This window comes from Flavobacteriales bacterium, assembly GCA_025210805.1.
Classification (GTDB): Bacteria; Bacteroidota; Bacteroidia; order Flavobacteriales; family CAJXXR01; genus JAOAQX01.
This window is the reverse complement of record JAOAQX010000005.1, coordinates 115,344-230,686: the sequence shown is the minus strand read 5'-3', so window position 1 is coordinate 230,686 and position 115,343 is coordinate 115,344. Positions and strand designations below refer to the sequence as shown.

At 34.0% G+C, this 115,343-nt stretch carries 78 protein-coding genes, 1 tRNA gene and 1 riboswitch (2 of these 80 cut by a window edge); of the genes, 34 read left to right on the top strand and 45 right to left on the bottom strand.

Annotated features, from left to right (window positions below; all coding sequences use genetic code 11):
* From N4A45_02745 to gldA, 7 genes are all read right to left on the bottom strand, one after another.
* On the bottom strand, positions 1 to 162 hold the 5' end (the start) of the coding sequence (locus N4A45_02745; GenBank protein ID MCT4664137.1) for a TonB family protein. The gene continues 555 nt to the left of window position 1, outside the view; the window shows 162 of its 717 coding nt (coding positions 1–162); it begins with the start codon at positions 160 to 162; its stop codon lies beyond the left edge, outside the window.
* A 66-nt stretch (positions 163 to 228) separates the two neighbouring features.
* Entirely contained in the window at positions 229 to 612 is a 384-nt protein-coding gene (locus N4A45_02740) for a VanZ family protein (GenBank protein ID MCT4664136.1), read from the bottom strand.
* On the bottom strand, positions 605 to 982 hold the full coding sequence (gene gcvH, locus N4A45_02735; protein ID MCT4664135.1) for a glycine cleavage system protein GcvH: 378 nt from the start codon (positions 980 to 982) through the stop codon (positions 605 to 607). Before gcvH ends, N4A45_02740 begins: the two co-directional genes overlap by 8 nt.
* A gap of 76 nt (positions 983 to 1,058) precedes the next feature.
* Positions 1,059 to 8,294, bottom strand: a complete 7,236-nt coding sequence (sprA, locus tag N4A45_02730; GenBank protein ID MCT4664134.1) for a cell surface protein SprA — start codon at positions 8,292 to 8,294, stop codon at positions 1,059 to 1,061.
* Between the two features lie 31 nt (positions 8,295 to 8,325).
* The gene (gene ruvA, locus N4A45_02725) at positions 8,326 to 8,931 is read right to left on the bottom strand and encodes a Holliday junction branch migration protein RuvA (GenBank protein ID MCT4664133.1); all 606 of its coding nucleotides are present in this window, start codon (positions 8,929 to 8,931) and stop codon (positions 8,326 to 8,328) included.
* Positions 8,932 to 8,934: 3 nt separating this feature from the next.
* Positions 8,935 to 11,205 (bottom strand): NADP-dependent malic enzyme, encoded by a 2,271-nt coding sequence (locus N4A45_02720; protein ID MCT4664132.1) that lies wholly within the window; start codon positions 11,203 to 11,205, stop codon positions 8,935 to 8,937.
* 15 nt (positions 11,206 to 11,220) lie between these two features.
* Entirely contained in the window at positions 11,221 to 12,120 is a 900-nt protein-coding gene (gldA, locus tag N4A45_02715) for a gliding motility-associated ABC transporter ATP-binding subunit GldA (protein ID MCT4664131.1), read from the bottom strand.
* A 407-nt stretch (positions 12,121 to 12,527) separates the two neighbouring features.
* Between gldA and N4A45_02710 the strand changes: the two genes are divergently transcribed.
* A complete protein-coding gene (locus N4A45_02710; protein ID MCT4664130.1) occupies positions 12,528 to 13,244 on the top strand; it encodes a hypothetical protein in 717 nt (238 codons plus the stop codon).
* 8 nt (positions 13,245 to 13,252) lie between these two features.
* On the top strand, positions 13,253 to 14,905 hold the full coding sequence (locus N4A45_02705) for a hypothetical protein (protein ID MCT4664129.1): 1,653 nt from the start codon (positions 13,253 to 13,255) through the stop codon (positions 14,903 to 14,905).
* A gap of 156 nt (positions 14,906 to 15,061) precedes the next feature.
* Here the strand turns inward: N4A45_02705 and N4A45_02700 are convergent, their stop codons facing one another.
* The 6 genes from N4A45_02700 to tsaD form a co-directional block, all read right to left on the bottom strand.
* Complete coding sequence (locus tag N4A45_02700) at positions 15,062 to 15,775, bottom strand: alpha/beta hydrolase (protein ID MCT4664128.1); 714 nt, start codon at positions 15,773 to 15,775, stop codon at positions 15,062 to 15,064.
* Positions 15,775 to 18,213 carry a TonB-dependent receptor gene (locus tag N4A45_02695; GenBank protein ID MCT4664127.1) on the bottom strand — a complete coding sequence of 813 codons (2,439 nt, stop codon included), beginning with the start codon at positions 18,211 to 18,213 and terminating at the stop codon, positions 15,775 to 15,777. Before N4A45_02695 ends, N4A45_02700 begins: the two co-directional genes overlap by 1 nt.
* Before the next feature lie 8 nt (positions 18,214 to 18,221).
* Positions 18,222 to 18,926: a recombination protein O N-terminal domain-containing protein gene (locus N4A45_02690; protein ID MCT4664126.1), complete on the bottom strand. Its 705-nt coding sequence runs from the start codon at positions 18,924 to 18,926 to the stop codon at positions 18,222 to 18,224.
* A 28-nt stretch (positions 18,927 to 18,954) separates the two neighbouring features.
* On the bottom strand, positions 18,955 to 24,840 hold the full coding sequence (locus N4A45_02685; protein MCT4664125.1) for an MG2 domain-containing protein: 5,886 nt from the start codon (positions 24,838 to 24,840) through the stop codon (positions 18,955 to 18,957).
* A gap of 364 nt (positions 24,841 to 25,204) precedes the next feature.
* Positions 25,205 to 25,909 (bottom strand): SAM-dependent methyltransferase, encoded by a 705-nt coding sequence (locus tag N4A45_02680; GenBank protein MCT4664124.1) that lies wholly within the window; start codon positions 25,907 to 25,909, stop codon positions 25,205 to 25,207.
* Between the two features lie 4 nt (positions 25,910 to 25,913).
* Positions 25,914 to 26,942, bottom strand: a complete 1,029-nt coding sequence (gene tsaD / locus N4A45_02675; GenBank protein MCT4664123.1) for a tRNA (adenosine(37)-N6)-threonylcarbamoyltransferase complex transferase subunit TsaD — start codon at positions 26,940 to 26,942, stop codon at positions 25,914 to 25,916.
* A gap of 23 nt (positions 26,943 to 26,965) precedes the next feature.
* Between tsaD and N4A45_02670 the strand changes: the two genes are divergently transcribed.
* Together N4A45_02670 and N4A45_02665 are read left to right on the top strand one after the other, a co-directional pair.
* Complete coding sequence (locus tag N4A45_02670; protein MCT4664122.1) at positions 26,966 to 31,318, top strand: translocation/assembly module TamB domain-containing protein; 4,353 nt, start codon at positions 26,966 to 26,968, stop codon at positions 31,316 to 31,318.
* Between the two features lie 6 nt (positions 31,319 to 31,324).
* Entirely contained in the window at positions 31,325 to 32,602 is a 1,278-nt protein-coding gene (locus N4A45_02665) for a replication-associated recombination protein A (protein MCT4664121.1), read from the top strand.
* A 14-nt stretch (positions 32,603 to 32,616) separates the two neighbouring features.
* Here N4A45_02665 and N4A45_02660 read toward each other — a convergent pair whose 3' ends face one another.
* Positions 32,617 to 34,929 (bottom strand): gliding motility-associated C-terminal domain-containing protein, encoded by a 2,313-nt coding sequence (locus N4A45_02660; protein ID MCT4664120.1) that lies wholly within the window; start codon positions 34,927 to 34,929, stop codon positions 32,617 to 32,619.
* A gap of 128 nt (positions 34,930 to 35,057) precedes the next feature.
* Positions 35,058 to 35,255: riboswitch (cobalamin riboswitch) on the top strand.
* Between the two features lie 104 nt (positions 35,256 to 35,359).
* On the opposite strand from N4A45_02660, the gene N4A45_02655 reads away from it, so the two are divergent.
* From N4A45_02655 to N4A45_02595, 13 genes are all read left to right on the top strand, one after another.
* A complete protein-coding gene (locus N4A45_02655; protein ID MCT4664119.1) occupies positions 35,360 to 36,694 on the top strand; it encodes a DUF4465 domain-containing protein in 1,335 nt (444 codons plus the stop codon).
* A 3-nt stretch (positions 36,695 to 36,697) separates the two neighbouring features.
* Positions 36,698 to 37,621, top strand: a complete 924-nt coding sequence (locus N4A45_02650; GenBank protein ID MCT4664118.1) for a T9SS C-terminal target domain-containing protein — start codon at positions 36,698 to 36,700, stop codon at positions 37,619 to 37,621.
* Entirely contained in the window at positions 37,618 to 39,435 is a 1,818-nt protein-coding gene (locus tag N4A45_02645; GenBank protein ID MCT4664117.1) for a TonB-dependent receptor, read from the top strand. Before N4A45_02650 ends, N4A45_02645 begins: the two co-directional genes overlap by 4 nt.
* A 302-nt stretch (positions 39,436 to 39,737) precedes the next feature.
* A complete protein-coding gene (locus N4A45_02640) occupies positions 39,738 to 41,048 on the top strand; it encodes an OmpA family protein (protein MCT4664116.1) in 1,311 nt (436 codons plus the stop codon).
* Positions 41,049 to 41,223: 175 nt separating this feature from the next.
* The gene (locus N4A45_02635) at positions 41,224 to 41,610 is read left to right on the top strand and encodes a DUF805 domain-containing protein (GenBank protein MCT4664115.1); all 387 of its coding nucleotides are present in this window, start codon (positions 41,224 to 41,226) and stop codon (positions 41,608 to 41,610) included.
* Between the two features lie 96 nt (positions 41,611 to 41,706).
* On the top strand, positions 41,707 to 42,093 hold the full coding sequence (locus N4A45_02630) for a DUF5684 domain-containing protein (protein ID MCT4664114.1): 387 nt from the start codon (positions 41,707 to 41,709) through the stop codon (positions 42,091 to 42,093).
* A 227-nt stretch (positions 42,094 to 42,320) separates the two neighbouring features.
* Positions 42,321 to 42,869 (top strand): 16S rRNA (guanine(966)-N(2))-methyltransferase RsmD, encoded by a 549-nt coding sequence (rsmD, locus tag N4A45_02625; protein MCT4664113.1) that lies wholly within the window; start codon positions 42,321 to 42,323, stop codon positions 42,867 to 42,869.
* A gap of 5 nt (positions 42,870 to 42,874) precedes the next feature.
* Positions 42,875 to 43,339 (top strand): GNAT family N-acetyltransferase, encoded by a 465-nt coding sequence (locus tag N4A45_02620; protein MCT4664112.1) that lies wholly within the window; start codon positions 42,875 to 42,877, stop codon positions 43,337 to 43,339.
* Positions 43,329 to 44,240, top strand: a complete 912-nt coding sequence (gene menA, locus N4A45_02615; GenBank protein MCT4664111.1) for a 1,4-dihydroxy-2-naphthoate octaprenyltransferase — start codon at positions 43,329 to 43,331, stop codon at positions 44,238 to 44,240. Before N4A45_02620 ends, menA begins: the two co-directional genes overlap by 11 nt.
* Positions 44,241 to 44,254: 14 nt before the next feature.
* Positions 44,255 to 45,181, top strand: coding sequence for a DnaJ domain-containing protein (locus N4A45_02610; GenBank protein ID MCT4664110.1), 927 nt, complete (start codon positions 44,255 to 44,257; stop codon positions 45,179 to 45,181).
* Positions 45,182 to 45,257: 76 nt separating this feature from the next.
* Positions 45,258 to 47,387 carry a hypothetical protein gene (locus tag N4A45_02605; protein ID MCT4664109.1) on the top strand — a complete coding sequence of 710 codons (2,130 nt, stop codon included), beginning with the start codon at positions 45,258 to 45,260 and terminating at the stop codon, positions 47,385 to 47,387.
* 167 nt (positions 47,388 to 47,554) lie between these two features.
* Positions 47,555 to 48,403, top strand: a complete 849-nt coding sequence (locus N4A45_02600; protein ID MCT4664108.1) for an FkbM family methyltransferase — start codon at positions 47,555 to 47,557, stop codon at positions 48,401 to 48,403.
* 63 nt (positions 48,404 to 48,466) lie between these two features.
* Positions 48,467 to 48,874 carry a hotdog fold thioesterase gene (locus tag N4A45_02595; protein MCT4664107.1) on the top strand — a complete coding sequence of 136 codons (408 nt, stop codon included), beginning with the start codon at positions 48,467 to 48,469 and terminating at the stop codon, positions 48,872 to 48,874.
* Positions 48,875 to 49,103: 229 nt separating this feature from the next.
* Here the strand turns inward: N4A45_02595 and N4A45_02590 are convergent, their stop codons facing one another.
* A complete protein-coding gene (locus N4A45_02590; GenBank protein ID MCT4664106.1) occupies positions 49,104 to 49,691 on the bottom strand; it encodes a PorT family protein in 588 nt (195 codons plus the stop codon).
* Positions 49,692 to 49,983: 292 nt separating this feature from the next.
* Here N4A45_02590 and purL point away from each other — a divergent pair, with 292 nt between their 5' ends.
* Complete coding sequence (gene purL, locus N4A45_02585; protein MCT4664105.1) at positions 49,984 to 53,637, top strand: phosphoribosylformylglycinamidine synthase; 3,654 nt, start codon at positions 49,984 to 49,986, stop codon at positions 53,635 to 53,637.
* A 752-nt stretch (positions 53,638 to 54,389) separates the two neighbouring features.
* Here purL and N4A45_02580 read toward each other — a convergent pair.
* The 11 genes from N4A45_02580 to N4A45_02530 all read right to left on the bottom strand — a co-directional run bounded on the left by N4A45_02580 (position 54,390) and on the right by N4A45_02530 (position 65,535).
* The gene (locus N4A45_02580; protein MCT4664104.1) at positions 54,390 to 55,364 is read right to left on the bottom strand and encodes a hypothetical protein; all 975 of its coding nucleotides are present in this window, start codon (positions 55,362 to 55,364) and stop codon (positions 54,390 to 54,392) included.
* Between the two features lie 165 nt (positions 55,365 to 55,529).
* A complete protein-coding gene (locus tag N4A45_02575; protein MCT4664103.1) occupies positions 55,530 to 56,627 on the bottom strand; it encodes a methyltransferase in 1,098 nt (365 codons plus the stop codon).
* A 475-nt stretch (positions 56,628 to 57,102) separates the two neighbouring features.
* The gene (locus tag N4A45_02570) at positions 57,103 to 57,576 is read right to left on the bottom strand and encodes a biopolymer transporter ExbD (protein ID MCT4664102.1); all 474 of its coding nucleotides are present in this window, start codon (positions 57,574 to 57,576) and stop codon (positions 57,103 to 57,105) included.
* Between the two features lie 5 nt (positions 57,577 to 57,581).
* Positions 57,582 to 58,109: a biopolymer transporter ExbD gene (locus tag N4A45_02565; GenBank protein MCT4664101.1), complete on the bottom strand. Its 528-nt coding sequence runs from the start codon at positions 58,107 to 58,109 to the stop codon at positions 57,582 to 57,584.
* A 7-nt stretch (positions 58,110 to 58,116) separates the two neighbouring features.
* Positions 58,117 to 58,566 carry a hypothetical protein gene (locus N4A45_02560; GenBank protein ID MCT4664100.1) on the bottom strand — a complete coding sequence of 150 codons (450 nt, stop codon included), beginning with the start codon at positions 58,564 to 58,566 and terminating at the stop codon, positions 58,117 to 58,119.
* Positions 58,567 to 58,581: 15 nt separating this feature from the next.
* Positions 58,582 to 59,277: a MotA/TolQ/ExbB proton channel family protein gene (locus N4A45_02555; GenBank protein MCT4664099.1), complete on the bottom strand. Its 696-nt coding sequence runs from the start codon at positions 59,275 to 59,277 to the stop codon at positions 58,582 to 58,584.
* Between the two features lie 183 nt (positions 59,278 to 59,460).
* A complete protein-coding gene (locus tag N4A45_02550) occupies positions 59,461 to 60,486 on the bottom strand; it encodes an asparaginase (GenBank protein ID MCT4664098.1) in 1,026 nt (341 codons plus the stop codon).
* A 99-nt stretch (positions 60,487 to 60,585) separates the two neighbouring features.
* A complete protein-coding gene (locus N4A45_02545) occupies positions 60,586 to 61,362 on the bottom strand; it encodes a TatD family hydrolase (protein MCT4664097.1) in 777 nt (258 codons plus the stop codon).
* 12 nt (positions 61,363 to 61,374) lie between these two features.
* On the bottom strand, positions 61,375 to 62,562 hold the full coding sequence (locus N4A45_02540; GenBank protein ID MCT4664096.1) for a hypothetical protein: 1,188 nt from the start codon (positions 62,560 to 62,562) through the stop codon (positions 61,375 to 61,377).
* Positions 62,555 to 64,477 (bottom strand): ATP-binding cassette domain-containing protein, encoded by a 1,923-nt coding sequence (locus N4A45_02535; GenBank protein MCT4664095.1) that lies wholly within the window; start codon positions 64,475 to 64,477, stop codon positions 62,555 to 62,557. The genes N4A45_02540 and N4A45_02535 overlap by 8 nt, the downstream gene beginning before the upstream one ends.
* Complete coding sequence (locus N4A45_02530; GenBank protein MCT4664094.1) at positions 64,471 to 65,535, bottom strand: FAD-binding oxidoreductase; 1,065 nt, start codon at positions 65,533 to 65,535, stop codon at positions 64,471 to 64,473. Before N4A45_02530 ends, N4A45_02535 begins: the two co-directional genes overlap by 7 nt.
* Before the next feature lie 555 nt (positions 65,536 to 66,090).
* Here N4A45_02530 and N4A45_02525 point away from each other — a divergent pair.
* Entirely contained in the window at positions 66,091 to 68,880 is a 2,790-nt protein-coding gene (locus N4A45_02525; GenBank protein MCT4664093.1) for a hypothetical protein, read from the top strand.
* A 364-nt stretch (positions 68,881 to 69,244) separates the two neighbouring features.
* Here N4A45_02525 and N4A45_02520 read toward each other — a convergent pair whose 3' ends face one another.
* A complete protein-coding gene (locus N4A45_02520) occupies positions 69,245 to 70,138 on the bottom strand; it encodes an Rpn family recombination-promoting nuclease/putative transposase (GenBank protein ID MCT4664092.1) in 894 nt (297 codons plus the stop codon).
* Positions 70,139 to 70,429: 291 nt separating this feature from the next.
* Positions 70,430 to 72,430 (bottom strand): hypothetical protein, encoded by a 2,001-nt coding sequence (locus N4A45_02515; protein ID MCT4664091.1) that lies wholly within the window; start codon positions 72,428 to 72,430, stop codon positions 70,430 to 70,432.
* Between the two features lie 536 nt (positions 72,431 to 72,966).
* Here N4A45_02515 and N4A45_02510 point away from each other — a divergent pair.
* Positions 72,967 to 75,789, top strand: a complete 2,823-nt coding sequence (locus N4A45_02510) for a response regulator (protein ID MCT4664090.1) — start codon at positions 72,967 to 72,969, stop codon at positions 75,787 to 75,789.
* A 293-nt stretch (positions 75,790 to 76,082) separates the two neighbouring features.
* Here the strand turns inward: N4A45_02510 and gldN are convergent, their stop codons facing one another.
* The 6 genes from gldN to secDF all read right to left on the bottom strand — a co-directional run bounded on the left by gldN (position 76,083) and on the right by secDF (position 84,802).
* Positions 76,083 to 76,946, bottom strand: a complete 864-nt coding sequence (gldN, locus tag N4A45_02505; protein MCT4664089.1) for a gliding motility protein GldN — start codon at positions 76,944 to 76,946, stop codon at positions 76,083 to 76,085.
* A 7-nt stretch (positions 76,947 to 76,953) separates the two neighbouring features.
* Entirely contained in the window at positions 76,954 to 78,537 is a 1,584-nt protein-coding gene (gene gldM, locus N4A45_02500; protein ID MCT4664088.1) for a gliding motility protein GldM, read from the bottom strand.
* Positions 78,538 to 78,547: 10 nt separating this feature from the next.
* The gene (gene gldL / locus N4A45_02495; protein MCT4664087.1) at positions 78,548 to 79,201 is read right to left on the bottom strand and encodes a gliding motility protein GldL; all 654 of its coding nucleotides are present in this window, start codon (positions 79,199 to 79,201) and stop codon (positions 78,548 to 78,550) included.
* 33 nt (positions 79,202 to 79,234) lie between these two features.
* Positions 79,235 to 80,566, bottom strand: a complete 1,332-nt coding sequence (locus N4A45_02490) for an SUMF1/EgtB/PvdO family nonheme iron enzyme (protein MCT4664086.1) — start codon at positions 80,564 to 80,566, stop codon at positions 79,235 to 79,237.
* A 42-nt stretch (positions 80,567 to 80,608) separates the two neighbouring features.
* On the bottom strand, positions 80,609 to 81,556 hold the full coding sequence (locus N4A45_02485) for a type IX secretion system membrane protein PorP/SprF (GenBank protein MCT4664085.1): 948 nt from the start codon (positions 81,554 to 81,556) through the stop codon (positions 80,609 to 80,611).
* A 237-nt stretch (positions 81,557 to 81,793) separates the two neighbouring features.
* Positions 81,794 to 84,802, bottom strand: coding sequence for a protein translocase subunit SecDF (gene secDF, locus N4A45_02480; GenBank protein ID MCT4664084.1), 3,009 nt, complete (start codon positions 84,800 to 84,802; stop codon positions 81,794 to 81,796).
* A gap of 372 nt (positions 84,803 to 85,174) precedes the next feature.
* Here secDF and N4A45_02475 point away from each other — a divergent pair, with 372 nt between their 5' ends.
* Both N4A45_02475 and N4A45_02470 read left to right on the top strand, forming a co-directional pair.
* A complete protein-coding gene (locus N4A45_02475) occupies positions 85,175 to 87,574 on the top strand; it encodes a TonB-dependent receptor (protein MCT4664083.1) in 2,400 nt (799 codons plus the stop codon).
* A gap of 24 nt (positions 87,575 to 87,598) precedes the next feature.
* Positions 87,599 to 88,522 (top strand): DUF4249 domain-containing protein, encoded by a 924-nt coding sequence (locus tag N4A45_02470; GenBank protein ID MCT4664082.1) that lies wholly within the window; start codon positions 87,599 to 87,601, stop codon positions 88,520 to 88,522.
* 98 nt (positions 88,523 to 88,620) lie between these two features.
* Here the strand turns inward: N4A45_02470 and N4A45_02465 are convergent, their stop codons facing one another.
* A complete protein-coding gene (locus N4A45_02465; protein MCT4664081.1) occupies positions 88,621 to 89,679 on the bottom strand; it encodes a branched-chain amino acid aminotransferase in 1,059 nt (352 codons plus the stop codon).
* A 1,148-nt stretch (positions 89,680 to 90,827) separates the two neighbouring features.
* On the opposite strand from N4A45_02465, the gene N4A45_02460 reads away from it, so the two are divergent.
* A complete protein-coding gene (locus N4A45_02460; GenBank protein ID MCT4664080.1) occupies positions 90,828 to 92,456 on the top strand; it encodes a T9SS type A sorting domain-containing protein in 1,629 nt (542 codons plus the stop codon).
* A gap of 37 nt (positions 92,457 to 92,493) precedes the next feature.
* On the opposite strand, the gene N4A45_02455 is transcribed toward N4A45_02460, so the two are convergent.
* The 3 genes from N4A45_02455 to N4A45_02445 form a co-directional block, all read right to left on the bottom strand.
* Positions 92,494 to 93,285: a hypothetical protein gene (locus N4A45_02455; protein ID MCT4664079.1), complete on the bottom strand. Its 792-nt coding sequence runs from the start codon at positions 93,283 to 93,285 to the stop codon at positions 92,494 to 92,496.
* A 117-nt stretch (positions 93,286 to 93,402) separates the two neighbouring features.
* Positions 93,403 to 93,969 carry a hypothetical protein gene (locus N4A45_02450; GenBank protein ID MCT4664078.1) on the bottom strand — a complete coding sequence of 189 codons (567 nt, stop codon included), beginning with the start codon at positions 93,967 to 93,969 and terminating at the stop codon, positions 93,403 to 93,405.
* A gap of 42 nt (positions 93,970 to 94,011) precedes the next feature.
* Positions 94,012 to 96,093 carry a hypothetical protein gene (locus N4A45_02445; GenBank protein ID MCT4664077.1) on the bottom strand — a complete coding sequence of 694 codons (2,082 nt, stop codon included), beginning with the start codon at positions 96,091 to 96,093 and terminating at the stop codon, positions 94,012 to 94,014.
* 268 nt (positions 96,094 to 96,361) lie between these two features.
* Here N4A45_02445 and N4A45_02440 point away from each other — a divergent pair, with 268 nt between their 5' ends.
* The 4 genes from N4A45_02440 (at position 96,362) to N4A45_02425 (ending at position 99,603) form a co-directional block, all read left to right on the top strand.
* Entirely contained in the window at positions 96,362 to 97,216 is an 855-nt protein-coding gene (locus N4A45_02440) for a thioredoxin family protein (protein MCT4664076.1), read from the top strand.
* A gap of 108 nt (positions 97,217 to 97,324) precedes the next feature.
* Entirely contained in the window at positions 97,325 to 98,287 is a 963-nt protein-coding gene (locus tag N4A45_02435; GenBank protein ID MCT4664075.1) for an alpha/beta hydrolase, read from the top strand.
* An 11-nt stretch (positions 98,288 to 98,298) separates the two neighbouring features.
* On the top strand, positions 98,299 to 98,973 hold the full coding sequence (locus tag N4A45_02430) for a hypothetical protein (protein ID MCT4664074.1): 675 nt from the start codon (positions 98,299 to 98,301) through the stop codon (positions 98,971 to 98,973).
* 168 nt (positions 98,974 to 99,141) lie between these two features.
* Positions 99,142 to 99,603 carry a hypothetical protein gene (locus N4A45_02425; GenBank protein MCT4664073.1) on the top strand — a complete coding sequence of 154 codons (462 nt, stop codon included), beginning with the start codon at positions 99,142 to 99,144 and terminating at the stop codon, positions 99,601 to 99,603.
* 92 nt (positions 99,604 to 99,695) lie between these two features.
* Here the strand turns inward: N4A45_02425 and N4A45_02420 are convergent, their stop codons facing one another.
* The gene (locus N4A45_02420; protein MCT4664072.1) at positions 99,696 to 100,076 is read right to left on the bottom strand and encodes a Rid family detoxifying hydrolase; all 381 of its coding nucleotides are present in this window, start codon (positions 100,074 to 100,076) and stop codon (positions 99,696 to 99,698) included.
* Between the two features lie 80 nt (positions 100,077 to 100,156).
* Here N4A45_02420 and N4A45_02415 point away from each other — a divergent pair, with 80 nt between their 5' ends.
* The 5 genes from N4A45_02415 to N4A45_02395 all read left to right on the top strand — a co-directional run bounded on the left by N4A45_02415 (position 100,157) and on the right by N4A45_02395 (position 102,469).
* Complete coding sequence (locus N4A45_02415; protein MCT4664071.1) at positions 100,157 to 100,726, top strand: aminodeoxychorismate/anthranilate synthase component II; 570 nt, start codon at positions 100,157 to 100,159, stop codon at positions 100,724 to 100,726.
* 84 nt (positions 100,727 to 100,810) lie between these two features.
* On the top strand, positions 100,811 to 101,320 hold the full coding sequence (locus tag N4A45_02410; GenBank protein MCT4664070.1) for an RNA polymerase sigma factor: 510 nt from the start codon (positions 100,811 to 100,813) through the stop codon (positions 101,318 to 101,320).
* Positions 101,310 to 101,759: a hypothetical protein gene (locus N4A45_02405; GenBank protein MCT4664069.1), complete on the top strand. Its 450-nt coding sequence runs from the start codon at positions 101,310 to 101,312 to the stop codon at positions 101,757 to 101,759. The genes N4A45_02410 and N4A45_02405 overlap by 11 nt, the downstream gene beginning before the upstream one ends.
* A 4-nt stretch (positions 101,760 to 101,763) precedes the next feature.
* Positions 101,764 to 102,285 (top strand): DUF4252 domain-containing protein, encoded by a 522-nt coding sequence (locus N4A45_02400; GenBank protein MCT4664068.1) that lies wholly within the window; start codon positions 101,764 to 101,766, stop codon positions 102,283 to 102,285.
* A gap of 110 nt (positions 102,286 to 102,395) precedes the next feature.
* A tRNA-Arg gene (locus tag N4A45_02395) sits at positions 102,396 to 102,469 on the top strand.
* A gap of 454 nt (positions 102,470 to 102,923) precedes the next feature.
* Here N4A45_02395 and N4A45_02390 read toward each other — a convergent pair.
* The 3 genes from N4A45_02390 to lpdA form a co-directional block, all read right to left on the bottom strand.
* A complete protein-coding gene (locus N4A45_02390) occupies positions 102,924 to 103,667 on the bottom strand; it encodes a Fic family protein (GenBank protein MCT4664067.1) in 744 nt (247 codons plus the stop codon).
* 260 nt (positions 103,668 to 103,927) lie between these two features.
* The gene (locus N4A45_02385; GenBank protein MCT4664066.1) at positions 103,928 to 104,725 is read right to left on the bottom strand and encodes a cobalamin-binding protein; all 798 of its coding nucleotides are present in this window, start codon (positions 104,723 to 104,725) and stop codon (positions 103,928 to 103,930) included.
* A gap of 317 nt (positions 104,726 to 105,042) precedes the next feature.
* The gene (lpdA, locus tag N4A45_02380) at positions 105,043 to 106,431 is read right to left on the bottom strand and encodes a dihydrolipoyl dehydrogenase (GenBank protein MCT4664065.1); all 1,389 of its coding nucleotides are present in this window, start codon (positions 106,429 to 106,431) and stop codon (positions 105,043 to 105,045) included.
* 563 nt (positions 106,432 to 106,994) lie between these two features.
* On the opposite strand from lpdA, the gene N4A45_02375 reads away from it, so the two are divergent.
* Positions 106,995 to 107,756: a GH25 family lysozyme gene (locus tag N4A45_02375; GenBank protein ID MCT4664064.1), complete on the top strand. Its 762-nt coding sequence runs from the start codon at positions 106,995 to 106,997 to the stop codon at positions 107,754 to 107,756.
* A gap of 268 nt (positions 107,757 to 108,024) precedes the next feature.
* Entirely contained in the window at positions 108,025 to 109,518 is a 1,494-nt protein-coding gene (locus N4A45_02370) for a hypothetical protein (GenBank protein ID MCT4664063.1), read from the top strand.
* A 343-nt stretch (positions 109,519 to 109,861) separates the two neighbouring features.
* Here N4A45_02370 and N4A45_02365 read toward each other — a convergent pair whose 3' ends face one another.
* From N4A45_02365 to leuS, 3 genes are all read right to left on the bottom strand, one after another.
* Entirely contained in the window at positions 109,862 to 110,839 is a 978-nt protein-coding gene (locus N4A45_02365) for an NAD(P)-dependent alcohol dehydrogenase (GenBank protein ID MCT4664062.1), read from the bottom strand.
* A gap of 99 nt (positions 110,840 to 110,938) precedes the next feature.
* The gene (locus N4A45_02360) at positions 110,939 to 112,729 is read right to left on the bottom strand and encodes a helix-turn-helix domain-containing protein (GenBank protein ID MCT4664061.1); all 1,791 of its coding nucleotides are present in this window, start codon (positions 112,727 to 112,729) and stop codon (positions 110,939 to 110,941) included.
* A 154-nt stretch (positions 112,730 to 112,883) separates the two neighbouring features.
* Positions 112,884 to 115,343 carry the 3' portion of a leucine--tRNA ligase gene (gene leuS / locus N4A45_02355; protein ID MCT4664060.1) on the bottom strand. The gene runs 318 nt beyond the window's last position, so only the last 2,460 of its 2,778 coding nucleotides appear in the window; its start codon lies off the right edge, out of view; its stop codon occupies positions 112,884 to 112,886.

The window sequence follows — 115,343 nt, the reverse complement described above, 5'->3', positions numbered from 1 at the left end:
TTGCTCAACTACTAATTCACCCAAACCTGCTGATTCAGATTTTTCATAGACTTTATAGTTAATTGCCGAATAGGAAACTAATAAGGCAATTACAAGACCGATCAGGACAAAAGTCAATCTTTTGTTCTCAAGATCTTTCTTAGGATTTTTCTTTTCTATCATACGTTTTCCTGTATTGTTTGAGAATTCGTCACTAAATTATGCAAAAAATGTTAATGGAATATCGACCTACTTCATTTTTTTAGCAATCCACTGATAAATTAAAATTAAAGTAACACTGAGACTGCTTCCAATAGTATTTGCTACGAAATCCAATATATCTCCATAACGACCTGGTACGACATAATATTGCATGAGTTCCATAAATCCACCGTAAAAAATTGAAAAAACATACGCTAAGAGAACACGTTGAGTCTCGAGAATGTTTTTATGGTATGCAATAAGACCGCTCCAAGCTGCCGTACAAAAAATGGCATACATAAAAAAATGTAGCCATTTGTCGTTTAAAGTTGAGATTTCTGGTGGAATATTATCAGATGGGGCTAAACTCCCAAAAGTTATTACCCCAAAAACTGTCCACCAAAAAATTTTATTTAAGATCGTTTTATCCAATTAGGTCTAAATACGCTTCTCTACTCATTAGAGTATCCAATTCCTCTGGTTTTGAAATAGCTATTTTAATCATCCATCCTTTTCCAAATGGCTCTTGATTTACGAGTTCTGGTGTAGTCTCTAGCTCTTCGTTAAATTCAACGATTTCACCAGAAATAGGCATAAACAAATCTGAAACTGTTTTTACCGCTTCAACTGTTCCAAAAACTTCACCTTCTTCTAGGTCTTCTCCCTCAGATTCGATATCTACATATACGATATCGCCAAGTTCTCCTTGAGCAAATTTTGTAATTCCTACGTAGGCTACATCACCTTCTACACGAACCCATTCGTGGTCCTTTGTGTACTTTAGTTTATCGATTCCTTCCATCTTGTTTTACGTCAAAATTTTTTCCAAAAATACGTTTTCAATCTCAAATAATACGTATTAAAATCCAAAAACATTTTTACTTTTGATTTAAAGTATAACGGATTTTGAACCCAAATACACTTTGAGTAGTTCCAAAACTTGCTTGAACAAAGTTTAAACTATTGTTTCTATCAAAATAAACAGATCCGTTTAAAAATTCATTTATGGTATAAGCAATACTAGAAGAAAGTGTGAATTGTCTTCTACCCGCACTCACTTGAGAAGCTGAATCATAAATATTTCTTATCAAGGATCTATCTTGGTTAATTCCAAGGTTGAATTTAAACTCCATTCTTCTTGGGATTTTAGATTTACCCAATCCTCCTTTAAATAATTTCACATCGTTTATAGAATATCCTGCACCTATTACATAGGAGTAGGTATTTCTTTCTAGCATCTGGCTATTGTCTATATTTAAACTTATATCTCTACTTGTTTTGTATTCTGTATTAAAACTAAATCCGCTTCTGAGTTTCAAGTCAATTTTTAGCGGAGTCAGTTTTTCTGAGATCACCACTTGGTTTATTTGATATTCTGGAATAAAGTTTCCACTTAAATCTTTGTTATCATTTGCTCCATATACAAATTTATTGTTGGTTTGGTCAAACAATAAATTTCTTTGGAATGAACTGATGGTGTATTTTGAGGTATAAGAAGAAGAAAGCGACAAACGACTTATGCTCTTTTTTAACCACTTGATGTCTTTTAGACCATCATATCTGATATTCCAATTTGGCAGTGGAATAGCAGGGAATTTACCTAAATCTGAACTGTTAACATTTCTTCCAGAATACGTCGCCAAAAAAGTAGGAATCAATACTTCTTGAGATCTTCCATTGAATCCTACTGGAAATTCATCAGAATATTGAATTGACTGATTTGGGGTATATTGTTGCTGATAGTCTTTTGCTACTCGATCTGCAATTATTTTTCTGTTTTCCAAGAAGGTATTAAATAACTCATCGGCATCCGTAAAGGCCGTATTTAATGTAAAACTCGTCATAGAAAACTGCCCCGTTTCATTGGTATTTAACACTCTAAATTCTGGTGTTACTAAAGGATCATCATGGATATTTTTAAATAAGAAAGAGGTTCTTTTTGAATAATCTCTATTGGCAGTTAAATTTATTGTGAATCGTTTTAATGGTTCCACACGAGCTGTTAAATTCAGCTTTTCCTTGATGATTTCGTTATACTGTGAATTCAGATTAAAATCTGTAACAATCCATTTGTTTCTTCCCGCATAATCTATCAAATTTTCATTATGAGTACCAAAACGATCTTGCTGCCCGAACATAAAACCAAGAGTAGGTTGTGTAAAACTCCCTGAAGATCCAAACCTTTCTGCATCGTGCTTGAATCCTGGCAAATCCATCCCTCTAGACTGTGTATAAGTTCCATCTATCTTTTTTACAGAGGTTATTAATTTCACCAAAGTTTCTACTGGATTAAATTTATCCTTGTTCTTTCTTCTTTTACGGGCTCTTTCTGCTTGTTTTTTCTCTTTTTCTCTTTGTTTTTTGAGTTTTTTATTCAGTTTATCAATACTCTTTTGGAGTTTTGCTTTTTCTTTTTCATTCTCCTCTGGAGAGAGGTTTACTCCATTTTTATCCTTTAGGGTATCTTGTTTGTTTAATGTTTTGAGCTCTGTAAGTTTTTTCGAAGTTTTTAAAGATTTTTTCTTTTTCTTTTTTGGCTTTACATTATAGTATCTTTTTACCCCAGGGATTTTTTTATAGAGCTTTTTCAGGTCCAATTTAGCATTCAATTGAATATCTCTTTGGTTTTGAATGGTGTTTCCAAATCTATTGGTGATTGAGTTTGCTCCTATATAGTCATAAGCTGCTTTATAAGACGCTCTACCCGAAATAAAATCTAAAACTGGAAAATAGCGTAATGGCAAAGTGTAATTTGCATTAAAATCTTGGTGATATGTTCTTATCGAATCTCCTCTCAGTGCAGCGTTTACCCATTCACGTTGTGGAGTTGGCTCATCAAGCTTATCTCCTTCCCAAACCATATTTGTGGTAGCATTGAGGTTTAACTTTAAAGATTTTGTTAAATCATGTTTTATCCCAATATTTTGATCCATTGTTAAAGACTGGCTAAAAATCGGATCGAATTCAAAAGGTTCTGAATCATCGCCCAAAGTACGCACCGAGCGAATTTTGTTTTCTCTAAAAGTTCTATTTACCACATAGCTATAAGAAAATGAACTTGGAATTAAACCGATATTTAATTCCTTAATGGGTCTCAAAAGTTTTGATTTTTTAATAAAGCCTATTTTACTAAAAGGTCTTATTGGTTTCACTTTTGGAGAATATGCATAAGCTACTTTAGCTTTGGTTCTTTCTTCTAGGTTTCTTTCAATTGTTGGTGAGCGTTCTTCTAGTTTTGTGTGCGAAAAAGAAAGGTTTACATTCCCAGGATTGTATATCGGGTTTCCTTTCATTTTTGGCTTTACACTAAAGTTTGCTACATTAAAATTGGTGTATTTAGAAACTGTTTCAGCACTATTTTGAATTTGTGCTCGCAGTTCTTCTGTGGGAGCATTATCTAGTGCTTCTTGGTATTCAACATCTTGATCGAGTGGATTAAACTTTGGAGTCGTTTTCAAATCAGTGATTCCATAATATACGGGTAAATTAATTCCCCAATTTTTTGGAAACAATTTTCCTGCTTGTAATGTGGTGTTCACAGAAAAATCTCTTACTGTTTCAAATTTTCTTTCTCTAAGACTTTGATCCAATGCTCCAAAACCTGCCTCAGTATAAGATCCACTTAAATTTAAATCGGCAAAATCGGCAAAATTTGTTTTAAACTGCCCTCTAAAAGCGATACTGCTTTCTTGTTCTATCCCCGACATTCTAAGTTCATTTACCCAAATTTCGGCACATTTATCTCCGTCATTACTGGTGTTTCTCACCCCTATCATTACGTTTTGAACCTCCGACAAGGTAGGGTTACCTTTTATATATACATTATTTCCATTGAGTATGGTTTTGTATCTTTTTGAAAAAGAAACTTCATCAGGCTGTCCTGCTGTAGAAACAATTTTTTTATTACGTTCTAGTTTGAGTTCAATTAATTTTTGGAGCTCAATATTCAATCTATTTTTCGAAGGCCATATTGCCTCTGGGTCTGAGGTAGCTCCTTTGGTGATTTCTAAAGGAATCTCATATTCATAATAGTTTTCTTGATAATCCGAACCTAATCTTACATACACGGAAACATCCCCATCATTCAACGGGAGTCCATTGAGTTCTTCGGCATGTACAAACATTTGGAGATTTTTATAGTTATTAAGGTTTACACCAAAATTTCTATACGTTGCCTTACTTTTTCCCTCAGGTAAATCACAAACTCTAAGAGAAAGTGATTGCTCATTTTGGATTAATCTACTATTTGCTCCTGCTATTAATTCACGAGTAATTCCTGGAGGCAACACATAAGGAATTGGCTCTTTATTAGCGTGTTCTTCAATATTTACAGAAGAAATCTGAAAGCTTGCACTCGGTGCTTCCTTATCTGTCTCATCTACAATATTATCGAGCTGTCTCCAGTTTCCTCTAACGGTACTTAGTGTTGCAAATCTTAATTTTACTTCCTCCTCAAATCCATGAAGAAAGAATCTTAGAAAACGAATCGATTTAAAATCTGATACATTTCCGAATTTTTGATGATAATTTCTAATCGGAATTCTAAAAAGATACCAATCTGTATTGTTTAAGGGTCCTTTATTTTCTTTTTTCTGAACAATATAAGGATGATCAAGCGTCATACTATCTGGATCTAGGCTCACCTTGTATTGATAATATCCTTGTGTTTCGTTTAGTGTGTTGTTTCTATCTATATCTTCAAGATCTGGAACAGTAGATCCGTTTCCTATATAATCATTGAAGGTATTGTTTTCCATTCCATTATACTGAGAGTATCTTGTGATAATATCTGCATTTTTATCATCCCATTGTGAACCCAAAAAGTGGATATAATTATCGTTTGCAGGGTCATTATATCTTTTTTGAAAATAGACTCCGTTATCATCTATCTTTTGAGAAAGTCTTTTAAGATAGGGTAACTTAATATCTCCAGCCACTGGTGCAAAATTGGCTTCTTGTTCATCATTCATTCCATCGTATCCAACATCCTGTATGGCTCCGTCTGTATTATCAAAATTTCTGGTAAAAATCTGAGAATTTGAAACCAATCCCCATGCCGTTGTATCTATCGTAGAAGTACTATTGGGTGTTGGAAGTCCGTTTTCAAAAGATTTTCTGGAATCTTGTAAAATATCTTCGCTTATATTTCCGATATTGATATAGAAATTTCCTCCCTTATGATCTGGCTGATTGATATATGGATCCATCATCCAAAACTCAATATACTCTACATTGCTTGCTTCCCAATCTGAATTATTAATGAACTGCATCATTCCTCCCCAACGGGTTTTAGGATCTGCTAGTTTTCCCTCATCAGTAAGTCCTTTAGAAACATCGGTAGCATCTACATCAAAATTATAAGGACCTGGCTCAGTAGGATCAAAAACAAGGTTTAGCGGTCTGATTCTATCAATTTCATTTGCAGCTAAATCTTTGTTCTCAAAAATTTCTGTTTTACGAATATCTCTTTGGTAAGGATCCGTCAAAATCACATCATTATCTTTGATGTTTGCAGGTGCTGTTCTTTGGTAAAATAAATCACTAATTTGAAACCATTGTAAATGAGCTCGGTTAAAACCAGATTTTATATCGTTGTATTTTTCTGCTTCAGGAAATAAACCTCCACTATTATCTGTTCCCAATGGAATTGAAGATAATCTCCAGTTATAAGGATATAAAATAGAAAGTTTTACTTCTCCGTTTTCAAAATCATCTAAATAAGAAGTTCCTCCTGCATCTACATCAATTATAGAAGGGTGACCGGGTAAAAACTGTGCAAATTCGGCATCCACAAATATGTTTGATTTTGCCGTAGTTTCATAAAATGGTAATTTATCTACCAACCTCGTTAAAGCGGGTACTTCTGTTTGATACGTTCCATCTATTCCCCAAATACTGTTATTGAGTGGTTCTTGACCAAAGTTTACTTTATTAGTCAATGGTGTTTCTCTTAGACTTACAAATGATCCACCTAGAACCAATTTGTCATTTACTTGATGATCCACTCTTAAACCGATGAATCTTTTGGTGTTTAATGCAATTGATTCAGACTCTACACTTATTGTAATAGGAGTTCCTGAGTTGAGCTTACTTTCGTTAATAATAGAAACTCGTCCTACATTATAATCTACAATAAAATCTTTCCCCTCAACCAGTTTTTCGGATCCTTGTTTTACAACTACAGAACCTTTTTTAAGGTTAAATGCCCCTTGAATCGTAATTTCTGATCCAAACTGAGATTTATAAGCTCCTTGGATGATGAATCTATTTTTTTCTGGTTTCTGCTGGGCATCATTCTGTGTTCCAGAGTAAAGTTCATCAAAAGCATAAGCATCAGCTTGTTCACTGGTTAAAGTTGTGAGTTCTAATATTTTATTTTTGATATAACTTCCAAAGGGTTCTACCATCGGGAAAATAATTCTTCCTTTACTAGGATCTACTGTTAGTGGTGGATTATCAATAAAATCGAAAAAACCATCTCTTCCTTGATCACCATTGGCATTCAAATTATCAAGATTAAGCACTTCTATTAGCTGCTTTTTCTTCATTCCGTCTTCTGGAAGGTATCTCAGTTTTGTTCCCGATGAAGGCTGCTTATATAAAACATTTAACTCAAAATCTTCTCTATCAACTTGATATGCATCTAACCTATAAATATTCTTCATCATCAGTTTCCAAGTAGGATGACTTATATCTAGAATAGTAGGCTTTACGAGTTTCAACATTAAGGTATTTGGAGAAAGTAGTTGATCAGAAAATTCTCCTACTTGTTTCACTTCTCCATTGTAGGTATATTGAAAAGCTACGGCCAAAACCTCTCCATCGTTCAGTTTTCTGTTTAAAGAAACATATCCTAATTGTGGATGAAAAGTATATTCGTTCGGTTGTAATTTTCGAGCTTTTTCAATCTTTTCGTAGTCTTTTAATATTTTAAGACCTTGAGAACTTGCGGCTGAATTTAGGTTACTAAAAACTCTAAAATCTCCATTGGCAGCTACTAAATCTTGAGGATTTAGGTTATTGTTCTTATTATCTGGCAATATACTTCCATCTCCTCCTACGTCTGTAAGTGCAAATACATCTCTAAGGTCATCCACATTTGCTCGGGTATTGGTAATCCAAACTTCCATTTTGGTAATTTGCACCAATGAGTTCACAAATGGCATCTGCTCTAATGACTTGTCGTAGTTATTATAGAAATATGGATCTACAAAAAAGTGACGGTTATCGTCATAATTATCCGCATAGAACTCAAAACGGGTTTTTTGTCCTCCATTTTCTACTTGGATCGATTTACTTTCTGTTCTTTGTTCAGAAATTACTGCGGTTACTTTTGTAGGACCAAATTGAAGTTGTGTTTTAACTCCAAAAAGATCTTGAGAACCCGTAATTAACGTTCCGGGAAGAGGCATATTGACATTTCCTAACTGAACCAGTTTAATAATTTCGTCCTCTTCTCCTTCATAGGTAAGGTTTACTTCATTTCTTCTTCCAAAAAGGGATTTGGTAAGGAAATCAGTATTCAAATTCAGTTTATCACCGATGCTTCCTGTGGCGTTTACTTGGATATCATTATCCATCTTAAACGTGGTGTTCCCACGGATTTCTTCGGGAATCGATTTATCATCTCGGTAGGTATGTCTAAACTGGAAGTCCAGTTCTACGCTACCTTGAAGTTTCATATCGAACTTTGCATCATCCCCAAAAATTTTCCCAATATTTTCTTTGATGAGTTTATACTCTGGAATCAGATTATCAAATTGTTCTTTGGCTAGTTTTTTAAGTTTGGAGTTTTTGTTTTTTCCTAAACCATAATCGGTATCACGACTATTGGCAAGATCTCTCCAGTTTTTATTTAAAATGGCCTCTTGATTATACTTTTTGTACTCATCTAAATCCATTACCGATGGTGGATCTAAATAAACTCCTCCAATTCCTCCTTGAACATTATAGGTTCCAGATGCTCCATCATACCCCACAGAGTCCGAATAATTACTCGGTTTCTCTGGCGGAAACAACAAAGAATCAACATCTTGAGCTAGGACTTGAAAATCTCCTACCAAAATGAAAACCCATAATAAGAACGAATAAAAACTATACCTTCTAAAACTCATATCTACCCAAAACGCAAAAAGTCGTTTCTTATTATAATTTTGCTAATGCTTTTTTAATTAAATCTTCTACGCTCGATATTTCTTCCTTTTTCAAGATAGCATCTAGTACTTTGGTACATTGAGCAGATGAAAATCCTAACACCGTTAGTGCTGTTAAAGCCTCGTTTTTTAGATGGAATTGTTGTTTTCCAGAAGTCATTTCTGAGCTTTCTTCCACAATCATACTTTCCACCTGAAGTTTTGATGCTTTATCTTTGAGGTCCAAGATAATTCTTTTTGCGGTCTTTGCTCCAATTCCTTTTACTTTTTTAAAGCTGTTGTCATCATCATACATAATTGCAGAGATGACATCATTGGAACTTAAAGTAGATAGAATAACTCTAGCGGTGTTTACCCCTATTCCTGATACAGTAATGAGCATATTAAAAGTATCTCTTTCTAGTTTATCGGCAAAACCAAAAAGTAGATGAGCGTCTTCTTTTACAATCATTTGTGTGAGCAGACGAATATTACTTCCTTCTTGTAATTGTTCTGCGGTACGCACCGATACTTGAATATGATACCCCACCCCATGTGTACTTACAACCACATAAGTGGGGGTTAATTCTTCTATTTTTCCTTCTATAAAATATATCATCTTTTATCTTACTTTTGAATGCGCATCTGCTGCTGCTATTGCTACCATATTCACAATTTCATCTACACCAGAACCCATTGGCAGTACATGAATAGACTTATTGAGTCCTAAAACAATTGGTCCTATTCCTGTGGTTCCACCTATATTTTGTAACAATTTATATGCAATATTTCCAGACTCTAGATTTGGAAAGATCAATGTGTTTACTTTTTTACCTACCAAAGGAGAAAATGGGAAATTTTCTTTTAAGGCTTCTTTATTTAAAGCAAAGTTTGCTTGAATTTCTCCATCTACCACAATATCTGGTCGGTTTTTATGTAATAAGGATACGGCTTTTTTAATTTTAAGTGACGATTCTGCATCCGATGATCCAAAATTTGAAAAAGACAACATCGCAATGTGAGATTTTAAGCCCAAGCGTACCACAGAATCAGAAACTAGTGCAGTTATATTCGCTAGTTCTTCTGCCGTAGGATTGGTATTAATCGTGGTGTCGGCTAAGAAAATAGGTCCTTTTTTAGTATTCATGATATATAAACCACAAATTTTATCTACTCCTTCTTCTGTCCCCACTATTTTCAATGCTGGACGGATGGTATTTGGATAACTTCTGGTGATTCCAGAAATCATTGCATCAGCTTCTCCTGCTTCTACCATAGCAGCACCAAAATAGTTCCGTTCTCGCATTACTTTTTCTGCCGCATACAAAGTGTATCCACTTCTTTGGCGTTTTTCCCAAAACATTTTTGCAAAACGATTCTTTCGAGTGCGTTCCTCATCACTTTTTGGGTCGATGATAATTGGATTCATAAAATCAAACCCGTTATCTTCTATAAGTTTTTCAATGCGTTTTTTTCTACCCAATAAAATAGGTGTAGCGATTCCTTCTTCTTCGGCAATAAAAGCCGCTTTGAGTACCGAATAATTATCAGCTTCAGCAAAAACCACTCTCTGAGGATGATTTTTTGCGACCATCATAATATTATCCATCAACTTATTAGAACGTCCCATTCTTTTATTCAGCTGATAAATATATTCGTCCCAATCTTCTATCGGTGCTTGCGCTACTCCAGACTCCATGGCAGCTCTCGCTACTGCTGGTGCTACTACTGAAATAAGCCTTGGGTCATTTGGTTTTGGTATAATATAATCTTTTCCAAAAGACATTCTAGAAGCACTATATGTTAATAGAACTTCCTCGGGCACAATTTCTTTTGCCAAACGAGCGATTGCCTTTGTAGCGGCAAGTTTCATCGCTTCATTTATTTTGGCGGCTCTCACATCCATCGCTCCTCTAAAAATATAAGGAAACCCTAATACATTATTTACTTGGTTTGGATGATCTGATCTTCCCGTTGCCATAATGAGGTCCTTTCTGGTTTTTATGGCTAAAGAATAACTGATTTCTGGATCTGGGTTTGCCATAGCAAAAACGATGGGCTTATCGTTCATGGAAAGTAACATTTCTTCTGTTACGATATTCCCTTTTGAAAGTCCAATAAAAACATCGGCACCTTTCATAGCTTCTGCTAGTGTCTCTATTTTTGTATCCTGTGCAAAAAACTGCTTTTGAGGATTTAAATCGGTTCTTGAGGTTCTAATAACACCTTTTGAGTCACACATCAAAACATGTTCTTTCTTAACTCCTAAACTGATATAAAGCTTCGTACAAGAAACGGCTGCAGCTCCAGCTCCGTTCACCACTACTTTTAGGTCTTCTAGTTTCTTTCCTTGAATTTCTGAGGCGTTCAACAAGGCTGCGGCAGATATTATGGCGGTTCCGTGTTGATCATCATGCATCACAGGAATATCCAATTCCTCCACCAGTCTTCTTTCGATCTCAAAACACTCTGGGGCTTTTATATCCTCAAGATTGATTCCTCCAAATGTGGGTGAAATAGCCTTTACAGTTTTAATAAAATCATCTATATTGGTTTGATCCACCTCTATATCAAAAACATCTATATCTGCATATATCTTAAAGAGTAGTCCTTTTCCTTCCATAACAGGCTTTGAAGCCAAAGCTCCTATGTCTCCAAGTCCTAAAACAGCGGTTCCGTTACTAATTACGGCTACCAAATTACTTTTGGCAGTATATTTATATACATCATCGGAGTTCTCATGAATCTCTAAACAAGGCTCTGCTACTCCTGGAGAGTAAGCCAATGAAAGGTCTCTTTGAGTTGAATGACTTTTTGTGGGTACTACTTCTATTTTTCCTGGTCTTCCTTTTGCGTGAAAGTCCAATGCTTCTCTTTTCTTAAATTTCTTCATCTTTTCTTTCGAAAATTATTGGGTTAGCTGGTGAAATACATCCTCAAGGTTGTTTTCATTAATTTCCAAATGATGGAAATAATCACCATTTTGCGCGATTAGGTTGAATAAGTCTTTTCTGATTTCCTGATTAGCATCATAATGTAATCGGAATTCATTTTGGTTGAGTTGGTCTATTTTATGAATACCATGGAGTTTCTCAAAATAAGATCTTGAAACCTCACGGTTAAGCTCCAAAGTAAGTGTATGCTGAGCACTGTTGAGATTTTTCAACTCTTGGGTATTAGCATCCGCTACAATTTTCCCTTGATTGATAATAATTACTCGTTCACAGATGGCTTCTACTTCTTGCATAATGTGCGTAGAAAGTAAAACAGTTTTTTCTTTTCCTACTTCTTTAATCAGCTCTCTAATTTCTACAAGTTGATTAGGATCTAATCCTGTAGTAGGCTCATCTAAAATAACAACATCTGGATTGTGAATGAGTGCTTGGGCGAGCCCCACACGCTGACGATATCCTTTACTCAAAGATTGAATCTTTTTTCGATATTCTTTCGTCAACCCTGTTTTTTCTATCATTTCATCTACCCTACTTTTTGGAATATGATACATATTGGCAATAAAAGAAAGGTATTCTTTTACATACATTTCCAAATAAAGAGGATTATGCTCTGGCAGATATCCAATGTGTTTTTTAAGCTCAATAGGGTTTTTAATATTGTCTTTTCCACAAATAGCAACCTTCCCTTGGTCTTGTGAAATATAAGAGGTAAGGATTTTCATGGTAGTCGATTTACCTGCTCCATTTGGACCTAAAAAACCCACAATCTCCCCTGATTTTACAGTAAAACTGATATCATCTAGCACTTGTTGAGTGCCATATTTTTTACTTACTGACTGAACTTCAATAGACATATTTTCTTCTTATACCATTTATGGTGTTATTTACTCACTGGTATCATACCGATACATTGCTAAAACTCGGTTATGAACATAGTGAAATAAGTGAGTAATTTTAGAAAGTAACCGGTATTAAACTTGTAAATATACGAAAGCAATAAGAAGTATCATGTTTTTACTCCCGTTTATATTTATAAAAGAACCTTATCATACGTACTTTCTTACCCTATCTAAACGAACAAAATATTCAAAATTTCAATATTAGAAAACATTCACCTCATTCTTTGCGATAGCAGAGCGGCTTTAAAAAAACAAAAACTCATTGATTATCAACAATAACACTTACAACAAAGAAAACACTATTGAGGTAGTAAATTATAAATATTCTTTTTTATATTTACACAAAATTTATAACTCAACTCATGAAACGCAAAATCTTAGCAACTTCACTCATTGCTATTTCAGCCATTGGGCTTTCTAAGGCTCAAGTAGAAAATGACAACCAGTTGAACGCCACCGATTCCACTGAACAAACTGTTGTTTTGGAAAACAAAAATGCAATTCTACTTACTGCTGGAACAACAGGTATTGGAGTTCAATATGCCCGAAAAATCAATAAGAATATTCATCTGGTTCTAACTGGATCTATGATCACCATTCCTGAGCAAATTTTAGGAAGTGATGTACTAGACACCGATGAAGTGGAAGGACGTCTAGAAGCCAATTCTCAAAATATTGGATTAATTGCTGAGTATTACCCTTTCAAAGGTGGTTTTCATCTTGCGGCTGGGGTTACTTACTATCTTAAAAACGAAATATCTGCGGGTTTAAACATTAAAAAAGCCATCGAATTTGGAGATGTAGAACTCAATCCAAACGATTTTGGAAAAGCAGATATAACTATAGACTGGAGCGGTATAGCACCGTATTTAGGTTTAGGATTTGGTCATTCTGTTGTTGATAATATGATAAATGTAAGCTTTGAAGGTGGGTGTTATTTTCTAAATGCTCCTCAAGTAGATTTAGTAGCTACAGAAAGATTTCGTCCTATGACAGAAGAAGGGAAAGACATAGAAAAAGCCCTCGAAACTTGGAAATATTATCCAAATCTACAACTCAGAATTTCTTATAATTTCTAAAAAGACTCATGATGAAAAAATCGAATATAAAACTTTACTCTTGGCTATTAGGAGGAAGTATTCTTCTTGGAACTGCCATTTTTCAATCTTGTGAAAAACCTAATTTTGATGATGTAAACATCAATATAGACGCTCAACTCTTCAAAAAGAATGTAATGATTCAGGCGGTAGATGTCTCTGGCTTAAATGATTTTGAGACAGAAGGAAGCCTTGAAGTCGAAATCTTAGGAAAAGATAAAGACAAAGTAATTACAGACGAAGGATTATTTAGCAGCAAGGCAAAAATTGCAAATGGTATCGTTACGTTAGCAGTACACCCTAGCCACGCCAATCATACAGAACCGATAAAATTTATTGCCAAAATTTCTGGTGAAGGATTTCTTACACAAACCATTCCTGTAACTATTTTCCCTGAGCAAGAAGAAGTTTTTGTGCCTGTTTCCTTAGTAAACCTTGAAGGTAATACTGATGATATCAAAATCAAAAAAAGCAGCCAAAGCCTAGGAAACAACGGACAACTAGAAGAAGGGTTCGAAATAAAAACAGCTCCTACAACAACTGGATTAAGTGTTACCAAAGTAAATCTAGACAAAGGAACTGAATTTATGGACGAAGATGGTAACAAGATCACAGGCGGTGAAATAGAAGCGCAAGTTGCCTATTTCGATCCATTATCTCAAGCTGCTGCATCAGCTTTCCCAGGTGGTTTTAACCCCGAAACACTCATTGGAGAAAACGGAGAAGAATTATCTGACAATATGTTTATTACTGCAGGATTTACTTCTATTGATATGTTTGTGGGAGACAAAGAGGTAAAACAATTCTCTAAACCTATTGCCGTAAAAATGGAGGTAAGTAAAAACTACCAAAACCCGAATACGCTACAACCGATAAAAGCTGGAGATATTATTCCTATTTGGTCTTATAGTAATGACGATGGAAAATGGGTGTATCATGGAGAAGGAACAGTAGCTACAGGAACAGGTGACAATTTTGAAGTTTCTTTTACTACCACACACTTATCTTGGTACAATCTTGATTATTATGGTAATACTTGTGGTTCTAAAAGCAACTTTGAAATTACTATGAATATGCCTGGTGTATCAAAAGAAAATGGGCATAGACTTTTCAGTACAGTGGTGTATGAAGGAACTACTCAACCTATTTCTAGCTGGGCAAATAAAGTAAGCTCTTGGTATGATGGTGAGGTATTAAAACTCTATAATGGACCTTCAGATAAAAATGTCCAAATACTGGTTTATTCAGGAACTAGTTCTTGGAATAAAGGAACGCTACTGTATCGTTCAAATGCATTTAATGTTTGTTCACAAAGTGGTATCACTATCAGTAGTAGCGATTTTTCTCAATCGCTTCCTGATTACCAAAATATTGAAGTGGAGCTTGTAGGAAAATGTGGAAGTAACACCATAAAACCTTCTGCCGCTATTTATATGAAAACCCCTAATCAAAGCTATTTTGAATACAAAGGTTATGTAAAACAAGGTAAAATTACCCTGCATAGAATGGAGCTCAATAAAGACTATGAGTTTAGAACATATTATGGTGGTAAAGCCTATACGCATACCCTAAACTTTGATAGTAAAACTTATATATATGATGATTACGAACTTCCTCAAGAAGTTTGTGATAAAATATTATAATCCCTCAACCAACCCTTAACTCTCCAAAACCCATTATCATTTTTTTTTGATAATGGGTTTTTTGGTTCGTCATTTTTTTGAATTAGCAAGTAATTGGTCAACAAAATCATCGAAGACTTTTTACTTAGGTTCTCTTTCATGGAAGATCTCTATTTCCTACCCCTCAAAATAATCTGAAACCAATTCATAATAACGTGGAAATTGCTCTTTTTCAGGAATCAAGTGATTAAGTTCCTCAAGGTCTATGAATTGAAAATACTCTGGAAGTTCGTAGTTCATTTCTTGATCTTCTCCACCTCGGATAAATAAAATTCTCTGATAATTATTCTCAAAAACAGATTGATAACAAGAACGTTGCAAAAGGAGGTTTTGCCAATGAATAAGCACTTGAGGATTCATTTTTGATGCTTGAGTGATGAGATCATTTGCCTGTTCGTATTTCTGAAAAATAAAAAAAGGCAACTTATCAAAATATCTTTCTAGTAGGTGTTTTAATTTCTGTCTTTGTTTTAATCTAGCTTTAGAATCTTTCACTATTGAAGCCTGAGATAAAAGAATTTTATCAAATTGTAGCTGATTTCTTTGTAACAACTCCCCCACCAAATAAGCTCCCATAGAATGGGCAATTATAGAAATATGCTCAAATTCTTCGGCGTAATTTTCTATTTGCTCACAAAGAGTGCTAAAGGTAAAATCTGAGGATTCATCATTAGAAAACCCATGACCAGGCAAAGCGATTAAATGACAATGAAAATTTTGAGACATCTGCTCCACTAAGGAGTCCCAAACAGTATGGTTCTCCATAAAACCATGGATAAATATCAGATGATGAGAAGTTTTACCCTTTGAAGGACTCTGAAAGAATTCCACTAGAAACGGGCTCTTAATACAACATTAGCACTAAAACCTTGCTCAGATATACTTGAAGAAGCTTTTTTATAGTGTGCATCAAGTAAATTGGTTACTCCTACTTGTACATCAAAATATTTATTTAGCGCATATTTAAAATCATAATTCAAAGTAAACCACGCTGGTGTTCCTAAATATCTTGAGTCTATTAAGGTACCATCTTTTGTCCAAATTTCTTCTCGTGGACTTTCGTCTATATTATCAACATCTGCTGCATCATAACTTGCCGCATTTTTTGCAAAATTAAATTGTGTCCAAAAACGATGAGACCATCTTTCATTAGGAGAAAACACGGCTTCTACTTTTCCAAAAACTGGTGGAATATGTGCCAAAACATCCCATTTTTCATCTTTTTCATAACCTTCTGCCGCCTCGGTAATTGCTCCTTCTGTATAAGTAATATCTAAAACTGTTGACCATTTAGGCGACCATCTTGATGATAAATAGAATGTTGAACCTAAAATATAAGCGCATTTATGATTGATATTCGATGCCAATTTATTATTAATATCGGCAGCTACTTTAAACCCTTCGGGAGGTCCTTTGAGAATCACTTTTACAATAGGGTTTACGAGTCGGGAATAAAATAGATCTACATTGATTAGGTGTTTTTTAGAAAAATCTTTGGAAATATTTAGCTCAAAATTCTGTGTATATTCTGATTTTAATCCAAAATTTGGAATTACAGTATTAGATCCTTTATCAAAAAACTTGGAAATATCATCAATATTGGGAGCGTGGAATCCTGTGGAAACAATTCCAGCTATTTTGGTTGAAGAATTTGGATGATAGATTAAACTGGTGTTAAAATTTAAATCACGATTAATTTTCACAAAGGACTCAGAGGGTAATTGTATTGTCTTCTTTTTGAATTCATACCTCCCACTAACTTCTGTATAAGTAGCTCTTAAACCAGCGTTAGCCTTCCATTTTTCTCCAAACGAATGCTCTTTTTTCACATACAAAGCAGCCTGCTTTTGCAAAGCATAAGCAGAGGGATAACGAGTTTGCTCAAAACTTGCAAAGGTATCCACTACAGGATAGTATCTCCTTGCAGAAGATTTTACATCATTATAAATTAACTCAAAACCATAACCAAAACTGTTTTTATCAAAACTGGCATTTAAGCTCGTTACATTAACCTCCTCAAAACGCTCTTCTCGGTTATCGCTTCCTTGTTTTTGCTTATGTCTTGATTCTTTTATCCATTGGTAGGCTCCCACTATCTCTGCCTTGTCATAAAATTTTCTAGGTGTATGATCTTGATAACTCAATGAAGTCAAAAGTCTTTTTTGTGGCCCATAATACCAATCCAAAAATTTCAAGGATCCATCCCCCTTAACATCATTTAATTGATCAAAACGATCTATTTGAGAACTGGTGGAATATTGAAAATTTGCAATGAGTCTTTGTTGATCGTCAATTTGATAAACTGCTTTTTGTAAAACGTCATATTGATTATAAGCTGTTCTTTTTTGAATTAATGAATCTGGATTTCTCACCTCTACACCATTTTCGATATAGCTTTTTACCAATCCCCAATTTTCGTAACCATGCATACGCCAAGATCCCATACGGATATCGCCAAAGTTACTTACAGAAACTGAGCTTAAAAACGCCCATTTCTTTGTGGAATACTCTATATCTAGGTGGCTCAACATGGTGTTTGAACCCGAAAAGAATGAATGAGAATAATTCAATCCTACTTTAGAGTCAGGTCTTGGTGTTCTTGTTCTAAAATGAACAACACCACCCAAGGCATCCGATCCATATTTTACAGAACTGGGACCAAAAAACACTTCAGAATTCGCCAGAATAGATGGATCTATCGTAATGGCATTTTGTAAATGTCCGCCTCTGTAAATTGCATTATTCATCCGAACGCCATCAATCATCAAAAGAATTCTATTGGCTTCAAAACCTCTAATATTTGGCGAACCTCCACCTGCTTGAGATTTCTGAACATTCACTCCTCGTTTATTAGCCAATAAATCTGCCGAGGTAGATGGATTGAGTTTTTCTATTTGTCTTCTATTGATCAATAAAACACGCTCGGCTCTTTGCCTTTGTTGGTCTTCCTTTAAATTTGCCGAAACAACAATTTCCTGTAAAAAATTTTGATCTTCTTTTAAGGTCATCTGTCTTAAAGATCTCAATATTTTCACCCTTAATGTCATATTTTCATAAAGCGTATGAGAAATTTCTACAGTGTCTTGGTTTTTCCAAGCTGTAGGAATTGTAAGAACTCCATTATCCTTACTTATAGCATAAGAATTTGTATTCTTCTTAAGGATCGCAGTTACATCTGAGATAGGGTTTCTATCCATATCCACGAAAGTAATCTGCGCTTGCGCCGAAAATCCAATAATTAAAACAAATAAAAGAAATATTTTCTTCATCACAACCTCTAATTGAGCACTTCTCTAAGAATATCCAAAGACTTTATTTCCTTGAAATATTCTACATTTGAACGATAATAAGCTATCAATAATTTAAGGGTCAAAGCTCTATCTTTTCTATTGATTGACAAAGTTTTTTGAGCCCCCAAAATATATTCCTCCACTTTTAACAAATACCCTACCAACTTTGGGGGAATTTCTAATTTTGTGGGTCTTCCAGATTCTGAAAATGAATCAATAAAAACAAAACTCTCATTTTCAGCAATATTCAATGGAAACCCAAAGAAATTACCTGTTTTAAAAACAACAAAAACTGAAATATGAGATAATAAAACGTCTTCCTCTGTTGAATCTATTAAATCAATAGTTTTTTCCAAAAAATCGAAATATTCACTTTCAGGATTCTTTGGATAAGTCATATTCTTAATAAACTCTGCCAAAAATGTAGCGATACAGTTCTTTAAAACATCTAACTCAAAATCATCCTTTTTAATTTCAAAGGAAGAAAAAGTGTATAAATCTCCCTTTGATTTTTCCTGATATTCTATCTCTAAAACATCTAAGGGAAAAACTTGCTGGATGGGGATTTTTTTATTTTTTCTTTGGTGAACAATAAAAGACAACTTCCCTTGTTCCCGAGTGAAGACCTCGAGAATAAATCCATTTTTATATGGAAATTTCCTTAGAACGATTGCTTTGTCTTTTATGAGCATTTTTATGTCTTTTTCAGATGCTTTTTATTTACTTCTTTTGAACTTCCAATTTTCCACCTGCTGATCTCGAACCAAACTCTGGTGCATAGAAAGATTGAAATTCTGCAAAACCAAGAGTAAAATCTCCAGTATGTTCTACTTTTGTTTCATATTCAAAGCTGTGTTTACCACGCGATACTTGATCAAAATAGTATTGAACTTTTTGATCTTTTATATTCCAGTAATATGAACCGTTTCTGTTATACATCCACCTAGAAAGCTGCTCCCAAGGTAGCTGTGTTGCCGAAAGATAATCTTCTAGAACTACAAAATCTAGTGCTTGATGGAACTCGAAATCTAATTTTACTTTGAGTTCATCTCCTACTTTTACTAGGGTATTTTCTATCGGAATCCAATTAATTTGATCTCCATTTTTTTCTTTCTTATACAATTTTTTGCGAATACTGCACAGAGGATCTTTTTGGGTTTTTACTTGGCTGATTTTCGACCAATATTGATGATGCCAAGCTACCCAAACAGGTTGTTTACTTTTATTTTCAAATCGAATTTTGGCTGTAGCCAAATCCAAACCTTGATTGTTTACAAATTCCTTAATCTTAAAACCTAAATGAGAATTTTGTTGCCAAGCTACTTTTTGATCATTAACAAACAAATCTAGCTCTTGATTTCCAAACATTTTTTCATTAGGATTATTTTTCAGCAAAGCGTACACAATTCTTATCGTGGAAGCATTGCTTTCCCAGTGCTGTCCTCTTTTTTGTTGTATCAGCCAGTTATGAATTTTCATACGTCCTTTTGCATCTCCCATTTTTTCATAGAGGGAACCTATTTGAGCCTGGACCACATACTTTTGATTGTAATAACGGAGTCCATTTGCCAGTTTTTTCCAATATTTTGTTTGTTCTTGAGTGTTCTCAAAGCTGTTTTCTTCTACACTTTCATAGATATCTTGAGCAATTTTCATTTTACCATATTGCAAAGCAATATCCCACACGGCAACTCGGTTATATAAATTCCCTTGGTACCATTTTTTCATTGCCTTATTGAGATAATAATCTCTAGCTTCTGAAAGTTGATTTTTTACAGGCTTAATATTTTCAAATTTATTTCGAATTTGCAAGTATCGCCAAGGTCGGTAATCAAACTTTTTAGGTTCCTTCTTCTCTTTTTGATACCATTCTAAGAGTTCTTTATCTATATATTGTAGTGCACTTCTTATTTCTGAATCCCAAAGAAAATTTTCTAAATTCAAATCTTGAAGATTCGCCATATTTTCTAAGAAATAATAAGTCATACCTACCGAAGAATAACGGCTGTTTTTGAACCAAACAAAACTTCCATCTCCTTTTTGAAATTTACTAATCATAGTCTCTAGCTCATCATTTCTATAAGACAAAGCATTATCATCAAAATAATCAGCTAAAGCTTTTATTTCTTCTTCTTGATTTTTTGCATCGTATAACCAAGGCGTTTCTTCTAGCATAATCGACTTGAGATCCTCATTCTGCCTCAATGTGGATTTCGGCTGACTTTCCACCCATTTTTTCAATCTTTTTTCTAAGCTTGGATTTTCCTTCAAAAGTTTCTGTCCAAGGGCATTTGCAAAATACTCATCCATCAAGCCTGAAAAAATCATTTCATTAGTGGTTTTCACCTTTGGCAAAGATTGAGCTACTTGCCAAAGTGTATTGGCGTTTCCTTCTATCCTAAAATTCTCAAATGAAGTTTGGTTTACCCAATCTTTTAAAAGAATAGTCTGTGTTCCTCCCGCAGGAATCGTTAAGGCTATTTGTTCTTTAATCAATTTTTGATTTGTAAAAACAGGTATTTCACCTTTTTCGATATCTATAAAAGAAGTGTTTTCTGCTTTAAGTTCATAAGACAATGCACCCGAAATGTTTTTTGGAATTTTAAATTTCCAAGAATGAACTTTACTTTTAGAAATTCCAATATTCTCTACAGTCGAAAGTGCCGTTTCCAATAATAATTCTTCTGTTTCAGCATCTTTTAAAACTAAGCTTACTTCTGCATTTTGGACTTCTTTAGAAAGGTTGGAAATTTTAGCAACCATTTCTACTTCGTCCTCGGCATAATAAAACTTAGGTTTATGCATTTCAATCATCAGTTCTTTTTGAGAAATAATCTCTTTCTCTAAATAAAACTGCTGTAACTCTTTTGTGTAACCATAAACCATCAATTTATAAGTCCCTGGTTTATCAGTTGCCTGAAAAGGAATACGAATCATTCCTTTTTTATCCGTCTGAAGTTGTGGAAAGAAAAATACCGTTTCTTTAAAATTTGTTCTTGGCAATTCTTGTTTTTTGGGTTTCTTTTTCTTCTGAACTTTTGCCAATTTGGAATCGCTAGAATAAGCTTCTGCCTCCGAATCCATTTCTATACTCCCCAATCTATTAGAGCTTTTTGAAACTAAAGCATTCAAATTTCTAGAAGGGGGATATAATCTATTTTCTTGATAAAAGCTTGAATTATGGATTAACTGATTCCAACTAAAATGACTTTGATAAATATTTTCCAAAGAAGGATAATAGGGATTTTCTGACCTCCAATTGAGGTAATTATTTGAAATCCTTGCCTTAACTTTATTGGAAGAAAAACTCGTGATTCTGTTAGGATAAGAAAACAATTGATTTTTAATCTTATGTTTAGCAATTGCATCCAAACTTTTATCAAACATAAAAGCTAAAACTTCTGTAGCAGGTGTTCCTCCTTTTAAATCTTGAATTTGCAATTGCCAATCTTCCTTTTTTCCAGGTTTTAGTTTATCAGAAATGGTGATCCACTTAGCCTGTAATTCTTTATTTTTCCATGGAACAGAAATGATCTTTTCTTGTGAATAACTCTTACCGTCATACTTGGTTTTCGTAATCAACATTAATTGTCCATAATCTTCTTTACGCACTTCATACTTTTCGTGGAATGTTTTCCCTCCATTCAAGCAAGTACTCCAAACCATGCCTTTGTGGTTAAAAAGTTGGATTTCATAACTGGCATCAAACGGTAATGCCAGTTGGAAATTTATTTTATCGCCCGGCTGATATTCTTTTTTGTCGGTTTTAATATGAATTTCATTTGCCCAATGCTCCAACTTACCTTTTGATGGCAAAACACTTAAAAACTCTTGTTTTTCAATTTTGTTTCCAAAAGAATCTTCTAATTCCAAACGAATTTCATAGGCTCCTTTTTTCAATGTTTTTAATAAAGTAGACACTTCATTGGAGGTAATCTCTAAGCTTTTTATTTCTCTTAGCTTTTTCCAATTTTTCGGCTGACTTTCTTGTCTATTGGTTAAATGAATAAAGTGTTTATCGAATGAAAAATCCTCAGTTGGAAGTACCCAGTTATCTGTTTTATAATCAGAAGATTTCATCAAAATCTCCTTAGGTTTTTCGAGTTCCCAAACAGTTACTTTTACCTTTTTATCAAGGTTTTTACTTGCAAAATTGCTTACACTCGTTTGTATATTTAAAGCCTCTTTTTCGAAAATAGTTTGAGGAATTTCAAAATCTATATTCAATCCTTTTTGCCCCATCACAAAATTGATAGTTTCTAACTCAGAAGCTCCTGTAGGATCGGTTAATTTCAATCTTACATCGAAAGAAATAATATTTTCATTTCTGATTTTTTCAGGAATTTTTCTGGTATCAATTTCCACAAAAGCTTTCCCTTCTTGATCGAGTTTAAGATCTTTTGCTTCAAACAAAATAGGCTCAGACCAAAACCATCCGCAACCCCAGAAACGATAAAATTCTGGTTGTTCCTTATATTTTACTTCAAAACTCAAATCGGCATTTGCCATTTTAACTCCAGAATAGGTTTTCCCCGTAACTTCTATTTTGATTTTATCACCTAATCTTTGTTCTACATTGGGCAATTCATGTGTCATCAAAAAGCCAGGTCTTTTATACTCTGCTACACTAAAATATTGGTAACCTCCCCTATTCGTTTTGAATCGGTAATTCCCATTCATTCTACCTTTTGGAAGATCGAAATACAAATAACCCGAAGCATATTCTCCTAGCTGAACGGCTTTCTCTTCTATCAATTCTCCTTGTGGATCATATAAGGAAACGATGGCTTTTTCTTCTGGCAATAGTTGAAACAAGCGTGTATTTTTCTCACGTATCAGTCTTTGAATTTTGAGTTTCACCCTTTGACCTGGACGGTAAATTGATCGATCTGTAAAGATATTGTCCTCATAAATATCTTGATTTTCCCTGTATTCTGGGTAATAATTCTTCCGCCATCCATAACGCTGAAAATAAGATAAAATATCCTCACCGTCTTGAATATGAAATGCTTGAATACTCTTTTTATCTGGATGTTTTATCTGTCTATTTTTATCAAAAGTTTGTCCTGATTTTTGGGGATCCGAACTAAGAATTAATTCCGAATTTTTAGGATAATAATTTTGACGAATATCTCGAACACTTACATAATCTTTTGCCTCAGACAAACTCAAATTAGAAACCTGAAAAATAGCAATATCAGAAGATTGAGCCACCTGCACGGCATACATCCCAAAATCCATAGTAGGAAGTATCAAGGTCTTCTTATTAAATATATAGGGAAGATTTCCCGATACATTATAAGTAAAAGTTTCTATTTTCTTGGCTTTCTTTAAATCTGTCAACCTCAATTCATAGTAACTACGTTTAGATTCCAAAACCTCAAGAACCTCCTTACGATCTAACTGATAAAGGTGAAGTTCCATTTTTTTCAAATTCTTCAAATCAGAAACCACTCGTATTCCTTGTCCAGAACGGTACTGTTCTTTTAGGCTAATACGATACTCTTCTAGCTCTATTTGCTTAATGAACTTTTCACTTTCCTTGTACAAAAAGTCTGTTTTTCCATCAGTATTCTTGAGTGCTTTTTGTGCTTTTTCTAATGCGTTTTGGTAAAATGTAGATTTTTTCTTTAGCAGAACTTCAGGAAGTCCATCTGTTCCTTGTGCATATATTCTGTCCGCTTTTTGAAGCTCTAGAAACGCCACTGAGAGCAAATAATAAGGATTATTTGGTTCTTCTTCTAGCCATGAGAGTAGTTTATTTTGATAGACTTGATTGGTTTTATCAGAAATATAAAGAGACTTGATTTTTTCCCACTTCCGAACTTTCAAAACTGTTTGATATTTTTTTGATGAAATAGATTCCATCAATGCATCAAAATCATTCTGAATAGCAAGAAAAAGTTCTTTTTTTGTTGTTCCCTTTTCTATCCATTGAACAATATCTTTTTCCACCAACATTTTATCATCATTCAACATTGTTAGTTGATAATTCAAATCTTTCCAAAGCATCATTTGATACACATTGGTAAAAATGGGCGTTTCAGAATTGGTAAATTGAACCGTAAAAACAGATGCTACTTGAGCGAGGTCTACTTTTTTAAAAGAAGACAAATGAGAACGATAAATTTCTCGGTACGCTAGCATTTTCTCTTCAACACAGTCTTTTGTCCAATTTTCTTGCTCGACATCTTCACAGGGTTTTCCATCGTGCTTTTTGGGCGCATAACGGATTTTTTTTTTCAATAAATCGAAAGCAAAAAAGCTAATCAAAGCTTGTACTTTTCCCTTTTTAGCAACAATATCTTTATCCAGTAATTCTATGAATTTATAATTAAAAGAACTTGTTTGATCCGTTAATTGAGATTCCAATCTTCGCATGACGATTAAACAACGAGCTTTTTCGGCAAAATCATCACTTTTAATATCTTTATAGTAGGATTTACAAGCCTTTAAAGCCGTTTTGGGCTTATCTTGCTTTTGAATCAGCTGTTCTATTTCTTGCCATTTTTTCATACGTTCTTTATTGTGTTGTGCTTGCATGGTAATTCCCATAAACACACTCAAAATGATAAGGAATAATTTTCCTAATTTTTGAATTTTCATAATTCCAATTTTTCTGGTAGATAAATTTACAATATTGATGCCGAAAAAAGATAAAAGACCTTTAATAAGCAAACCAACGAAAAACAAATAAAGCTCCTTTCAAAAGGATACAACACTTTGTTTTCATAATTTGAATAGCGAATATTTTCAGTTTCCTTTTCGAGGTGTCTACCACTGTAATAATCTCTAATACCATTTATGGTGTTAATTTACCCAAATGCAAAAGCCCCCTTTGAATAGCTTGTCCCGATTTTTCGGGAGGGAAAGGGGAATGTTCCACTACGATAGCACTCCAAAAAAGAAACTAAAATCTATGGGTAAATTAGCACCATAAATGGTATCGCTCACTTCTTTCCCTTTCTAATCATCCAATAATAAAAATACAGGGCTTTTTATGAAAGTCTGGAAGGGCGGTTTTTTTCCAATCTTGAACAGATTGTGTTTTTATAAATTCGTCAGTTAAAGTAAGATGATAAGCGATACACAATTGGGTCTTTGGATTCAAATGATTGAGTAATTCTTGAAACAACTGTTTATTTCTATAAGGTGTTTCAATAAAAGATTGACTTTGTCCCTTTTTAGCTAGATTTTCAAAAAATTGTATTTGTTTTTTTCTGTCTATTTTATCTATTGGGAGATAACCATTAAATGCGAAGCTTTGTCCATTTAGACCACTTGCCATTTGAGCCAAAAGAATAGATGAAGGTCCCACAAAAGGAGTCACTCGGATATGGTTTTGATGTGCTAATTTCACAATATCTGCACCGGGGTCTGCCACACCTGGGCAACCTGCATCTGAGAGTAAACCTATATCTATTCCCTTCAAAAGTGGATTTATAAAACTTGAAATATCTGCTGGATCTGTGTGTTTATTAAGCTCAAAAATAACCAAGTCAGATTGCGGTGTTTTAATACCTACAGACTTCAAAAAAGCTCGTGCTGGTTTGCTATGTTCTACCACAAAATGATCGAGTTCTTGAATTTTTTGTTGCACCTCTTCAGGAATGGTTTTGTTCAAATTTGAATCACCCAGTGTATTGGGAATTAGGTATAAGGTTCCTTTGTTCATCTGTTTAAATTCTGTTTTCTAATCGTGCTTTTGCTCCTGTTTTATAATCTACAAAATCTTGTTTCAAATATTGGAAATGGGCAGTAATTGCGATCATTCCAGCATTATCTGTACAATATTCAAATGATGGCATAAAGACATCCCAACCTGCGGTTTTCTCTCTTTTGAGTAATTCTTTTCTAATTGCCGAATTTGCCGAAACTCCCCCTGCAATCGCAATCCTATTAATCCCTGTTTCTTTTACAGCCGTATGTAATTTTTCCAATAAAATCCCTACAATAGTAAACTGAACAGAAGCACAAATATCCTCCAAATGTTTTTTTACAAAATCGGGATCTTTTTTCACTTCCTTTTCTATATTCTGGATAATATTTGTTTTTAATCCGCTAAAGCTAAATTCCAATGCTCCTACTTTCGGTTTAGTAAATTTCATAAACCTAGGATTTCCTTTTTTAGCCAAACGATCAATAACAGGCCCTCCAGGGTACGGTAAATCAAGATACCTTGCAGTTTTATCAAAAGCTTCCCCTACAGCATCGTCAATTGTTTCTCCTAAAATGTGCATATCGTCCACCGCATTCACCTGAATGAGTTGAGTATGACCACCAGAAATGGTTAAGCAAATAAAAGGAAACTCAGGCGAATTTTTCACTCGTTCGTCTTCTATAAAATGTGCCAAAATGTGTCCTTGCATGTGATGAACCCCTATGAGTGGTTTTTCTAAAGCAAAGGCTAAACCTTGAGCAATAGAGGAACCCACCAATAGTGAACCCATTAAACCAGGACCTTTTGTATAGGCTATGGCATCAATTTCTTCGAGTGGTAAATTTGCTTCATTCATGGCTTCCTGCAATACAGGAACCATATTTTGCATATGTGCTCTAGATGCCAATTCTGGAACTACACCGCCATATTTTTCATGCACGGCTTGATTTGCGACAATATTCGATAATATCTTCCTATCTTTGATGATTGAAACAGAAGTATCGTCACAAGATGTTTCTATGGCAAGGATTATGATAGGTTTATTCATGATACAAAAGTAATCACAATCGGATGTTACGGAAAATATTTAAATGGATTTTATGGCTTATTGCAATTATAATATTTTTGAATATTATAGGTTATTTCGCTATTCATAATAGTTCCGTACAAACCTACCTTACCAAAGTTGCCGCAAAATACATCAAAAAAGAGCTCAATATGGATGTAGAAATTGAGCGGGTAGATTTGCGTCCGTTCAATAAAATATTATTGGAAAACTTATTAATATTTGACCATCAAGGAGATACCGTAATTTACTCCAAGAAACTATACACCGAACTTATTAATATTCAAGATTTTGGAGACAAACTCAAACTAAAAAACATTCAGTTTGAAGATGCTTTTGTACAAATGAAAACCCACGAAGGAGATACTTTCTCTGGCTTAGATTGGTTTATCGATCAAGTAGATGGAGAAAGCAATCCTTTAGATACAAACCCAAGCACTTATATTGTAGATTTAAAGCAAATTTCTTTTAAAAATTCCCGATTTAACGTAGTAGATACTGGCTTATTTATTGGTTTTGATATCAAAAATCTAGATATCAAAAATCTGTCTTGGCAAAATGACTCACTCTTCATTGATATCAAACCATCAAAAGTGAATATTGATGATTTATTGAATATCGAAAGTATTGAAGGTCAATATACATTACTTGGAGTAGAAGAAATGCGTGCAGAGAATTTTTCTATTGCACTAGCTCATTCAAAATTTGATGGAAATGCCCGCATAAAATTCCATGATGATCAAATGGATTGGTTTCACAAAAAAACACAATACACCTGTGATATCAATGAATTAGTTTATGATAAAACCGATATTAATTATGCTTTAATAAACGAGGTAATTCCTAATTTCCCCATCAAGCTTCGTGGAAACTTGAAAGGAACTCCTAAAAAAATGAATTTTAAAAATATTCAATTTACCTCCAATAAATCTTTTGGTACGCTTGAAGGAAAAATAAAATACCTTTTTAATCCAGAAAAAATTCATTTGGACCTAGATTTTAAAAAACTCGAAGCTGATGCACAGGTAGTTAATTTCTATTTTCAAGACAGCCCAGAAATCCAAAAACAGTTACAACCATTATTCCCAATAAAATATCAAGGAAAATATAAAGGAAACTTTGACCTTAACGAATCTAAAGGTAATTTCAGTACTGCTATTGGTGATTTATCTACCGACTTACAAATCCTTATTGATCCAGATAAAAACAATGCCTTGTACTTTGCTCAATTAGATTTTAAGAATTTTCAACTCGATGCTCTTTTTCCAGAAAACGAATTAGGAAAAACATCGGCATTTTTTGATATTAAAGGTGAAGGGTTACAACACAAAGACCTCAAAATAAATATCCAATCTACTATACAGGAATTCCCTTTTAAAAACTACCCATATAAAGGAATTAACCTAGAAGGGAAAATATCTTATAATCATTATGAAGGAAAACTCAACCTTATAGACAGCAATTTAACACTGGATTTCAATGGATTAATTGATTTAAACAAGGGTAAAGAACAATTTAATTTTAATGCAGACATCAGAAATGCAAAACTCAATCGGTTAAAACTAACGGAGTCTCCAAACATCCTTTCTACCCACGTAAGAGCAAATGTAAAAGGGTATGATCTTGATAAATCTGCTGGAGAAGTCACCATTTCGAACACAAAATACACAAATCAGATAGGGTCCTATTCTTTAGACTCTATATTAATTTCCAATGAAATAGATAGTTTACAAAATCGAACTTTAAAAATGCAATCTGAGATTTTGGATTTCGATATGAACGGAAACTTTGAACTCGGAAATATCTACACTGAATTATTGCAGAAACTTCAGCCGTATCTAGATTTTGGTTTAACCACTTCAGATACCCTAATTTCAGATCAAAAATACCAATTAGCCCTAACATTAAAAGACGCTTCATTTATTGACAAATTGATTCTTCCTAATACTTTTTTAAGTAAAAACACCAAACTAAATATTCATAAAGAAGGAACGGAATTACCAATAATGGACATTCACTCCAAATATCTCATTTTTGGAAAAAACCTTATCAACGACATTTCAATAAAGAATGTTTTTAATCAAGATACTTTATCCTTTGAAATTAGTTCAGAAGGAATAGATATTGGACAAGAATCTGTGATTATTGATGGGATTCGAGCAAAATTTGACGCAAAACAAAATCAAATACTTTCTAATGCCACTTGGGAGGCTCTTTATGACTCTACAAACTATAGTGGAAATATGAATATTTCGGGAAATATTGATACTAATGGTAATTTTTTCGGAAAAGTATTGGCAAATTCATATCTATACATGATTGATAAAAAATGGCGTATAGATTCTACAAACAGTATTACCTACGACACAGGAAAGCTACAGGTTACCAATCTGTTCTTTAAACATGGAAAACAAGAATTGGAAATCAACTCAAGGATGGATTTTGACAGAGAAAACCAACTTGCATTAGAAATCGAAAATTTTGATTTAGACAATATTAATCCCTATTTAGAAAATTTATCTACCGATTTAAAAGGAAGAATATTTGGAACAGTTGTCGTAGATGATCTTCTTGATAAAATAAAAATACGAAACTCCATAATCGTTGACTCACTAAGCGTAAACAACCTGTGGCTAGGTGATTTAATATTCGAAAACAAAAAAAGTCAGACTTCTGGACGCCTAGAGTATATCATTGATTTAGAAAAATCGAATTATAAAATTATCAGTGCCAATGCGAGCTACGCACCAGAGCAAGGCTTCTCGAGTATGGAACTTAACGCAGATATCAAAAAACTGCGTGTAGATTTTCTCAATCCCTATCTGGAACCCTACCTAGATCAAATGAGAGGAAGAATAGATGGAAATTTACAAATTGTAAATGGAAAAACACTTGGCTATGTTTCACCACTCAAAGTTACCTTTCAAGTTCCTTTGGCAGGAACTAGATTTTCAATTGACGGAAGACCGAAAATAAAACTCGATGATTCTCAAATAAACATTAATAATTTAAAACTAAATGTAGAAAGAATCCTTGCAAAAGAAGAAGGAAATCAGAAGAAAGACTTCGGAAATACCTTTATTAGCGGAACCGTATTTCATGATAATTTTGAAAATTTCACGTACAATTTAAATGCCAATTTTGATAAATTTTTAGGACTTGCCACTACCAAAAAAGATAATGATATTTTCTTTGGAGACGCTGTAGTATCTGGAAAAATGAAAATGACAGGACAAGGTGCCAGTCCATATATAAAAGTAGATGTGGAATCTCAAGAAGGAACAGATATTTCTATTCACACCACAGACGATAATGAGATCGAGCAAACTTCTTTTATCACCTTTACCCAAAAACCTAAAGAGAAGGAAAAAGAAGAAAACATTCTGCTTAAAACCATTAGAAAAGAAATGTCAGATGAAGAAGGTGGTTTTAAAGTTGATTTAATCATGAAAGTAAAACCCTCTTCTATTGTCCGTTTTGCTATGGATGAATCCATAGTGGTCAGTAAAGGTTTTGGAGACATGAGACTCAATCTCTTTTCTGATATGAGCTTTGATCTTTATGGAAGTTATGAAGTTGATGAAGCCGATTTTTTCTATGCTTTTACGGATAATTTAATTACCAAAAAATTCAAAATTGAAAAAGGGGGAAAAATTACTTGGAATGGTGATGTTTTTAAAGGGCAAATGAGCAATATCAATGCGCTTTACGAAACGGATTTAAATCTGAAAAATTTAGGAGAAGAAGATGAGGAATCTAAAACGGTTCAAGCAACCATCAAACTGGGAGGAGAATTGATGAAACCTGAAGTGAAATTTGGAATAGCCATTCCCGAAGCCTCAGACAAAGCCAAAGCGAGTCTCAATGAAATGACCAATACAGAAGATAAACTCGCCAAACAATTTATATCGCTCCTACTGTTGAATTCTTTCTTTGTAAACAACCAAGGAATTAATATAGAGGACAGATTAGGAAATACACTAGTTTCCTCAGGTTTTGGCTTGTTGACTTCCAATATTAACCAGTGGTTAGATAATAATATTGCCAATTTTGATGTGGAAGTAAAAATTAACCCAGGAACAGGTGCCGAGCTAGAATTACAAGAAATAGAACTCATTCTAAAAAAGAGTTTCCTCAACAATAGATTAAGAATTAACGGAAACCTAGGAACTCCCTTAGGACAACAAGATAATTCCGACTTAAAAGGTGATGTAAATATTGAATATGATCTTCAAAAAGATGGAAAGCTCAAACTAAGAGTTTTCAATAAATCATTTGAGGCAGAAGCATCTAATAAAACAGAATACCGACAAGGTATTGGTTTATTTTACCGCTTTGATTTCGACAGAATTTTTTAGTTTTTTATGATACACAATACGCCATTAGCAGAAAGACTTCGACCTCAAAAAATTGAAGAATATATAGGACAAGACCACCTTTTGGGAACTGATGGAACACTTTCCATTATTTTAAAAAGTCCACACCTTCCCTCAATGATCCTTTGGGGACCTCCAGGGGTAGGGAAAACAACACTTGCCAAGCTAATTGCAAAAGAGACGAATAGAAAAATACATATATTATCAGCCGTTCAAGCTGGAGTAAAAGAAGTAAGAGAAGTGCTCTCTAGAGCTGCAGAAAGGAATTTTTTTTCAGCAGAAAAACCTATTTTATTTATTGATGAGATTCATCGTTTTTCTAAGTCACAACAAGACTCTTTATTGAACTCCGTAGAAAAAGGTGACGTGATTCTTATAGGAGCAACTACAGAAAATCCTTCCTTTGAGGTTATTTCCGCTCTTCTATCACGCTGCCAAGTATATACTTTAAAAAATCATTCTAAAAAAGATCTCGAAAAAATTGTTAACAGAGCCATTGAGCAAGATGAATTTTTATCCAAAAAAAATATTGAAATAGAATCCTTAGAGTATCTACTTCAAGTATCTGGTGGAGATGCTCGAAAATTACTAAATGCTCTTGAAATAGTTGCGAGCTCCTTTCCTAACGAGGTAATTATTAACAATGATAATTGCCAGAAAATTCTTAAAAAAAATCTAGCTTCTTATGATAAGAATGGAGAGATGCATTATGACATCATTTCGGCGTTTATTAAATCTATTAGAGGCTCAGATCCCAATGCAACTATCTATTGGCTTGCCCAAATGATTGCAGGTGGTGAAGATGTGAAATTTATTGCTCGAAGACTCTTAATTTCTGCTTCAGAAGATATTGGAAATGCAAATCCTACAGCTTTAGTAATTGCAAACAACACCTTTCAGGCAGTAGAAAAAGTGGGTTACCCCGAAGCGAGGATCATCCTTTCTCAATGTGCTATCTATCTTGCAAACTCCCCAAAAAGTAATGCCTCCTATTTAGCGATTGATCAAGCTTTAGCTGATATCAAAAGAAACGGACAACTACCTGTTCCACTTCACTTGAGAAATGCACCCACCAAATTGATGAAAGAACTGGATTACGGGAAAGGCTATCAATATTCTCATGATTTCCCCAATAACTTCGTAGCTCAAGATTTTTTACCCGAAGAAATCCGTGGAAAAAAATTCTACGAACCTGGGAATAATCCCAAAGAAAATCAATGGAAACAAATATTACAAAATCGTTGGAAAGGGTTTTATGAGTATTAAAACGTGAAATTTAACTACTCACTCAGCCCTCTTATCAAGGCAATGGTACCTGTAAGAATCTGTTTACCTTCAAAGTATTCTGTTTTATGGCGGAATACGTAGTAGTAATTTCCTTCGGTACAATCTTCTCCTTTGTATCGGCCGTCCCAACCTAAGCTTGTTTGATCTCCTGAATATACGAGAACGCCCCATCGAGAGTAAATTTCATAGGTAAATTCCCCTAATAAATCTTGATTAATAGGATGGGCATAATCATTTCTTCCATCCCAGTTTGGGGTAAATACATTGGGTAAATCTGGGAATTTTGGTGGACATTCGGCTATTTCGATTCCCAAAGAATCTATACAACCGTTGTGATCGATAATATTGGCATAATAAAGACCTACTTCATCCACGATAATAGACGGAGTTGTATCACCTGTATTCCAAATTACTTGCATACTGTCTGTACCATCCAAGATATAAAGTTCATCTCCAAGATCAAACCATTGCTCAGTTTCTGGACATAAGAAAAAAGTATCTCCCGTAATATTAAAATAGTGTTTTGGAAATGCTGAAATTAATATGGTATCAGATATATAACAATCTTCCATAAAAACCTCTACATAATGATAACCACTTTGAAATGAAATAACGGAAGTTTCATGTTCTCCGTCCCAAAGCATTTTGGTATGTGGAATATGACCGAGGTCAAAAGAGACAAAATCATAATAGCAAATGGTGGTATCGTTCCCTAAATCCACATCGGGATCATACTCTACTAATTTTACGGTATCTGTCTTGTACACACAATCTTTATATCTAAATTCCACTGTATAAACTCCTGGAGTATCTGCCACAAAACGGTTTCCAAACTGAGTTTCGTTCCAAAGATAGTATCCATTTACTGGAGGAAGTTCCCACACCATAGAGTCTCCTTCGCATATAAACCTATTTACTCCTAGTTCTACATGAAAAGTATCATAATTGAATACATCAAAAGTCATGGTTTCCCAGCATCCGTTATTGTTTGCTTCAAGCTCATAACTCCCCGGTTGGTTGATATATTTTTGAAGCTGTGGAAGTCCTCCTGTCCATTGGACATAAGTATATTGTTCTATTTCTGGTATCACTAAGGTATCTTGTCCAGAACATAAACCAAAAGTATTGATCTGTGTAATGTTTGGAAAAGGAGTGTGATGCACATAAGTAGTGTCATAAATGGTATCACAAGGGCTATAACTTTTAAACCAGATCATCCCTGTGTCTTCAATTACTTTATTCGCTCCATAAGATCCATCATACCAAATATAATGCTGATTAGGTAATATTGGTAACTGCACTACAACAAACTCATCCTCACATACAGTGGTATCCGAAAATGTAAACTTAGCAGCTTCATAAACATTTACTACAATACTGTCTATTCCACAATCTGTCATGATAAAATAGGTGGTTGTGGTGTCGGGATCTACAGTGATGGAAGTGGAAGTGGAAATCTCCCCTTGCTCAGTATCAGTGGTGTCTAATGTCCATGAAACACCTCCACCATTGATCACAGTAACAGATAAAGTAGCTGAATCCCCTGGACAAATAGTGATATCACCAGAAGTAGTAATACAAGTCGTATCTATTAATTGGATATCATCTAGAAAATATATGGCTTCATTAAAGGCACTTTGAGATAGTGGATTGATTAACTGATTATTTGTTTGGCTGACATTCTTAAAATTCCCAATCACAAGGTGAGAATAATTTGAATCTGAAACAAAAATTCCGCTGATCTTCTCCCAATTATTTTGTTCTAGAATTACGGTATTTTGCTCTGTGAGCACATTGATATTTGACAAATTCTCATAACCTACTGTATTGTAATTTGGCAAAGAAAAAGCACCTCCAAGACAAATATTATCTGTAGCATACTTGGAACTATCAGCAAGAGAGACATAGAATTCATAATAATACTGATGCCCAGAAATTAGATCAGAATTTAACGGAACCTGTAGGTAAGATCTAGAGTTGTAATTAAATACAAACTGGTGACCAAAAGTTTGAATAGCGGCATATTGAGAGCCCGAATGTGGAGTCTGTTGTCCAATATTACTATTATTGTTGGTATAATTCTCACAAGTATTTCCTACTTGTGTTGAAAATATATTTGGAGAAGTTTGATTTCCCGAAACCCAATAATTGTTCGAATTATTAAAAGAGGTAGCATTAGTTATTAAGCCACATGGCAATGGGGATACACCTGCTTGTTCAAAACTAGGATTGGGCACTAAGTTTTGAGCAGCTAAATCATTTACTAAAAAGGCTAAAAATGAAAAAATAAAAAACTTATAAAACATACAAAACAATTATTAAAAGAATAAAGATATACAAGTTAAGGTATTAAGCAAAAAAATAAGTCCTATTTTTTGAAAAAAAAATCTCTTTCCGAAAATTTCATTCCCGCTTCTATTCTCTAAAAAATGATATATTTGCATACAAATTCAGTAAGATAGATTAATCATATTTATCTGAAAGGGAATGAAGTGAAAATCTTCAACTGTACCCGCAGCTGTATTGAGCAAAAAAGCTATTTTATCCATTTACCACTGTAATTTTAATTATGGGAAGGTTTTTAAAATAGAAGCTCTAAGTCAGAAGACCTACTAAATTTTATATCAAATTTTTAAACTTCCGGGAATAGAGGTTGAATATTCTTTTTTAGCTCATAAAAGAATTTTTTCAGACTAATCCAGGAGTTTTTTGTAAAAACGTCAAAAAAACAAAAAAATGACAAACAAAAAACTTTTAGGAGCGTTGGTTTTATTGTTAACCACCAATGCTTTTGCTCAATCACCAATTGCAGTTGATGATTTTGGTACTTTCAAAAATTATGGATTTTGGAACACCAATTTACAATCCTTTGAAACAGATCCTTCACAAAGCTTAACTACAGCCATTAATTTAACGAAAAATGATACGGCCTTTGATCTTTCTACAGTAGAGATTATAGAAGTTGCATCTTTTGGAAATACAGTGCTAGATACCAATGCTGGAAATGCCATTTTAAAATACACAGCGGATCTAAATGCCACACCTTGGACAAGTTCAGATCAATTAAGATACCGTATCTCTAATGCTTCTGGTTCTTTTGACACAGCCATCGTTACAATAGATTGGCATGCGATTCATGCTTATGACGTTTCTTTTGATGATATAACGCTAGACACAAACGGCTACTATAATGGAGCCGATAAAAAAGGAGGATTTTTCTCTGGAATCTCTTCACCATTCTACGATGGTGCATATTTCTACAATAACTACACTGTGAGTAGCTGGGGAGATTATTGGGGCGGTTTTGCCGTTTCTGAAAAAACAGATACCGTAGATGCAACATTCGTAAATCAATATTCTGTGATCACAGGAGCAGCATATAATGGAAATAATTTTGGTGTAATTTATGGAAATGGAACTCGTGTGGATATTCCTGCCAATGAAGGCTTGAATTCTTTGCAAATTACCAACTCTACTTATACCGCAAAAACGATTAAAAACGGGAACGCATTCTCATCGGCTTTTGGAGGAGATGATGGAAACAAAAAAGATTGGTTTGCCATTTCTATTGTAGGTCATGAAATTGACGGAACTCCCATTGATACGCAAAAAGTTTTCTTAGCAGATTACCGTTTTGATGATAACTCACAAGATTATATTCTTTCTGAATGGAAACCTGTACAATTTACGGGGAAACTAAGCACTGAAAGGGTTCATCACTTAACTTTTTTCTTTGAATCTACGGATACTAATAGCTTTGGAATTCTTACTCCTGCTTATGCATGTATTGATCAAATAGCAACCAATTATCATTTTATAGATGTAGAGGAATACGAAAAGCATCAAGTATCTATTTATCCTAATCCTACAACTGGAATATCAACAATAGAAACAACAATAGCAGGAAATAAATTGATCACCGTTTTTGATATCACAGGAAAGAGTCTCAAAAGTTTTCAAACAGAAGATGAGAATATTTCCATTGATTTATCTTATTTTCCAAATGGTGCTTATTATGTAAGGATTCTTGGAAAAGACACTGTTATGAAAACAAAAATTATCAAGCAATAACTGATGCATAAGTTTTTTCTAATTCTTACGATTATCAGTATGAATACCTGGGCTCAACAATTTGCTCCACCAGCAGGGAGCCCAGGATCAACAGCTATTCACAGAGATTCCAATGTAATTATATCATGGTTAAACACTCCTGAGATATCAAGAGGTTGGGTAAATATTTCTGATACTTCTTTAGGCAAAGTAACTTATGGTCAAAATGAAGATGCTAGTGGAATGGCGGATGGCTTAGTCATCAGCTTAGGAGATGGTGGCGAAGCTATTTATACCCTAAACACGCCAATATCCGATGCTTCTGGCTATGATTTTGCTGTTTTTGAAAATGCCTTTGATAGTGTTTTTTTAGAATTAGCAGTCGTTTCTGTAAGTAGTGATGGGATTCACTTTCAAGAATTCCCATCAGTTTCGTTGAGTGATACCGTGGAACAGATTGGTGGATTTGAGCAAATAAATTGCCGCAATATTCATAATCTAGCTGGAAAATATATTGTCAATTTTGGGACTCCTTTTGATTTAAGTACTCTACCCGAGAACACATTCGTAAACACCAATCAAATCAAATACATTAAAATAAAAGATGTAGTAGGAAGCCTGAACAATGAGTTTGTCACAAGAGATTCTCAAGGAAATAAGATCAATGATCCTTTTCCCACTCCTTTTCCTTCAGGGGGATTTGATTTAGATGCTGTTGCTTTACTTAGTATGAGTTTAACCATTCCCGTTTCTCACTTTGAAGCCTATGAAATTCATCAAGGTAGCATAGAGAACAAATCTGACGAATGGCTAGAAATATTTAATCTTTTAGGTAAACGAATTACCCTGATTTCTCCTTATGGAGTATGGCAAAAACCTACTTTTTTATCTTCAAATATTTTTATTATGAAGAGCTCTAGAGGTAAAACAGCTAAAATTCGTTTATGAGATATTGGGTTTTTCTCCTGTTTTCTATATATAGTTTTGCACAAACAGACACTATTCCCACTGTAGATGCAGAGGATTTTGCTTTGGATAAAACAATTGCTTTCTCTATTAAAAAGATTGCTCAAGACAGTTTTAAAGTAGAGAACAGCCTTGCAGATCAGCTCTCAAAATCACTTCCAGTCTATATCCGTAATTATGGACCTGGGAATATTGCCACTCTTAGTTATCGAGGCGCATCCTCTTCTCAGCATCAAGTTTTGTGGAACGGGATTCCTATAAACTCGGTTACTTTAGGACAAACGGATCTCAATAATCTCCAAAGCACTCAACAAGAACAGTTGTATTTTTCATTTGGTGGAAATACAGAAGGAACCTACCCTGGAGCACTTGGTGCAACTATTTCTATGGAAAATCAAGTGGCTTTTATCAAACAATCAAAACTAAGAGTACATCAAGCATTTGCTTCCTTCGAAACTCAAAAAAGTCAGGTGGATTTTACCCAAAGCTCACAGAAAAGATTCTTCACATTAAACTGGAATAGATTTCAATCCAAAAATAATTTCAACTATTATAATCCCTTTTCTAGAAAAATCGAAATAAGAAAACAAGCAGAAAAGGAACACAGAAGTGTTAAAACGAATTTTGCACAAAAAATAGGTAGTAGAGCTATTTTAAAAGTTGGAGCTTGGTATCAAAATACCCATCAAAATATTCCGAGATTTATTACTACTCAAGCAGCTTTAGGGCAATTCTCTAAGGATCAGCAATGGCGTGCTTTCACTTCTTTAAACTGGTTTAAAAATAATTGGAAATCCAAAATTCAAATTTCAACACAAAATCAAGAATATAACTTTGTTGATTCTGCAATAAATACTTTAGGATCACCTCTACTGATTCATCAACATTTTGGTCAGCTTGTATTTCAAAGGAAAACCGAACATTGGGAAATTTCATTGGACAATCAATACAGTTTTAATAAAGTACAAACACCGAATTTTAAAGAAAATAAAGCATTTCACTTTCTATTTTCTAAACTAAGAATAGCCTGGCACTACAAAAAAAATAGTATCGAAATAGGAAGCACTCCGCAATATCGATCTGATTTTATAACAAAAATGGACTATTACGCTTCTATCAGAAGGGAATCTAATGATTGGGATTATTTTATCCGTTGGGGAAACAATCATAGATTCCCAACTGCAAATGATCTTTATTGGAACTCGGCAGGAAACAAACTCCTTAAACCAGAAAAAAATCAACAATTTGAAGGAGGCGTAAAAAAAATTCATAAAAATTATGAATGCACCGCTGAGGTTTATCATAATACAATCCAAAACAGAATTATATGGAAACCGAATACGTCAAATGTTTGGAAACCCATAAATATAAATCAATCACAATCTTATGGAATAGAGATCAATAACAAACTTCGTCATACAGTTTCTACCATTGCCATAGAACACCAGTTAGGATTTTCTTTTAGCAGAAATATTGAACTCACGCATCAAAAGGATTTACCTTACTTACCCTCAAAACAACTACAATATCAAGCAATTGCACTATATAGAAATCAAATTTTTAGAGTTTCTAGTCAATGGGTTGATCGAGTATTCACCAATGAAGACAATAGTATCTATTTACCGAATTATTGGATTTTAAATTTCTCTTGGAACAAAAAAATAAAGATCTCTTCCAATCAAAATTTGTCATTGGGTGTAGTCCTTAGTAATGTATTCAACAACGACTACCAAATCGTATCTAATGCACCTATGCCAAGAAGAAATTTTGAAATTAACATGACATTGTTTTTATAAATTCCATGGTGTTATAATACATTTATTGATTTTATCTGCAACATTCACATATATCTATTGATACAATCCTGTAAATCTAGTCTCAATTCATCGTCATTTTACCATAATTGAATTGAAAAAAACATAAAATTGATTAAACTTAAACTATCAAAAATCACAACTCAACGTTTACAACTGTTGTTTGACGAAATATTCCATAAAAAAAACAGATATGGACTTACGCTAAAAAAATATTATTGTAATTTTGGTACGACAATTGTGTTGAGCAAAGAATAAAAATTTTAAATCAACTAATCACAGTTATGAAAAAGAGAACACTAGTTGGAGCAGCTTTATTGTTAGCTTCATTTTCAGTAAACGCTCAGGATACGAGACATGGTTTTTTTGATGATTGGTCTATTGGACTTTCATTAAACAACTACATCATGCGTGGAGATGTTAATGGATTACATTCTATTGACCACACCGTAAATGGAGCAGAAGTAGATTACCTTTTCGAAGATGCTTTCAATCTTGGATTTGGTGCACGTTTAGCAAAACAACTTTCACCAGTATTTGATCTTGGTCTTGAGTATAACGGAGCAAAATCAAACGGAGTTGGACTTTATGACAATGGTTCTAAAGTAGTTTCTTCTGAAGTAGAATTTTCAAACTTAAATCTTACTTCACGCTTTAGCTTAACACGCTTAGCAGAGCACCAAGGAAGACAACCTAAAGTAAACTTCTACTTAGAGGCTGGACTTGGACGTTTTTGGAGAACTGCTGAAGTTTATCGTGGACTAAAAGATGGAGACGATAGATTAGAATCAAATACAGAAAAAATCGAAGAAGAAGGAATTTGGACAGTTCCTGTAGGTCTTGGAATCGAATTCAAGTTGGGAAGAAGAGTAGCTTTAGGACTTTCTTCAAAAGCTCAATTGATGAGATACGATAAATTTGACGGACTTGCTGGAGCAAATGATTTCTTGATCAACAATAGCCTTTGGTTAAACTTTGATCTTGCTTCTAAAAACGGACACAAGTGGAACAACTCTTTCGCTTCTATGAACGAAGGAATCCTTAAAAACAAAGAAGATATTGCTAAACTAAACAGCAATATGAACAACTTGAATGACCGAGTAGGAAAAGTTGAATCAGCGTTATCAAACAAGGTTGATAAAAAAGCTTGGAAAGATAGTGATGGTGACGGAGTTCACAATGACGATGATAAAGAAGCAAACACACCAAAAGGAACTTTGGTAAACTTCCAAGGAATCTCAATTGAGAAAGTATTAGGAAACAAAGGAAATGCAAAACCTGCATTTACTCCAGTTTACTTTAGCTCTGGAAGACATAATGTAAAAAGAGATCAACAATATGCTCTTGCAAACATTGCACTTCACCTTCAAAACAACCCAAGCCAAAAGGTTACTTTGGTAGGTTATGCTGATAAAAGAGGATCTAGCCAAGTAAATATGGAGATCTCAAGAAAGAGAACCGAATCTGTTAAGAAGCAATTAGTTAACCTTTATGGTATCGATGCTTCAAGAATCTCTACAGAGAACAAAGGAGAGTCAATTCTTCTATCTAAACTTGATAGAGTGAACAGAAGAGTAGATTTCGTATTGAGATAATCTTTTTAGATAAAACTCACAAACAAAACACCTTAGTATAATTTACTAAGGTGTTTTTTTGTCAAATAAACTTGTGCATTAAAATTAAATTATTAATTTGTGCATAACAAAACAACAGGAGGAATTCGAAAATCCTTAAAAAGAGTAGAACATATTTTAATTAATCTCAAAAAAAATGGAGTGGTATTTAAAAGTCGTAAAAGATAATTATGCAAATTTTCAAGGAAGAGCAAGAAGAAAAGAATATTGGATGTTTATTCTTTTTAATTTTCTTATTTCAGTAGGACTTTCTATCATTGAAAACATTCTTGGATTAGCAAGCTCTACAGGAACAGGAATGATTTCTTCACTGTATTCTATTGCGGTGTTGGTTCCTAGTATTGCAGTTGCCATAAGAAGGTTACACGATACAGGAAAAAGTGGATGGAACCTACTTTGGTTTTTACTTCCTGTCATTGGATGGATCATTCTTATTGTATACTACGTAAAAGAAGGAGATCAAGGATCAAACGAATACGGAGCAGATCCAAAAGGAAATGAAATTGACGAAATAGGACGTTAATTTTTTATTGGATAATTAACGAGTATAATTTAAAAAGGTTTGGTTATTTTTTAAAAAATAACCAAACCTTTTTTCTAAAAACAAAACTTAAATTTTATGGCAAGTATAGGAATACTGGTATTCATCATTTTGTACTTTGGCTTCATAGCCTTTTTTCTTTTTGTACAGTATCGCATCTACCAAAAAATGGGTAGAAAAGGATGGGAAGGTATTATTCCCATTTATAGTTTGGTTGTCCTTTTAGAGCTTATAAAAAAGCCCACTTATTGGGTTGCCTTTATGTTTATTCCCTTAGTGAATATTTATTTTGCAGTTGTAATCATCAACGAGCAAATGAAAGGTTTTGGAAAAGACAGCACTTGGACGGTACTTTATTTCTTTTTCAGTCCAATTGTGGCTCCAATTATCGCTTTTAGCAATGATATTCAATGGATCGGGTTTGAAGAAGATCGTATTGAAGAGATTGACCAGATTGGACAATAAAAGAACTCTTTAATAAAAAAAGATTCCTCTTTATTACCCCTTATATGGCCTGTCCCGATTTTTCGGGACTTATAACAGAGCGTAAATTAACACCCTCAATGGGATTAAAGGTGCTCTTTGATTCATATAAGTTAACATCAAAAAAGACATAAATCATGCCAACCAATATTTCGATAAAGGTTGGCGTTTTTTTATTATGTATTTTTGTAAACAAAGAAATATAATTTATGAGAATTATTCGAGGAAAATATCGAAACAAAAGACTGATAGCTCCGTCAAATTTACCGGTTCGCCCTACGACAGATATGGCAAAGGAAGCTTTGTTCAATATCTTGGACAATTATGTCTATTTTGAAGACATTTCTGTACTTGATTTATACGCGGGAACAGGAAATATCAGTTATGAATTTGCCTCAAGAGACACACAGAGAATTGACGCTGTAGAAGCTCATTCAAAATGTGTCTATTTTATAAGAAAAACGAGTACAGAATTAGGTTTTGAAGAGCAAATAAATGCGGTTCACAGTAAAGTGGAAGCGTTCCTTAAAAAAACAAATCAAAAATATGACATTGTTTTTGCAGATCCACCTTATGAATCTTCAGAATATGAAGGGTTATATGACTGGGTTATGGAAGCCGATATTCTCAATGAAAATGGTTTTTTAGTTATAGAACACTCACGAGATACTAATTATGATGATAAACCCTATTTTCTGGATCGTAGAAAATATGGAAATGTACATTTTAGTATTTTCAAAAAAACGACTGATCAATAGTTTGTATGGAAAATCATCTTGTGCATTGGGAATGCAAAAAATTTGATGAAATAAGCACCGCAGAATTATATCAAATCTTACAACTAAGAACCGAAGTTTTTGTATGCGAGCAAGACTGTGTCTATCAAGATATGGATGGGCAAGACCAAAAAAGCATGCATCTTTTTGCTACAAAAAACAAAGAAATTATCGCTTATGCAAGATTACTTCCTTATGTGGATAAGTATCAATGCTCAGCAATAGGAAGAGTGGTTGTTAAAGATGCTGAAAGAAAAAATAATTATGGGCGTATTTTAATGATTTTAGCTATAGAGGTTATTCACAACACTTTTAAACACCCATCCATTAGAATCAGTGCTCAAACTTATTTGACCCATTTTTATCAGTCTCTAGGATTCCTTATAGAAGGAGAAGAGTATCTTGAAGATAATCTACCACATATTCAAATGTATTTGTCAGATGGAAAGTAAAATAAAAATATGGCTAAAAGCTGCCCGATTAAGAACACTACCTCTTGCCTTTGCTACCATTTTTTTAGGTTCGATGCTAGCAATGTTCTTGGGGAAATTCAATTGGAATTTATCTCTTCTTGCTTTTCTAACAACGCTTTTTTTACAAGTTTTATCAAATTTTGCAAATGACTATGGCGATACCCAGCATGGAGCAGATCATCAAGACCGAAAAGGACCTAAAAGAGCCGTTCAACAGGGTTTGATTACCGCCAAAGAAATGTATAATGCAATGTGGATATTTGGAGTACTCTCTGCCCTATCAGGACTCCTATTAATTCATCTAAGCTTTCCTTTTCTATCTTGGTCTTACGGAATCTTTGTATGCCTACTTTCTATAGCCGTTTGGGCATCTATCACCTATACTTCTGGGAAAAACCCTTATGGTTATCAAGCATTTGGAGATCTTTCCGTTTTTATTTTTTTCGGAGTTTTTGGAGTTGCACTCAGCGCTTTTATCCATCTAAATTACTGGGATTGGTCCTTACTTCTTCCTGCATCTGCTGTGGGATTATTATCCACTGCTGTGCTAAACTTAAACAATATGAGAGATGCCGACTCTGATGCACAAGCTGGAAAAAATACTTTAGCAATTATTTTAGGAAAAAGAAACGCAAAGTATTATCAACTTTTCTTACTTTTTTCACCTTATTTACTCACCACTACTTTTGTTTTTGCATTTACCACGAATAGCTGGACTTCTTGGCTATTTCTACTTACATTACCACTCATATTCAAACAAGCCAAAGAGATCGTTATCATTCAAGAATTATCGGCTTATGACAAGTGGCTAAAACCCACGGCTATTACTACCCTTATTTTTTGTATCTTGCTAGGTGTTGGGCTTAATATTGCCCTATGATTCATTAAAAGTGTATGACAAAAAAAGAATGTCTTCAAGAACTCCAAATAAAAGAAGGAGCCAGCGAAAAAGAAATTAAAAAAGCTTATAGAAAATTAGCCATGATTTGGCATCCTGATAGAAATGCTAGTGCGGATGCTCAAGAACGTTTTATGAAAATAAACGAGGCTTATGATAGACTTTTAAGCAATGATTTTAAAGAAATCAATTGGGAGCAAATAATAACCGAAACTCCCAGAGAAGCTGAAATAAACAAAAGAAGACGCTTCGCAAGAGAGCAAATACGAAGAAAAAAAGAAGCTTATCGTAATTCTAAAGAATATAAACTAGAACTTGCTTATGGAGTTCTTGCAGATAATTTTATTACTGTTATCATGGTTCTCTTAGCTATTGTAACAGCACCGCTCATCTTCCCTCCCATAGTCATTGGATACCTCTTACACAGAGATTACAAAGAAGATAAAAGTGGTTTTTTTAATTTCAAAGCCATGTACGCTGCTTATCGTTTCCTTGCACAAGAAACTCATTTTGAATACATCACTTTTGGTATTTTTAATCTCTTTTTATCTTTATGGATGATTCCAAGAGCATTCCTACCTTTTTATTTACTCGCCAGTCTTTTTATCATTCCTCCTTTAATTTCTTTATTTTTTTGGTGGAAAAAGAAATCTCAATGGATGTTTATTAGTTCCATGCTTATTCCTTTTGGGTTTAACTCCATTTTACTACTCAATTATCTTTTTGCCACACCCACAATAGAAGAACATCATCACTATAACAATAATTCTGTTTTATTAGAATTTCATGATAGAAAATATCAAGATCAACCCCATATTCGTTTTTACTTTAAAGAAACAGGATCTTTTAGCCATATTGCTTGGACACGCTACGAGGGACCCTTTGGCTGGGATGTCTTAAAAGATGTTTGGTTATATCGTTAAAAAAGAATCAAGTATCTATTATGGTACTTGATAAATCTCAAGACTTTCTATAAATTGGCTTAAATTAAATATCATAATGAAACAAATTCTATTTACCTTATTCGTATTTCTAAATTATTACTCATTTGCACAAAGGCATTACCTTCCTCATGGTGGTGTTTTCACCCCAAAGGGCGACATACATTCCTTAATTATCTTTGTTGGATTCAATGACTCTTATACAGAAAATGGAATTCAAAAACCTTATAATCATATCCATTATAAAAATTGGGATATAAAAAACGGTCAAGAACTCCCCTTTTTTGTAGATCCTGAAAATGGAAACATCAATTTACTCAACGAATTTCCAGAAGAAATAAAATTTAACGAACTCGATAATCTCAGCTCCTACTACTACACCATGTCTTTAGGGAAATTTAGATTCACAGCCGAAACACTTCGAGATCAGCAAACAGGAAAACCTATAAGAATTGATATTCCCAATAACCGACTCAGTTCTATCAATCAAATGAATCATGCCGTGATGGACTCTGTGTATAGAAAATTTCCAAATATGGATTGGTCTCGGTTTGATAAAAGAACGAATTTCCCACAATATCTCTCAGACAATAGTGTCTCTAAACCCGATGGCAAACCTGATTATATCATCTTTATTTATCGAAATAATCCTGCAACAATTGCCAAAACAAACAAAAGAATGCTGGGATGGGGAGGCGGAATAGCAACGTCTTTTCTACATGGAAAAAAAATAGGAAATCTTCAACTAGACAACGCTGGCTATACATGTAGTGACGAATCATCTGGAAGTAAAAGGAAATTTATGTCTATGTTTCTTCACGAAGTAGGACATAAACTTTTTAAAGGCGTACACTATAATGGTGCAAACGGAAGTATTGGTAAATATTTTTTTGCTCCTAATGGCGCTTATGGAATGATGAACTCATTAAACTGGATGAACATGAGTGCCAATGGCTATGAACGCTGGGTAACAGGGTGGTTGGATATTGATAAAAACTACCCCGAAAAAAATATTTCCATGGAAATTAAACAAAAATCCGATACCTTCATTCTAAGAGATTTTGTGACTACGGGAGATCTTATTAGACTTCCTATTCCTGGTAAAAAAAATCAATTTGTATGGATCGAAAATCATTTAAATCATTCTCCTTTTGAGATAGGGCAATTCACAGAAAAAACGCCCAATATAACAGGTGAAAAAGTTCCACCATTAGATGCGGGTTGCTATGTGTATGTAGAGGGAATGAGCAAAGACCGACACGCTTTACCTTCCTATGGAAATAACCATCATACCAATGCTTTTTATATGCTTCACCCTAGAGGAAATAAAGATTATTTTGTGGATGAAAAATTTGAAAGAAGCTGGAATTATTATTGGTATAACCCCGTATTTACCTTTAAAGAAGGAAAAGATAATCCGCTTGCAGGACACAATCCTTTTATGAGATTTATTGGAGATTTTCCAGAAAAATTTGATAAAAATCGTAAGCCAAATGGAGCGATTACCTTTCGTCATAATTCTCATAGAGGAAAACTTGAGAGTGTTCCTTTTATTAAGGAAAAAAGTGGGGATCAATCTCTGTACACTTTTTACACTTTCGGTGGTAGAAATACCGAAGGTTCTTCCCTGGGGTTAAGAAACTCTTTTTTTCAAGATCAAGATGAAATTTCTATGTCTGGTATTGTACCAATAACAAGTTTGAGACTTCCTCAACATGCCAAAACCTATAATTTTGAAGTAAATGGAATGAATATTTCCTTTAAAGAGAAAACAGGTGGCGAAATGCAAGTTATTGTACGGTATGATGATTTTGAAATCCGAAAGAATAAACGATGGTGTGGTTCTATTTTAGTTCCAAAAAATCATCTAAACACAAAAGAACCAAGTCTCATACTTAAAAAAGGAAAAAAGATTTTCTTAGAAAAATCGCTCACTCCTACCACTTATATCAAACAAAATGATGGATCCTTTTCTCCCAAAACAATAATGAATATCACGGGTAATGTAGTTTTAGAAAACAGAGCCAAAATAATTTTAAGAGATAGCAGTCAATTATTTATTGATAGAAAAGCTCAAATAGATTTTGGCTGTGGTTCAAAAATTATTGTGGAAAAAGGCTCTAAATTAATTATTGAAGAAGGGGCGAATTTGCTAAATATTAAACCAAAAAGTATCAAAAGACTTTAATGAAGATATATAACTTTGTCTTTGAAAGGTTTTACTTTTTCTTCAGACTATTAGTGCATCATATCGATTGCTTATCACATTAGCCTCACATTGTTTATCGAATTTCAATAGGTTATTGATAGAAAGCGCATCGGTAACTAACACCTGAAACGGTATAAAGTGCATTTATGATTAAGTTTTCTACAAAAACCAATTTTCGAATTGTGGCGTTCACCCAATTTTTTATTGTAAAAATTGGGCGTTTTTTCTCTAAAACACCTTACCACCTTAGCTGCAAACGACAAGGAATTAAGTGGACACTAGACCTCAACGAGGTAATTGATTTTATGATCTATTTTATGGGTTCTTTTGATAAAGAAAGTATCAATCAATCTAAAAAAAACATCAAGCCTACAGATGTCATTTTGGATATTGGTGCCAATATGGGTTCTTATGCCTTACCTCTTTCTAAAAACCTTAACGGACAAGGTAAAATATACGCTTTTGAACCTAGTGAACATATTTTTAAAAAACTGCAAAAAAATATCGATAATAATCCACATTTAAAATCGAAAATAGTTCCAATTCAAGCTTTCATTCAAGATTTTTCTATGGAGACACCAAAAGAAGTGTATGCCTCATGGAATATGGAAAACAAAATTGAAAGACACGAAAAACATCAAGGAGTGATAACTCCCACTTCAAAAGCTATCTCCATGAGTATCGATCAATTTGTGGAAAAAGAACAACTAAAACAATTAAACTTTATCAAAATTGATGTGGATGGTTATGAAAAACAAGTTCTTTGGGGCGCTCAAAAAACTCTAGAAAATTGGAAACCAAAAATATTTTTGGAACTCTGTCCATATATTCTAGAAGAGCATCATACTTCCGTAGAAGAGCTATTAACTTTTCTTCAAAACTTTGGATATGAATTTCATTCTAGCAATCTCAAAAAGAAATTCGAAAACATTCAACAAATAGAAAAGCAAATTCCTAAAATGGGGACCATCAATATTTTTGCTTTGAGTAAATAAACCATTTCTCTTCAGAAAACACACAAACCTAAAGTTTTTCCTACCTTAGCTGAAATCGATGACATGACAGCAACAGAAATTGTAAATAAAATGATGGAAAACGATGCTTTTAGCCAATGGCTGGGCATCCAAGTGGAAGAGATAAAACCTGGTTTTGCAAAACTTAGTATGACCACCCGTCAAGAAATGACCAACGGTTTTGGAATCATACATGGCGGAATTTCTTATGCCCTTGCCGATAGTTGCTTGGCTTTTGCTGCTAATGGTCATGGGATCCAATCTGTTTCTATTGAAACCTCCATCTCTCATACTAAACCTATTAAGCCACAAGAAAAAATTACGGCAAAAGCCCTCCAAAAAAACCTCACAAAACGCATTGGTATCTACGAAATTATCATCCAAAATGAAAAAGAAGAAACCGTTGCACTTTTTAAAGGGACTGTTTATCGTACTGGGAAGGAGTGGGAATAGTTTTGTATTAAGGCTACTCACGAAAAAATAAGGACAAGCGCTGCAATTTAATCCCACTTCGAAAGGGAGAAGGGGGATATTGCATACTGTTTCATAATCGAATTACTTTTCTTTTTATAGTTTCTTTTTCGGGGTGTTTGCGTTGTGTTATCCAATTGCAAACGAAATTAGCTTACTCACTTTGTTTTGCTTGATGTCCATGAGTAAACTAATACAAGAAACGGTAAAACTAAAAATCAAGAGTCAACCCCAGCATGATAAAATAATTTTGCAAATGGCCATTTCCATATTTATTCACCTTTGAAAAACCATAAGAATAACGCACAAATAAATTATATTCATGATCCAGTTTTATTCCAACACCTGCGTTTCCAGAGATATCCAATTTATCAAATAACTCTGAGATATCTTGACTATCGTAGTCCTTTGCTCCTATTTCTGCAAAAAGAAGATACCCTACTTGTGGACCCAACTCAAGATAAACAGACCGTGTTAAATAATACTGAATCATAACAGGAACTTGGAAATACCCAAAATTAATATTGGCATTGACACCATTAACATTGTCACCAAATCCTTGAAAAGCCAAATTGAGTCCTGACTTTAGATACACTTTCTGTTTTAAAGCACCTTTTATCGTAATACCTGATAAGATTCCGACTTTAGGTTTTAAACTTGCTACACCTCTAACACCTGCTGCTCCTACTGCTACATCTATCCCAAATGTAACCGATTTTTTTGCTGGATAGCCATTCTGAGCGTATGTATCTAACATTCCCACAAAAAGAATGAGTATTAGCTTAAATATATTCTTCATAGATTTTATTTATGTCTTTGATATTCTTGAAATAACCAAATTAAATATCCAAAAGTTTAATCAATTTTGAGAATCTAAGATGGTTCTTTATATAAATGGTATTCAAGAGCTAAAATAATAAAATAGAATGAGAAATATCCTCTTAAAAAAAGAAAAAGATTCTCTGCCCATATCCTTATTTAAATATTATTCCAAGAAACGCCATGATAATTCAGTAAAGACCTATGCCATGGTCTGCACAAATTAGATTAAATTTGTCGTTTAAGAACCTGGCTATAAAATTTTAGAACCTATGCTGTCATTTTTTAAAGGAAAATCTCAAGAAATTTATGCACTTCAAAGTGCCCAATCCCTTACGAAGGAAACGATTGAAAAACTCGTTTGGCTCTTAGGAAATGCTGAGTTTTTGAACCAAAAATCGCTCACGGGAAGCTATTTGGGACCTAGAAAAGAGATGATTTCGCCATGGAGCACCAATGCTGTGGAAATCACTCAAAATATGGGTATTTCGGGAATCGAAAGAATGGAAATTTATCTTCCTTTTACGGAAGGTATGGATTTTGATCCCATGTTGCAAGTCAAATTTTCTGAACTCAATCAAGAATTATTTGATATTGATATTGCTGTAGAAAAAATCTTAGAAATCGAAGATTTAGCAGCTTATAATGAACAAGAAGGATTGGCTCTTTCTGAGGAAGAAATAACTTATTTGGAAAGCGTTTCTCAAAAAATAGGACGAAAACTGACAGATTCTGAAGTTTTTGGATATTCGCAAATCAACTCAGAACACTGTCGTCATAAGATTTTCAATGGTACTTTTATTATTGATGGAAAAGAGCAAGAAAGCACGCTTTTTTCTATGATTAGAAAAACCTCCAAAGAAACACCCGATAATTTGGTTTCTGCTTATAAAGACAATGTGGCCTTCGTTGAAGGAATGGAAGTAACACAATTTGCCCCAAAAACAGGTGACAAAGCAGATTTTTATCAAAAAACAGACTATGATTCGGTACTTTCTCTAAAAGCCGAAACGCATAATTTCCCTACTACTGTTGAACCCTTTAATGGTGCTGCCACAGGTTCTGGAGGAGAAATCAGAGACCGTATGGCAGGTGGAAAAGGAAGTATTCCTTTGGCAGGTACAGCCGTATATATGACTTCTTATCCAAGACTAGAAAATGGTCGTGATCTTTCGGGTGGAATGGATGCCAGACCTTGGCTTTACCAAACACCTTTGGATATTTTAGTAAAAGCTTCTAACGGAGCTTCAGATTTTGGAAACAAATTCGGACAGCCACTTATCGCCGGTTCTGTACTAACCTTTGAACACGAAGAAGGAAAGAAATTCGGTTTTGATAAAGTAATCATGCTTGCAGGTGGAATAGGAATCGCTAAAAAGAAAGATGCCTTAAAAGAAACTCCCGAAAAAGGAGACAAAATAGTAGTGATGGGTGGTGATAACTACCGTATCGGAATGGGTGGATCTGCTGTTTCCTCTGTAGATACAGGAGAATTTGCAGGGCAAATAGAACTCAACGCCATCCAAAGATCCAACCCAGAAATGCAAAAAAGGGTAGCCAATGCCATTCGTACCATGTCTGAATGTGCTGAAAACCCTATTGTTTCTATTCACGATCATGGTGCTGGAGGACATTTGAACTGTCTTTCGGAATTAGTGGAAGAAACTGGTGGAAAAATTGACTTAGCAAAACTCCCTGTGGGAGATAAAACACTATCGGCAAAAGAGATTATCGGAAACGAATCTCAAGAAAGAATGGGACTGATCCTAAAAGCCGAAGATGTTGAGCAAATGAGAAAAATATCGGAAAGAGAGCGAGCTCCTTTCTATGTGGTTGGTGAAATTACAGATGATCACCGATTCTCTGTAGTTTCTTCAGAAAATGGAGAGGCACCTATTGAATTAGGTTTAGAAGATTTCTTTGGAAATTCTCCAAAAACCATTCTTGAAGATCAAGAAGAAAAAGCGAACTTTAAAGAATTAGATTATCAATTAGAAAACCTTGAAGCGCACATTTCTAATGTTTTACAACTAGAAGCCGTAGCGTGTAAAGATTGGCTTACCAACAAAGTAGATCGTTGTGTAAGCGGACGTGTTGCTCAACAACAGAATGTAGGTGAACTGCATATTCCATTGAGTAATGTAGGGGTTATGACACAAGATTATGAAGGAAAAGCTGGAATTGCCACTTCTATCGGTCATGCACCTATTAGTGCTTTGATTGATCCTGTAGCAGGATCTCGAAATTCCATTGCCGAAGCTTTAACCAATATCGTTTGGGCTCCCATAAAAGATGGTTTAAAAGGTGTTTCGCTTTCTGCAAACTGGATGTGGCCTGCCAAAAACGAAGGGGAAAATGCCCGATTATACAATGCTGTAGAAGGTGTGTCGGATTTTGCTTGTCAGTTGGGAATAAATATTCCAACAGGAAAAGATTCTCTTTCAATGACACAAAAATATGCCGACGAAAAAGTCTATTCTCCAGGTACGGTAATCATTTCAGGAATTGGGAACTGTACAGATATCAAAAAAGTGGTTACTCCAAACCTTAAACCGAGTCAAAACGATCATTTGATCTATATCGATTTCTCAAAAGATACTTTTAAACTTGGGGGTTCTTCTTTTGCCCAAACTCTAAATACTATTGGGAAAGGAACGCCAACGATTCAAGATGCAAGCTATTTTAAAAACGCCTTCAACTTTATCCAAGACTTGGTAGATGACCAAATTATCTTGGCAGGACACGATATTTCTGCAGGTGGAATGATCACTGCATTACTAGAAATGTGTTTCCCACAAAATGGAAGAGGATTGAATATTGATCTTTCTACCATAAAAGAAGAAGATTTAATGAAAATTCTCTTTGCAGAAAATGCAGGAATTTTATTACAAATAGAAGATCTTTATACCTTTGAAGAAAAAGCAAAACAAGCGGGAATTGATTTTATCAACTTAGGAAACTCCAATGAAGAAGCAAAAATCAATGTAAATTTTCAAGGGAATCTCTATAATTTTGATGTAAACAAATACCGTGATATTTGGTTCAAAACTTCTTATCTATTAGATAGAAAACAAAGTGGTGAAGAAAAAGCCAAAGAACGTTTTGAGAACTATAAAAATCATGAATTGAAATTCAATCTCCCAACTGGTTTTGATGGAAAACTTCCAGAACTAGCAGGTAAAAAGAAAATCAAAGCGGCGATTATCCGAGAAAAAGGATCGAACTCAGAAAGAGAAATGGCTCATGCTATGCATTTAGCAGGGTTTGAGGTAAAGGATATCCATACCACAGACTTGATGTCGGGTAGAGAAGATTTATCGGATGTCCATTTTATTGCGGCTGTTGGAGGATTCTCAAATTCCGATGTTTTAGGTTCTGCAAAAGGATGGGCTGGTGTGTTTAAATACAACGAAAATGCTAAAAAAGCTTTAGAAAACTTCGTAAAAAGAGAAGACACACTTAGTTTAGGAGTTTGTAATGGTTGTCAGTTATTTATGGAACTCGATTTGGTGTATCCAGAAATGGAAAATCATCCAAAAATGCACCATAATGATTCACACAAATTTGAATCGGGATTTGTATCCGTAGATATTCCTGAAAATAACTCAGTGATGCTTTCTTCCCTTGAAGGAACTTCTATGGGAATTTGGGTAGCACACGGTGAAGGTAAATTTGTGTTTGATAATAAAGAGGAAATAAATATAGTTTCCAATTATACTTATTCTACTTATCCTGCAAACCCAAATGGTTCTGAAGAAAATGCGATGGCAGTAGCCTCCAAAGATGGTAGAATATTGGCAATGATGCCACATTTAGAACGTTCGATCTTCCCATGGAACTGGGCACATTATCCAAATGCAACTGACGAGGTTTCACCTTGGATTAGAGCCTTTGAAAACGCTCATGATTGGATTGCTAAAAAGTAATAATTCACTTTTAAATACTCTATTAAAGTCACTCATTTTGGGTGACTTTTTTTGTGCTTGATGTTCTCGATGTTCTCGATACATATTGTAAGCCTTGTCAATTCGAGTGGTTTTTGATAGAATACAATGGAATCAAAAATTGTATCGAGAATAGCATACGATAATCAAAAAAGTTCTCGATACAAATTGTAAGCCTTGTCAATTCGAGTGGTTTTTGATGAAATGCAATGGAATCAAAAATTGTATCGAGAATGGCATACGATAATCAAAAAAGTTCTCGATATAAATTTCCTTCCGTTGCCCTACAGAAAATTCACTCGAACTGACAGAATTGATACAAATTTTCTTCCGTTGCCCTACAGAAAATTCACTCGAACTGACATAGTAAGCCTTGTCAATTCGAGTGGTTTTTGATGGAATACAATGGAATCAAAAATTGTATCGAGAATGGCATACGATAATCAAAAAAGTTCTCGATACAAATTTTCTTCCGTTGCTCTCCAAAGAAATCACTCGAACTGACAGAATTGATACAATTTCTTTGGAATGCAATAGAGTCAAAAATTGTTTCGAAAACAAAAAGGCTATTCAAATATTGAATAGCCTCCAACTGTGTTTATTGATGAATAAATTATATCAAGTATTATACCGATTACTTGATTACATCACTCACTTATTTCACTGCATTCATAGCTATTTTTTAGCGATGTATCGGCATTAAACCAGTGAGTAAATTAACAACATAAATGGTATTATTTGATAATTTTCATACTTTGATTATTATCAAAACGTAAAACAAACACTCCATGGTCAATATTTAGACCTACTTGATTCCCATTTATTCGTTGGGCATCTATTAACCTTCCATCAAAACTATACACAGATACACTTTTTAAAGCATCGGTTCCAAGGTACAACGTATTTGATTTTGTGTCAAAAAATGCATTATTAAGGACATTCACTTCCTCTATCGATAGCTGATTTGATACTCTTAGTGAAACTTGAGAATTAAAAGAATTTATAAAATCTTGTACTGATGGAAATGCTCCAGGAGCCAGAGTATTTAAGTAAGTATTCCATAGATTTTGAAAATCTGTCAAGGAAATTACCCCAAATCCATTACTGTTTAAAACAGCGATTATATTAGAATCTAATGTACCTGAAAGATCCACAAGGATACTTGAATCACCGGGAACCAAATCATTTGAGTCAAAGACTATATTTGTACCGCCAAAAATGAGATCTAATAGAGAATCATTCCAACTAGCAAACTGCCAGTTTGTTAATTGACTCAGAATTGTAGAATCTAATGCTATACTATCTAGCTGACCTAAAACCCAAGCACCTATAGTAACATTTCCAATTTGGATGGTAGAATCTAACGATCCACCAGAACCCGATCCACCTCCAGGATTTGTTGTAGGAACAGTAATGGTTACACATTGTGTATTATTACAATTTGCGTTCACAAAACTTGCACAAATGGTATATGTTCCAGGTGATAGTGTTGTGCTATACGTTAAGTAAGGATTTTGAGTAATTGCCACACCATCAAGTGTCCAGCTAAATGTAGAATTAGCAAATAGTGAGCTATCAATATTTCCAGAAAATTGCATTTCAAAAGTATAGGTTGAACCTACATTTGAATGGCTTACAGAACTTAAACATTGAGCGTAAGATTGTATTGCAAAGAATGCAAAAAAACATAAAGTAAATAATCTCTTCATAACCAGAATGTATTAATAATTAGTAATGCTAATTTCCTAATTATCAACAAATGGTTTATTCCTCATTTTTGAGGAAATAATACTAAACTGTAAATAATACCGAAGAGTAAATTGTCACCATAAAAGGTCTAATTTTTTAATATGAATTACTCTAGATATCTCACTTTAATACTTCGCTTCCAAAATTTCAAATTTTTCATTCCAAAGCAACTGAGAAACCGAAGTGAAAATATGCTTTAAATGTGTGGTATAGTTCAGGTGTCTATTTGCCACAATTACAAGTCTTCCTTCTGCTTTCAATTTGCGCTTTGCTTGTCTAAATAATTGAATTGAAACCTCGATATTATTTTCATTTTCAAAATGAAATGGAGGATTTGTGATAATTAAATCTAAGGAAGGTAGATTGATTTGATTTAAATCATTTTCACAATAAAAATGGGCATTTTTAGAGCTTATATTCATTTTGGCTGATTCTATTGCTAAGAGAAAATCATCGCTAGCATGCAATTCTATTTTTGGGTTTTGTTGTAATAAATGATGTCCGATAATTCCATTACCACAAGCCAAATCTAAAACCAATTCTTCATTTGGCTTTAATGTAAAATTTTCCAACAAAAATCTTGTGCCAAGATCGATATTCTTTGCCGAAAACACTCCGTAATATTGTTTTAAAACAGTACCCTGCCACTCGATATTATGAGTAAATTCTTTAGCTGGAAGATTTTTCTTAGGCTTAGACAATATCATTAATCGGGCTTTTTTCCAAGCTTTTGTTTGTTCCACTCCGTCAAAATATTTTTGGGCAATTTCGAGCCAAGACTTGGTGAAATATTTGGTCATAAACCCTAAAACAACTTGTGATTCCTGAGGAGCAGATTGAGCTATTTTATCAAGCATAAAATCCAAAAAGTCCACAGATTTGGGCATTTTCACCAAATAAAAATCTGATTCTTGGATGGCTATATCAGGTGAGAGATAGGCTCTGGAATAAGTTTCTTTTGTCTGATGTTTTTTATATTGAAAATCCAATGCTTTTTCTTGGCTGGAATAGTGTAAATAGTTCATAGAATCTCTTTGATTCATTAAAGTACCCAACACCCCCATCCTGTCATTAAAAATAGCGTACCGAGCTTCCTTGAAATCCTTAACATATTCTGCCATAAGAATATCGGCAGTAGAATAAGCTCTTAAAGACTTATTGGTAGTTTCTGGATATCTTTGGAAGGAGAATATTTGATCTTTATAGCTTACTCGAGGATCCATGCCTTTTGTGTTTTTTAAGCAAATATAATATGCTTATCATTTATACGATGGCTCGTATCATGAAAAAAACAAGTTGTTAGACAGTTAAGGTAACCTAAAAAGACATGTCATTTTCCCCAAATACAGTAGTTACCTATTTTTAACTACTATTTCGTAATGACAGACGATTCTTTATCTAAGTGTAATCCTTAAGATGCGATGCCTAGAACAACTTGTTTATTAACACGTAAGTTTTTTCTTTTTCGAAGTATTTCGTTGTAGAACTCTTCTTCCCTCCCTATATTTCGGGAGGACTTATGCTAGTGTGTAAATTTAACTACAAATGATATAATATTTAAAAACAAACGAATTTACTCGATTCCATTGAAAATCATAACAAAAAACACAACAACCTATCAAAAACATGATATTTATCACGTAAAAAAGCCTCTTATCAAGTTTTGATAAGAGGCTTTTTAAAAAATGAAATGAGTAATTATTTCTTTACTGCCAATCTTTTTGAAGCATACATGATACGGTATTGTTGTACCTCACGTAATTCTTCTTTAATATCGGTAATAATTCCCATTGTTGTTTTCTCATCTGCTTTTATTACAGCAGTAAGTGCTGGAATTTCTTCTTCTCTACGAGTATCTCTATTGGTGTGTACCCAACTTTTGATTTCAGCAACATCGGCAAAAGCATCGTTTAGTTGAATCTTTGGAGTTTTTCCATACTGTGCTTGAAGCTTTGCAGATGGTGGACCCACATAGATATAATCTACTAATGATTTTCTTTTGATTTTGGAAACTTCTGAAGCTCCCGGTAATGAATTCTGAACCAAAAGGGTATTTTCACGCATTACGGTAGAAACCATAAAGAAGAATAAAAGCATGAATACGATATCTGGCAAAGATGCCGTAGATATCGGAGCCATTTTTCCTGAGCCTTTTTTCTTAAACTTACTCATAGTCTTTATTCTTTAATTGGTTCTGCCTCCGAGATATTCATCGGATAAGCTTTTCTGATTTCCTTTTGTTGATCTTTGGCAAGATCTTCATAGTTCTTTCCAAATTTACCTTGGGCAGCATCGTTTCTTACTTTGGTATAAGCCGCTGTAAGTTTATCTTGAACTGCAAGGTAGGTTTGGTAGTCCGTAAAGCGGTGATTTCTTAAAGAAACAACTGCTTTTTTAGGATCTTCTGCCATATTCTCTGCTTTACTGGTAAGGAATCTGATAGTTTCTGCTGTCAGATTGTTGATATCCATAGGATTATCCTCTACAAGTAAGTCATTATTTTGGTTGATCAATACTACAAAGATATTTCTATCTTTTACTGGTGGTGGATCAACAATATCTGTCATCTTCGGAGGAAGTTTTCTAAAGATTCCTGTATCCACATCCATAGTAGTTGTTACCAGAAAGAAGATTAGCAAAAGGAAGGCGATATCCGCCATGGAACCTGCATTTATTTCAGGTAGTTCTCTTTTTTTTCTGGCCATAACTCTATTATTTTATTGCACTGTAAATTTCACCTACAATGGCTCCAACAATAGCTACGGCGGCAATCCAATAGAAAGAGAATAATCCTGTACCAACGTTTTTAGAAACGGCAGCATCTACATCAAACTCCAACCATTTTGTTTCTACCACATCACTAGCTTGTCCTGAAGCGATGAAATAAATTACTAATAATCCTAAAATTGCTCCACCAATTGGGATCAAGTTTTTAGGTTGTTTCAACATGTTTACTACGGAGAAAACCAATGATATTCCAGCGGCAATATAAATCACCCATAGTGTATAACTTAGTGCAGGACCGATCACTGAATCCTGTAAGTCTGTGTTTCCATCGAAGGCATCGTCTCCATTTGATACAATCTGGAAGTAGTAATATACCCCCACAAGCATCAAAATGGCAACCACTACCATCAATATTTTACTTAAATTCTTATTCATAGTCTTGGTTAAGAATTATTTGTTATGCTTAGCTAGTAAGTCAATCAAAGAAACTGAAGCATCCTCCATATTATTTACTAAAGAATCTACTTTAGAAAGGATGTAGTTATAGAAAATTTGAAGGATAATTGCAGCGATCAAACCGAATACAGTTGTTAATAGGGCTACCTTAATACCTCCTGCTACCAATGAAGGTTGAATATCTCCTGCTTCTTGGATGGCATCAAATGCTTCGATCATACCGATTACCGTTCCCATAAATCCAAGCATTGGAGCTAGAGCGATAAATAATGAAATCCAAGAGATGTTTTTTTCCAAACGTCCCATTTGAACAGCTCCATAAGCGATTACTGCTTTTTCTGCAGCATCAAGTCCTTCGCTAGCTCTATCAAGCCCTTGCCAGAAAATAGAAGCAACGGGTCCTCTTGTGTTTTTACAAACGTCTTTTGCAGCTTCTACACCACCTGATGCTAGCGCTTCTTCTACATTTTTGATTAATTTGTTTGTGTTTGTGGTAGCCATGTTAAGGTAAATAATTCTTTCGATGACAATTGCCAAACCAAGAATAAGTACCAATAGTACAATTCCCATAAACATAGGACCTCCCTCAATAAACTTCTCCTTTAAGATTTGGTGGAAGTTCTGATCTTCAGCAGCAAATGTAGGCACTGAAGTTAGCATAGCTACAGCAAGAAATGATAGTTTTTTCATCTTCTTTTTTCGATTAGTTTTTGTTTTACTTGTTCTCTTTTTATTTCTAAAACGTAGATTTTAGAAAATCATTGCCTTTTTTAATAAAGCAATTATTTCCTAGGGCAAATTTTTTGAACTTGCCTAAAATCTATGGCAAAATACAAAATTTTCGGAAAATGTGAATGGATGTTAAAAAATCCCTTAGCGTTCTCCTCGAATATTTTTTAGAATTATTTCCTTTTTTCTTTCATGAGAAATGGGTTGTGCCAGTACGTGCATGAGCTTACAAATGGTTGCTTCATAAGACATTTCGCCACCTGAAATAACACCTATTTTTTGTAATTCTCTACTGGCTTCATATTTTCCTTGCTCCACAGAACCTCCTAAGCATTGGCTAATATTAACAATAACTTTACCTTGATTTATCGCTTTTTTAAGCAAAGCCGTCCATTCTGGTTTATTCCCAATATTTCCTGCCCCAAAGGTTTCTATAACGATTCCCTTAATTTTTTCATCAAGAATTAAATTCTGATAAAATTGGGCGTCTATTCCTGGAAATAGTTTTATGCTAATGATATTTTTTTCTAATGCCGTATTGAGTTTTATTGTTTGAAAAGTTAAAGGATGATGTATCAAGTCTCTTTTCCACATCATATTAACTCCTGCTTCTGCCAATGGTGGATAATTATAAGAACCAAAGGCATCAAAGCGTTCTGCGTCTAGCTTAGAGACTCTATTTCCTCTATATAATTTGTATTCAAAATATACCGCTACTTCGGGAATCATAGCCAAACCGTTTTCATAAGAAGAAGCTATTTCTAAAGAAGTAATTAAGTTCTCCCTGGCATCTGTTCTAGGAACTCCCATAGGCAATTGTGAACCCGTTAGGATTATTGGTTTGTCTAAATTTTCGAACATAAAACTCAATGCCGAAGCCGTAAATGCCAATGTATCTGACCCATGTAGAATCACAAAGCCACAATAGCTTGAATAGTGTTCATGGATAACTGTTGCCATTTCTACCCAATCATCAGCTGTCATATCCGATGAGTCCTTACTTTCTTTTGTGGAGATTACATCATAAGATATTTCTAACTGACCGAGTTCTGGAATTGAGTTTTGCATACCCTCAAAATTCACGGGCATCAGACTTCCTGTTTCAGGATTTTTTCTCATCCCAATGGTTCCTCCAGTATATATCAATAATACTTTTTGCTTTTCCTGCATGAGTTCTTAATAAAAAAAATAAGTTTAAAGACCTAAATATACGAGTTTGAGATTAGAATAAATAAAGCTTGGTTCTCGTTTTTTTTGTAAACATAATTTTTAGTACGCTACAAAAAGATCCAAAGCATTTTGAGTAGTTTTTTCTTGAATTTCTTCTAAAGGCACATTCAAAACCTCAGATAATTTACTAGCTACCAAAGATATATATGATGTTTCGTTTCTCTTTCCTCTGTGTGGGTGTGGAGCAAGATAGGGCGCATCTGTTTCTAAGACAATATGAGACAGTATTTCTTTGGATTCATAAAGTGCCAAAGTTTTATCTAAGCCTCCATTTTTAAAAGTAAGAACTCCACCTAAACCCACTTTAAACCCTAAACTAAGAACTTGATCCAGTTCTTCTTTTCCTCCTGTAAAACAATGAAATATTCCTGTGAGTGGCGTTTTTCTATATTCTTCTAATACCTCAAACACTTCCTCAAAAGCATCACGAACATGAATAATTATCGGAAGATGATACGCTAATGCCCAATCACAATGTTGGCGAAAAACAGCTTTTTGTTCTTCTAGGTGGGTTTTATCCCAATATAAATCAATCCCTATTTCTCCAATAGCCGCAAAAGGTCTTGAAGCCAATTGAGATTTTACAAATTCCATTTCTGTATCATTATCTGCTGTTACAGAACAAGGATGTAAACCGATCATCAACTTTACCCAGTCGGGGTCTGCTTTTTCCATAGCCTCCATGGACGCAAAATAAGCTTGATCTATTGAAGGTAAGTAAATTTGTTTTACACCATTTTCTTTGGCTCTATTGATGGCTTCAGCTCGATCTTCATCAAATTTTGAGCTATATAAATGGGTATGCGTATCAATCATGGTAATTCTGAGTTAAAAATGATAAATTAGATAACTAACGAGTTGTTTTCTGGGAATTAGATTCGAGTTCTCAAAGGAGACTCCAAAAATATTATAACCTGCATATAGAGAGAAGTCTTTGGTCATATTGAGCTGTGCATAAATATTTCCATGCAATGTCTTATCATCCCAATAGAACCTTGAAGCGGCTCCCCATTCAAACTTTCTACTGGGAAAAAATTTAATCAAAGCTCCAAATTGTAGTTCATCAACAATCAGATCCTTTGTACCTGCTTCTGTAAAGATATTTAAAGATTTTTTAAGTGGTTTTGGATTCGAATGATAAGCAACTTCCACTAGCCAAAGCCAATGTCTATTGACTCTTTTTAGATATGCTAGATCAGCAATTATCACTTCACGAGCATTATCTCTATCTCGAAAATAGGTGATTTCTCCAGAGAATTCGGCTCCCCGATCCATGTCGCCTGTCCATCCTACACCAACGGTGTAATCATTGAGCACCTTCCCTCCTACTAACTGGAATTCATTCACACCTTTTTCCCAAAGCAATCTTGCTGAATATACGGAGTTCTTTTCTTGTCTTCTAGGTGCGGCGGCAACCTCTAAACTCATCGGACTTTTTTTACCAAAACGAAATTTTGCAGAACCCGACTCTACTCCAGATCTATTATCGATATCGAAACCAAGGATAGAATAGGTATTCATATAGTTATTGGCAGACCAAAGATAGGACTGAGACCACCAAAAACGCTGTTTTCCTATTTTGATTCTCACCAATTCATTTTTCCATTGGTAATGCCAAATATCAATTTCGGAATGCAGTAAAGTTTTATTTCCTTCTAGTAATACCCAGTTCAGATTTATTAAATCATTATTGGTTTTTAAATCTTTTATAAATGCTGACTGTTCTCCCTGTTTTCCATAAAAAAATCTATTTTGTGAGCTGACAAAAAGGCTGTTATATCGATCAAATTTTTGGAAATAATACAATCTTAAATGACCTAAATTCAACCCAATATGATCATTCTCTTGCCATTTAAAATAATCCTGAATATTTGCTGCACGCATAAATCCTCCAAAAACATAGCCCGTATTTGAGCTTGCATCTGGATAAAAAGGATTTGCCTTGTTGGTATTCCACTGTCCAAAAAGCGAGGTGTTTATCAATAGTAGTAGTCCTATTGTTAATTTTCTAATCATCAATTTCTAAACTTAATTCTTCCCATTCTTCTAATTTATCATTCAAAATTTTCTCACGGTCTTTTACCTCCTGAATAAATTTTGTTTGATCTTCAATGGGTTGTGAATAAAACGAATCTTCTGCCATTTCATTTTGCATTTGCTCAATTTTTGACTCTAATTCGTTGATTTCTTTTTCTAATTTATTGATTTTATTTTTAATTTTCTTTTTTTCTTTTTCCAGTTTCCAGTCATTCTGTCCTTTAGAAGAAGTATTTTCTTGAACTTCTGCTTCTTTTATTTGTTGTTCTACTTGTCTAAAATCATCAAAAGAACGAAGTTCTAAATATTCTTTTACTCCACCCAAAATTTCTTTTACCTTTCCTTCTCTAAACTCTAGAACTTTATCCGTTAATCCTTCCAAAAATTCTCGATCATGGGAAATAAGAATTACCGATCCTTGATAATCCTCTACGGCTTGTTTTAAAATTTCTTTGGACTGTATATCAAGGTGATTTGTGGGCTCATCGAGAATTAACAAATTGTGTGGTTTGAGCAAGAGTAAACAAAGTGCCAATCTTCCTCGTTCACCTCCTGAAAGAACCGATACTTTTTTCTCTACATCTTCTCCTTCAAACAAAAAAGAACCCAACAAACCTCGAACCTTCGGGCGGGTTTCTGCGTTAGCTTCATCTAGCACAGTATCTAAAACGGTCTTTGTGGTATCAAGTTTTTTGGCTTGGTCTTGGGCAAAATATCCTATTTCTACTTGATGACCTAAATCGAGCTTTCCTCGGTAGTCTTCCCACTCCTGCATGATGCATTTTACCAGCGTGGTTTTTCCTTGACCATTCTGACCTACAAAGGCAACTTTTTGTCCTCTTTCTAGCTCAAAATTTACTTTAGAAAATATTTTCTTTGTTCCAAAAGATTTCCCTACTTCTTCCATTTTGAGCACGACTTTTCCAGAGTGTGGTGCATCGGGAAATTTGAATCTCATGGTTTTTTGGTCCAGCTCATCTATGGAAATATCTTCCATTTTATCCAATTTCTTGATGAGTGTTTGGGCAAAAGCGGCTTTAGAACTTTTGTATCGAAATTTTTCTACTAAAGCTTCCAATCGTTTCTTTTCTTTTGCTTGATTTTCAAAAGCGGCAAGTTGTTGCTCTAGAAGTAATTCTCTTTGTTGAATATACTTATCGTAGTTTCCTTTATAGGCATACAATGTTCCGTGCTGTATTTCCACAGTTCTATTACATACTTGGTTTAAGAATGTCTTATCGTGTGATACCAATATAACGGCTCCTGGATAGTTCTTTAGAAATTTCTCTAACCAAACAATTGAATCGATATCAAGGTGGTTGGTAGGTTCATCCAGTAGAAGGATGTGGGGCTGTTGAAGGAGTAATTTTGCTAGTTCAATACGCATTCTCCATCCACCACTAAATTCGGTTGTGGGTTTTGTCCAGTCTTTTTCGGTAAACCCTAAACCTTCTAATATTTTGGCTATTTGAGCATCTTTTTGATGAATTCCCAAAAAATTTAAGCGATCATTTCCATCATTTATTTTTGAAATAAGCTTGGCATAGTCTTCAGATTCATAATCTTCTCTATGGCTTAGTTCCTCACTCCACTTGGCGACACTTTTTTCGAGTTGATTGATTTTTTCAAATGCTTTTTCACATTCTTGCCAAAGGTTTCCATCATTTGCAAAATCGAGATCTTGTCTAAGTAGCGCTATTTCTGTTTCTTTTGAATAGGAAATTGTCCCCGATTCATAGGATTCGTCTCCACAAATGAGTTTAAGCAAGGTAGATTTTCCTGCTCCGTTTTTACCCACTAAACCTATTCTGTCTCCAGCAACTAAGCGAAAACTGATTTCTTTAAATAGGTATTTACCCGAAAAATAGACGGAAACTTTGTGTATATCTAGCATTTGTAAAATCGTTTTATATCCCACTCAGGGTCTAGTTCTTTTTCTTCTAAAATAAAATTGATCAGCATTTCTACTGCTTTGGGAGCAAGCATCACACCTCTGGTTCCCATCCCGTTAAGAATATGCATATTTTTTTGTTCTTGATGCGAACCCAATAAAGGTCTTCTGTCTTTCACCGTAGGACGAATTCCAGCCTCTTGAGAAACAATCTCAAAATCACATTTGATAATTTTTTGAAGCTTTGTTTGCAGTTCTTCTTGCCCTTTCTCTGTTGGGACAAAATCTTTTTCTTCCCAATTAAATGTAGCACCTACTCTATATAAATCTTCGCCTAAAGGCATTAAAAATATTCCGGACTTGATCGTGAAATCCAATTGTAAGTTCGGTGCTTTTATTGTCATTAACTCCCCTTTTGTACCCATTAATGGAAGTTCCTTAAAATAAGGATTATTAGAAAGGTAGTAGCCTTCTGAGAAAATAATGTGTTGAGCACAGATATTTTGATAGTTCCAAGAATCATTTTCCCACAACAAATTTTCATAATGAAACTGTTGTTCTTCCAATGCTTCGTTTTCTTTTAAAAAAAATCTTGATGCACTGAGCAATTTAGGTAAATTCACTCTTCCTGTTTTCTTTACAAAGCCAAGACCGAATTCTGCATCAATTTGGTTGTTCTGGTTGGTTTCAATATTGGGTTGCATAAATGGCTCTAAAGATAACTGATCCGATTTTTCAAGCCAAAGTTCTGCTTCCTTGGTATTATGAAACTTTCTTGCTATTCTTTTTTCTTCCAAAAAACGAACAGATATTCGTTTTTCAATATCTCTATAATACGTTTCGAGTCCTTCCAATAGCTCGGGAGCTTTCCAAGCTAAGGTATACCTTTTTAAGACCAATGGATTATACATACCTGGTGCCACAGAACTAGAAACAGAAAGCCTTGGTTGATCAATCACCAAAACCTTTTTATTTCTTTTTATGAGTTCTAAAGCCAGCAAAGTTCCAGCAACTCCTTGCCCAATAATCAAGCAATCGTATTTTTTTGAGGATGCATTCATGGTACAAAAATAGGGTATTGAACTATGATGCGTGATATATTAGAGGCTTTTTTGTTTCACATCTGAAAATATAGCGTTATGATACATTAAAAAAACTGACTCTTATCGGTCATTTATTGGTCTATTACGAGCAGAAAGTTCAGTTGATAGCTTTTAAAAACCAGTTTAAGACTCATTTTAATCTTTAAGGAGAATTTATATCCACATATTAAATTGAAAAACTACTTTTACAACAATTCAAAGATATATTTTCATTTAACGAATATAAATGTTGAGGAATATAGTTGCACCCTTTGAAGAACTTTACTCACTTTGGATACTAAAACGGTTTTTGTGCGATATACTATTATTGGTTCCTGAGTAAAACTATTTTATTTTTTGTTTAGAGGTTATCTTTTTCTTATGAAAGGTAACCTCTTTTTGATTAATAACTCTATACTTGTTTGTATCTTAATTTGACTTTTCGAATACTTAAATCAGCCATTCCTAATTTATGTATATATAAACAAAGACATGATGCAATATTTTTGGCGCTTAAACAAATCAAATGTTATCATGAAAAAAATTGCATTACTGACCATACTACTGATTAGTTATTCGTATCACTCATTTTCTCAAGTGGGTATAGGAACAACTTCACCAAACTCATCTGCGAGATTAGATATTTCTGCCAATGATAAAGGTATTTTAATTCCTAGAATTGCTTTAACAAATACAACAACAGCTGCACCCGTTGCATCTCCAATGAAAAGTTTATTAATATATAATACCCAAACAATAAATGATGTAGCAGAAGGCTTCTATTTCTGGGATGGAAGCAAATGGGTTCCAATAACTACAGGTAATTCAACAAAATTTTTGAATTATGTGGATGGAAGCTCTGTAAATCAACCTAACTATTATACACATACAACCACACCTGGTACTTCAGGAAACAACAAAGTAAACATTGGTTTTGAAGCTGGAAACAACTCGGATGGAAGTAATCAAATCAATATTGGGTATCAAGCTGGAAAAGAAAATGATCAAAATAATGTTAATTTCTTAGGATATCAAGCTGGTCAAAACAACAGTCAAACTCATATAAATGGATTTGGATATCAAGCAGTTCAAAATAGTAATGGACATAATGTAAATGCCTTGGGTGCTTATTCAGCTGCAAACAATAGTGGAAACTATATCAATGCATTTGGAAACAAAGCCGCTGGAAACAATACTGGAGACTATATTAACGCAATTGGAATAGAGGCAGCTGATTCAAATACTGGTGATCGAATAATCGCTATTGGTAGGCAAGCTGGTAAAATTAATAATTCAGCTAATTATTTAACAGCGATAGGGTATCAGACAGGAAAATACAATAGCGGAGATGATGCAAATTTATTAGGTAGATATGCTGGGATGCACCAAACTGGTGAAAAAATAGTTGCAATAGGTGTTTCTGCTGCTAGAAATAATAATGGAAATAATGTAGTTGCATTGGGAACGAATTCTGCTTTAGTGAATAATCAAAATGAAGTGATTGCTATTGGTAACAGTACTGCTGACTCTAATAGAGGTTCAAATTTAATCGCATTAGGACAGCTAGCAGGAAGTAATAATAGTGGTACCCACAATATATTTATGGGAAATCAGTCAGGTGAATATGCGAATACAGGGTATAATGTTGGAATAGGATATAGAGCTCTTCAAAACAATACAGGCGAATATGTCCATGCCATGGGAATAAGTGCAGGTGTAGCGAATACGGGAAATCGAACAGTGTTATTAGGAGCTAATGTAGGATCAGTAAATAGAGCGGATGATGTGGTTGCTATTGGTAATTATACAGCAAACCGAAATACTGGACGCTACCTAAATGCTATAGGTGGACAAGCTGGAGACACAAATATTGGTGAATTCGTAACCACAATTGGTCATAACTCGGCAGGCAATAATAGTGGTGACTATATCAATGTTTTAGGATATTCTGTAGCTTCTAATAATGAAGGAAATTATCTAAATGCTATGGGATCTTTTTCTGCAATGGATAATACAGGAGAGAATGTAAATGCCTTTGGTAGGTATGCTGCCGATAGCAATAGAAGCTCTCACCTTAATGCTTTTGGGATGGAAGCTGGTTCCAATAACAAAAATTCTTCCTATGTAAATGCCTTTGGATCTAAAGCTGGTGAAAACAATAATGGAGGTAATCACAGCAATTTCATTGGAAATCTTGCAGGACAGAACAATACAGGATCCTTTGTAACATCCATCGGTTTGGAAGCAGGTAAAGAAAATACAGGTGATATGGCAAACCTAATTGGGCGAGTAGCAGGACAAAATAATACAGGTACAAATGTAAATGGACTAGGATACGAAGCTCTACAAAACAACATTGGTTCTGGTGTCTCAGCTCTCGGTAATAGTACTGCAAAAAACAATAGAGGGAATAATGTTGTTGCCATTGGAGCATCATCAGCTTTGAATAACACAGCCCACCAGTTGATTGCTTTGGGATATTTTGCAGGACAAGGTAATCAAGGGGTAAAATCTTCAACAATTGGTTATCAAACTGCTAGAGGAAACACGGGTGATAGACTTAATGCCTTCGGAGAACTGGCAGCAGATAGTAATACAGCAAGAGATGTAATAGCCATTGGTGGACATTCAGGTGAAAAGAACAAAGGTGAATACTTAAATTCTATAGGATATTTTGCTGCACAAAATAATACTGGTAATGATGTAATTGCTATTGGTCAAAGTGCTGGGCAAGAAAACGAAGGGGATAATAATATTTTTATTGGAGAAGGTTTAAACCAAGCACTTACAGGAGACAACAATATTATTATTGGAAGAAATCTTACTCTACCTGACATTGCAGGAAACAATCAAATCAATCTAAACAATAGAATCATTGTTCTAGAAAATGGTAATACAGGTATAAATATACCAACTCCTTCAAAACCTTTAGATATCGATGCCAATAATGATAATATTAGAATTAGAAATCTAACTGGAACAGGAAATACATTAGCCATTGACGCAAATGGAAATGTTTCCAAAGCATTTTCTGGGAATGTAAAAGCTATTACTAGCAAAACAGCTGATTATACTATGACCGCAAGTGATGAAATAGTTCTAGCTGATGCAACAGCTGCATTAAACATTACCCTACTTGAAACTCCACAAAACGGACAGACTGTTACAATAAAGAAAATTGCAGGTGGAAACAACGTGACTATTACAACGTCTGGTGCTGGAATCACCTTTGAGGGGGGAGCCACTACTAATTCTATTCCTGTAGCCTTTCAGTTCTATACCTACGCATTTTATAATAATATTTGGTACAAAATCAATCAATAAGAAATCTTAATTAAAAATGTAAAAAACAAGATACTACATCTTCTTATAGATTTATTAAACCTACCCAATACCAGTTGAGGAATTAATTTATTCTTCTTCTGGTATTTTTTTGACTTAAACCAAAAGAGTTTTTATACCATTTATAGTATTAATTTACTCGCCATATAATTCCGATACATTTTGAATACATACTAATGAACGAAATGCTATAAGTGCGCATTGAGCAAGTATTCGGTATAGAAATTAGCTTTAACGATTTTCGGTGTGTTTGAGATAGCTTGTGATAAGACCCAAAAAGGGCAATGATTATCAAAACCATTGCCAACAAATTTGCTTTTTTTCTCTTGCTATCAAATAGAATATACTATTGTTCTTCTAGAATTCTTTTTATTTCTTCTTCGGTCAAACCCGTTAGTTTTTGAATGATTGATATATCAAGACCTAATTTAAATGAGTTTAAAACAATATCAATATTCTTCTGCTCGATTCCTTGTTCAATTCCTTCGGCCTTACCCTCCAATTTACCTTCCATGTATTTAGTTTCCAAAGAATTTTCTAAATCTCGATAGACTTTCATGCTATCTTCATAATACATCAGTTCCTTTTTTGACAATTTCGCCACCTCTGCCACTTCAAAAAGATGAGCAAAAACTTTTTCTTGTAGTTTATCAGGGCGTTTTTGTAGATTCGGTAAATTCCTCAAAACATAGAGCCATTTCTCAAATTGCGTTTCTAATTCATCAATTGTTTTATTGAACTTGGGCATTTCAAGATAGATAAAAGTCAGCTTATCATAAAACACCTCCTTGGTTTCTATATCCGTGAGCATTACATCATAGCGATATTTATCTGGGTTGTTCTTATTCTCATCAAAGATAAAATCTAAAATGGCTATAGTATAAACTCCTTTTAGACTAAAATCCCAAGTCAATTTCTTGGCTTGTTCTTGGATGGGAAAAGTGGAATAATAGACCGTTCTATCCTTAAAGAAATTCTGTTTTGTCTTTTGAATCTCTACAATAAATTTCTCCCCTTTTTCATTTTCACAATAAATATCAAAAATAGCTCGTCTATCAGATTCAAGACGTCCCACATGTTCATTTTTTAAATACGTTATGGACTTTATATTTCCTTCTTTCTCTTTTAAAAGTTCATTCAGAAAATCCAACAACAAATCCTTGTTGGGTTCTTCACCAAACAATTTCTTAAATCCAAAGTCTGTAAAAGGATTGATATATTTTTCTTCAAATCCTGTCATAATGAGTCTTCTAATCTATTTTATTATTGCAAAGGTAAGTCTTTTTAAGAAGATTGTATTGTCTATGGTTGTTGATTTGCTTATTGGTGCAATACCACTATTTTGTTAAAAATCAATTATGAATCAAGTGAATTTGTGAGTATTGAACGAGTAAGCGGTATAAGGTTAGTGTTTTTAGCATAATCAGTATTATAGGTTTTAAAAAAACAATACTATTTCTCAAAAAAAATCCCCTACCCTATTCAAAATAGGCTAAGGGATTATAGGCATTGATATAAAAAGTAAACCGTGTTAATTAACCCATATGTTGTTCAAAGCATTGGGAAGATTAGCTTCTTTGTAGGTGTAATTATAGAGATTGGTATTTGTATTTGTATTAAGTAGATTGTAATACAAATTTCTTCCAGCTGTATATATTTTCCCATCTGTTGTAATAAGACTAGTTGTTCTAGCTGTTATTTTAATGGTTTTTATAATTCGTCCACTTAATATAGAAAGATCAACTTCTTTAAAATCATTTAACTGTTGTGCTGCATATCCTGATTGATATCCTGTAAAATATCCTCTTACATATAGTTTGTTATCATTGGTAAGAATCATTATTCCTGAATGTGAATTTCCACCACCTAAAATTCTTACTAGCTTTATTCCAGAAGTATTCCCTACCATATCACCATCAATAATCAAGGGTTCAAAAGTAGATACATAAGAATTAGAAGAACTATGATTTTGTATACCTCTATCAACCTCACCAGATATATAAATTGTTCCATCCGTTAATACTACCAAGGTCAAAGCACGAGAAGCATCAATTTTAGCAACTTGATAATTTACTGGAAAACCTGTCATTATCTTTTTGAAATTATTAATACCTCCAGAACTTGATATTGATCCTAAACCTGTTGCACCATTTCTATATTCTCCGGTAGTCCAAAGTTTACCATTAGAATCTATAAAAAACGACTTTCTTTCGGCTATTTCCACATCAATTGGAATTGGAGTAACTCCTCCATTTTGATTAGTATAGACCGTGTCACTTAAATCTAAATATTTAAACATACCGATTCCAACATTTACACCTTTACTCATTTCTCCTGTAGATGATGTACCGACTCCACCAGTTCTATATATTTTGTTGTTATGAGTAAGAACATAGGAGTGATAGGGTGCGAGAGAAATATCCACAACTCTTTCATTTAGTGGAATTCCACATAATTTTATAGGGTAATTTGCTAAATCACCTAGACCGAGTTTATAACTTCCATTACTTCCAAATCCATATAATTTCCCTTTATTGGATACTGCTATAGAATGATTAGCTCCTGTGGCTATATTGCTAATAAATACTTTATTATTAAACTCATCTCTTATGTCAATTTTCTCAAAATCAGATAAATAAGCATTCGTACTAATATCTCTACCTGCAGCTAAAGTAGATACATTTCTCCCAGCAGTAAATACTTCCCCTTTATTATTTAGAAAAACAGAAGTATAATTTGCTTGATCGCTAGCAAAATCTTTTGAACACTCACAATCCTGTACTGTAATGTTTAACTCAGAACGCTTTGTTTTTCCATTCTCTTCGTAAGTCAAAAAAATGGTTGCTGTATAAGCATCAGAAGTGCTTAATCCATTGGCATCTGTATTAAGGTTTTGATTATAGGTAATAGTAGCCGTTGTAGAAGAGTTTGCTCCTGTTGCATCTAGACTGGTCAAAACAGGTTGAGAAACAGCTGTAATAGGATTTCCATTAGAGTTATAAACAGCCAAAACTAAATTAGACACAGCTGTATTTGTTGAAATGGTTAATGTTTGTTCGTAAGTGGTTTGCTGGGCAAAATCTGCTTTGCTTGCTGTTCTTGAACTTAAGGACCCACAACCATTTGCAAAATCATTAGATTCTGCAATATCAAAACAAGTCTGGGTAGAAATACTTACACTACCATTTTCTCTATCTGGTGAATCTGTCACAATTCCTCCTCCTGTTCCTGGCGTTCCTGCACCAGAAGAGCAAAGACTTTTCCAATCACTATCACTATTTCCTGTGGATCCTGTAAAGACCTCTAAACAATTGATATTTTTGTTGTAAATAAGTAATCCAGTTGCAGGATCAGTAATAGCCTGTCTTTCTGCTTCGGTTAGTCTGGGTGGTAAAAAACCTTTGTTAGAAGAAGATACTTCTAAAACAGAAGAAGCGTGTGGACTATTTGTCCCTATGCCCACCTGAGAAAATAGATTACTAGACATTCCTAATAGTACAAAAACAACTAGTAAAGTGCGATTGAGTAGCATAACAAATTTGAGGTTTGATGTTAATAATATGAGGCAATGATACAATGAGATTTGATTAAGAAATTCCCATTATTACTCTTTTGCACGTTTTGAAATAAAGAATGGAGTTTTCGGTATTGTTTTCTACTATTTACACTTTCATGATGCCGTTCCCTTACTTATATATAATACAGAGTAAATTAACAACTATAATTGTTCTACTATAATGATCAACTCTGGAGTTATATAAAAATTTGATTATAATGATCAATAAATATAAAAACACCCGTCATATAGAAATATTAATGCAAAAAACTCACTAACAAAATATTAACCTTAAATAGATAATAGTATTTAATAATAAAAGATCGTATTAAGTTATATAATGACTGATTATCGATAACAAAATGAAATTATAAATGTTATTTCAACAATATAAACATATACATTTGTAACACACCATTCAAGAATCAAATAATAAGGAGGAATTTAAAGATTCATAGGAACCTTTTAGCTATTCTCATGGTCGTAAATTCGCAATTGATAATAAACGCATTATGAACGTTAAAAAAACATTTTTTCTTCTGTTGGCTCTTTTACTCTCTCCACTGAGCTACGGGCAGAAAAAACAGAACAGTATTCGCCATCAACTTAGTTTTTGTAAACAAAATATCTATAAATATCCCGATACCGTATCTGTTGTTCTTAAAAATTTAAGTGAATATTCTTTAAGTGATAAAGAAAAAATGGAGTTGTATTTCTATCAGTATTGGTACGATCATATATATCAAAAATACACAACTGCCTCTAGAGCAAGCGCTGTTAAAGGCTTAGGAATTGCCAATAAGCAACAACATCATTATTATCAAATACAGTTTAACGCTGCAATGATTCGTTCTTATATAAATGAACAAGAAAGAGCTCCGCAATATTATTCTAATCTGCAGAATTTACTTAAAAAAATAAAAGAACCTAGTCTACGTTTTGATATTTATAATGCCTTGGGAATGTATCATTATATCGTTACTGCAGATACAGAAAAGATCGCGGAATATATTGCAGAGGCCGATAAAATATTTGAGGTAAATGAAACCAGTTTATCACTCTTTCAGTTAAAAGACTATTATTGGATCAAAGGCGTTTCTTCAACAGATTTGGACAAAGGATTATATTTTTTGGATCGAGCACTTGAAGTAACGATGAGTATTGGTGATAATTATTTGAAATACGATTTGTATTTATGGAAAATAATCTATCTCACGGGCATAAAAGGAATCTCGGATCCTGAACTTATTATTTATATCGAAAGCCTCTTGCAAGAACCAGAAAAAGACAAAAGACATAAAAGGATTTACTATCCCTACCTTTTGCAGTCTTTGGTTTTTTCGGGACAGGATAAAAAGGCTGAAAATGTTTTTCAACTATTTGAAAAACGCTATAAAGCTTCAGGTTATAAAGTAAACAATGAAGTCAATATTAATATGTTGGGTTATTTTGTCTACAAAAAAAAGCAGCCTCATCAGTCTATTACTTATTTAGAAAAGTATATGAATGATATCATTAATCATGAGTGGAGTAAACAAGACTCCTTAGCGGTAAAAATGGATCGAGAATTAAAAGCAAAAGACTTAGAACTGAAAATTTTGGCTGAATCTTTTGAAGCGCAAAAAAATGCCAAACAGCGAGATTTAATTATCGGAGTATCTTTGATAATCTTCACTCTACTAGCAATATATGTATATATAAAACTAAAATTTAAGAATCAAAAACTGAGTTTATTAACAAAATATTATGATCGGGAAAAGACTATTAATGAAGAACGCTCATTGTTCTTGGAAAATATTTCTCATGAAATAAAAACACCTGTTACTATGGTCTCTGGTGTTTTAGAATTAATTAATGAAACAAAAGATAAAGAAAAGAAGAAAGAACTTTTAGAACTCGCTAGAGTGAATATCAAAAAACTCAAGCGTGAAATAAAAGGGATGACCTACATGAACAATCATGCTCTTATAAGAAAAGATAATTCTGAAAGAGTTCCTATACTCTTTTTTATGAAAAAGATATTAACAGAAAACCTAATTGGTTTCCGTAGCAAGAGTGTATGTCTAAAATGGAAACATAATTTTGATTTGAATACTTGGGTGCAACTAGATGATGAAAAAATACAAATCATCATTAATAATTTAATATCCAACGCACTGAAGTATAGTCCAGAGAAAAGTCTTGTTGAAATAGAATGCTGGGTAAATGAAGGGGAGTTTTATTTTCAAATTACAGATTCTGGACAAGGAATTCCTGCCAATGAGGTAAATAAAGTATTTGATAGATTTTTTCAAGCAAGTAATAGTAAAGTAGGGCAAGGCATCGGTTTAGCTATTGTAAAACACATCTCTGATGCTATATCTGGAAAAGTAAATGTGACAAGTGAACCGAACATTTCAACTTGCTTTTCTTTTCGTTTTCCAACAAAATTTGGAGAAGAACTATCAGAAAAAAGCTCTTATACTTTCTATGAGACCCAAAAGCTCATTCAACAAATTACCTTCAAAGAGAATAAATCTACACTATTAATCGTTGATGACAACGAATTTATACACGCTTTTTACCAAGAGATTTTCTTTGATTATAACTGTGTTTTTTCATTTGGTGCTTTGGCTGCATTAGATTTTTTAGAAAAGAATAAAGTGGATTGTGTGATTTCAGATGTTATGATGCCCAATATGGATGGTTTTGACTTAAAAGAAGCCATGAATAAAAACAAACTAACAATTCCTGTAGTCTTTGTAACGGCAAAATCTATTGTTAATAATAAAATAGAAGCATTAAGAATTGGCGTGATCGATTATATTCAAAAACCATTTGAAATCAATGAACTTAGAGTTCGAGTTCGAAATATAATCGAAAACTATCATTCAAAATTACAATATATCGATCAAGAGATTATACCTACGCAAAATAATGTACTCTCAGAAAAACAACATATTGAGCTTAAAGCACAGGATCCAATGAATATCGTCAAGAGGATGATCAAGGATATTGAAAAAAATATTTCGTCTGAAGAATACGGTGTCAAACAATTAGCAGAATCGGTTTTTTATAGTGAGAGTCAATTAAGAAGAATTGTAAAAAAACTTACTGGTTTTACTCCCAATAAACTCATTCTTGAGGTAAAACTCTTAAGAGCTGAAAGTCTATTAAGGCAATACCCTCACGCGAAAATTTATGAAATCCAACAACAGATTGGAATTAAATCCTCGCCCTATTTCTCAAAAGTATTTAAAGAACGTTTCGGAATATTTCCTTCCGAAATCTTGGAAAGAAATAACCATGTAGATATACAAAAAAATGACATAAAGGTCAATATAGAAATAGACTAGTTAATGCTTACGATTATTAACTCATGCCGTTTACGATATTAATTTTCCCCATAGGTTTAGTTTATTTTTCGAGGTGTTTTGTTGTAGAATAACTACTAATACCGATTACTTGCTAACATTACCCACTTATTTCACTGCATTCATAACTGGCTTTTAGCAATGTATCGGCATTATACCTATGGGTAAATTAACACCAAAAATGGTATAATTTCATAAAAATCGGTTTAATCCAAAACAAAAAACCATTCCTAAAATTAGGAATGGTTTTTTTTAATATGAACTCTTTTGTTCTACTAGTAACTCCAAAGGTCATGTTCGAAGTTTCTAATTTCATTTTTGATTCTTTCTGCTTCAAGAAGTTGATCAACTTTCTTCTTGTTGTAATCGTAGATATATCTATTTTGCATATTAGACTCATACTGGATTACTGAAGAAAACATTCTTTTATGGAAGAACTCATCCATTGTCATACGCTCAAAGTTGTTATATGGATTCCATACATTTGAGTTAGCCAATAACTGACGTACTTCTGGATAATACAACCAAAACAATTGTGTTTTATCATAAGATGCAGTCTCTGGATTCTCTACCAAAGCAACTGGACAGATTCCAAGAATACGTGAATCCATTACCGAACGTTTTTTGTCGAAGAAACGCTCTTCTCTAATCAAGATTTCGATAATTTGATTAGGAAGTACACGAATCGTTTGTTTACGAATCACCACTTCACCTGTATCAAAATCTTCATCTTCGATAGTTTCAACACGCTCCATTTTTTCTTTAATCTTTGCCAGTGGCATTTTGATTTCGAATAAAGCATCATCATAAGCTTGTACTTTTCCACTCTCTACAGCTCCCATCAAAACCGAGAAAAGGTTTTTACGATATGCGGTAGGCTCCACAGGATAAAACAAGGGTTGATTTGTTGGTAACTTCAAATTAATTGAAGAAACATATTGTTTATGCCACCATACGTCTTCCTCAGCAACAGCTACATAAGGAAGTGTACGACTGTCATAGTCGAAATCTCTTAAAATAAAAGTTCCGTGTTGATTATCTGCCCCTATTTTATTACTAAACTTTGATTTCTTTGTTGTTTGAGCATCTGCATTTAGCATTGCCAAACCTAGGGTTAATATGGTTAATAATCTTTTCATCCTTTGATTAGTTAACTGTTAATACTACTGGAGGACATACTTTTGTAGGAATACTTGGGTATGCTTTCGCTTTTGCACGAATTCTTACAAATGAAACATCTGATCCTGGTTTTACTCTTCTAAGTTTTTCTTTGATAGCTGGAGTGAATAAATCTCCTTTTACCGAAACCTCTTTGATATATTCTCCCTCTTTGATTCTAAGAGTATATGATTTTACTCTAAAGTTAATATCAAATGGGAAATCTCTTAGCTTAGCTCTTACTCCTTTTGTTGAAAGAAGTAATCCTTTTGCAATTCTACCTTCTGACAATCCTGCAACACTTGAAACTGGATTCGGAATACGTTTTACACGGAATTCTTTTGGTTTCCCAATTCTTTTCCCGTTAGCTGTAACAGAAATATTTACATTTTTGCTATTTCCTTTTGCTACCGTAATATCGTATTTTCCTTTTCCTGCATTCTTTTGAGCCGCTCCACTCACTGAAATTCTAACGTTTCTAGAATCTACTCCAGGAACTGAAACTTCAATTGGGTTTGGTACCCCTTGGTAGAATACATTCATTTTTGTAGGTGAAACTACTGCTGTAGGAGAGGCAACGTTATATGCATTTTGCGTTTCCCAGCTTTGAGAAGTTCCATCTGTTTTAACAATCGTAATTTTTGCACCAATTTTGTGTTCTCCCACACCTGAAGCAACAAAAGAAAGTTTTCCTTTTCCATTCTCTACAGGTAGATCAGAAGATCCATCGAAGTTTGGTTTTCCATTACTAAATTTTCTCGTAAATTCTACTTTAGGTTTTTGTTTAGAATCAAAAGCTGTTACAAAGACATCCGCTTCGTATTTATCTCCTGCAAGCAGTGATGAAGATTTAGGTACAATCATCGCTTCTAATTCGTCAAAACTAAAAGCCGATTTCCCCACTGAAGAATATAAACTTCCTACTACATCCGATTCAACTTTTACTACATCCGCTTGGATTTTTCTAAGAAATGTAAGAATCGCAATTAACGGATAATGCCCAAAAGTTGCATCCTCCCATTTTAAATTAACAGCACCTACTTTTCTATCTTTAGTATTAAAAGCTCTTTCGATATCTGCACGAATACTTGGATTTTTTGTTACTTCACTTAAACCCAATAAATAATCACGGTATTTTTCTATTTCAATACGTAATTTCTCCGCTCTTTTAGGTTTTTTCAATAATAAATTTGCAACTTTATCAAGATCATCCATTTTTTCTGGGAGTTTCATTCCTAGATCTTCATCTAGTTCTGGTTCTCCGTTCAAATTAGTAATGTCTTTATGCAATGTTTGTATATGATCATTTAATTGCTTTGCTCTTGATCGAACTTCTTCAGCAATTACTTGGTTTTCCTTAGCAGAAACCTTTTTTTCGGCCAAAGCCGCAAATGATTTATACAATTCCGTGTTATTACTCTCCATAGCAGAAACAGTGGTTGCAAAACCATCTTCTACTTTTGCGAAAGCATGTAATATGTCTTTAGATACATTCAAGGCAAGAAGAGCTGTCAACACGAGATACATCATGTTGATCATTTTTTGCCTTGGGGATAATTTACCACTCGCCATAGTAAATCAATTAGTTTTTGTTATTAAAATTCATCGCAGTAAGCATGTTTCCATAAACAGAGTTTAAAGAACTCAGGTTCTTCGTTAAGCTGTTTAATTCGTTTTGCATGTCTGCTGATGTTTTCATAGCCGCTTGCATATTACTAGCAAGCATTTGAGTAGACTCTGTATATTGCTTGTTTGACTCAATTTGTGACTCATACATTGCATTAATAGCCTCTAAACTCTTTGAAGCTTTCACAACTTCTGTAGAATAGTTAGAAGTAGATTCGGCAATAGAAACAGCTTCTCCAAGTCCATTGGCAGCATCGCTTACTTTTCTAAGACCATCTCCTAATGAAGATACCAAATCTTGATCTACTTTTGCCTTTTCTAACATATTATCAAGTCTTTGAGCAGCTGTAAGACCATCTTTTGGATCGTCCTCAACTTCCATTCCTGCTAATTCAGGATATACTAAAGACCAATCATATTCTTTTGGTGGTTTTTCAAAAGCAGATACAAAAAAGATAATCGCTTCCGTACCCAAACCAGCTATAAGCATTGCATTTGCATAAGGCCAGTGCTGAATTTTAAATAGTGCTCCCAAAATTACTACAGCTGCTCCAATACCATAGAGCTTAGCCATAAAGTTTTTTCCTTTTTTACTTTGTAAGAATCCCATAACTAGGTTGTGTTTTTTTTGTTTTTGTTATTACTATTTTTCGTAGTCAGAACGTACATTTTCGAAAGTTTTCACACATCTAAATCCGATGAATGAACTCGCTTCATTTTGGTACTGATAATCTCTTGCAGAAATTTGGATAAATGCAGCTACATCTTTCCAAGACCCACCTTTGATAACTTTTCTTTTCAATTTCTTACTATCTCCTTTTTCTGCATTATAGCGGTAATCAGGGTTTAAGTCATGATAGAAAGAGTATTGTGTTTGTTCAAATGGTGTAGCGGTCCATTCTGAAACGTTTCCACTCATATTAAATAAACCAAATCCATTTGGATGATAAGCATTAGCTGGTGCAGTAAACACATACTGATCTACCCCATACTCACCTCTTCTTGGCTTAAAGTTAGCAAGATAACATCCTTGTCTTGTTGCTGGATATGGTGTTCCCCAAGGGTAAACAGCTTTCGCTTTATTTCCTCTAGCAGCATATTCCCATTCCATTTCAGTAGGCAAACGGAAAGGCGTATCAAACGTCTTCTCCATACCAGACTTTTGACTTTGTCTTACATTTGTTCTCCAAGCACAGAATGCGTTTGCTTGTTCCCAAGAAACTCCTACAACAGGGTATTGGTCATATCCTGGGTGAGAGAAATAGTTTGAAAAGATAGGCTCATTGAATGTATAAGCATAAGCAAAATCTTTTAACCAAACTGTTGTATCTGGATAAACAGGTGCTTTTGCCGTTTTGTATAATTGAGCACTTTCGAAGTTATTTCCGTATGTTCCGTCTTCTCTATTATATCTGTTTAACGGATTTCCTAATGCTTTATTGTTGATATACTTATATTCATAAGTCCAATTTCTAACATCTAAACCAGCATTTTGATTTCCTGTAACTGTTTGATCTGGGTCATAAGAAAGCTCTTTCAAGGCATCTACAAATGCTTCATCATCTGAAGACCAGTCTATTTCAACATCCCAATTCAAGAATGGTTCATCGATAGGTTCTCCTTCCGAATCTTCCTCAACTAACTCATAACCTTCTACACCAGCTTCTGCAAGTGCTTTTCTTACGATGGAGTCACGAACCCAATGTACAAACTGGCGATACTCAGAATTGGTAATTTCAGTTTGATCCATGTAGAAACTATGCATCGTAACCGTTTTTACTGGCATAGTTTGTGCATAAGGTACATCATCATCATTAGGTCCTGTAGTGAAGGATCCTCCACCTACTTTCGTCATTCCTAAAGGTTGTTCATAATTTGGATTGATTCCTGCAGAAGATCCTACTAGTTCTGTCTGCGGCGATGAGCAGCTTAAAATCCCTGCTCCTATTAATCCAAGAAAAAATATTCGTTTCATACTATCGAAAATTATATCTTCTGTGTTGTGTTTACTAATCTACTAAAGGAATCTGTTATTTCTATAACGGAATTTCCCTTTTCTCGGTGCATCAATTGCCTTACTATAACGGATAAAGACCTCATGTGAGCCTGCTTGGTAGCTACTCAGTTGAGAAATAGTTAAGTCATAAGAATAACCAAACTGTAATCCTTGTGGTAGTTTATAAGAAAACATGAATGCTAATGCATCATCTACTCTATAAGCCATACCTGCCGTTATTTTATTTTCATACATAAAATTGGCTGCAAAATCTATTTGTGTTTGTACCTGATCCGTTTTTAAGAAAAAGGAAGGGTAGATTTGCCAACTTCTGTTTAATTCATAGTTTGCTTCTGCTAAAACGTAGTAATGACGTTTTGTATTAAAGGCAACACTATTATTCCCTGATGGTAGCTCGGCTTCAAACTCTGCAAAGTGAGTTGAAGATAAACCTATACGGTAATTGCGATAGGTAAGAGCCAATCCAATACCGATATCTGGAATAATCGCACTAGCATCTTGATCTGGGATTTTATTATCCTCAAATCCCGATCCGCCACTTGGTGTCTTCCATTCGCTATAATCAAATGCGATATTATACAGACCTGCATTCAAACCTAAAGACAAGTGTGCATCTTGGCTTAAATCAGCCTTAAAAGCATAGCTCGCATTAAATTGTCGGTAAGCAAGTCCTCCACCTGTTACGTCGTTGATAATTGTGGCTCCAATTCCTCCTGATAAGGCGTGTACTGGCATTTCAAACGAAAGTACCTGCGTGTTTGGCGCTCCTTCAAAACCTACCCATTGAGAACGGTGAAGCAAACTGACATTCATATTACCAGTTGCTCCAGCGTAAGCTGGGTTAAAAACAAATTTGTTAAACATGTTTTGTGTTAACTGGGCATCTTGTTGCGCAAACATAGACGAACAGCTCAAAATCACAAAACTAAACAAGAATAATCTCTTCATAGAAAATTAGGTTTACCCTAGTACATTCAGTTGATTGGCTAATATATAAAAAAAAAAGAAGCTTACAAATGAAATGAAAAACAAAAAAACAAATTTTGTCACTTCTGTTAGGTTATTAAAGTGTGAAATTACACTAAATTTAAAACCATATATTACTTCTCTTTCAATTCTTTAAACGAAATAGGCTCTGCTGAAAATCCAACAGAGCCTATTTGTAAAATATTTTTTAAAAAAATATTATTTCTTAGACATTGTATCGAGCATCACTGGTGTTGCAATAAACAATGACGAGTAGGTTCCTACAATTACCCCGATCAATAAGGCAAACATGAATCCTTGAATTACCTCTCCTCCTATAAAGAAGATAATCAATAATACCACTAAAGTAGTCATAGAAGTGTTCATGGTTCTACTAAGTGTACTGTTCAAGGCTTTGTTTACAATGGCCGTGTCTCCATATTTCTCATCTCTTCCTGCAATACGCTCACGGATTCTATCAAATACAACTACGGTATCATTTAGAGAGTATCCAATTACGGTAAGTATGGCTGCAATAAATGCCTGATCAATCTCTAATGAGAATGGGAGCATTCCCCAGAAAATTGAGAAGATAGAAAGCACGATTAATACATCGTGGAATACGGCTGCAACCGCTCCAAGTGAATATTGCCATTTTCCGAATCGGAAGAAAATATACAAGAAGATTACGATTAATGAACCTACAACTGACCAAAGTGCTGATTTTTCGATATCATCAGCAATCGTTGGACCTACTAGTTGTGAACTTTCGATATTATAATCGGCTCCTAGCTTAGATAATCCATTTGAAAGCGTTTCTCTTACTTCTTTATCAACATCTACATCGTTGATTCTATATTTTGTGGTAATCTTTACTTGGTTGTCTTTTCCAAATGTTTTAACGATTGGAGCTTGTTTATTTCCTTTTTCGTCTATAAATACATTGGAAAGCTCATTACGAACGTCATCTGTTTTTACGTTTTCACTGAAACTTACTACATAAGAACGACCTCCTGTAAAGTCAACCCCACGGTCAAATCCTTTTGTAAAGATTGATGCAAGTCCTCCAATAATAATCAAAGTAGAAATGGCATAAGCAATTTTTCTTTTTGATAGGAAATCAACATTATTGTTTTGGAAAAGATTTTTAGTGATCGAAGTATAGAAAGAAACAGACTTTCCTTTATCCATACTTTTTTCCAAAATGAGTCTTGTAATAAAGATGGCTGCAAATAGAGAGGTAAGAATACCGATAATTAAAGTAGTGGCAAAACCTCTAATAGGACCTGTTCCGAATACATATAGTACAATAGCCGTTAACAAAGTAGTGATATTGGCATCCAAGATTGCGGCATAAGCATGACGGTAACCATCTTTAATTGCTTGCTTAATTCCTTTTCCAAGTTTTAATTCTTCTTTTATACGCTCAAATATAAGAACGTTTGCATCTACTGCCATACCTATGGTAAGTACAATACCGGCTATACCTGGAAGTGTTAGAACGGCTCCCATAGCTGCAAGTACACCAAAGATGAAAAGCATATTCAATACTAAAGCGATATCTGCAGAGATTCCAGCTTTTGAGTAATAGAATACCATATAGGCAAGTACGACTAATAAAGCAATAACGAAAGAAAGCATTCCAGACTCAATTGCTCTTTGTCCTAATGATGCTCCTACTTCTTCTGCTTGAATAATTCTTGCTTTTGCTGGAAGTTTACCTGCCTTTAATACGTTTGCAAGGTCATCTCCTTCTTCTATCGTGAAATCTCCAGAAATTTGTGAAGATCCACTTGGAATTTCAGAGTTTACTGTTGGGAATGAATAAACCAATCCGTCTAATACAACAGCAACAGATTTTCCGATATTATTTTTTGTAATACGACGCCATTTTTGAGCTCCTATTGAGTTCATACGCATCGATACGATTACTTGTCCTGATGGATCTGTGTGTGAAGAAGCTTCTGTAATTACATCTCCAGAAAGCGCTGGCTCTCCATTTCTTTGACCTCTTAGTGCCAAAAGAGTATAAACATTCGCTTCTTTATTCATTGGCTTAACAGACCATGCGAATTTTGTATATTTCATTCCTGCAGGCATCAAACGCTTTACGTCTGGTCTGTTTAGGAAATTCATTACTTTTTCACGATCTTGCTCTTTGGCATAACCTACAATTGGACCTCCTTGTACTTGTCCTTGCTCATTTACTGCTGGGAAAAGAACTTCGAAAAGAGGATTAAACATATTCTTAAGAGAATCTGTTTGAGCAGCAGCCGTAGCGTTACTGTCTAGTGCTTTCTCTATTTCTTCTTTTGCATCAGCAACTGAAGAATCTGTAGTTTCCGCTTCTTTTACAAGATCGTCTAACAAATTAGACGTTTTTTCTGTTGCTTCAGAATTCTCTCCTCCTGCAATATTTACCTCAGGAGTTTCAGCTCGTTTTTCGGTTTGTTGCAGTCTTTCATTAGCCTTGAAAATAAAAGGCATTATTTCAGACGCATCTCTTGTTTCCCAAAATTCTAGATGTGCCGCTGTGGTGATCAAATCTTTTACACGCTCAACATCTTTTACCCCAGGAAGCTCGATAAGAATACGACCCGACTGAGCTAATTGTTGAATATTCGGTTGTGTTACCCCAAATTTATCAATACGTGCACGTAGAATAACAAAGGCATTTTCTACAGAAGCATCAACTTCTTTCTTCACAATTTCCAGTACCTCTTCATCTGGTGCACTGAAAGCAGAAAACTTTGAACTTAAAGTTTGTGTTCCAAAATATTTTGGATCATGAAGTTTCGCTCCATTTCCTACTTCTTGAAAAGCTTTGTAAAAAAGTGTCAAGAAATCATCCTGTGAATCTTTTTCAAATTCTTTTGCCTTAGCAATTGCCGCTTGAAAAACTGCATCATTTTTGTCTCCAACCATGTTTTCGATAAGGTCGGCAACAGATACTTCTAAGATTACGTTGATTCCCCCTTTAAGGTCAAGTCCTAGATTTAGCTCGTTTTCTTTTACCACTTTGTAAGTCAAAGAGTTTGGTAAGATAGACGAAACGGGTTGATGAGCGACAGAATCTAAATAAGCTTGTACTGATGTAGTCTCTTGTGCTTGAAATACTGCTTCTGCTTCATTTTCAACACTTTTTGCCAAATATGTAAACGATAACTCGTATAGACAAATAAGCGCGAAAATAATTGCAAAAGCTCTAATAATTCCTCTGTTTTGCATTTATCTCTGAATTTTATTCTTTTTTCTGAACGTGCAAATATAAAATTTAATAACAAAAAAAGGGCATTTTGGACAAGCAATTTTAATCCTATTTTGTGTTTTCTAATGCCAAATGCTCACTATTTTTCATGGAATTAACATTTTCTAAACATTAAAATCAGTCACACTGGCTAAATCTATGTTTCAAAACACTTCCAAAAGAAATCAAACAATAGTTATTCACAAATTACGTTCACAAGATGATTCCATTATTTTTTAGGAGTTTATCGAAGAAATTAATTCTTTAGTAGATATTAACATTAAATACCTAATTAATTAAGGAATTACACTTAAACTTGCATTTGCATTACAAAATCCTGTTAATTTAATCAGATGAAACAAAAAGCTTTAGTTTATATTTCATTGATCATTTCAATGATTTTTGCCACTCAATCTTTAGCTCAATCTAAGATTACCCTAAGTGGATATGTCAAAGACAAAAGTTCCTCAGAAGAGCTTATAGGTGCGAATATTGTCATCAAAGAAATTGGTAAAGGTATTTCTACCAATGCTTATGGATATTATGCGATTGATCTAAAACCTGGCAACTACACCATAGAAGTAAGTTTTATAGGATATGATACTTATACCGAAAAGATTGATTTAAGCTCATCGAAAACTAGAAACTTTAGCCTGAGCGAAAGTGCTAATATCATTGGAGAAGTAGAAGTAACCGATGAAAAAGAAAATGCCAATGTAAAGAATGCCGAAATAGGAACGGTAAAAATCTCTGCAAAAGTCCTCAAAAAAGTTCCTGTAGTATTGGGAGAACAAGATTTGATAAAATCATTAACCCTTCTACCAGGAATCACCACACCTAGAGAAGGTGCTAGTGGTTTTAATGTTCGAGGAGGAAAAGTGGATCAAAACCTTATTTTACTAGATGAAACGGTGGTTTTTAATTCTTCTCATTTATTTGGATTCTTCTCTGTTATTAACGCAGATGCCATTAAGGATGCAACCCTGCACAAAGGAGGAATCCCTGCTGAGTTTGGAGGGAGATTATCTTCTGTTTTAGACATCAAACAAAAAGAAGGAAATATGAAAGAATACCACGGAAAAGGTGGTGTAGGACTATTAGCCTCTAGACTGATGTTAGAAGGGCCTATTGTAAAAGAAAAAGGTTCTTTTATGATTGCAGGAAGACGTTCTTATGCAGACTTATTCCTACCGCTTGTGGGGAATGAGGGAATTAGCGATGCTGCGCTATATTTTTATGATTTAAACTTAAAAGCAAACTATAAAATAGATGATAACAACCGTATTTTTCTTTCAGGTTATTTAGGAAGAGATGTTTTTGATTTAAGCTCAGACTTTGGTTTCGATTGGGGATCTAGCAATTTCGCCATTAGATGGAGCAGAATTGTGAACCCAAAATGGTTTTCTAACTATTCTTTAGTGTATTCAAAATATAACTATAACCTTGAAGTAAAATCTGGAGCAACGCAATTTAATTGGGATGCAGATATAGAAACCACCAATTTGAAAACAGATCATACTTTTTTCTTGAACACAGAAAACAAGTTGAAAGCAGGTTTAAACGCAACCAGATATTTCTTTAATCCTGGAAAATTCACCTCAAACAACACAGAAGGGTTTAATGCCGTTTTAGATAAAAAATATGGAATAGAAAGTGCTGCATATATTTCTCATGAAATAGAGCCTTCACCGCTTTGGTTACTAGAATACGGAATTCGAGCCAGTGTTTATATGAATACAGGTAGGCAAAAAGTAGGAATTTTTGAAAACAACGAACCCATTTATTGGAATCCAGAAATAAACGATTATGTTTCTCGTGAACCTATTAACTCAAAGTATTACTACCCAAGTGAAATAATCTCAAGCAATTTTAATTTATTACCAAGATTAAGAGCTCGTTATACGCTAGATGAAACCTCTTCTTTAAAACTGGGTTATAACAGAATGTCACAAAATCTACATTTAGTTTCCAATGCCACTTCTCCTACTCCAATAAATATTTGGATTCCAAATAGTGAGCATATCAAACCAGAAATTGCTGATCAAATTTCTTTGGGTTACTTTAAAAACTTTGATGACAATAAATACAAACTTTCTGTAGAAACCTATTACAAACATTTATCAAATGTAATTGACTATAGAGATTTACCAGATCTAACACTCAACAATCATATAGAAAACCAAATGCTTCCAGGAATTGGAAGGAGTTATGGATTAGAAGTGTATTTAAAGAAAAATCGTGGAAAATTCACGGGTTGGATTTCTTATACTTTGAGTAAAACCGAAATAAAAATAGAAGGTTTTGGGGGCGAAGGAGAACCTGGAATCAACAATGGAGAATGGTATGATGCCTCTTATGACAAAAGACATGATTTATCAATTACAGGAATGTACGACCTTTCGGATAGATTATCGCTTTCTGCCAATTTTGTATTTGCCACAGGGATTCCAACCAATTATCCTGTAGCTGTTTTTGAAAGAAATGGAGAATACTTCCCTGTATATGATGGAAAAAGAAATGCCAGTAGAATTCCAAATTACCACAGACTAGACCTAAGTGCTGTGTATAAACTAAACAAAGACCCGAAAAAGAAATTCAAATCTGATTTAGTCTTTAGTATTTACAATGTTTATGACCAATATAATGCTGCTGCAATCACCTTCCAGTACGATGCAGACAAAGGAATTAATCAAGCTTTAAAAAGAACCTATTTCGGAATCATTCCTTCGGTAACGTGGAACTTTGAATTCTAAAAAATATCAAAAGAAAAAAAAATCATGAAAAAATACATTTTACCATTTATTCTACTCACTTCTCTGTTATTTCTTTCTTGCGATAATCCTATTGATGTAGAAATAGAAAACGAGGCCGCCACAAAACTGGTTGTTAAAGGTGGAATTTTTCATCATACAAACAAACCTACAGATGGCTACCAAGAAATCACCTTAACAAAATCACTCCCTTATTTTTCTGATTTAAAACAGGATGTCTCTGTGAGTAACGCTAAGGTTGTTGTGGTAGATCTAAGTAATAATAAAGAATACTTATTACAAGAAAAAAACAACAAAAAAGGCGTGTACACAACTAATGACCTCGTGGGAAAAATTGGGACTAGATATCAGTTAAAAATCAATGTAGAACTCGATGGAGAAGAACAAGAATTTTTAGCCGAAGATTATATTCATTCTAAAGCTCCTGCTATTGATACACTTTATATAAGAAAACAATTCAATGTATTTAGAAATGATACTGTAAGATATCTTTCTATCAAATTTAGAGATGACGATGCTGTTGATGACTTCTTCTATTTTGAAACATTCATTAATGACAGCCTACAAGATATTGGACTAGGAGGAACAGGAAGACCCTTTTTTAGAAATCTGTTAAAAGATACTGATATCTCAAACTGGATTGTGGAAAATGGGGTAAAAAGAACTCCTTATTACGATTTACTATTTGATGTAGAAGAATACTATTATGAAGGGAAACAACCACTAGATGCCTTTGCAAAAATGCATACGATAAGTGAGGAAGTTTTGTTGATTCTTAATAAACTCTACAATAATTTTGGATCTGGAACGGATACTCCTGCTGCAAAAGTTCTCACAAATATTCAAAACAAAACATATCCAGATCGTTTTCCTTTGGGTGTTTTTATGTGTGGAAGCATGAGTACAAAACAAAAAGATTTTAAATTCTAAATAGAATTTCCCTAAATCATATAACTAAAAAAGTCTCGAGAAATCTCGAGACTTTTTTTGTTGTATAAAGTGATGTACTTAATCAGTGTAATTACACATTAATTCACCATTTTTCTTTCAACTTGAACAAGCCATCCAAAAGGATCTGCTTTATCTTGTGATCTAATAGCGTCTAGCTCTAGTTTAAGTTGGTCTGAAACATGCTTATCTATATCCGTTTTAATGAGTGCACCCTCAATATCTATCTCAGCAATATTTGAAATAGTAGCGGCAGTACCTGCTCCAAAAGCCTCTTTTAACAAACCACTTGCTGATGCTTCTTTTAACTCTTCTAAAGAAATTTGTCTTTCAGAAACTTTTATTCCAAGGCTTTTTGCAAGAATAATTATACTATCTCTAGTAATCCCAGGAAGAATAGAACCCGAAAGCTCAGGTGTTACTAACTCCTCTCCTATTACAAAGAAAATATTCATGGTTCCAGCTTCTTCCACATATTTGTGTTCCTTGCTGTCTGTCCACATCAATTGATCAAATCCTTTGTTGATCGCCAATTTTGCAGGATGAAAAGATCCGGCATAGTTTCCAGCAGCCTTAACATCTCCTGTACCTCCTTCTGCAGCTCTTGAGTAATGTAACTCTGTTAATAACCTTACAGGTTTTTGGTAATAAGCATCTACAGGACAAGTCATAATTATCACTGTGTATTTGTAGCTATCAGCGGCTTTTACACCTTCTCCTGAAGCATACATTACAGGTCTAATATACAAACTAGATCCTTCATTTGCTGGTACCCATTCTCTATCAATATCAAGCAAAGTAGTAAGACCTTCCATAAATTTCTCCACAGGGAGTTCTGGCATTTCTAGTCTCTTTGCTGTTCTGTTAAAACGTTTGGCATTCTCTTCCGGACGGAAAAGGACTACTTCGTTATCATTGGTTCTGTAAGCTTTCATTCCTTCGAAAAAAGCTTGCCCATAATGCAAAGCCTGCATTGATGGCATAATAGTTAACGGTCCATAAGGTTTTACTGTCCCTTGGTTCCATTCCCCATTCTCAAACTCGATAACGAACATGTGGTCTGCAAAACAGGTACCAAATGGAAAATCACGGTAGTTACACGTTGACAACTTCGATTCTTTAATAAATTCTATATCCATATCGTTGGTATTTTGCGGACACAAAATTACGAAATTTTAAGCGTATATGGAGGGAGTTTTAAGAGTTGTTTACTCCTTAACAGATTTACTTATCGGTGTTTTATTACAATCAAACGATATTTATCACCCACTTATCGAAACTGTTGAAAAGTTTAGCACAAAACCTATAAGAACACCAAAATTAAAACCGTTGTAAATACAGGAAATGAATGCTGATAACTGGTATGATTCTTATTTTGGGCTGATAATTTTTTGTTTTTGGATATGGTTCGAAAAATATTTTCCCTTTTGGCTAAAACAATCGACTATGAGTCCAATATGCCCTTATCTAAATCTGTTTTCGAAAAAATAAATGACGGCTTCTTTTCCGATAACACAAGAGAACTAGCTAATAAAAACAACTCATACTTCTCATTGTAATGTTTCGATTTTATTTAACATCTATAGTAATCAACACCGTATTAATTTTTTCAAGCTTTGTTTTGTTGGAATTTTTGATAGAATCTTTCTTGATGTATAATGCCCACTCAAAACTTTTAGGAAAATTGACTGTTATTTCAGATTTAAGTCTGACGTATTTTTTTTACAGATTTTTCTTTCTGCTTTTATCACCACTGACTATTCGAGTTTTTAAAAAATACCAATATCATTGGGTAGTCTTTTTAGCTCTCAATATTTCTATTAGCATTCTTTATTTTCTCTATAATAAGAATCACATTGGTTGGGAAAGATTAACTTATGAAGTATCATTTTTTGTAACAATAGGTTTCTTGGTCTCTATTTTGATTCATTTTTCACAGATGCTTATAGGACGGAAGTTGTTACCAAAATTTTATAGAAAGCATTAATTCGCTCATCGCAACTTTAGTTCACTAAATAAAGGTCAAATAGTTCGTCAAGAGATTCTTTTGTCAAGTTAAGTTAGAATTAAACAAGAACCCCCAAAACACTACTACCGACCCATTCACTTTTAATATCAATAGCTCTCTAGCAGAAAAACAATCAAAACTAACTCCCTTAATACCAATAAATTTCGTAAATTGATATACTTTTTTACCTAACCTCAAGAAAACAGTTATAGAACCATAACGCTTATTACAACAATAAGAAGTAAAATTCTTAAAATCTTCACCTCAAATATTGTAAAAATGAGAAATATAATTTCCTCTTTGACACTTGCTTTTATCTTTTTATATTCATCAAGTTTTTCGCAAACCATTGAATCTAGTTTAAAAATTGGAGGATCTTATGAAGACAAAGCTTGGGATATCGTTAAAGACAATTTAGGGAATATATATATCACTGGTGGATTTTCAAATTCAGTTGATTTTAATCCTAATGGAAATCCCAATTACCATCAGGCACAAGGAGTAAATTCAAATGATATTTTTGTTGCAAAGTATGATGAAAGCCTACATCACATTTGGTCATTTGCATTAGGAGGTCAAGCATGGGAAAAAGGGGCTAAATTACTAGTTGACGATTCCCTAAATGTATATATAATAGGTAAAAGCGTTGGTAATATTGATTTCGATCCTTCAAACGGAGTTTACAGTTTTGATTGTTCTCCATCAAATGGATTTATAGCAAAATACAATGAAAATGGTACTTTCAAAGCTGTTAATCGTCTTCCTTCAATTGCAACCGATAATATAAATACTAAGATCTTTATCGATCATCAGAATAATATTTTCACATACTCCAACGATTATTTGTCTAAATTCAATTCTACACTACAATTAATCTGGACAAAAAAGATAAATGGTAATCCTGAACTACTCAACAAATCTGTATTTTATGCAATAAAAAATTTCAAAACCCCCTTTTATTCATCTACATTTAGTGAGAAAAAACTTCTGGTAGAAAAACATGACCTTATGAATGGAGATTTGATTTCCAATAAACTATATGGGCTTTCTAGTGGTTCTGTTAGTGGTGGGTTCATTAAAAGAACTAAGAATAATAAGTTAATTATATATGGGAAATTTTGGGGAACTATGTCGCTTTATGGAAATAACGACACTATTTCGATTTCAAATTTGGAGTATGGAAATTCTCCACACGGGAAGTATCCAATAGAAAGAGATTTTATAGCAATGTTTGATACCCTAGATAATATTCATTGGGCAAAAAACTTTAATGGCAAAAGTCCAGAACCATACCTTATTGAAACTGATAATAATGGAAATATTTATACTGTAGGATTTATAAACTTCAAAGCTAATTTCGACCCAGATGATTATCTAACTCTAACTAATGCTGGATTTGGTAATTATATTGCGAAATATGACAGCAATTTTAAATATTGTGCTTCTTCACAATTCTTGGGCGGAAGCTATAATGATTTCATTAGCGGCTTCAAGATTTATAACGACACAGCGATTATTTGCGGTCATTTTCTTAATACGATCAACCTTGACCTAAACAACTCAGACCACTCGTTGACAACAGATTATCTCGAAGATATATTTATAGCTCGTTATTCAAATTTTGATATTTTAACAAATCCAATATCTATTTTTGAAAACAACATAAGCTCATCTCAAATTAGCGTCTCTCCAAATCCTTCAACCGGTATTTTTAACCTGCATTTAAAATCGATTGCAGATGTTATCAAAATTAAAATATATGACTTAAAAGGTAAAGTTATCCTTTCCAAAACGACAAAAGAAAATTTTATACAATTCGACTTATCAAACTATCCTCCATCAATTTATTTTCTAAATATTATTTCAGATGAATCATTTGTTTCGAAAAAAATTATTAAGATTAGATAACACTATCATTAAATAAAAAACACCAATTATCGGACAACTAACTCCTCTCCTTTTGAATAAACTGTGACAAATTAATATTTCCTCTAAACTCATTTGAGTACTTGTTACCAATCCTTAATCTCAGTTTAGTTTCAAATACTCCATTATAAACAGAAACCAAAGTAACCAAACATTTTTGAGAAGGAATAAAAAGCCAAGGAACTCCTGTACCAAAACCTATCATTCTTCCTTTTTCAATATCTTGCCAATACCCTAAAGTATCTTGTGCTTGCAGTCTTATACTCAATTCTCCAAAACCTACACAAACAGTATCCTTACTACTATTATTAATCAATACAGGATATCCCAACACGGGTATTTGATAATCTAAACTCCAATTACCTACAGTCTGACTGGTATCAACTATCAATTGAAGAGAATCAAATACCGAGTACTGTTGACAATCAAAAGAATAATCATCAGTGAAGTAAGGATTTACCAACTCCAAATGCTCTAAACGCTTTGCTCTTTCTTCATCAATTCTTTTAGACTTCTTGTATTTCAATGTAGAATCAGAAAGCACCACTATTGCTGGCGGAGGTAATTTTGCAGGAATATAAGAATACAAATAACTGACACTTATAGAATCTTCATAATCACCTACATAAACAATAGGGTAATATGCATTCCCGAATTTCTTCGAATTTAGTTTTGGTAAACTTTCATTAGCTCTATTATCAAGAAGAATGGGCACCTTAAATTCATCCTTACAACGCTTCGCAGAATGTACTTCCATATCACAAGAGCTTAGGAAAACTGAAAAAATTATCACGACAAGTACTGATCTCATATATCGATTTTATTAATTCAACATTATTACTTTTTCAATTTCATTCAAATCAATTTGTGTTTTTAGATTTCCAAACAAGACCGTGGCTTTGGTTCTTTTTTCAAATTGTCGAAATAATCACCTAGGCAAACAACCTTTATAAAACTCTGAATCTTGATATAACAACTCCACAAGAATGTTGAGCTTCTCATTTTCAGCAGGCTGATTCATCTGTAATTTTTGATAATTTCTCCAAGTAGCAGATCTTTTTAAAATAATTCCAAAATTGGGGCACCAAAAATAGATAACACATCCATCTACAGCTAAATAGTTCCTTGCATATTTATAGACCTGATAAGACTGCCCATTAAAAGTATAATTTTTACTTGAAACAAAATCAAACACTTTATTAGATTTTTTACCATTTGAAAAATACTCTGGCAAAAAATCTGAATTTTCACTTAATCTAAATGTTATCGTATCTTGTTTTTCAGTGTCTTCATAAATATATCTAAGCTTATGAACGCTATCTCGTATTTCCATACTAAAATGAACTCTAAAAGAGCGAATAACTACTCCATCATAGTCCTGAAAATTATAATCTTGATAAGAATACTGTCTATCCAACTTTTCATTATGATTACCACAAGAAATATTGATTTGAAACAAAACAAGTCCTAACAAAAAAACAAATACAGCCCTCATAAACACCAGTTAAACAATTGCAAAACACTCAAATATAAAAAATCACTTCCGATAATCCTTCCGAATTTTTTCAATTTTATTCAAATCAATTTGTGTTTTTAGATTTCCAAACAAGACCGTGGCTTTGGTTCTTTTTAATTCAATAATCTGTCCTGCATCAGAACCTCCTACGAGCCTTACCAAATCTCCTTCTTTGAAATCGGGCATTTCCTCGCTTTTTCTTTCTTTAAAAACAGGAGGGCGTTTTTTCGTAGTAACTTCTACTCTGGATTCGGTTTCTACCAATTTTTTAAACTGCTGGAAAACCTCTCTTGTTTTCCTTCCTCTTTTGTATTGAATGATAATTTTTTCGAGTTTTTTCCCAAGATTGAGTTGGCGGTCATTTTCCTCAACTCTACCGATTAAATTCTTCTCTTTCTGATCTAAATATTCCAGTTTTTTATCAAACTCTTTTTTGAGTGTATGCGTTCTTTTCGTTTTTTTTCTGAGGTTCTGTTTTTCGAATTCTAAAGCCGTATTGAGTTTTTGGTATTGATTGACGAGTTCTTCGTATTTCATATTCTCATCACTCACTTTTTCCTTTCCTTTTCTGATGATTTCTTCGGGAATTCCGATATTTTGAGCCACCTCAAAAGTAAAAGAACTCCCCGGTCTCCCCACATGAAGCTGGTAAAGTGGTTTTAGTTTTTTCTCATCAAAAAGCATAGAAGCATTTTGCACACCACTCATTTCTTCTGCCATCAGTTTAATGACACCATAATGCGTAGTAAGTACAGAAAAACTTCCTTTTTTATACAGTTCTTCAAAGAAAACAGAAGCCAAAGCCCCTCCCAAAATAGGATCTGACCCCGACCCAAATTCATCAATGAGAATCATGGAATTGGGTGTTGAAAACTCCAAAATCTCTTTCATTTTCTTGAGTCTATGACTATAAGTACTCAACTCATTTTCTATAGATTGATTATCTCCAATATCCGTAAAAATCTCTTCGATCATACAAAAAGTACTATCGCTATGAACAGGGACTTTTATTCCGCACTGGAACATCAATTGGAGCAGTCCAACTGTTTTCAAACTTATAGATTTCCCTCCAGCATTCGGTCCCGAAATAACAATCATATTTTGATAATCACTCAGCTCGATATTTTGTGGAAAAACCTTTCTTCCTTTATCTTTGTAGTTCACTACCAAAAGCGGATGAAAAGCATCTTTCCAAACCATTTTTCTTTGTTTAGAAATCTTTGGAATGACTCCAGAATACAATTTCCCAACACGGATAATAGCGTGTAATCTATCCAGTTTTTCTTGGATGATACTTTGCTCTTTTACAAAGTCTTTTCTTTCTCGAAAAACCTGAGTAAGCTCCAGCAAAATCTTTCTTATTTCTTCTTTTTCTTCTTCCAAAAGGTTGAAAAAATCTCGATTATAAGAGCTACATTCCTGTGGCTCTATATATACCACATTACCCGATTTACTCTCTCCAAAACGCCTACCCGATACTTTTTTCTTATGTTCTGCAAGTACTGCCAGAAGCCTTGTATTGTCCATATAGGTTTCCACCGTTTCGGCAAGAAAGCCGTTTTTCCCATAGCGGGTAACGGCAGATTGAAATTTTTTGGCACTCGAACGCCTTACTTGTTCTTTTTTTATTCTTATTTCCTGTAAAGCATTACTAGCAGTGGATTTTACTTCTTTTTGTGCATTAAACACTTTTAGAATTTCCTTTACCAAGACTTTTTCAAGGCCCAAAACCTCAAACATTTTCCTGAGCATAGGACTGCCTTCCACATTATTCTTAAAATATCTTATGACTTTATTCGCCCAATCTATCGTGGTCAGTAGATCAAAAAAGTCATCTATTTGCAGAATGGCATTTTCAATTCGCAGCACCTTATTGATTTTAATTAAGTCTTTGTACTGAAAACTAGGAAAAACAGTATCTTCCTGAAGATGAGAAAATTCCTCCAAAACACAAAAATGCCCACCTAAATTCCTAATAGTGGAATAAGGTTGAATATTTTGGAAATATGTCTTGTTTTTTTCGCTTTCCGAATGCTCTTTGAGCCAATCCAAAACTTTACTAAATTCTAATTCTTCTTTTACTGAGTTCTTTATCTTTTTCATCTCCTTGTTCAAAATGCATTACAAAAGTACCAACTTTTGTAGGTTATACCATTTATTGTATTAATTTACCCATAGGTTTTCGTTTATTTCTAGAAGTATTCGTTATAGAACATCCCTCTTCCTCTCCCGAAAAATCGGGACAAGTTCTTCAATGTGGGCAACACCGTAAATGGTATAACTCACTTAAAAATATGCTAAAAGAGTGTAAATATTTTGCATGGAAAAAATGGTTTTCTTATCTTGATGCTCAAACTAATCAAATCGATATATGAAGAATCTTTTTTTACTCTCACTTTTTCTATTTTCTATTTCATTTTCATATTCTCAAAAAAATCAAACCTACACAGATAAAAAAGGCAAAAAACATCTTTGCGGAACCTTTGATATTACCACTTTAAAAACAGATACCAGCTTTTCTACTTGGTATCAAAAATATTATGAATCCATTTCTTTAAAAAGCGAGGAAATAGACTGGGCAAGCAATCTTGAAGATGTTCAAGTAGAAATTTTCCTCGGCACTTGGTGTGGAGACAGCAAATACTACACGCCAAGGTTTATTAAACTTTGGGATGATTTACAACTCCCAAATGATCATCTGAAACTTACTGGGCTATACTATTTAGACAATAAAAAGAAAGTGGGACCCAATGGGGAAGAAAAAGGAAAACTCATCCATAGAGTTCCTACTTTTATCTTCTATCGTGACAACAAAGAAATAGGAAGAATTGTTGAATCCCCAGTAAATTCTATGGAAACAGATTTGGCTCAGATTGCATTAGGTTACCCCTCTAAACCCAATTATCGTGCTGCAAACTATCTCATGTATTTAATAGAGAACGAATCCATTGAATACGTCAAAAAATACAAAGACACCTTGATTCAAAACTTGGGAAGCATTTGCACTGCATCAAAAGAACTCAACACACTTGGCTATCTTTATTTATCTGCAAAAAAACTAGACATTGCCACTACTATTTTTGAAATAAACACCCAAATATTCCCATACAAACCCAATGTATATGACAGCTACGCCGAGGCCTTAGAATTATCTGGAAATAAAAATAAAGCCCAAGAAATGAAGGCAACCGTTTTACGACTTGAGCCTGATTTTTATAGTGAATAATCAGTGTGAGTTATTTACAGAATCAATAGGTTCTAATTTATAATTTAGAACAATCAATTCCTCAACAGTATTCATCTTTGCTATAAATTAATTAGCATTCAAAAAAAGATGAAAACGATTAAATCAACAAAACTATTAGTCTTAACACTCTTGTTTTTAGGACTACTGACTTCTTGCGACAAAAAAGACATTGTTGTAGGTGATCTAGTTCCTAAAACCGTTGTAGACGATTTAAGCCTTCCCTCATTTACACTTTCTGATGGGACTAAACTCCATTTAGAAACCTTTGGAAACCCTTCAAATCCAGTTGTGATTATTCTACATGGAGGACCAGGAAATAGTTATCGACCCTATCTCAGGTGGAAATCCCTGAGTGATGATTATTTTCTTGTATTTTGGGATCAAAGAGGTGCAGGGCTATCAGAACGTTCAGCAAACGATAAACTAACGCCTCCTCAATATCTAAAGGATTTACACGAGATAGGAAACCACTTTAGCCCTTCAAGAAAACTGTATCTTATTGGACATTCTTGGGGTGGTGCGTATGCATCATACTACATTCAAAAATATCCAAATAGAGTTAAAAAAACAGTACTTCTTGAGCCTGGACCACTTAATAAGGTAGCCATGGAAAACACAAATCCTACAGCCAAAAACTTCTTTGACAAAGAACTACAAGCTTTTCTTAATAATTCCGATTACCTAATTCCTCAAAATGATGAAAAAGCAGACTATTTTAGAATGACTAGCCAATTTGAAGAAAAAACACATGAAGATACAGACACTAGACAAGGATATCGCTGTAACTACTTTATTAACGAATGGAGAGGACTTTGGGATAAATCTTATTCGGCAGATTTTACAAAAGGAATCAAAGAGAACTTCAAGAACGATGTACTTTTTATTGCTGGAACATCAGAACGATTGGGTGTAGATTATCAAAAAAACTATCAAGCTCCATATTTCAATTTATATAACAATAAAATTATGACCATTGAAGGAGCTAGTCATTATGAGATTTTAGCTCATTCCAAAACGCTTCCTTCTATTAGAGATTATTTTCAAAACTAAAAAAACAAACGATGAAAAACACAATAACATTCTTCGTATTCCTAGCCTTTACAAACAGTGTAATTGCTCAACAAATAAATAATATTTTTGCTTTTAGAAATGACAACAAAAATAGCGTTAGCATTCATCTGGAAATGGATCCAGCTTTGGTTGGAGGTATTTCCTACAGTAGAGTTATGAATCTTTCTTTGGGTAAATCGAGCAAAAAAATTCTTGGAAATATTGGATGGAAAACCTACCAAATGAATTATTCAGATTTCAATATAAACCTATCAACTACTGTACTTAACAATACATCTTTTAATATGATTGTGAATATTGGGGCTGAAAACAAATTCTTAAAAAATACGGTGCACAAAGCCAATATTCAAAACATCATCGTAAGTCTGATGCCTGGGTATTTTTCAGACAAATGGTATATGGGAATAGAGCTGATGCATAAACGCCTTTTGGGAGCATATTTTAAACATACTGATTACTATAGAAGTATTTTTCCTAACGTAAAAGATGGTTGGTATAATTATGAAAACAATTATTGGAATCTATCACTCAACTGCGGAGCACGTATGGCGAAAAACTGGGACATGGATTTAAGAGTTGGATATCGTATGCCTAGTAACTTCAAAAGCTATAAACCTTATCTCATCCCATACTTTGTGAATATTGGTATTAATCATAGATTTTAATACCAATAATTTCCCAAAAGCACTCATTTACTCCAAATATACCTTTGGTTATCATCACTCCAAATGTAAAAAAATGAGTTACCAAATATTCATAAATCAGAAGGTGCAAAAAGAATATTTTACAAAACTCATTAAAAATCAATACCTTTACAGGAAATTTAACGAGATATGCAACTTTTCAGACATTCCAAATTATTTTTCCAAACGGAAATCAAAAGATTCTTTACTATTTTCGCTGTTGGTGTTTTGCTCATAAGCTGTACCTGCGAGGATTCAGAACCGATGAATTGTGATTTCAATACAATTGTTAGCCCTGAAGAATATTCTGATGCACCTTCTGATTTTGTAAAAATTAATCATCTAGAAATAACAGAGAATTGTCTTTATATCAATTTTAGCTCCAGCGGTTGCAGTGGTGATACATGGGAAGTAAAACTCATAGACTCGGGTGTTATTTTAGAATCAAACCCACCACAAAGAAATTTAAGGCTTTCATTAAAAAACGATGAAACTTGTTTGGCTTACCTTACAAAAGAATTATCATTTGATATCTCAAATCTTCAAGTAGAAGGGAGCGATGTGCATTTGCGTTTTTCGCAATCAAATGCAAATATTCTTTACCAATATTAATTGCAAACTTTAGTAAACACGCTCAATTCTCATTGATGAAAAGGGTGGCAATATTGGAAACTCAATACACAAAAAACCTCAAGCAGAATTTTCTACTTCACCGCTATACAAGAAATCTCTACATGAACGTCTTTGGGTAATTTTACTACCTGAACTGCTTCTCTTGCAGGTGGGTTTTCTGAAAAAACCTGAGCATAAGCTTCGTTCATTTCGTTAAAATCATTCATATCTTTTAGAAAAATGGAGCATTTTACGATATCCTCTTTTTCAAAACCTGCTTCTTCCACCAATGCCATCAGGTTGCTGAGTACCAAAAAGGTTTCGTGAGTGATTCCTTGGTTAATTTCCAGTTCGCCACTTTTGGGGTGTATCGCAATTTGCCCTGAAACAAAAAGTTGATTTCCCTTTACGACTGCTTGATTATAAGGCCCGATTGGTTTTGGGGCATTTTCTGAAATAATTGCCTTTTTCATAAAAAATTGTTGGTTCAAAGTTTAGATTCCTTACTTTTGAAACTGCATAAAAACAGCGACAACCAAAGATAGGATTTTTGATGAAGAAACTGATTCTTATAGATAATTTTGATTCTTTTACTTACAACCTCAAGCATTATTTAGAACAATTTGCACATGTGGATGTGGTACGTGTAGATCAATTATCGCTTTCGCAAATAGAACAATTTGACGGAATCATTATTTCTCCTGGACCAAGACTCCCTACTGATTACCCAATTCTTTTTGAAGTCTTAGAAACATATTCTCTCCAAAAACCCATTTTAGGAGTTTGCTTAGGTATGCAATGTATGGCTATGTATTTTCAGCATTCTTTAGAGAATATGGAATTTGTGAAACATGGTGTTTCTGAAACACTTGATAATATAGCAAATGATCATTTTTTATATCAACATCTTCATTTCCCCATTGAGGTAGCTCGTTATCATTCTTGGGGAATCCCACTTTCTTCAGCACTCAAAAAAGACTTTGAAATCACCAGTACGATAGACCATTACTGCATGTCTTTTCAGCACAAACAACTCCCACTCACTGGCGTACAATATCACCCAGAGTCAATCATGACTCCTCAAGGTTTAAAAATCATAGAAAATTGGGTTTTATCTCTTTAATTAATAACCCTTTCTTAGTGACAGAAATCCCTTTCTTGTAACTTTTTTATTTTACCTTCGTTTTCCTTACAAATCAATACCTGAATGACTCAAGAAGATTATCAATCGCTTGTAAAAAAAGAAGCTCCAATACTTTTTGGATTTGTTTTTAAACTTACAAAAAACAAATCTTTAACACAAGATATTGTTCAGGATGTATTTCTCAAATTTTGGGAAAAGAAACCAAATCCTGAAAAAACCAATATCCAAGGTTGGCTCATAAAATCTGCTCGAAACAGATATATCGATCTCCTAAGAAAGAAAGATAATCAAGCAGAAAGATTAGACCACCGAACAGAGGTAGCTTCAAACTTAGAAAACAAATCGGATTCTTGGAAAGAAGAATATCAATTGGTTTTAAATGAACTTGATCAACTTCCTGCTTCACAAAAAGAAATTTTTGTACTCAAGGAAATCGAAGGACTTAGTATCAAAGAAGTGGCACATTATTTAGATATTTCGGAATCTAAAGTAAAAGTAACCATTCACCGTGTAAGAAAAAATATACGAAACAGTTTATTAGCCCGAAAAAAATCTGCTAGTTATGGACAATAAACAAAAATTTATCGACCGTTTTTGGGAAGGAAAAACGACAGAAGAAGAAGAAAAAATCATTAAAAAATGGCTAAAAGAAGAGGACAACTTCGGGAATGAAAACCCCATGCTTTTTGCATACTTTGAAGGCCACGAAACAAATGAAGAGATGGATGAAGAATTACTTCATTCTATCCTCACAAAACCTTTAGAAGCTCAGATAAAAAAGAAGAAAAAGAAAGAGTTCAACCTTTGGATAGCGGCCTCTATTTTTATGATTTTATCCATCTTAGGTGTTCAAAATTATTACGAAAAACAAGAAAGAAAGGAAGCTTTAATGGCATTTGAAACTGTAAAAACAGAACTCATGCGTGCTTCTATCAACCTAAACAGATACAAACCTGCAGTAAAGCAAATAAACCAGGTAAGAGCCAAAAACCACCAAGCATTAAACCAATAATACCATGAAAACAAAATTATTAATCCTCAGCCTTTTTATCGGAGCATTCGCCTTTGCTCAAAACAATATTTTCACCAAGTATTTTGATGACTTATCCACTTCTGAAGGAATCACAAAAGTTAATATTTCTGGTAAACTTTTCGGACTTTTAAGTCATTTAGAAATGGAAGATCAGGAAGACCAAGAGGTGGTTGATATGTTAAAAACTATTACAAATTTCACCATGTATACTTTAGATGAAGATCTAAAAACAAATTCACTTTTAAACAAAGTAAACAAACTCAGCCGTAAGGGCTATGAAAGCTTGATGACTGTAGAGGAAAAAGACGAAACCATCAATTTTATGATCAAAGAAAAGAATAATAAAGTGAGTGAACTTGTCATGGTTGTAAATAGCGATTCAAACCTCGTCCTTATGTCTATCTCAGGACTTATTGACTTAGATAAACTCTCCAAATTATCTAAAGTGGGAATTAGCCAGACCGATAAACTCAAGAAATTAAAGAAACTTGATAAAAAAAACTAAAAAACAAGCTCTGATTTCCAAAATGATATAAAATAATTTGAATTTTATTCAAAAAAGCCTTTGGATACTCAAAAAAGCTCAATACATTTGCAACCGCAAACAAGCTAAATGGCCTCGTAGTTCAACTGAATAGAATACCTGATTACGGCTCAGGCGGTTGCAGGTTTGAATCCTGCCGAGGTCACTACAATAAAACTTAACCCTTTCATTTTGAGAGGGTTTTTTGTTTTTTGTACACTCACTTAGTCCACCATTAGTCCACCAAGAGAAAATTATAACCCGAAAACCTCTTTTAAATTTCCATTTCCCATAAGTAAGAAAACGAGCTATCAACTAATGAATCTTAATCGCTTTAAATTCCCCTTTTCCCCATAAGTCGGAAAACGAGACATAAGCTAAAGAATCAAAATTATGCTTTGGTGTCCAAAAGCAAAAAGCATAAAACGAAAATTCGCCCTATGCTTTCTTTTGGTGTTGTTGGCGGCGTTGTTGGCAAGAACCTCAACTTTAGTTTTGACAACTTTCCTCACACGTACGTGCGTAGTGGTTGGATAATTCCTTTTCCTCACGCACACACGTGCGTAGTGGTGGAATAACTCCTTTTCCTCATGTACGCACGTGCGTAGTGTTTCGGTAACTCAGTTCTCAAATATCTGCAATATCCTTTCAATGCTCATGCGTACATTATCTTCAATCAATCGAATAAACGTACTCTTATCACCCTCCACTTGTGCCAACTCTAAAGCTTGGTAATATTTCAAACGGTTTTCAACATCTCCTTTCAATATAACAATAGGATATCCATGTTGTAGAAGAATCAAATTCATCAAGAGCCTTGATGTTCTTCCGTTGCCATCAATAAAAGGGTGAATCGTTACCAATCGTTCATGCATTTCTGCGGATAAGTCAATAGGATGTAAAAGATTTTTATTTTCGTTATACCAAATCATCAATTCTTCCATTTTCTTAGGTACTAAAAAAGGTTGTGGAGGAATGTGTTTAGCTCCGCTTATTATTACTTGAACCTTTCGATAAGCTCCCGCATTTTCCTTGTTTATTCCTTGTAAAATTAGGCTATGGATTTGCAAAATATCTCTTTCCGTAATTTGATTTTTTTCCTTTGCCAATGACTTAATAAATGAAATAGCGTGTGTGTGATTAATCGCTTCCAAATATTCATTTAGGGTCTTTCCTCCAATAGTGAGACCTTTCTCGATGACTAATGCCGTTTCTTGAAGTGTGAGCGTATTCCCTTCTATTCTGTTGCTTTCATAGGTATATTCTATCTCTAAAGCTTGAGTTATTTTCTCATGCTCCGTTTTTCGATACTCTTGTAATCGAGTATTTAAGAGATCTATTTCTTGGTATTTATTTTGATTCATTAGAATAAATTTATATAGCTAATTTACAAAAAGATTCGTCCATTTTTAATTTAAAGATTTAAGAATAATTGATGTTCACTTCAGAAAAAACAACATCCTTTACCCACAAACGCTACACCTATACATAACTAAAAATCAACTATGAAAGTAGTTAAATCTAATCTTTCCTTTTTATCAATGTTGACAAATTGTAAATACTCACTTATTTCACTTCATTCATAAGTGAATATTGAACAAGTAATCGGAATAAGAGAAATATCTTACTTCTTTCCCCACTCCCTAAAAATCTCAAACAGTTCTGGCAAAGCCACCATCAAACTAGCAGGACCAGGTTGTAGGATTGTTTCGGAAGGTATTTCGAAAACTTGGTTTTCTTTTATTGCCGTAATTTGATCCCAATTATCTCTGGAGATCATTTGGTCTTTTTTGAATTTTTTCCCACACCAAGAGGCTAAAATAATATCTGGGTTGGCTTGAATGACTCTTTCAGGGTTTGCTATAATTCTATTTTTAGCCAAGGACTCTTTTCCGAGCTCAGGAAAAATATCTTCCCCACCTGCTAAATGAATGATTTCACTCACCCAACCGATACCCGAAATCATGGGTTCATACCATTCTTCAAAATAGACTGTTGGTTTTCGCTTCCATGTTTTTGTTTCCTCTTGTATTTTTTTGATATTCTTATTGATTTCTTCCACAATCTCAAAAGCCTTTTGCTCTTTCCCTACCAATGCTCCAAGCTGAATCATCATAGACAATATACCCGTAACAGAACGGTGATTGTTTACCCAAACAGTAATTCCTTCCTTGATTAAATCCTTGGCAATATCTGCTTGAATATCCGAAAAACCAATAACCAAATCAGGTTTCAAAGCTTTTATTTTTTCCAATTTAGCATCAGTAAAAGCAGATACTTTTGGTTTTTCTTTTAAAGCTCTTTCTGGTCTTTTGGTGAATATAGAAATTCCTACTATGCGTTCTTCCTCTCCAAGCAGGTAGAGCATTTCGGTGGTTTCTTCAGTAAGGCAAACAATCCTTTTTGGATAATAATCTTTCATAATAATAACAAAAAAAAACCAACCTAAGTGGAACTCAGATTGGTTAAGGGTTGGGTTCTCGATAAAAATTTACTTCCGTTGCTCTACAGTAAATTCACTCGAACTGACAACAACGATTCTACTTCTTTTTCGTTGCTCTGCAGCAAATTCACTTCCCGATGGATCGGGACGGAACTGATAGGAAGGTAAAATTGTATTCCTCTGTCAGTTCGAGTGATTTTTGATGTAATGCAATGGGTTTTCGATAAAATTTCTTTTCCGCTGCTCTACAAAGAAATTACTCGAACTGACAGGTAGATAAAAATTGTATTGAGAACTTAGATATGAATCACTTCATCATAAGCGGCGGCAACGGCTTCCATTACGGCTTCACTCATGGTTGGGTGAGGGTGTACTGCTTTCAGTACTTCCATTCCTGTTGTTTCTAGCTTACGTGCTACTACTGCTTCAGCAATCATTTCAGTTACGTTAGCTCCTATCATGTGGCATCCTAACCATTCACCATATTTGGCATCGAAGATTACTTTTACAAAACCATCTTTGTGCCCTGCAGCTGATGCTTTTCCTGAAGCAGAGAATGGGAATTTCCCAACTTTTATTTCATATCCTGCTTCTTTCGCTTGAGCCTCTGTCATTCCTACTGAAGCAATTTCTGGTGAAGTATAAGTACATCCTGGGATGTTTCCATAATCCATAGCTTCTGGATGGTGTCCTGCAATTTTTTCTACACAGATAATTCCTTCTGCTGATGCTACGTGAGCCAAGGCTGGTCCTGGAACAATATCTCCAATAGCGTAATACCCTGGGATATTCGTTTGGTAGAAATCATTTACTAAAACACGACCTCTATCTGTAGCGATCCCTACTTCTTCCAATCCGATTCCTTCTAGGTTCGTTTCAATTCCTACAGCAGAAAGTACCACATCACATTCAATGATTTCTTCTCCTTTCTTTGTTTTTACAGAAACTTTACATCCTTCACCTGAAGTATCTACAGATTCCACAGCTGAATTGGTCATTACTTTTATTCCTGATTTCTTGAAGTTTTTGGTCAATTGTTTTGAAACATCAATATCTTCATTAGGAACAATATTTGGCAAATATTCCACAACAGTTACTTCGGTTCCCATAGCATTGTAGAAATATGCAAATTCAACCCCAATAGCACCTGAACCTACAATAACCATCTTCTTTGGTTGTTCTGGTAAAGTAAGTGCTTCACGGTATCCAATCACCTTTTTTCCATCTTGAGGAAGGTTTGGCAATACTCTTGATCTAGCTCCTGTAGCCAAAATAATATGATCAGCAGTGTACTCAGATTCCTTGTTATCAGCATCGGTCACTACAACTTTTTTTCCCGGTTGTACTTTCCCAAAACCATTGATGACATCGATTTTATTCTTTTTCATCAAAAACTGGATTCCTTTACTCATTCCATCCGCTACGTTTCTTGAGCGCTGGATGATTCCACCAAAATCATGTGAAGCATCGGCTACATTGATTCCATAGTCTGATGCGTGCTTGATATATTCAAAAACTTGAGCAGATTTCAATAATGCTTTTGTTGGGATACATCCCCAGTTTAAGCAAACTCCTCCAAGATTTTCTTTTTCTACAATGGCTGTTTTAAGACCCAATTGAGATGAACGGATGGCTGTTACATATCCTCCAGGTCCACTTCCAATAACTATTACGTCGTATTTCATTGTTCTTTTTTTTGATAATTGAATGATTGTTTTTTCTTCCAATCATTTATATGCGAATGTAAGGATATTTTTTGAGATTTTGAGGCTGTAGAACTTGGTCTTCTTAGCATTTTTCAATTGCTTTTTTCTTTTTAAAAAGGCTATTAGAATGGTAACAAAACAACATTCCCCTTTTTTCGCCCTGTATCAAAGTACAATGCTATGACAAAAATTTAAGTTGCAATTTTTTCATATTCTAAGATCTATATTCTTTTATAGAATACAGTCTGATAAATAGCGGATATGTATAAGCTAGAGAATTCAGATTACCCTATAAAATGGTGGGTATTGAAAAAGTTAACAACAGCTGTAATATTTTTCTTATAATTAATTAATGTTGCATTTTTTGGATTACTGCGTTTTCTTTTGTAGTTTAGAGCCATGATAATCAAAAACATACTAAATATTTTTAAACACAAAACTCATACACCAAGTGTTTTTAGTTATCTAAACATCTTTTGAAAATTGATATATACATGAGCTATTTTCTCTGTGCAAAGGGGAAATACTAAAACGTACAAATTATGAACAAACACATTCATCTCTTAAACACAATAATATTCATTACCATTTTTTCATCATGTGAGCAAATGAAGACAGAATTCAAAAACCATGACAAACCAAACGTCAAAGTGACAAATATAAAACCTAATATTTATGGAATAGATATATCTCATCATCAAAATAATGAAATTGATGTGGTTATTAAAAATAGTGACAGTTTGGATTTTATTATCTGTAAAGCAACCGAGGGCATGACATATATCGACCCGAAATTCACAAGAAACTGGAGAATGATAAAAGATCACGGCTTCATTCGAGGAGCCTATCATTTTTATATAACAAAAGACGACCCAATAACACAGGCAAAATTTTTCCTGAAGACTATAGATAATATTGACTCTATGGATATTCCACCTATAGTTGATTTTGAGGAAGGAGGAATTAATGAATCACAATCAGTTGAAAAAGTACAATCCGCACTTTTATTGTTTCTTAATCATATTGAAACACAATCAAATCGTAAACCAATAATTTACACTGATCTTAATGTTGGAAACAGGTACCTAAACCATTCAAATTTTTCAGATTACAACCTGTGGATTGCAAATTATAGTCAAGCAAAAAAACCGAATCTACCAAAAGCATGGGCACAAAAAGGTTGGACAATTTGGCAAAAGTCGGAGACATACAAAATAAATAATAAAAAGAATGATTTTGATATCTTCAATGGTAATCAAATAGAATTTAAGGAGTTTATAAAAAATAGTAATATCAAGAATTAACTCCACACAACATTAATTTACAGATAGACAATAGCTTACAAATTGTTACAAATCATTTTCAGACAGGTAATAAGAGAATATTTAGAAAGTAATCGGTACTCTCTAAATAAAAAAAAATGTTTCATTTATAAATTCCAAGAAAGTCCGCGAAAGCCACTGGGTTGACTTCCCATGTGATAAACCCAATTTATGGAGTCCAGAAACCAATTAAAAACGGGGCGAAACCTGAAAAGCCATACGAGTAAGGAATATATTAAACATATATATCATGCCAACAACAATACCTTTCGACCCAAGTTTAGTACTTGGTAATGTAGTAGATCCAAAGAAAATTGAAGCACTAAAAAATGTAGCCACTGCCCAAGAGCCAGTTGATCTGGCTCAACAAAAACTTAACTCCCTAATTCTATCAAAGCGAAGTCTAGATATGACAATGCAGGAAATGATAAACATGGGAGTTGGACAGGAAGAATTAAAGAAACTTTCTGATCAGATTGATAATCAAAAAAAAGCCATGACAGAAGCCGCTGTCGATTATGCAAAACAATCTGTTGCTGCTCAGGAAACAATACAAGAAGCAAGAAAAGCTGCTGGTCAGATCAAAATTTCTGAAAATGTAGAGAGTCCGATAGATTACAATAAATCTGCTATAAAAATGATGGGGTTATCCTCGGATTCGATGATAATGGATGCCCAATACTTTAGAAATGAAGAAGAACAAGATGGAAATGAAGCACATTCTAATGCTATTGCTTCTTATATTTCTGCACAAGTAACTTCTGTATTTGGACCAAGTTATGGAGCGTCATTAGGAGGCTCTGCAAAACATACAGTTCTTACTCAAACTTCAAAACACAGCATTCAAGGAACACTTGTTATCACAGCCAATTGTACTCATAAACAATCGGATATGTTTGCTCCTTTCGTTCTGGATCCTGAAAAAGCTATAAGGGCATGGAATGTTTATGTTAAAGATCGCCCAATCAATTCAGATGACGAAAAATCAATGAATGAAGCCCTTCAAGGGAAGGATGCAGATAAAGTGGGGATACATATTCTTTCAGGTCAAACAAACGGATCTAGTTTTGTAGGTATGGTTCATATCTTAAAAACTGAAGATTCAAATAGCTCTCAAAAATCTTCTTCAACATCCTTTGATCTTGAGGCTTCTTTTGAAATGGGTTCTTTCCTTGCAGCTAAAAGTGGTAAATTTGGAGTTGATGGTTCATTTGCTGATTCAATTAAAAGTCTGTTGAGCACTTCTAATCTTCAATCCCATGCTAGCGTTATCACAATGGGGCTAATTCCTTCAATAAAATCAAATGAAATTAAAACAACGGTCTCTACATTAAAGCCATCCGCAACTGAAGTTATGAGTCAATTGGCAGCTATTCAAGGTGCTACTGATACTGACGTTAATACAACTTCTTCTGATGCAGCTAAAGCTCGTACAGGAGAGAGCTTCATGCAACTCAATAATAGTTACATATCTGGTGTTGTATCCAATTTGGGTCAAATTGAGAATGCAAACAATAAGGTTATTGATACAAATTCATTGATGACTGCATTTGATGATTATGTTCAAAAAGCTATAGAAGGTCAATGTGGTGTACCTATTAATTTCTTTTTAAAGCCAATAACATCTAAGCAACTAGCTAAGGCCTGGCTTTATAAATTTAGTCCTTTGAAAGCTTTGGGTGTTAGTTCAGGCGATGATGAATCAAAAAAACAAAATGATGAAAATCCTACAGACAATAGCTAGACTTAGACTAAGATTACTATGTGTAAATTGCTTTATTCCTCTTTTCTAAAGAGAAAGAAAAGCAGAATAAGCTTTTACTATCTATCATTACTCAAATATTTTACTGTTCGAATAATGGGTTTAATGGTCAAAAATACTTGGTAAAATCATTGGCAAGCCTTGATTTTATTGATTAAACTTAAAGTTTATTGAAATTAATTTCAATAAACTTTATTTATATTATCACCTTATTATTTACTATTTTATGCACTTATTCCTATTACTTGCTGAAATAGTATTACTTATTCCTATCAAAAAATTAGCATCAGATATACCACAAGAATATCGCATCAATAAACAACAATTAACTACCAAGCAACAAAACAACATTCCCCTTTTTTCGCCCTGTATCAATATAGCGGTGGGCATCACTGATCTTTTCTATTGGGTATTGTCTATCGATAATGGTTTTTAATTTTCTTGCCTCAAATATTTTGACAATTTCCTGCATATACAAAATTAATTCTCGATCTTTTTTGAGTCCTGTTGCAGAAAAAATTACTCTTTTTTTCTTGGGATTTTTTCTCAAAATAGAGGAACACAAAATTCCAAAATCCAAAACGGGGGTCATTAGTATTCCCTTATCGGTCAATTGGTTTTTCATCATCGAAAAACTCAAATTTCCCACTGTATCATAAATAATATCATATTTTTCAAGAATTTTTGATACATCGGTTTTTCGATAATCGATTACTTCATCTGCTCCTAATGACACGACCAAGGATTTGTTTTTGGCACTACAGACTGCGGTAATATGAGCTCCGTAATATTTACCTATTTGAATAGCTGCCATTCCTAAACTCCCCGAAGCCCCATTGATTAAGATAGATTTGCTAGCATTCACCTCTCCCAATATCTTTAGAAAATTGTAGGAAGTAACAGGTCCATCCCCATAAGTGGATGCTTCAGAAAAATCAAGATTTTCAGGCTTTTTTAACACCAAAGAATCTTCTGAGGTACACAAATACTCGGCTTGACAATCGTATCGACTGGCAGATTCGCCAAATACCTCGTCGCCTACTTTGAATAGGCTAACTTGATCTCCGACAGCTTCTATAACTCCCGAAAAACCAGCACCGGGAACAGACTTGCTCGGTTTTATCAAACCCGTAAACAATCTACCAATAAGTGGTTTACCTGTACGCATCATGGTGTCAGCTCTTGTGACGCAAGCGGCTTTTACTTTCACTAAGATTTCATTAGATTTTGGTTGTGGTTTTGCAATCAATTTACACTCCAAAACATCTGGAGAACCATAACCTGTGGCAACAACTGCTTTCATATCCATATCTTTTTTTTTACAAATATGGAGATTAATAAAAGCGCCAAAGTGTGATATTATAATAGTGAACGTGTTTTTATAAAATATATTTAAGTTCGTCTAAAACGTGTTTTTATTATTCATCAAGAATTCTTTTGGTGTGCAGCCCTTAATTTTCTTGAAAAAGGTATTAAAAGAGCTTTTAGAATTAAATCCACTTTCAAATGCTAATCCCAAAAGAGAAATATGCTGATTCCTTGTATCTTTTGCCAATTTTATAAATCGTTCTATTCGATATTCATTCACAAATACATTAAAGTTCTTTGCATAATAATTGTTGATTAACCAAGATAATTGGTTTGGGTGAATGCCTATGTATTGAGCGGTATGACGTAATGACATTTTTGGATTTAAAAAAGGATCTTCTTCTTGCAGATAGGACTCCAGTTTTAATCTTGCATTTTCTGTTTCAGATTCAGAAAGCAATTTTTTCACTTTTTCATTCTCTAAATCCTCCACCGCAGAGAACAACAATTTATGATACTCTTTATATCGTATATCTGCTGAAAGTCGACTACCAAAAGTATCGCCAAAATAAATCAAAACAATTGGAGATTGAATCCTTATTAATTGATCCAACCAATCAAATGCTTCATCATAATAGCCTTGCAATACCTCAGTCAAAAACCAATAACTGTGCTCTTGATGAGCCAAATGATTTTGAGAATCCTCTTTGAGTTCTTGAAGGGCTTTTTGAGTATTTCCTTTTTCATCCAGTAGAATATATGCCAAGCATTTGAGTCCTTTTATATCTCCCAAAACTTGTATTTCCGATGGCATTTTATTGATCCAATCCAACATTTCTTGAGCTTTATTAAGTGCCAAAAGTGTAAATCCTTTTTGGAAATAAGCTGGAATATTATGAGGATTATCATTCAAACATTGATTAAAGCCTTTCAAAGCTTTGTCAAACTCATTGTTTCGGTAATGCAAAAATGCTTGATAAAAAAGATTCTCTGAGCTAAATGGATCACAGTCTTGAACCTTTTCTAAATATTTATATGCCAAATCGCATGCTCCTGAAATAGAATACAAAAAAACCAAAAATTGTAAGGCTTCTGAATGATTAGACTGTAGTTTTACCGCTTTTTTTGCGTATCGCAAAGAAGAAGCAAAATCCATTTTATCGAAAAAACACACATTCGCTAAAATATAATAAACTCCTGCATGATTTGGATCTATTTGCTTTGCCATTTGCCCATGAAGGTTCACCTTTGCCCAAGCTTCTTTGATATTCATAAACCGAGTAACTGCTAGAAAACTATACGCATCAGCAATTCCTATATGAGCTTCTATATATTGTGGATTACTGTCCAAAATTTCTTCAAAGAGCACAATAGATTCCAAAACGCCTTGTGGGTTCCATTGGTTGGATTTATTTTTTGCTTCTAAATAGATTTTGTGCAACTTTAGGTCTCTTTCAGGGTGTTCTAAAAAGTTATTTCGAATTTCAAAATGACCTATTTGTTCTTGAAGTTTTTGGGCAATTTCTTCACTCAGTTCATCTTGAACTCTAAAAAAATCATCTATTTTTCTTTCCCATATATCTGACCAAAAAAGAAAATCTTCTGAAGCCTGTACCAAACTAGCACTCACTTTAATTCTTCCGTCTAAAATCTGAATACTTCCTTCTAGTACAACCTTTACCCCCAATTTTTTTGATATTTCATCCAATGGAATATTTCTATTCTTATAATAAAAAGATGATTGTTTAGAGGTTACTTTTAATCCATTAATTTTAGACAAATTGATGATTAAGTCTCCAGTCATACTATCGACCAAAGACTCATTTTGACCATCTGGACTCAAGTTCACAAAAGGTAAGACAACTATAGAAATGATTTGTTCCATGATTTATCAAAGATAAGGTCATTTTTTAAAAAAGATATTACAAAGATAAAAGCATAAAAAAACACTTTAAAATTCAATAACTTTAAAGTGTTTTAGCATACAATAAAGATAGACTGGTATTCATTCCACCTTTTAAATTGTTATTAGAATGGGTTTACCCAATCACAATATTCACCATCTTATTGGGTACAACAATAACTTTTCTCACTTGTTTGTCGCCAATATAATTTGGAGTTTTTTCGTGTTCTCTAGCGAGTTTTTCTACTGCTTCTTTGCTTAATCCAGCTTCCACTTCTAACTGAAACCTCACTTTACCGTTAAAAGCAACCGCATATTTTGCTGTGCTGTCTTTTGTGAGTGCCTCTTGGTACACTGGGTATTCTGCTTGATGAACAGAATGGGTATTTCCCATTTTTGCCCAAAGTTCTTCTGTAATAAAAGGAGCAAAAGGAGCCATTACGACTAATAATGGTGCTAAGATGGCTTTTTTATTACACTTCAATTTCTGAAGATCATTAGTGGCGATCATAAAAGTAGAAATCGAGGTATTGAGTGAAAAAGCTTCAACATCTTGCTCAATCTTCCCAATGGTTTTATGAAGTATTTTTAGTTCTTCGGCAGTAGGTTCTGCATCCGAAACTTGGAATTGCTCACCTTCATGATAAAGTCTCCAAAACTTCTTTAAGAAATTTGAAACTCCTGAGATTCCTTGAGTATTCCATGGTTTTGATTGATCTAGAGGACCCAAAAACATCTCATACATTCTTAAAGTGTCTGCTCCATGATCGAAAATAATATCGTCTGGATTAACCACATTGTATTTCGATTTAGACATCTTTTCTACTTCTGAACCACAAAGGAATTGACCTTTTTCATTGAGAATAAATGTAGCATCTGCCAAATCTTCTCGCCAGTTCTTAAAGGCTTCTGTGTCTAACACATCGTTCTCCACCATAGCCACATCTGCATGAATGGGTGCGGTATCGTAATCATCCTTTAAATCATAAGACACAAACTGATTGGTTCCTTTAATACGATGAGCAAAACTTGATCGTCCAAGAATCATTCCTTGATTAAACAATTTTTTGAAAGGTTCATCCATTGGAACCAAGCCTAAATCAAATAAAAATTTTGTCCAAAATCTAGAATAAATCAAATGTCCTGTGGCATGTTCTGATCCTCCTAAATAAAGATCGACCTGTTGCCAATAATCCAAAGCTTCTTTTGAAGCAAATTCTTCGGTATTGTCTGGATCCATATAACGGAAAAAATACCAAGACGAACCTGCCCAACCTGGCATGGTGTTCGGCTCTATTGGTAGTCCGTTTCTTTTCCAATCCTTATTTCTAGCCAAAGGCGCTAGTCCTTCAGCAGTAGGTTTATATTCATCTACTTCTGCCAAAATCAATGGAAGTTCTTCCTCTGGAAATGGCTTAGGCATGTCGTTTTCAATATACATAGGAATTGGTTCTCCCCAATAACGCTGGCGGCTAAAAACAGCATCTCTCAAACGGTAATTCGTTTTCCATTTTCCAATTCCTTTTTCGTTAAAGATCTTTACAATTTGTGAAGCACCATCCTTTACTTTTAGCCCATCAAAATCTCCTGAATTTACCAAAATTCCATTTTTACTTTCAAAAGCTTCTTCTAGCAAGGTTGCAATACTTCCATCCGCAGAAATAACTTGTTTTACAGGAATTCTGAAATGATTAGCAAAAGCAAAATCTCGAGAATCATGAGCAGGTACTGCCATCACGGCACCCGTTCCATAAGAACCTAAAACATAATCTCCTACCCAAATTGGGATATTTTCACCCGTAAGTGGGTGCTTAGCAAAAGCCCCTGTGAATACTCCAGAGATATTTTTTACGTCGGCCTGTCTTTCTCTTTCAGATTTATTTTTGGCTTGAGTGATATACGCTTCTACTTCCTTTTGATAATCCTTGGTAGTAATTTTTTCTACCAATTCGCTTTCAGGAGCCAAAGTCATAAAGGTCACTCCAAAAATGGTATCAGGTCGTGTAGTAAACACTTCTATCTGTACATCTTCGTGTCCATCTACATCAAAAATAACCTGAGCACCTTTCGATTTTCCGATCCAGTTTTTCTGTTGCTCTTTTAGTGAATCTGTCCAATCTACTTGATCCAAACCTTGTAAAAGTCTATCAGCATAAGCAGATACTCTCAAAGACCAACCCCACATTTTTCTTTTTTCAACGGGATGACCTCCACGCTCCGAAAGCCCTTCCTTTACCTCATCATTTGCTAATACTGTTCCCAAAGCAGGACACCAGTTTACATAATCCAAAGATCGAAATGCGAGTCGGAACTGCTGAAGAATATCTTCTTGCTCTTTTTCAGACATAGATTTCCACTCTTGGGCAGAAAATTGTCCTTCAAAACTTGCATTAGCAATAATTCCTTCACTTCCATTCTCTTCAAAATGAGCGATTAGCTCTCCTATCGACTTCGCCTTTTTAGCTTTGGCATCATACCAAGATCCAAAAAGTTTAAGAAAAATCCATTGGGTCCACTGGTAGTATTTTTCATCACAAGTTTTGAATGAACGGCTCCAGTCAAATGAAAATCCGATTTTATCCAATTGCTCACGATA

Coding starts and splice junctions, on each gene's coding strand:
- N4A45_02710 (MCT4664130.1), top strand. CDS start 12,528: ATGAAACGCAAAATCTTAGCAACTTCACTCATTGCTATTTCAGCCATT.
- N4A45_02650 (MCT4664118.1), top strand. CDS start 36,698: ATGCATAAGTTTTTTCTAATTCTTACGATTATCAGTATGAATACCTGG.
- N4A45_02695 (MCT4664127.1), bottom strand. CDS start 18,213: ATGAAGAAAATATTTCTTTTATTTGTTTTAATTATTGGATTTTCGGCG.
- gldL (MCT4664087.1), bottom strand. CDS start 79,201: ATGGGATTCTTACAAAGTAAAAAAGGAAAAAACTTTATGGCTAAGCTC.
- N4A45_02685 (MCT4664125.1), bottom strand. CDS start 24,840: ATGAAAATTCAAAAATTAGGAAAATTATTCCTTATCATTTTGAGTGTG.
- N4A45_02460 (MCT4664080.1), top strand. CDS start 90,828: ATGAGAAATATAATTTCCTCTTTGACACTTGCTTTTATCTTTTTATAT.
- tsaD (MCT4664123.1), bottom strand. CDS start 26,942: ATGAATAAACCTATCATAATCCTTGCCATAGAAACATCTTGTGACGAT.
- N4A45_02595 (MCT4664107.1), top strand. CDS start 48,467: ATGACAGCAACAGAAATTGTAAATAAAATGATGGAAAACGATGCTTTT.
- N4A45_02540 (MCT4664096.1), bottom strand. CDS start 62,562: ATGATTAGAAAATTAACAATAGGACTACTACTATTGATAAACACCTCG.
- N4A45_02520 (MCT4664092.1), bottom strand. CDS start 70,138: ATGACAGGATTTGAAGAAAAATATATCAATCCTTTTACAGACTTTGGA.
- N4A45_02415 (MCT4664071.1), top strand. CDS start 100,157: ATGAAGAAACTGATTCTTATAGATAATTTTGATTCTTTTACTTACAAC.
- N4A45_02630 (MCT4664114.1), top strand. CDS start 41,707: ATGGCAAGTATAGGAATACTGGTATTCATCATTTTGTACTTTGGCTTC.
- N4A45_02525 (MCT4664093.1), top strand. CDS start 66,091: ATGAAAAAAATTGCATTACTGACCATACTACTGATTAGTTATTCGTAT.
- N4A45_02535 (MCT4664095.1), bottom strand. CDS start 64,477: ATGCTAGATATACACAAAGTTTCCGTCTATTTTTCGGGTAAATACCTA.
- N4A45_02680 (MCT4664124.1), bottom strand. CDS start 25,909: ATGAACAAAGGAACCTTATACCTAATTCCCAATACACTGGGTGATTCA.
- N4A45_02485 (MCT4664085.1), bottom strand. CDS start 81,556: ATGAAGAGATTATTCTTGTTTAGTTTTGTGATTTTGAGCTGTTCGTCT.
- N4A45_02445 (MCT4664077.1), bottom strand. CDS start 96,093: ATGAAAAAGATAAAGAACTCAGTAAAAGAAGAATTAGAATTTAGTAAA.
- N4A45_02440 (MCT4664076.1), top strand. CDS start 96,362: ATGAAGAATCTTTTTTTACTCTCACTTTTTCTATTTTCTATTTCATTT.
- gldN (MCT4664089.1), bottom strand. CDS start 76,946: ATGAAAAGATTATTAACCATATTAACCCTAGGTTTGGCAATGCTAAAT.
- secDF (MCT4664084.1), bottom strand. CDS start 84,802: ATGCAAAACAGAGGAATTATTAGAGCTTTTGCAATTATTTTCGCGCTT.
- rsmD (MCT4664113.1), top strand. CDS start 42,321: ATGAGAATTATTCGAGGAAAATATCGAAACAAAAGACTGATAGCTCCG.
- N4A45_02550 (MCT4664098.1), bottom strand. CDS start 60,486: ATGCAGGAAAAGCAAAAAGTATTATTGATATATACTGGAGGAACCATT.
- N4A45_02600 (MCT4664108.1), top strand. CDS start 47,555: ATGATTAAGTTTTCTACAAAAACCAATTTTCGAATTGTGGCGTTCACC.
- N4A45_02410 (MCT4664070.1), top strand. CDS start 100,811: ATGACTCAAGAAGATTATCAATCGCTTGTAAAAAAAGAAGCTCCAATA.
- N4A45_02580 (MCT4664104.1), bottom strand. CDS start 55,364: ATGAAGAGATTATTTACTTTATGTTTTTTTGCATTCTTTGCAATACAA.
- N4A45_02425 (MCT4664073.1), top strand. CDS start 99,142: ATGCAACTTTTCAGACATTCCAAATTATTTTTCCAAACGGAAATCAAA.
- N4A45_02645 (MCT4664117.1), top strand. CDS start 37,618: ATGAGATATTGGGTTTTTCTCCTGTTTTCTATATATAGTTTTGCACAA.
- N4A45_02635 (MCT4664115.1), top strand. CDS start 41,224: ATGGAGTGGTATTTAAAAGTCGTAAAAGATAATTATGCAAATTTTCAA.
- N4A45_02565 (MCT4664101.1), bottom strand. CDS start 58,109: ATGGCCAGAAAAAAAAGAGAACTACCTGAAATAAATGCAGGTTCCATG.
- N4A45_02545 (MCT4664097.1), bottom strand. CDS start 61,362: ATGATTGATACGCATACCCATTTATATAGCTCAAAATTTGATGAAGAT.
- N4A45_02605 (MCT4664109.1), top strand. CDS start 45,258: ATGAAACAAATTCTATTTACCTTATTCGTATTTCTAAATTATTACTCA.
- N4A45_02530 (MCT4664094.1), bottom strand. CDS start 65,535: ATGAATGCATCCTCAAAAAAATACGATTGCTTGATTATTGGGCAAGGA.
- gldA (MCT4664131.1), bottom strand. CDS start 12,120: ATGTCTATTGAAGTTCAGTCAGTAAGTAAAAAATATGGCACTCAACAA.
- sprA (MCT4664134.1), bottom strand. CDS start 8,294: ATGAGTTTTAGAAGGTATAGTTTTTATTCGTTCTTATTATGGGTTTTC.
- N4A45_02620 (MCT4664112.1), top strand. CDS start 42,875: ATGGAAAATCATCTTGTGCATTGGGAATGCAAAAAATTTGATGAAATA.
- N4A45_02390 (MCT4664067.1), bottom strand. CDS start 103,667: ATGAATCAAAATAAATACCAAGAAATAGATCTCTTAAATACTCGATTA.
- N4A45_02510 (MCT4664090.1), top strand. CDS start 72,967: ATGAACGTTAAAAAAACATTTTTTCTTCTGTTGGCTCTTTTACTCTCT.
- ruvA (MCT4664133.1), bottom strand. CDS start 8,931: ATGATATATTTTATAGAAGGAAAAATAGAAGAATTAACCCCCACTTAT.
- N4A45_02475 (MCT4664083.1), top strand. CDS start 85,175: ATGAAACAAAAAGCTTTAGTTTATATTTCATTGATCATTTCAATGATT.
- menA (MCT4664111.1), top strand. CDS start 43,329: ATGGAAAGTAAAATAAAAATATGGCTAAAAGCTGCCCGATTAAGAACA.
- N4A45_02420 (MCT4664072.1), bottom strand. CDS start 100,076: ATGAAAAAGGCAATTATTTCAGAAAATGCCCCAAAACCAATCGGGCCT.
- N4A45_02610 (MCT4664110.1), top strand. CDS start 44,255: ATGACAAAAAAAGAATGTCTTCAAGAACTCCAAATAAAAGAAGGAGCC.
- N4A45_02670 (MCT4664122.1), top strand. CDS start 26,966: ATGTTACGGAAAATATTTAAATGGATTTTATGGCTTATTGCAATTATA.
- N4A45_02400 (MCT4664068.1), top strand. CDS start 101,764: ATGAAAACAAAATTATTAATCCTCAGCCTTTTTATCGGAGCATTCGCC.
- N4A45_02590 (MCT4664106.1), bottom strand. CDS start 49,691: ATGAAGAATATATTTAAGCTAATACTCATTCTTTTTGTGGGAATGTTA.
- N4A45_02515 (MCT4664091.1), bottom strand. CDS start 72,430: ATGCTACTCAATCGCACTTTACTAGTTGTTTTTGTACTATTAGGAATG.
- N4A45_02640 (MCT4664116.1), top strand. CDS start 39,738: ATGAAAAAGAGAACACTAGTTGGAGCAGCTTTATTGTTAGCTTCATTT.
- N4A45_02570 (MCT4664102.1), bottom strand. CDS start 57,576: ATGAGTAAGTTTAAGAAAAAAGGCTCAGGAAAAATGGCTCCGATATCT.
- purL (MCT4664105.1), top strand. CDS start 49,984: ATGCTGTCATTTTTTAAAGGAAAATCTCAAGAAATTTATGCACTTCAA.
- N4A45_02370 (MCT4664063.1), top strand. CDS start 108,025: ATGCCAACAACAATACCTTTCGACCCAAGTTTAGTACTTGGTAATGTA.
- N4A45_02360 (MCT4664061.1), bottom strand. CDS start 112,729: ATGGAACAAATCATTTCTATAGTTGTCTTACCTTTTGTGAACTTGAGT.
- N4A45_02705 (MCT4664129.1), top strand. CDS start 13,253: ATGATGAAAAAATCGAATATAAAACTTTACTCTTGGCTATTAGGAGGA.
- gldM (MCT4664088.1), bottom strand. CDS start 78,537: ATGGCGAGTGGTAAATTATCCCCAAGGCAAAAAATGATCAACATGATG.
- N4A45_02435 (MCT4664075.1), top strand. CDS start 97,325: ATGAAAACGATTAAATCAACAAAACTATTAGTCTTAACACTCTTGTTT.
- N4A45_02720 (MCT4664132.1), bottom strand. CDS start 11,205: ATGAAGAAATTTAAGAAAAGAGAAGCATTGGACTTTCACGCAAAAGGA.
- N4A45_02575 (MCT4664103.1), bottom strand. CDS start 56,627: ATGGATCCTCGAGTAAGCTATAAAGATCAAATATTCTCCTTCCAAAGA.
- N4A45_02490 (MCT4664086.1), bottom strand. CDS start 80,566: ATGAAACGAATATTTTTTCTTGGATTAATAGGAGCAGGGATTTTAAGC.
- gcvH (MCT4664135.1), bottom strand. CDS start 982: ATGGAAGGAATCGATAAACTAAAGTACACAAAGGACCACGAATGGGTT.
- N4A45_02560 (MCT4664100.1), bottom strand. CDS start 58,566: ATGAATAAGAATTTAAGTAAAATATTGATGGTAGTGGTTGCCATTTTG.
- N4A45_02690 (MCT4664126.1), bottom strand. CDS start 18,926: ATGCTCATAAAAGACAAAGCAATCGTTCTAAGGAAATTTCCATATAAA.
- lpdA (MCT4664065.1), bottom strand. CDS start 106,431: ATGAAATACGACGTAATAGTTATTGGAAGTGGACCTGGAGGATATGTA.
- N4A45_02465 (MCT4664081.1), bottom strand. CDS start 89,679: ATGGATATAGAATTTATTAAAGAATCGAAGTTGTCAACGTGTAACTAC.
- N4A45_02450 (MCT4664078.1), bottom strand. CDS start 93,969: ATGAGGGCTGTATTTGTTTTTTTGTTAGGACTTGTTTTGTTTCAAATC.
- N4A45_02470 (MCT4664082.1), top strand. CDS start 87,599: ATGAAAAAATACATTTTACCATTTATTCTACTCACTTCTCTGTTATTT.
- N4A45_02405 (MCT4664069.1), top strand. CDS start 101,310: ATGGACAATAAACAAAAATTTATCGACCGTTTTTGGGAAGGAAAAACG.
- N4A45_02455 (MCT4664079.1), bottom strand. CDS start 93,285: ATGAGATCAGTACTTGTCGTGATAATTTTTTCAGTTTTCCTAAGCTCT.
- N4A45_02385 (MCT4664066.1), bottom strand. CDS start 104,725: ATGAAAGATTATTATCCAAAAAGGATTGTTTGCCTTACTGAAGAAACC.
- N4A45_02665 (MCT4664121.1), top strand. CDS start 31,325: ATGATACACAATACGCCATTAGCAGAAAGACTTCGACCTCAAAAAATT.
- N4A45_02430 (MCT4664074.1), top strand. CDS start 98,299: ATGAAAAACACAATAACATTCTTCGTATTCCTAGCCTTTACAAACAGT.
- N4A45_02555 (MCT4664099.1), bottom strand. CDS start 59,277: ATGAAAAAACTATCATTTCTTGCTGTAGCTATGCTAACTTCAGTGCCT.
- N4A45_02655 (MCT4664119.1), top strand. CDS start 35,360: ATGACAAACAAAAAACTTTTAGGAGCGTTGGTTTTATTGTTAACCACC.
- N4A45_02660 (MCT4664120.1), bottom strand. CDS start 34,929: ATGTTTTATAAGTTTTTTATTTTTTCATTTTTAGCCTTTTTAGTAAAT.
- N4A45_02365 (MCT4664062.1), bottom strand. CDS start 110,839: ATGAAAGCAGTTGTTGCCACAGGTTATGGTTCTCCAGATGTTTTGGAG.
- N4A45_02375 (MCT4664064.1), top strand. CDS start 106,995: ATGAACAAACACATTCATCTCTTAAACACAATAATATTCATTACCATT.